This window comes from Bosea sp. 124 (genome assembly GCF_003046175.1).
Lineage (GTDB): Bacteria > Pseudomonadota > Alphaproteobacteria > Rhizobiales > Beijerinckiaceae > Allobosea.
On record NZ_PZZM01000001.1, the window covers coordinates 5388208 to 5470773 of the forward strand.

At 67.4% G+C, this 82566-nt stretch carries 82 protein-coding genes (1 of these 82 only partly in view); 33 read left to right on the forward strand and 49 right to left on the reverse strand.

Going from position 1 to position 82566, the window contains the following annotated elements:
• Nucleotides 1-425, reverse strand: the 5' portion of a protein-coding gene (locus tag C8D03_RS25560) for an aldehyde dehydrogenase family protein (RefSeq protein WP_108050869.1). The gene continues 1069 nt to the left of window position 1, outside the view; 425 of the gene's 1494 nt are visible here — the first part of the coding sequence; its start codon is at nt 423-425; its stop codon lies off the left edge, out of view.
• Nucleotides 422-1528 (reverse strand): mandelate racemase/muconate lactonizing enzyme family protein, encoded by a 1107-nt coding sequence (locus C8D03_RS25565; protein WP_108050871.1) that lies wholly within the window; start codon nt 1526-1528, stop codon nt 422-424. The genes C8D03_RS25560 and C8D03_RS25565 overlap by 4 nt, the downstream gene beginning before the upstream one ends.
• 154 nt (nt 1529-1682) lie before the next feature.
• Between C8D03_RS25565 and pdxR the strand changes: the two genes are divergently transcribed.
• From pdxR to C8D03_RS25580, 3 genes are all read left to right on the forward strand, one after another.
• A complete protein-coding gene (pdxR, locus tag C8D03_RS25570) occupies nt 1683-3167 on the forward strand; it encodes a MocR-like pyridoxine biosynthesis transcription factor PdxR (protein ID WP_108051985.1) in 1485 nt (494 codons plus the stop codon).
• A 111-nt stretch (nt 3168-3278) separates the two neighbouring features.
• Entirely contained in the window at nt 3279-4889 is a 1611-nt protein-coding gene (locus C8D03_RS25575) for a GMC family oxidoreductase (protein WP_108050873.1), read from the forward strand.
• Nucleotides 4890-4977: 88 nt separating this feature from the next.
• Complete coding sequence (locus tag C8D03_RS25580; RefSeq protein ID WP_108050875.1) at nt 4978-5322, forward strand: RidA family protein; 345 nt, start codon at nt 4978-4980, stop codon at nt 5320-5322.
• Between the two features lie 113 nt (nt 5323-5435).
• Here the strand turns inward: C8D03_RS25580 and C8D03_RS26570 are convergent, their stop codons facing one another.
• Complete coding sequence (locus C8D03_RS26570; RefSeq protein ID WP_181301262.1) at nt 5436-5915, reverse strand: hypothetical protein; 480 nt, start codon at nt 5913-5915, stop codon at nt 5436-5438.
• 456 nt (nt 5916-6371) lie between these two features.
• On the opposite strand from C8D03_RS26570, the gene C8D03_RS25590 reads away from it, so the two are divergent.
• Nucleotides 6372-6602 carry a hypothetical protein gene (locus C8D03_RS25590; RefSeq protein WP_108050877.1) on the forward strand — a complete coding sequence of 77 codons (231 nt, stop codon included), beginning with the start codon at nt 6372-6374 and terminating at the stop codon, nt 6600-6602.
• Between the two features lie 60 nt (nt 6603-6662).
• On the opposite strand, the gene C8D03_RS25595 is transcribed toward C8D03_RS25590, so the two are convergent.
• Together C8D03_RS25595 and C8D03_RS25600 are read right to left on the reverse strand one after the other, a co-directional pair.
• Complete coding sequence (locus tag C8D03_RS25595) at nt 6663-7283, reverse strand: alpha/beta hydrolase (RefSeq protein ID WP_465246460.1); 621 nt, start codon at nt 7281-7283, stop codon at nt 6663-6665.
• A gap of 68 nt (nt 7284-7351) precedes the next feature.
• On the reverse strand, nt 7352-8284 hold the full coding sequence (locus C8D03_RS25600) for a ring-cleaving dioxygenase (RefSeq protein ID WP_108050879.1): 933 nt from the start codon (nt 8282-8284) through the stop codon (nt 7352-7354).
• A 203-nt stretch (nt 8285-8487) separates the two neighbouring features.
• Here C8D03_RS25600 and C8D03_RS25605 point away from each other — a divergent pair, with 203 nt between their 5' ends.
• From C8D03_RS25605 to C8D03_RS26575, 3 genes are all read left to right on the forward strand, one after another.
• Entirely contained in the window at nt 8488-8913 is a 426-nt protein-coding gene (locus C8D03_RS25605) for a DoxX family protein (RefSeq protein ID WP_108051987.1), read from the forward strand.
• 84 nt (nt 8914-8997) lie between these two features.
• Nucleotides 8998-9960 (forward strand): LysR family transcriptional regulator, encoded by a 963-nt coding sequence (locus C8D03_RS25610; protein WP_108050881.1) that lies wholly within the window; start codon nt 8998-9000, stop codon nt 9958-9960.
• Nucleotides 9957-10100, forward strand: a complete 144-nt coding sequence (locus C8D03_RS26575) for a hypothetical protein (protein WP_181301264.1) — start codon at nt 9957-9959, stop codon at nt 10098-10100. Before C8D03_RS25610 ends, C8D03_RS26575 begins: the two co-directional genes overlap by 4 nt.
• A 58-nt stretch (nt 10101-10158) precedes the next feature.
• Here the strand turns inward: C8D03_RS26575 and C8D03_RS25615 are convergent, their stop codons facing one another.
• Nucleotides 10159-10662 carry a YciE/YciF ferroxidase family protein gene (locus C8D03_RS25615; protein WP_108050883.1) on the reverse strand — a complete coding sequence of 168 codons (504 nt, stop codon included), beginning with the start codon at nt 10660-10662 and terminating at the stop codon, nt 10159-10161.
• Nucleotides 10663-10914: 252 nt separating this feature from the next.
• Between C8D03_RS25615 and C8D03_RS26580 the strand changes: the two genes are divergently transcribed.
• Nucleotides 10915-11079, forward strand: coding sequence for a hypothetical protein (locus tag C8D03_RS26580; RefSeq protein WP_181301367.1), 165 nt, complete (start codon nt 10915-10917; stop codon nt 11077-11079).
• 10 nt (nt 11080-11089) lie between these two features.
• On the opposite strand, the gene sugE is transcribed toward C8D03_RS26580, so the two are convergent.
• The 7 genes from sugE to C8D03_RS25650 all read right to left on the reverse strand — a co-directional run bounded on the left by sugE (nt 11090) and on the right by C8D03_RS25650 (nt 15915).
• Nucleotides 11090-11404, reverse strand: a complete 315-nt coding sequence (sugE, locus tag C8D03_RS25620) for a quaternary ammonium compound efflux SMR transporter SugE (protein ID WP_108050885.1) — start codon at nt 11402-11404, stop codon at nt 11090-11092.
• Nucleotides 11405-11602: 198 nt separating this feature from the next.
• Nucleotides 11603-12082 (reverse strand): MerR family transcriptional regulator, encoded by a 480-nt coding sequence (locus tag C8D03_RS25625; protein WP_108051988.1) that lies wholly within the window; start codon nt 12080-12082, stop codon nt 11603-11605.
• Between the two features lie 49 nt (nt 12083-12131).
• Nucleotides 12132-12446 (reverse strand): integration host factor subunit alpha, encoded by a 315-nt coding sequence (locus tag C8D03_RS25630; RefSeq protein WP_108050887.1) that lies wholly within the window; start codon nt 12444-12446, stop codon nt 12132-12134.
• A gap of 188 nt (nt 12447-12634) precedes the next feature.
• Nucleotides 12635-13612, reverse strand: coding sequence for a beta-ketoacyl-ACP synthase III (locus C8D03_RS25635; RefSeq protein WP_108050889.1), 978 nt, complete (start codon nt 13610-13612; stop codon nt 12635-12637).
• 12 nt (nt 13613-13624) lie between these two features.
• Nucleotides 13625-14698, reverse strand: coding sequence for a phosphate acyltransferase PlsX (gene plsX / locus C8D03_RS25640; RefSeq protein WP_108050891.1), 1074 nt, complete (start codon nt 14696-14698; stop codon nt 13625-13627).
• Between the two features lie 115 nt (nt 14699-14813).
• On the reverse strand, nt 14814-15371 hold the full coding sequence (locus C8D03_RS25645; protein ID WP_181301266.1) for a YceD family protein: 558 nt from the start codon (nt 15369-15371) through the stop codon (nt 14814-14816).
• Nucleotides 15361-15915, reverse strand: a complete 555-nt coding sequence (locus tag C8D03_RS25650; protein ID WP_248308626.1) for a ubiquinol-cytochrome C chaperone family protein — start codon at nt 15913-15915, stop codon at nt 15361-15363. Before C8D03_RS25650 ends, C8D03_RS25645 begins: the two co-directional genes overlap by 11 nt.
• A gap of 141 nt (nt 15916-16056) precedes the next feature.
• On the opposite strand from C8D03_RS25650, the gene C8D03_RS25655 reads away from it, so the two are divergent.
• The gene (locus tag C8D03_RS25655; protein ID WP_108050895.1) at nt 16057-16551 is read left to right on the forward strand and encodes an outer membrane protein assembly factor BamE; all 495 of its coding nucleotides are present in this window, start codon (nt 16057-16059) and stop codon (nt 16549-16551) included.
• A gap of 76 nt (nt 16552-16627) precedes the next feature.
• Here C8D03_RS25655 and C8D03_RS25660 read toward each other — a convergent pair whose 3' ends face one another.
• The 12 genes from C8D03_RS25660 to nrdR all read right to left on the reverse strand — a co-directional run bounded on the left by C8D03_RS25660 (nt 16628) and on the right by nrdR (nt 27370).
• Nucleotides 16628-17554, reverse strand: a complete 927-nt coding sequence (locus C8D03_RS25660) for a DMT family transporter (protein WP_108050897.1) — start codon at nt 17552-17554, stop codon at nt 16628-16630.
• Nucleotides 17555-17712: 158 nt separating this feature from the next.
• The gene (locus tag C8D03_RS25665) at nt 17713-18033 is read right to left on the reverse strand and encodes a type II toxin-antitoxin system RelE/ParE family toxin (RefSeq protein ID WP_108050899.1); all 321 of its coding nucleotides are present in this window, start codon (nt 18031-18033) and stop codon (nt 17713-17715) included.
• A complete protein-coding gene (locus C8D03_RS25670) occupies nt 18030-18290 on the reverse strand; it encodes a type II toxin-antitoxin system ParD family antitoxin (RefSeq protein WP_108051990.1) in 261 nt (86 codons plus the stop codon). Before C8D03_RS25670 ends, C8D03_RS25665 begins: the two co-directional genes overlap by 4 nt.
• Before the next feature lie 129 nt (nt 18291-18419).
• Nucleotides 18420-20576, reverse strand: a complete 2157-nt coding sequence (locus C8D03_RS25675; protein ID WP_108050901.1) for a sodium-translocating pyrophosphatase — start codon at nt 20574-20576, stop codon at nt 18420-18422.
• Between the two features lie 242 nt (nt 20577-20818).
• Nucleotides 20819-21616 carry a (S)-ureidoglycine aminohydrolase gene (gene allE / locus C8D03_RS25680; RefSeq protein ID WP_108050903.1) on the reverse strand — a complete coding sequence of 266 codons (798 nt, stop codon included), beginning with the start codon at nt 21614-21616 and terminating at the stop codon, nt 20819-20821.
• Between the two features lie 51 nt (nt 21617-21667).
• Nucleotides 21668-22873 carry an MFS transporter gene (locus C8D03_RS25685; protein WP_108050905.1) on the reverse strand — a complete coding sequence of 402 codons (1206 nt, stop codon included), beginning with the start codon at nt 22871-22873 and terminating at the stop codon, nt 21668-21670.
• 42 nt (nt 22874-22915) lie between these two features.
• Nucleotides 22916-23902, reverse strand: coding sequence for a thiamine-phosphate kinase (thiL, locus tag C8D03_RS25690; RefSeq protein WP_108051991.1), 987 nt, complete (start codon nt 23900-23902; stop codon nt 22916-22918).
• 175 nt (nt 23903-24077) lie between these two features.
• Nucleotides 24078-24545, reverse strand: coding sequence for a transcription antitermination factor NusB (nusB, locus tag C8D03_RS25695; RefSeq protein ID WP_108050907.1), 468 nt, complete (start codon nt 24543-24545; stop codon nt 24078-24080).
• A complete protein-coding gene (ribH, locus tag C8D03_RS25700) occupies nt 24542-25051 on the reverse strand; it encodes a 6,7-dimethyl-8-ribityllumazine synthase (protein WP_108050909.1) in 510 nt (169 codons plus the stop codon). Before ribH ends, nusB begins: the two co-directional genes overlap by 4 nt.
• Nucleotides 25052-25093: 42 nt before the next feature.
• Nucleotides 25094-25735, reverse strand: coding sequence for a riboflavin synthase (locus C8D03_RS25705; protein WP_108050911.1), 642 nt, complete (start codon nt 25733-25735; stop codon nt 25094-25096).
• On the reverse strand, nt 25735-26880 hold the full coding sequence (gene ribD / locus C8D03_RS25710) for a bifunctional diaminohydroxyphosphoribosylaminopyrimidine deaminase/5-amino-6-(5-phosphoribosylamino)uracil reductase RibD (protein ID WP_108051992.1): 1146 nt from the start codon (nt 26878-26880) through the stop codon (nt 25735-25737). The genes C8D03_RS25705 and ribD overlap by 1 nt, the downstream gene beginning before the upstream one ends.
• Complete coding sequence (gene nrdR / locus C8D03_RS25715; RefSeq protein ID WP_108051993.1) at nt 26873-27370, reverse strand: transcriptional regulator NrdR; 498 nt, start codon at nt 27368-27370, stop codon at nt 26873-26875. The genes ribD and nrdR overlap by 8 nt, the downstream gene beginning before the upstream one ends.
• A 349-nt stretch (nt 27371-27719) precedes the next feature.
• On the opposite strand from nrdR, the gene C8D03_RS25720 reads away from it, so the two are divergent.
• Nucleotides 27720-28679, forward strand: coding sequence for a hypothetical protein (locus C8D03_RS25720; protein ID WP_108050913.1), 960 nt, complete (start codon nt 27720-27722; stop codon nt 28677-28679).
• 22 nt (nt 28680-28701) lie between these two features.
• Here the strand turns inward: C8D03_RS25720 and glyA are convergent, their stop codons facing one another.
• The gene (gene glyA, locus C8D03_RS25725; RefSeq protein WP_108050916.1) at nt 28702-30003 is read right to left on the reverse strand and encodes a serine hydroxymethyltransferase; all 1302 of its coding nucleotides are present in this window, start codon (nt 30001-30003) and stop codon (nt 28702-28704) included.
• A 145-nt stretch (nt 30004-30148) separates the two neighbouring features.
• The gene (locus C8D03_RS25730; protein ID WP_146170289.1) at nt 30149-30688 is read right to left on the reverse strand and encodes a hypothetical protein; all 540 of its coding nucleotides are present in this window, start codon (nt 30686-30688) and stop codon (nt 30149-30151) included.
• Nucleotides 30689-30821: 133 nt separating this feature from the next.
• Here C8D03_RS25730 and nhaA point away from each other — a divergent pair, with 133 nt between their 5' ends.
• Nucleotides 30822-32009, forward strand: coding sequence for a Na+/H+ antiporter NhaA (nhaA, locus tag C8D03_RS25735; protein WP_108050921.1), 1188 nt, complete (start codon nt 30822-30824; stop codon nt 32007-32009).
• 21 nt (nt 32010-32030) lie between these two features.
• Here nhaA and C8D03_RS25740 read toward each other — a convergent pair whose 3' ends face one another.
• Complete coding sequence (locus C8D03_RS25740; RefSeq protein WP_108050923.1) at nt 32031-33341, reverse strand: aspartate aminotransferase family protein; 1311 nt, start codon at nt 33339-33341, stop codon at nt 32031-32033.
• 98 nt (nt 33342-33439) lie between these two features.
• On the opposite strand from C8D03_RS25740, the gene C8D03_RS25745 reads away from it, so the two are divergent.
• Together C8D03_RS25745 and C8D03_RS25750 are read left to right on the forward strand one after the other, a co-directional pair.
• The gene (locus tag C8D03_RS25745) at nt 33440-34288 is read left to right on the forward strand and encodes a LysR substrate-binding domain-containing protein (RefSeq protein WP_108050925.1); all 849 of its coding nucleotides are present in this window, start codon (nt 33440-33442) and stop codon (nt 34286-34288) included.
• Between the two features lie 76 nt (nt 34289-34364).
• Nucleotides 34365-34832: a GNAT family N-acetyltransferase gene (locus C8D03_RS25750; RefSeq protein ID WP_108050927.1), complete on the forward strand. Its 468-nt coding sequence runs from the start codon at nt 34365-34367 to the stop codon at nt 34830-34832.
• A gap of 94 nt (nt 34833-34926) precedes the next feature.
• On the opposite strand, the gene C8D03_RS25755 is transcribed toward C8D03_RS25750, so the two are convergent.
• The 4 genes from C8D03_RS25755 to C8D03_RS25770 all read right to left on the reverse strand — a co-directional run bounded on the left by C8D03_RS25755 (nt 34927) and on the right by C8D03_RS25770 (nt 38675).
• Nucleotides 34927-36168 (reverse strand): L,D-transpeptidase family protein, encoded by a 1242-nt coding sequence (locus C8D03_RS25755; protein WP_108051994.1) that lies wholly within the window; start codon nt 36166-36168, stop codon nt 34927-34929.
• Between the two features lie 281 nt (nt 36169-36449).
• Entirely contained in the window at nt 36450-36962 is a 513-nt protein-coding gene (gene ldtR, locus C8D03_RS25760; RefSeq protein WP_108050929.1) for a transcriptional regulator LdtR, read from the reverse strand.
• Between the two features lie 205 nt (nt 36963-37167).
• Nucleotides 37168-37617 carry a DUF6163 family protein gene (locus C8D03_RS25765; protein ID WP_108050931.1) on the reverse strand — a complete coding sequence of 150 codons (450 nt, stop codon included), beginning with the start codon at nt 37615-37617 and terminating at the stop codon, nt 37168-37170.
• A gap of 2 nt (nt 37618-37619) precedes the next feature.
• Nucleotides 37620-38675, reverse strand: a complete 1056-nt coding sequence (locus C8D03_RS25770) for an enoyl-CoA hydratase/isomerase family protein (protein ID WP_108051995.1) — start codon at nt 38673-38675, stop codon at nt 37620-37622.
• 205 nt (nt 38676-38880) lie between these two features.
• Here C8D03_RS25770 and hemB point away from each other — a divergent pair, with 205 nt between their 5' ends.
• The 4 genes from hemB (at nt 38881) to C8D03_RS25790 (ending at nt 43288) form a co-directional block, all read left to right on the forward strand.
• On the forward strand, nt 38881-39918 hold the full coding sequence (hemB, locus tag C8D03_RS25775; RefSeq protein WP_248308732.1) for a porphobilinogen synthase: 1038 nt from the start codon (nt 38881-38883) through the stop codon (nt 39916-39918).
• A 172-nt stretch (nt 39919-40090) separates the two neighbouring features.
• On the forward strand, nt 40091-41470 hold the full coding sequence (locus C8D03_RS25780; RefSeq protein ID WP_181301267.1) for a branched-chain amino acid ABC transporter permease: 1380 nt from the start codon (nt 40091-40093) through the stop codon (nt 41468-41470).
• A gap of 42 nt (nt 41471-41512) precedes the next feature.
• Nucleotides 41513-42757 (forward strand): threonine ammonia-lyase, encoded by a 1245-nt coding sequence (locus C8D03_RS25785; RefSeq protein WP_108050937.1) that lies wholly within the window; start codon nt 41513-41515, stop codon nt 42755-42757.
• Nucleotides 42758-42793: 36 nt separating this feature from the next.
• A complete protein-coding gene (locus C8D03_RS25790) occupies nt 42794-43288 on the forward strand; it encodes an RDD family protein (protein WP_108050939.1) in 495 nt (164 codons plus the stop codon).
• Nucleotides 43289-43316: 28 nt separating this feature from the next.
• Here C8D03_RS25790 and C8D03_RS25795 read toward each other — a convergent pair whose 3' ends face one another.
• Nucleotides 43317-43556, reverse strand: coding sequence for a ribbon-helix-helix domain-containing protein (locus tag C8D03_RS25795; RefSeq protein WP_108050941.1), 240 nt, complete (start codon nt 43554-43556; stop codon nt 43317-43319).
• A complete protein-coding gene (locus tag C8D03_RS25800) occupies nt 43553-43975 on the reverse strand; it encodes a putative toxin-antitoxin system toxin component, PIN family (RefSeq protein WP_108050943.1) in 423 nt (140 codons plus the stop codon). The genes C8D03_RS25795 and C8D03_RS25800 overlap by 4 nt, the downstream gene beginning before the upstream one ends.
• 154 nt (nt 43976-44129) lie before the next feature.
• Between C8D03_RS25800 and C8D03_RS25805 the strand changes: the two genes are divergently transcribed.
• The 4 genes from C8D03_RS25805 (at nt 44130) to C8D03_RS25820 (ending at nt 47982) form a co-directional block, all read left to right on the forward strand.
• A complete protein-coding gene (locus C8D03_RS25805; protein ID WP_108050945.1) occupies nt 44130-44876 on the forward strand; it encodes an arginyltransferase in 747 nt (248 codons plus the stop codon).
• A gap of 232 nt (nt 44877-45108) precedes the next feature.
• Entirely contained in the window at nt 45109-46065 is a 957-nt protein-coding gene (locus tag C8D03_RS25810; protein ID WP_181301268.1) for a DUF2336 domain-containing protein, read from the forward strand.
• 182 nt (nt 46066-46247) lie between these two features.
• Nucleotides 46248-47240, forward strand: a complete 993-nt coding sequence (locus C8D03_RS25815) for a DUF2336 domain-containing protein (protein ID WP_181301269.1) — start codon at nt 46248-46250, stop codon at nt 47238-47240.
• A 136-nt stretch (nt 47241-47376) separates the two neighbouring features.
• On the forward strand, nt 47377-47982 hold the full coding sequence (locus C8D03_RS25820; protein ID WP_108050951.1) for an outer membrane protein: 606 nt from the start codon (nt 47377-47379) through the stop codon (nt 47980-47982).
• Nucleotides 47983-48269: 287 nt separating this feature from the next.
• Here C8D03_RS25820 and parC read toward each other — a convergent pair whose 3' ends face one another.
• Nucleotides 48270-50516 carry a DNA topoisomerase IV subunit A gene (gene parC / locus C8D03_RS25825; protein WP_108050953.1) on the reverse strand — a complete coding sequence of 749 codons (2247 nt, stop codon included), beginning with the start codon at nt 50514-50516 and terminating at the stop codon, nt 48270-48272.
• A 131-nt stretch (nt 50517-50647) separates the two neighbouring features.
• On the opposite strand from parC, the gene C8D03_RS25830 reads away from it, so the two are divergent.
• The gene (locus C8D03_RS25830) at nt 50648-51439 is read left to right on the forward strand and encodes a DUF1003 domain-containing protein (RefSeq protein WP_108050955.1); all 792 of its coding nucleotides are present in this window, start codon (nt 50648-50650) and stop codon (nt 51437-51439) included.
• Here the strand turns inward: C8D03_RS25830 and recO are convergent.
• Nucleotides 51346-52089, reverse strand: a complete 744-nt coding sequence (recO, locus tag C8D03_RS25835; protein WP_108050957.1) for a DNA repair protein RecO — start codon at nt 52087-52089, stop codon at nt 51346-51348. The two genes, C8D03_RS25830 and recO, sit on opposite strands and share 94 nt — an antisense overlap.
• A 141-nt stretch (nt 52090-52230) precedes the next feature.
• Nucleotides 52231-52614: a tautomerase family protein gene (locus tag C8D03_RS25840; protein WP_108050959.1), complete on the reverse strand. Its 384-nt coding sequence runs from the start codon at nt 52612-52614 to the stop codon at nt 52231-52233.
• 131 nt (nt 52615-52745) lie between these two features.
• Between C8D03_RS25840 and C8D03_RS25845 the strand changes: the two genes are divergently transcribed.
• Complete coding sequence (locus C8D03_RS25845; RefSeq protein ID WP_108050961.1) at nt 52746-53600, forward strand: LysR family transcriptional regulator; 855 nt, start codon at nt 52746-52748, stop codon at nt 53598-53600.
• 23 nt (nt 53601-53623) lie between these two features.
• Here the strand turns inward: C8D03_RS25845 and C8D03_RS25850 are convergent, their stop codons facing one another.
• Nucleotides 53624-54409, reverse strand: a complete 786-nt coding sequence (locus C8D03_RS25850) for an SDR family NAD(P)-dependent oxidoreductase (RefSeq protein WP_108050963.1) — start codon at nt 54407-54409, stop codon at nt 53624-53626.
• Between the two features lie 140 nt (nt 54410-54549).
• Here C8D03_RS25850 and C8D03_RS25855 point away from each other — a divergent pair, with 140 nt between their 5' ends.
• On the forward strand, nt 54550-55101 hold the full coding sequence (locus tag C8D03_RS25855) for a TetR/AcrR family transcriptional regulator (RefSeq protein ID WP_108051996.1): 552 nt from the start codon (nt 54550-54552) through the stop codon (nt 55099-55101).
• A 9-nt stretch (nt 55102-55110) separates the two neighbouring features.
• On the opposite strand, the gene C8D03_RS25860 is transcribed toward C8D03_RS25855, so the two are convergent.
• The 3 genes from C8D03_RS25860 to C8D03_RS25870 form a co-directional block, all read right to left on the reverse strand.
• The gene (locus tag C8D03_RS25860) at nt 55111-57330 is read right to left on the reverse strand and encodes a RelA/SpoT family protein (protein WP_108051997.1); all 2220 of its coding nucleotides are present in this window, start codon (nt 57328-57330) and stop codon (nt 55111-55113) included.
• A 168-nt stretch (nt 57331-57498) separates the two neighbouring features.
• On the reverse strand, nt 57499-57891 hold the full coding sequence (gene rpoZ, locus C8D03_RS25865; RefSeq protein WP_108050965.1) for a DNA-directed RNA polymerase subunit omega: 393 nt from the start codon (nt 57889-57891) through the stop codon (nt 57499-57501).
• Between the two features lie 105 nt (nt 57892-57996).
• Nucleotides 57997-59685 carry an ATP-binding protein gene (locus C8D03_RS25870; RefSeq protein ID WP_248308627.1) on the reverse strand — a complete coding sequence of 563 codons (1689 nt, stop codon included), beginning with the start codon at nt 59683-59685 and terminating at the stop codon, nt 57997-57999.
• A gap of 252 nt (nt 59686-59937) precedes the next feature.
• Here C8D03_RS25870 and C8D03_RS25875 point away from each other — a divergent pair, with 252 nt between their 5' ends.
• Both C8D03_RS25875 and acpS read left to right on the forward strand, forming a co-directional pair.
• Entirely contained in the window at nt 59938-60687 is a 750-nt protein-coding gene (locus C8D03_RS25875) for a pyridoxine 5'-phosphate synthase (RefSeq protein ID WP_108050968.1), read from the forward strand.
• A 108-nt stretch (nt 60688-60795) separates the two neighbouring features.
• Nucleotides 60796-61200, forward strand: coding sequence for a holo-ACP synthase (acpS, locus tag C8D03_RS25880; protein WP_108050969.1), 405 nt, complete (start codon nt 60796-60798; stop codon nt 61198-61200).
• A 22-nt stretch (nt 61201-61222) separates the two neighbouring features.
• Here acpS and aqpZ read toward each other — a convergent pair whose 3' ends face one another.
• Nucleotides 61223-61948 carry an aquaporin Z gene (gene aqpZ, locus C8D03_RS25885; protein WP_108050971.1) on the reverse strand — a complete coding sequence of 242 codons (726 nt, stop codon included), beginning with the start codon at nt 61946-61948 and terminating at the stop codon, nt 61223-61225.
• 177 nt (nt 61949-62125) lie between these two features.
• Between aqpZ and lepB the strand changes: the two genes are divergently transcribed.
• The 5 genes from lepB (at nt 62126) to C8D03_RS25910 (ending at nt 66119) form a co-directional block, all read left to right on the forward strand.
• Nucleotides 62126-62893 (forward strand): signal peptidase I, encoded by a 768-nt coding sequence (gene lepB, locus C8D03_RS25890; RefSeq protein WP_108050973.1) that lies wholly within the window; start codon nt 62126-62128, stop codon nt 62891-62893.
• Nucleotides 62890-63621: a ribonuclease III gene (gene rnc / locus C8D03_RS25895; RefSeq protein ID WP_248308628.1), complete on the forward strand. Its 732-nt coding sequence runs from the start codon at nt 62890-62892 to the stop codon at nt 63619-63621. The genes lepB and rnc overlap by 4 nt, the downstream gene beginning before the upstream one ends.
• Nucleotides 63614-64543, forward strand: coding sequence for a GTPase Era (gene era / locus C8D03_RS25900; protein ID WP_108050977.1), 930 nt, complete (start codon nt 63614-63616; stop codon nt 64541-64543). Before rnc ends, era begins: the two co-directional genes overlap by 8 nt.
• A gap of 218 nt (nt 64544-64761) precedes the next feature.
• The gene (gene pyrE, locus C8D03_RS25905) at nt 64762-65346 is read left to right on the forward strand and encodes an orotate phosphoribosyltransferase (RefSeq protein WP_108050979.1); all 585 of its coding nucleotides are present in this window, start codon (nt 64762-64764) and stop codon (nt 65344-65346) included.
• 143 nt (nt 65347-65489) lie between these two features.
• Nucleotides 65490-66119, forward strand: a complete 630-nt coding sequence (locus C8D03_RS25910; RefSeq protein ID WP_108050981.1) for a LabA-like NYN domain-containing protein — start codon at nt 65490-65492, stop codon at nt 66117-66119.
• A 31-nt stretch (nt 66120-66150) separates the two neighbouring features.
• Here C8D03_RS25910 and smpB read toward each other — a convergent pair whose 3' ends face one another.
• Both smpB and dapA read right to left on the reverse strand, forming a co-directional pair.
• Complete coding sequence (smpB, locus tag C8D03_RS25915) at nt 66151-66627, reverse strand: SsrA-binding protein SmpB (protein WP_108050983.1); 477 nt, start codon at nt 66625-66627, stop codon at nt 66151-66153.
• A gap of 65 nt (nt 66628-66692) precedes the next feature.
• A complete protein-coding gene (gene dapA, locus C8D03_RS25920) occupies nt 66693-67586 on the reverse strand; it encodes a 4-hydroxy-tetrahydrodipicolinate synthase (protein ID WP_108051999.1) in 894 nt (297 codons plus the stop codon).
• A 169-nt stretch (nt 67587-67755) separates the two neighbouring features.
• Here dapA and C8D03_RS25925 point away from each other — a divergent pair, with 169 nt between their 5' ends.
• Nucleotides 67756-69831: a lytic transglycosylase domain-containing protein gene (locus tag C8D03_RS25925; protein WP_108050985.1), complete on the forward strand. Its 2076-nt coding sequence runs from the start codon at nt 67756-67758 to the stop codon at nt 69829-69831.
• A gap of 177 nt (nt 69832-70008) precedes the next feature.
• Complete coding sequence (locus tag C8D03_RS25930; RefSeq protein ID WP_108052000.1) at nt 70009-70902, forward strand: alpha/beta fold hydrolase; 894 nt, start codon at nt 70009-70011, stop codon at nt 70900-70902.
• A gap of 6 nt (nt 70903-70908) precedes the next feature.
• On the opposite strand, the gene C8D03_RS27070 is transcribed toward C8D03_RS25930, so the two are convergent.
• The 5 genes from C8D03_RS27070 to C8D03_RS25955 all read right to left on the reverse strand — a co-directional run bounded on the left by C8D03_RS27070 (nt 70909) and on the right by C8D03_RS25955 (nt 82566).
• Entirely contained in the window at nt 70909-71637 is a 729-nt protein-coding gene (locus C8D03_RS27070) for a hypothetical protein (RefSeq protein WP_108050987.1), read from the reverse strand.
• 122 nt (nt 71638-71759) lie between these two features.
• Nucleotides 71760-74033, reverse strand: a complete 2274-nt coding sequence (locus C8D03_RS25940; RefSeq protein ID WP_146170291.1) for an OmpA family protein — start codon at nt 74031-74033, stop codon at nt 71760-71762.
• A gap of 397 nt (nt 74034-74430) precedes the next feature.
• The gene (locus tag C8D03_RS25945) at nt 74431-75816 is read right to left on the reverse strand and encodes a porin (RefSeq protein ID WP_181301270.1); all 1386 of its coding nucleotides are present in this window, start codon (nt 75814-75816) and stop codon (nt 74431-74433) included.
• Nucleotides 75817-76225: 409 nt separating this feature from the next.
• The gene (locus C8D03_RS25950; RefSeq protein WP_108050993.1) at nt 76226-80560 is read right to left on the reverse strand and encodes a translocation/assembly module TamB domain-containing protein; all 4335 of its coding nucleotides are present in this window, start codon (nt 80558-80560) and stop codon (nt 76226-76228) included.
• Nucleotides 80560-82566, reverse strand: coding sequence for an autotransporter assembly complex protein TamA (locus C8D03_RS25955; protein WP_248308629.1), 2007 nt, complete (start codon nt 82564-82566; stop codon nt 80560-80562). Before C8D03_RS25955 ends, C8D03_RS25950 begins: the two co-directional genes overlap by 1 nt.

Below are 82566 nucleotides of genomic sequence, written 5' to 3' on the forward strand. Positions count from 1 at the left end.
TCGCCCTGCAGCTTGTCGGCCGCACCGGCGTAATAGGCGAAGGTGCGGACCACGCCGCCGACATCACCCTCGGATTCGGCCAGAAGCTTGCCGGAATCGAGCGTCTCGACCACGGCGAAGCGCGCTGCCCGCTCGCACAGCAGTTGGCTCGCCCGCATCAGGATCTCGCCCCGCGCGGCAGGCGTCATGCGCGACCATGGGCCCGAAAGCGCAGCCCGGGCGGCCGCCACCGCCGTTGCCACGTCCTCGGCGCCGCCCGCCGCGACGCTGGCGAAGGGAGCACCGCGACCGGGGTCGGAGCTCTCCATTTCCCGCCCCGACACGGAGGCTACGATCCGCCCGTCGATGAAATGCCCGCGCGGCAGGCCCGCGACGGTGCCGGTGCTCCGCGCTTCCTCGATCAGTTCCGACCGGTCGAACGTCACGCCGAAACCTCGGTGACGCAATACTCCGCCCGCTCGAGCCAGGACGGCTCGATCTCGACGCCCCAGCCGGGCTCGGAGGGAATCGCGACCATGCCGTCCTTCGCCCTGGGCGGGTTGCGCAGCAGCCCCTGCTCCCACGGGTAGTAGTCCGGCCCCTCGATCGAGAACTCGACATAGGGTCCCGCATTGGCGAGCGCGCCCATGACGTGGAGGGTGAAGACCGTCACCATCGACTGGTTGGCCGAATGCGGCGTCACCGGGAGGCCTGCTTCAGCTGCCCAGCGCGCCACGGTCAGCATCCGCCCGACGCCGCCGATATAGCAGAGGTCCGGCTGCACGACATCGACATCGTGCCCGTCGATCATCGACCGCCAGACGGCGAGGTCGCAATCCTGCTCGCCGCCTGTGACATCGAGATCGAGCGCCTCGCGGACCTCGCGGGTCCAGGCATGCTCCCAATAGGGGCAAGGCTCCTCGAAATGTACGACGCCATGGTCCTGCAGCATGCGGCCGACCGCGATCGCCTTCGCCGGCGAATAGCCGCTATTGGCATCGACCAGCAGGGTCGCGCCAGGCCCCAGCGCCGCGCGCACCAGCGGCACGATCGCGTCGGTGCGGCCCGGCCATTCATCCTGATCGCGGCCGCATTCACGCCCGACCCGAAACTTGAAGGCGCTAAAGCCATGCGCGTCGCGCAACCGGACGAGACGCTCGGCCTCGGCCTCGGGGGTAATCTCGCCGCGCTTCATGCTGGAGGCGTAGACGGGGAAAGGCCTCGGCGTGCCGCCGAGCAGTTCGCAGACGCTCTTGCGCTCCTTGCGCCCGCGCCAATCCCACAGCGCGGTGTCGAGCCCGGTCAAAGCGCGGCAAAGATAGGAGCCCGGAAACTTGTGCTCGCGCTCGCCGATCGTCGCGACGAGTTCGTCGATCGCTAGGGCATCCTCTCCGACCGCCCAGCGCGCGACCTGCCGGTGAAAGACAGCCGCCGTGATGTCGGCGTTATAGGGCGAGAACTGGCCCCAGCCCTGGCTGCCATCCTCGCAGGTCGCACGGACAAAACCGACATCCTGCGTCGTGAAGCTTTCGAGCCGGGTGATCCTCATGGCAGCCGCCGTCAACTCCGTCACTGCGGCCAGGCGCGATTGCGAGGTCTCAGGATGAGGCCGAGAGGGGGCTTGAATTGGTCTGAACCCAAGGTCCATTCTGACGAAAGCAGCAGTCCAATCTTGGGATGGCGCTCGCTTGCTGGAGGATGGCATGGTCAAGCGTGAGGAAGGCGTCCTGCTTCAGTCGATCGTGCTGGACCGCGACGGGCCGCACGGTCTCAGCGTCCAGATCTGCGTCGGCCTGCGCGAGCTGATCCTGAGCGGCGCGCTCAAGGTCGGCGAGCGTCTGCCGGCGACGCGCACGCTGGCGCAGGAGTTCGGCGTCGCCCGCACCACCATCGTCGAGAGCTTTGAGCGACTGGCCGCCGAGGGGCTCGTTGAGACCCGCGTCGGCGCTGGCACCTATGTCAGCCGGGCTCTGGCGAGCGAACGACCGGCGCCGGCCGCAGCGGCGGTGGCCGTGCCGACGGCCAAGGTGCGGCTGGCGCAGGCGATGGACTCGGCCTCCAAGCTGTTCGGCGCGCGCCTGCCGCACCAGCCGCGCGCCTTCACCACGGCGATGCCGGCCTTCGACGCCTTCCCGATGGCGCAGTGGGCCAAGCTGTCGGGCCGGCACTGGCGGAAGGCCCGCTATCAGGTTCTCGGCTATCCCGACCCGCATGGCGAAGCCGTGCTGCGACAGGCGATCGCCGCGCATCTGCGACTCAACCGCGGCATTGCCTGCGAATGGCAGCAGATCTTCATCGTGGCCGGCGCCCAACAGGCCTTCCAGCTTCTCGCTGCGACGCTGATCAATCCGGGCGACAAGGTCTGGTTCGAGAATCCGGGTGCGATCGGCGCCCGCAACAGCCTGATCCTGTCGGGGGCCGACATCGTGCCGGTGCCGGTCGACGAAGCCGGCCTCGTTGTCGAGGAGGGATTGCGCCGCGCGCCCGATTTCAAGCTCGCCTTCGTCACGCCGGCCCATCAGCAACCGCTCGGCGCCAAAATGAGCCTGGAGCGGCGCCTCGCTTTGCTGGAAGCGGCGCAGGCGAGCTCCGCCTGGATCATCGAGGATGATTGGGACGGCGAGTTCTGCTTCCAGGGCGCACCGATGGCGACGCTGACCAGCATCGACCTGACCGGACGGGTGATCTATGTCGGCACCTTCTCGAAGACGCTGTTTCCGTCGCTCCGGCTCGGCTTTCTTGTCGCTCCGCCGCAGCTCGCCGAGCAGATCGGCATCTGCCTCGACGCCTATTCGCCGGGCGTGCCGACGGCCCTGCAGGGCATCGTCGCGGACTTCATCGTCGAGGGCCATTTCGCCACCCATGTCCGGCGCATGCGCAAGCTCTACCAGGAACGCCATCAGGCATTGATCGGGGCTGCAGGCACGCATCTCGCCGGCGATCTCACGGTCGTGCCGACCCATACCGGGATGCACACCATCGCCTTCCTGCGCGACGGCCTCGACGCCGTGGCGGTGACGCAGGCGGCAGCACGGCGCGGCATCACCGTCGCGCCGATCAGCCGCTTCGGCCTCGAGCCGGTCGAGCGCGACGGGCTCGTCCTCGGCTTCAGCGGCTTCACCCCGGCGCAGATCCAGGCCGGCGTACTGGGCTTGCGGCAGGCGATCGACGATCTCGCGGCAGGCTGAGAAACTCGCGAATTGGACTGGCTATTTGGGCGGAATGGCTCTTAGCGACAAGCCCAATCCACCGTAGAGCCGTTGCAACGTGGAACGCCGGAAGCCGGCAGGGAGCCCGCCTTGGAGGAATGGGACGTCATCGTCATCGGCGCGGGTTCGGCCGGCTGCGCGCTGGCCGGGCGCCTCGCCATGTCGGGACGCGATCGCATCCTCGTGCTGGAGGCCGGTCCGCGCGACCTCAACCCCTGGCTGCATCTGCCGATCGGCTACGGCAAGACCTTCTATCACCCGCGCCTGAACTGGATGTACCGGACGGAAAGCCAGCCGGGCCTCGCCGGGCGCGAGATCTACCAGCCGCGCGGCAAGGTCGTGGGCGGATCGAGCGCAATCAACGCCATGGTCTATATGCGCGGCCAGGCCGAGGATTTCGACGGCTGGGAGCGCATGGGCAACCCCGGCTGGGGCTGGCGCGACGTGCTCGCCACCTATCGGCGCATGGAGGACCACGCTCTCGGCTCGTCCACCTGGCATGGCGCGGGCGGCCCGCTGCATGTCGAGGATGTCTCGCAGGCGGTGCATCCCCTCACCCCGCTCTTCGTCAAGGCGGCGCAGGAAGCGGGCCTGCCCTTCAATCCCGACCTTAACGGCGAAACCTGCGAGGGCGCCGGCATCTACCAGATCACCACGCGCGGCGGCCTGCGCGAGTCCGCCGCGCGGGCCTATCTGCACCCGGCGCGCAAGAGCGGGCGCGTCAAGGTCGAAACCGGCGTGCTGGCCTCGCGCATCCTGTTCGACGGGCGCCGCGCCGTCGCTGTCGAAGGCTGGCGCGACGGCCGGCCGGTCAGCTACCGCACGGCCGGCGAGATCGTGGTCGCGGGCGGCGCGATCAATTCTCCGCAACTCCTGCAGCTTTCCGGCATCGGTTCGCCTGAGCTTCTGGCGCGGCACGGCATCGCGACCGTGCAGGCGTTGCCGGCGGTCGGCGCGCATCTTCAGGACCATCTCTGCTACGACCATGTCTATCGTTCGCGGCAGCCGAGCCTGAACGACGAGCTTTTGTCCTGGCCCGGACGGATCGGCATGGCGCTGAGCTATGTGTTGCACCGGCGCGGCCCGCTCTCGCTCAGCGTCAACCAGGGCGGCGGCTATTTGCGCACGCGTCCCGAACTCGACCGCCCCGACATGCAGCTCTATTTCTCCCCGCTGAGCTATGAGCGCGCCCTGCCCGGCGTGCGAGCCCTGATGAGACCGGACCCTTTCTCCGGCTTCAGCACCAGCGTATCGCCGTGCCGGCCGCACAGCCGCGGCCATGTCGCGATCCGCTCTGCCGATCCCCGGACCGCACCAGAGATCGCGCCGAACTACCTTTCCGATCCGCGCGACGTGCATGACATCCTCAGCGGGGCGCGCTTCCTGCGGCGGTTGGCGGAAACGCCGACCTTTGCGGCGCTGATCGAGAGCGAAATCAAGCCGGGCCCGCACTGCCTCGACGACGCCACGCTGCTCGAATCCATCCGGCAGCAGGCCTATTCGGTCTTCCACCCCTGCGGCACCTGCCGCATGGGGCCGGATGCTGCCGATTCCGTGGTCGATGCCAGGCTGAAGGTGCATGGCATCGAAGGCCTGCGCGTCGCGGATGCCTCGGTCTTCCCGACGATCCCCTCGGGCAACACCAATGCGCCCGCCATGATGGTGGGTGAGCGGGCGGCCGACCTCATGCTCACGGACTGAGCGCCGCACATTGCCATCGGCGTGCCGATCGCAGAGACAGGCCCGGGACTTTCACCAAAGCCCCTTAGCAACCCCTCGAGGAGAGACCATGATCACGCGCCACGAAGTGACCGGACGACTGAGCAAGGTGCTCGTCGCCAACGGTTTCGCCTTCCTCTCGGGCCTGACCGCCAAGGACCGCAGCGGCGGCGTCAAGGAGCAGACCGCCGACATCCTCGCGCAAATCGACGGCTATCTGAAGCTCGCCGGCACGGACAAGACCCGCATCGCCGTCGCCAATATCTGGCTCAAGGACATCTCGACCTTCGCAGAGATGAACGCCGCCTGGGAAGCCTGGGTCGACCAGACGCAACCGCCCGCGCGCGCCACGGTCGAGTCGCGTCTGGCCGCCGAGGACATCCTGGTCGAGATCCAGGTCCAGGCGCTCGTCTGAGCCCGGGTCCATCCCTTGCCGGTCGGCGGGCGTCGCGATGACGCACAGCCGGCCGGCCCAGGCGCCTGAGCGTCGGCTGGCAGCCGTCGCTCCTGCCCCGCCTCGCAGCGACGCTAGCGCGGGCAGCGGTCCCAGAAGCCGGTGGTGCGATTGGGCGAGGTGTAGAACCAGCAATAGCCCGCATGCGGCGGATTTCCGGCGAACGAAACCGCTGCGGCGCCCGCAATGAAGCCGAGCGCCGCGCCGGCCGCAATCGCCCCGCCCGGATGCCAGGTCCGGCGCGGATGAACCACCACGACGCGGTTCGAACGATGGTGCCGAACATGCGCGGGCGGACGATGGCGCACATGCGCCGGCGGCCGGTGGGCATGGCTGCGCTGGCCGCCGCGGACCGCATGGCCGCCGCGATTCGGACGATGCGACTGGTGCACGCGCGACCGCTGCCCGCCACGAACATTCGCAGCGGAGCCGCTGCGTGCGTTCGACGCCCGCGACTGCGCCTCGGCCGGCGCAACCAGCGCGAAGGGCGGCAAGAGGCCCGCCAGCAGCGCCAGAAGCATGACGAGCGATTTGAGTTTCAGGTTTCGACGCATGGCTGCACTCCCGTCCGGCCGCCGACCAGCACGGCCGACGACAATGAACCTCGTCGCGCCAACAGAACACAATGGCGGCGCGATCGCAAAAGCCGCCTGCCCTGCCGCAACCGGGAGCCCGCCCCGGGCCTTCCCGGTCCGCCAAGTTGTCCACAGGGTGGCCAACTCTCCCGCTTGCCGTCACCCGCCTTATGACCCAACGTCATCTTGTCGCGTTGCCGGGAGTCATCGTCTTCATGCGTGCCCTGTCGCGTCGCCTCGACATGCGAGTCTCCGGCCAATGGGCCGTGCTGTTGCGAGCTCTGGCGGTTCTCCTGATCGCCATGGCGATCATCCTGCCGCTGGTCGACTGAGCGCGCCGGCCGGTCCCAATCGGGATCGCGCGATGCGGCTCGTATCTCGACGCTTTCGCGGGTAAGCTCCGGTCTCAGAGCGTGTGACAGAAGGAATGCAGCGATGGCAGCGGAAAACCGAGGAACACGCGCCTGGCACGATGTGAACAACGTCCAGGAAGCGCCCCGCGAGAAGCAGAAGTCGAGCGGCCGCATCGCCGCCGAGGAGGCCGCGGCCCGCAAGAAGATCGAAGCGCTGAAGGCTTTGCGCCTGGCCAAGCAGGCTGCAGAGCCCCCTGCCCCGCCGGCACCCGCCAAGACGACGAAACGCAAGGCCGTCGCAGCGGCAACCTAGAGCTCACCATCGGACCCGGGCGCGCGCAAGTATTGCGCTGCCGGGTGACGGCGGACGCCGTCACCTCATTGCGAGCCAGCCTTCAAGCAGGCCGATATCGGCCTGCGACAGGCCGTGGCCGGCCGGCAGAACCCGGTGATCGACGCTGGCGCCGCTGCCGGACAAGGTCCGAGCCAGCTGCTCGACATCCTGCGTCGGAACGATCGGATCCATCGCGCCGGAGAGGATCAGCACGGGCTTGCCTGCCAAGTCCGCCTGCGGCGGCTCGACGAAAGGCGACATCGCCCGCAGCAATGCCGCGCCGGCCAGAACCTCCGGACGGAGCAGCAGCAGGCTCGCCGCAATATTGGCCCCGTTCGAGAAGCCGACTGCGACCGGCGCGGCAAGACGATAGCGCTCCCGCGCCTGTTCGACGAAATCCGCCAGTTCATGCGTCCTGCGCCGCAGGTCGTCCTCGTCGAAGACGCCCTCCGAGAGACGACGGAAGAAGCGCGGCATCGGGCCTTCCAGCACCCGACCGCGCGGCGAGAGCAGGCTGGCACCGGGCGCGACCATACGGCCGAGGCCGAGCAGGTCGTGCTCGTCGCCGCCGGTGCCGTGCAGCAGGAGCAGCGGCGGACGGCCCGTATCGGAACCGGGCTCGTAGACGTGAATGAAATCGGTGGTCGCGATGGCGTCCATCGGAGTTCTCCTTCGCAATGAGGGGCGCGACCGCCCTGCCCGATCCGAAGACAGGCAGGGCGGCGAGATCAGGCGAGTGCGGGCAGGATGGCCTCGATCCGGGCCCGCTGTGCCTCCAGCCCGGCCGGGAGCTTCAGCGCCTGGCCGAGGCTTTCAGCAGGCTCGTCGACGGCAAAGCCCGGAACATCGGTCGCGATCTCGAAGAGCACGCGGCCGGGCTCACGGAAGTAGACGGAGCGGAAATAGTTCCGGTCCCTCTGCTCCGTGGCGCGGATGCCGTGGTTCTCCGCGAGCCGGCGCACCATCTCGGTCTGGGCCGCGTCATCAGCGGCACGGAAGGCGATATGATGGACCGAACCCGCCCCCTGGCGCGCCGGCAGGAAGCCACCGGCGACGCGCAGATCGACGATGTTGCCGAGCGGCGCGCCCTCCGCGTGGTAGCGGATGAGCGTGTCCTCGCGGCCGATTTCCCGGAAGCCGAAGACGTCGCTCAGGATCGCACCCGTCGCAGCCGCATCCTCCAGCAGCAGACTAACGCTGTGGAAGCCGCGGATCGCATGCTCCGCCGGAACCCCGCTGCCGGCCCAGGCGGGCTCGGCCTCGATGCCGGGGACACCGACCAGGGCAAGGCGCATCCCGTCCGGATCGCGGAAGGCGAGGATCGTCTCGCCGAAGCGCTTCACCGGAGCGTCATGCGGCACGCCAAGTTCGACGAGCCGATGCGCCCAGTAGCCGATCGCTCCCGCCGGAACCCGGAACACCGTCTCCTGAGTCTCGCCGACACCGAGGCGGCCGGGCGCGGCATGCTCCCAGGGGAAGAAGGTCAGGATCGTGCCCGGCGCGGCGGCGGCATCGCCATAATACAGATGCCAGGTGCCGGGATCGTCGAAATTGACGGTCTTCTTGACCAAGCGCAGGCCGAGCACGCGGTCGTAGAAGTCGAGATTGCGGCGCGCCGGACCGGCAATCGCCGTGACATGATGGATGCCGTTGATCTGCATGACTGAGGTCCTTCCGACGCTGTGATGCAGGGGCGTGTCGCCCCGTTGACGAGGAAGATCGGGCCGGCAAAGCCAAAGCGCCAGAGGCCAATCATTGCATTGGCGCAATCTTACTATTGGCATCTCACCATTTGCATTGCGTCGCCGTCGGGGCGATCTCTGGTGCCGAGACCACCCCGGTCCCGTTTCTGGAGACTGCCGTCATGATCGACAATCGCCTCGCCCCCTATGGTGCCCTCGCCCTGCGCGTCGCGCTCGGCTCGATGTTCATCGCCCATGGCTATCTCAAGCTCGTGATCTTCACCCCGGCGGGCTTCGCCGGCTTTCTCGGCCAGGTCGGCCTGCCTGCCTTTCTCGCCTGGCCGATCATTCTGGCCGAGCTTCTCGGCGGCCTCGCCATCCTGACCGGCTTCTATGGCCGCTATGTCTCGGTGCTGCTGCTGCCCGTTCTGCTTGGCGCCCTGATGGTCCATGCCCCGAACGGCTGGGTCTTCAATGCCCCCAATGGCGGCTGGGAATATCCGGCCTTCCTGGCGCTGGCGGCGCTGGCGCATGGCCTGATCGGCGACGGCGCACTCGCCCTGAAGTCCGTCCGTCTGCCTGCGTTCGGCGCCCCCGCCACCGCCTGACCGGCCGCCATGCCGGCTGCCTCTTCGCCGTCATCAGGGCCTGCGGGCCTTGATGGCGGCGAAGCCTTGTCGGAGAGTGCCCGCATGACCACGCCGATGAAGACGCTCGCCTGGGACGATTTCCGCCTGATCAAGGCGATCGCCGACCGACGGGCACTGCCGGCGGCGGCAACCTCCCTCGGACTGAACCATTCCACCGTCTTCCGCCGCCTCGGCCAGATCGAGGAGGCGCTCGGCGTCAAGCTGTTCGAGCGCCACCGCAGCGGCTATGTCGCGACGCCCGCCGGCGACGAGATGGCGCAGCTCGCCGAGCGGGTCGACGGCGACATCACCGCCTTTGCCCGCAAGCTCGCCGGACAGGAGATCAAGCCCGCCGGCGAATTGCGCGTCACCACCAACGACACGCTGCTGGTCGACCTGCTGACGCCGGTCTTCGCCGCCTTCCTGGCGCAATGCCCCGACATCCGCCTGGACGTGCTGCTGAGCAACCAGGCGCTGAACCTGTCCAGGCGCGATGCCGATGTCGCGATCCGGGCGACCGACAATCCACCGGAGACTCTCGTCGGCAGGAAGGCGGCCCGCATCGCCTGGGCGCTCTATGGCCGGGCCGCCGATTTCGCGGATGCCGGCGTGGTCGATATCGAGAGCCTGTGGGAGCACAACTGGGTCTCGCTCGGCGAGCAGTTCACCGCGCTCAAGGCGGTGCGCTATCTCGGCCAGCATGTCGCGCCGGAGCGCATCGTCTACAAGGTCAACACCGTGCTGGGCCTCGCCGAGGCGGTCGAGGCCGGGATCGGCATCGGTTTTCTGCCCTGCTTCATCGCCGACACCAAGCCGGGCCTGACCCGGCTCGCGGCGCCCGACCCCGGCTTCTCGGCCGATCTCTGGCTATTGACGCATCCCGATCTGCGACATTCGCCGCGCGTGCGCCTTTTTCTCGACTTCATGGCCGTGGAACTGGGGCGGATGAAACCGCTGATCGAAGGTGCGCTGGCGATCTCGCCGCGCTTGTCTCCCGCAGTCGAACCGCCCGGCGCCGCCTCATGAGCGGCGAGCTGGGTTTGCTGCCCTGGCTGTTGCTGATCTCGATTCCGCCCGGCCTCGTGCTGGCGGGCTATTGGGCGCGCGGGCGCTTCAGCGACAAGCCGCCGAAGGTCCCGCCGGGCGATCCCGGCAACCCGACCTGAACGACGAACGCCCGCGACGGCAAGCCGTCGCGGGCGTCGCGATACGATCACAGCGCGGTCAGGCGGCCTTGCGGTTGATGCCCGATTCCGCAAGCTTCGAGAGCTTGTCGTCAGCGGCATATTCCTCATCGAGGTTCTGCTGCAGCAGGGCTGCGCAGTCGGCGCGTCCGAGCTGCTTCGCCCAGGCCGCCAGCGTGCCGTAGCGGGTGATCTCATAATGCTCGACCGCCTGGGCCGCGGCGATGATCGCGGCGTCCAGAACCTGCTTGTCGGCGACCTCGCCGGCAACCTCGTCGGCTTCCTTGAGGATGCCGTCGATCGCCGGACAGTTGACCGCCTTTACCTCGGCGCCGTGCTGCTTGAAGACCTGTTCGAGCCGCTTGATGTGGCCCTCGGTCTCGGCGCGATGCGCCTCCAGCCCCTGCCTGAGCTTGGCGTCGGTCGCCTTCTCGATCATTTTCGGCAAGGCTTTGTAAATCTGCTTCTCCGCGTAATAGACGTCCTGGAGTTGATGGACGAAGAGATCGTCCATCGTCTTGATATCCTTGGAAAAAAGTCCCATGTCGTTCTCCTGTCGCGTGTCGCGTGGTGAGACAGGCCGGCATGCCCCGAGGCGATGCGCTTCCCCTCTGGAGCGAACGTCCGCCGCCGGGATGGGTTCCACATTCCTGCTCCGCTTCTGCCTCGGGCCAAACCCAGCCTCGCTGCTTCGGTCGCAACGCGGCTCGCCCGGCGGGTCTTCATTTTTGCATCGTCTCATGCCGAAACCGGCATCCCCTTTTCGGACCTATGCTGTAGGCTCGGCGATATGGAGATGCTCGTCCCCCTCTTGATCGGCCTGACCCTGATCTGGCTGATCGGCCGCGGCACGCCGTGGAACGCCAAGCTGATCACGCTGGCTGTGACGCTCGCGGTGATCGTGCTCATCGTGATGCTGGAGCGGAACGGGTACTGGCCCGAGGGCTGGCAGCGGCGCTGAGCCTGCCAGCTCAGGCGACCAGCTTGAGCCCGACGATGCCGGCGACGATCAGGCCGATACAGCCCAGCCGCAGCACCGTGGCCGGCTCTCCGAGCACAAGCATGCCCAGCGCAGCGGTGCCGACCGTGCCGATCCCGGTCCAGACCGCGTAGGCGGTCCCCACAGGCAGGGTTTTGAGGGCGAGGCCGAGCAGTCCGATGCTCACCGCCATGCTGGCAAGCGTCAGGACGGTCGGTACCAGCCTGGTGAAGCCCTGCGTGTATTTCAGGCCGATCGCCCAGCCGACCTCGAATAGTCCGGCGACGAACAGATAGAGCCAGGCCATGGCGGCGCTCCTCGTGAAAGGGGCGAGGTCGTCCACGCCTGAAAGGGAAGCGGCATTGCGCCGAGGTCGTCCTCTGTCCCGCTTCTACAGCAAGTCGCTCGCGCTCGGAAACACATCGTCATTCCAAGTGGAGCGGGTATCCCAAGTGACGCTGGAGACCGCCAGCGGAGCAGCGGCCTTCCCGAAATCTCCGCTCCCTCAGGCGCTTTCGGCCGGAGGCTGCAACGCGCGGTCGAGGATGCGCTTGCACTCGCCGAGCTCGGCCATGACGGCGGTCAGCAGCGTGATGTCATCGAGACCCGGCGGCACCGGCTGTCGCGACGGGGCGGAGGGCCGCGGTGCGGACTCGGCTGCGGAACGGGACGGCGCCCCTCCGGCCTCACCCGGCGGCGAGCCGACCGGCGCACCCCGGCCAATCGCCTGGACATGGCGCGGCCCCTGCTCCTTGAGGATGCGCTGGAGCCCCTTGATCGTATAGCCCTCGCCGTAGAGCAGCCGGCGGATGCCCTTCAGCAGGGCGACGTCGTCGGGCCGGTAATAGCGCCGGCCGCCGCCGCGCTTGAGCGGCTTGATCTGGGAGAAGCGCGTTTCCCAGAAACGCAGGACATGCTGAGGAATATCGAGGTCTTCGGCGACCTCGCTGATGGTCCGGAAGGCATCTGCGCTCTTGGTGTCCATGTCGGCCTCGGTATCGCCGTTGTGGAACGCCCCGCTCACTTATCTCGGCTCACTCGTCTTCGCCCTCACCCAACTGTCCGTTGATGCGGGCCTTCATCACGTTCGAGGGTTTGAACACCATCACGCGACGCGGCTCGATCGGGACCTCGACCCCCGTCTTGGGATTACGCCCGATTCGCTCGCCCTTGTCGCGCACGACGAAGGACCCGAACGAAGACAGCTTGACGTTCTCGCCGCGGGCAACCGCATCGCAAATCTCGTCGAGCACAGCCTCGACGAGCTTCGATGACTCGGTCCGCGAAAGGCCGATCTTCTGATACACGGCCTCGCACAGATCGGCCCGCGTAACCGTTTGCCCCGACATCCATATCCTCCAAGGCGTTATCCGGCCGGTGGGGTCGCCACCTGCTCTTCGCCATTACGGACGGCGGACGCTAGGCGGAGCCGCAGCCCGGGTCAATGCTCCAACGGGCGCCAATGCGCCCGCCATCAAAAAATTGCGCGAAAAGGCAGAAAAACCAGAACATTCGATGGAATTTCCGCCCTTGCAGCTCACCAACGGATCAGCGCCGAGCCCCAGGTGAAGCCGCCGCCCATCGCCTCGATCAGGACGAGCTGACCACGCTTGATGCGGCCATCGCGATGCGCCTCGGCGAGTGCCAGCGGGATCGAAGCGGCCGAGGTGTTGCCATGCTTGTCGACGGTGACCACGACGCGCTCATGGCCGATGCCGAGCTTGTCGGCGGTGGCGTCGATGATGCGGCGATTGGCCTGGTGCGGCACGAACCAGTCGATGTCGGCACCGCTCAGCCCGGTCTCGTCGAAGGTGTGCCGCACTGTCTCGGCGAGCTTGACGACCGCATGCCGGAAGACCTCCTTGCCCTCCATGCGCAGGAACCCGACCGTCTTGGTCGAGCCCGGCCCGCCATCGACATAGAGCTTGTCCTTGTAGCGCCCATCCGAGCGGATATGCGTCGTCAGGACGCCGCGATCGGCCAGCGTGCCGTCACCCGGCGCCGCCTTCATGACCACAGCGCCCGCGCCATCGCCGAAGAGGACGCAGGTGGTGCGGTCCTCCCAGTCGAGAATACGCGAGAAGGTCTCGGCGCCGATGACGATGGCGGTTTTCGCCGCGCCCGTGCTCAGGAACTTGTCGGCGGTGGCGAGCGCGAAGACGAAGCCCGAGCAGACCGCCTGGAGATCGAAGGCGACGCCGCCCTCGATGCCGAGCGCCGCCTGGATCTGTGTCGCGGTCGCGGGAAAGGTGTGGTCCGGCGTCGCCGTCGCCACGATGATCATGTCGATCTCGCTGGCGTCCATGCCGGCGTCGGCCAGCGCGGCCTGCGCCGCCTTCAGCCCGAGCGCCGAGGTGGTTTCGTCATCGGCCGCGACATGGCGCTGGCGGATGCCGGTGCGCTGGACGATCCACTCGTCGGTGGTGTCGACACGCTGGGCCAGTTCCGCATTGGTGACGATGCGCGCCGGCAGATAGGAACCGCAGCCGACGATCTGAGAACGCAGAATAGACAAAGACGCGCTTCCCTATTGGACGGCGGCTGCCTGCGCAGCCGCTTCCTGCTGTGCAGACGCCTCCTGCCGCGCCGACGCCGCAACCATCTCGCGCACCTTCGCCATCAGGTTCTCGCGCGCCATCTCGTAACCAAGCTCGGTCGCGCTGGCGAAGCCTTCGGCATCCGTGCCGCCATGGCTCTTGATGACGATGCCCTCGAGGCCGAGGAATACGCCGCCATTGACCTTGCGCGGATCCATCTTGTCCTTCAGCGCCGCGAAGGCGCCGCGCGCGAACAGGTAACCGATCTTGGCCATCAGCGAACGGCTCATCGCAGCCTTCAGATAGGAACTGATCTGGCGAGCGGTACCCTCTGCGGTCTTCAGGGCGATGTTTCCGGTGAAGCCCTCGGTCACGACGACATCGACCGTGCCCTTGCCGAGGTCGTCGCCCTCGACGAAGCCGTGATAGCTCAGATGCGGCAGGTTGCTCTCGCGCAGGATGCGCCCCGCCTCCTTCACCGCCTCGACGCCCTTGATCTCCTCGACGCCGACATTGAGCAGGCCGACGGTCGGACGATCCAGATCGAACACCACCCTCGCCATGGCCGCGCCCATCACGGCGAGATCGACGAGATGGCGGGCGTCGGCGCCGATGGTCGCGCCGACATCGAGCACGATGCTCTCGCCGCGCACCGTCGGCCACAGGCAGGCGATCGCCGGACGATCGACCTCGGGCATCGACTTCAGGCAGAACTTGGACATCGCCATCAGCGCGCCGGTGTTGCCAGCCGAGACGGTCACGTCGGCCTCGCCGGTCTTGGTCGCGTCGATCGCCCGCCACATCGAGGATTTGTAGCGGCCATAACGCAAGGCCTGGCTCGGCTTGTCGTCCATCTTCACCGAGACCTCGGTGTGGTGGAAGGTCGTCACCGCCTTGAGCTTCGGGTGCTGCTCGAGAAGCGGCAGAACCTGGCCCTCATCCCCGAAGATCACGAAGCGGGCATCGGGGCGGCGCTCCAGCGTCAGCGCGGCGCCAGGGATGACGATGGCAGGACCGTGGTCCCCGCCCATCGCATCGAGCGCGATTGTAACCGAACGTGTCATGGAGTGATGGTTGATCCCAGGAGCGGCCGACCTTCATTCCGGGGCGGCTCGATGCGGGCGGGACAATAGCGACTTGGGCGTGCGCCGCAAGCCACGTTGAGACCGCCGAGGCGCGTCATTCGCTGCGCTTGAGCCGCGCCAGAGCCGCGAAAGGCGATTCAGGGGGCTGTTCCGGAGCGGGCTCGGCGAAAGCGGCGCCGGGCTTGCGGGGATAAGGCTCGAGCGCCAGCGCGAGAAATTCCAGCGTCACCGCGCCGAGATCGATCACGCCGTCGAGGATCGGCTCGGGCGGATCGTCCTCGTTAAGCCGGACTTCTACATCGATCTCGCCGCCATCCGCGTCGGCGCTCTTGCGCCGCGGATTCTCGGGCATCTCGGGCGCGAAATCGAGCTTCAGCGGCACAGAGAGCGAGACCGGGAAGGCATCGAGCGTGACGATGCAGGTCTGGTGCAGCGCCGCCTTGATCTCACCCTCCAGTTTGACCCGCTCGCCGCTGCGCGAAAGCAGATAGCGCGCCTCCAGCGCTTCCACCGACGGCAGATCGAGCATGCGGGCAATGCCGGCAAGCTCGGCCGCCTCGGCATGGACGGCGATTCTGGAGCCGCGCAGCTTGATCTCGTCGACCCGGACGGGCCGATGCAGCGGCAGGGCAGCGGCGGACTCAGGCGCCATGGCTGGCCTCCATCCCGGCCGGGGCCGGAAACAACGGACCGTCTCGCAGGATGGTATCAAGGTCGAGCCCGGCGAGATGCGCCTGCGCGCCGCGAGCATAGGCGGCGAGCATCGCCGCCCCCTTGCCCGAGGTCTGCTCCGGGCTGGCATTGCGGCGCAGCGCATCGACGAGATCGTCGGCGCCTTGCGTCTCCAGCGCCGTCTCATAGGCGCGGATGCGGCCATAGAACATCTGGCCGATCTTCTTCATGCGCTTGGGAACGGCGATGTCGCTGATGCCGGCATTGCGGAAGCCGAGTTCGAGATAGGCGAAGCAGGCATCGACGAGTTCCTGGGCGAGATCGCCGGCCGGGGACGGCAGTTCGCGCAGGCGCCGCAGGACGAGGAAGACATGCAGCGTCAGCGATTCGAAGCGGCCCTCGAAACTGTCCGGGATGCCGCCGTCGAGATACAGCGCAGGCTGGCGTGACGCCTCGGCGATACGCGCAAACAGCGCATCGACCGGGGCCTGCCTGTCCTCGCGCTTGCCGAACAAACCGAACATGATACTCGCATCTCCGGCCGGCGGCTCGGAGAACGTCCTTGCCTTGCCAAAGCCATCCTCGGGCGTTACGCCAACCTCCACCCGTTTGACAAGCGGCTTGGGCTTTGGCCCATTGCCGCAGCGCCACTGGATGCTGTCCGAATGATCGCCTTTTCTCGCCGTACAGCCTTCCTCGGTGCCCTCGCGACGACGTCTCTGGCCCTTGCGGGCTGCGGCCCCAATGCAGGCGGCTTCAAGCTCGCCTCCTCGTCCGGCATGAACGAGGAGTTCAACCGCGGCTTCGTCGCCGACGATGCGCTGATTGCGCAGGTGAAAGTCGGGATGGACGTGCAGCAGGTGCTGTCGATCCTCGGCACGCCCTCCACCACCTCCACCGTGGGCAACCGGACCTTCTACTATATCAGCCAGACGGTGAGCCGGCGCTTCCAGTTCCAGGACCTCAGCGTCATCGACCAGAAGGTGCTGGTGATCTATTTCAACAAGGGGTTCAAGGTCGAGCGCATCGCCCATTACGGCCTGCAGGACGGCGTGATCTTCGACTTCATCAGCCGCACCACCGCGACCGGCGGCGAGGAGCAGAGCTTCCTGCGCAACCTCTTCCGCGGCGTGACGAAGTTCAGCCCGTTCGGCTCGTAGCGCAGCGACGGCAGATCCGAAACGACAGGAACCCGCGGCTTGCGCCGCGGGTTTTTCATTGGGTCGCGGGTGCGCCTCAGCAAGAAGGGCTCCGTTCGCGCACGGGCAGCGTCATCGCCAGCACGCCACCGACAACCAGGACCAGCCCGGCCCAGGCCGTCGGTGCCAAAGCCTCCCCGAGAGCGACCATTCCGATCACGACCCCGGTGGGAACGCGCAGATAGGCGACGGATGTCGTCGCGACCGACCCCAGCCGCGCGATCAGCCTAAAATAGATCACGAAGGCCAGCGCGGTCGAAAACAGCGACAGCGCAATCAGGGCCTGGACCGAGGCGGCCGAGGGCGCAAGCGTCCAGGGCCGGTCCAGCATCAGGCTGAGCGGAAGCAGGACGATCGCTCCGCAGACGAGCGAGCCCGCTGCGGGCATGATCGGATCGAGCCCCTTGAAGTGGCGCCCGAACAGGGCGGCGCCCGCATAGCAAAGGCTGGCCGCAACCAGTGCGAGCTGGGCCGAAAACTGCTCGCCGACGCCCGACATCGCCTGCACGCCGACGATCAGGACCGTCCCGGCGAGGCCCGCCATGATCCCGACCAGCCTGAGAGGCGGCAGCCGCACGGCCGAGGTCGACAGGCCGGTCAGCAGGACGACGAAGATCGGGCTGGTCGAACTCAGGATGGTGGCAAGGCCGGCCTCGACGCTGCGCTCGGCCCAGGCGATCAGCGTGAAGGGCACGACGCTGTTTAGACAGGCCTGGACAAGGAAGAGCCGCCAGGTCGCGAGGTCCCGCGGCAGCCGCAGACCGCGCCAGCGGATCACCATCAGCAGGACCGCCCCCGCCAGCAGCGTGCGCGCGGCGATGAGGGTCAGGGGCGGGATCGTCTCGACGCCGATCCTGATGAAGGTATAGGAGCCGCCCCAGAGCGTCGCGAGCACGAGCAGCAAGGCCAGATCGGTCGTGCGCCCCGGCCCGGAGCGGGCGGTGGTAACAGAAGGCGTGGTCATGATGGTCTCCCTGGTTGGAGACGTCATGCCAGCGCAAGGGCGGAAAGGCTCGTCGGAACGCTACGGTCGCGGACGTAGCTTCCGGGCTCCGTCAGTCACCGAACAATATGATTCAACGCCTTCACTCAAGCTGTTGAGAAAAAACGTCTATCACTACATTAAGACTTGAATGTTCGAGATCGCTCAGAGGCTTTCCACAATCCGGCCGACATCGCGGGCGGAATGCAGTACACGCAGTATTGCGATGGTCGCCGCGCCGACGCGTAGAATATCAGATAGTCCTGATGTGGCGCCCGCCGGACTTGGCGATCGCTGCGCTGCGGCAGAAGCGGGTAGCGTTCCGGCTGCGAGACGAGCCCCGCACAGAATCGCTCCAGCCCGATGACGAACCGCAATGCCTGCTGCCAGCTGTCGCGCGCGATATAGTCGCCGATTTCCTGCAGGTCGCGACGCGCCGTCGGGGTGAAGGCAAGTCTCATCCCGCCTTGCCGGGCTCACGGCCGTAGCGCGAGCGGAGTTCGGCAAAAACCTCGCCGCCAGACATCAGGCTGCCGGCATCTGCTTCCTCCAGCCCGATCGCCAGTGCGCGATCCAGAGCCAGCAGGCGCATCTCACGTTCCTCAACAAGGCGGACCCCCTCGCGCAGGACCTCGCTCTTCGAGTTGTATCGGCCCGATGCAACGAGCGTCTCCAGTACCTCTTCAAGACGCTGGCCCAGTTCCGCACTCACAGCCATGACGACCTCCAAGCTCCCGTGCGACCAATATCTATTATTGTCATGACCATCCTGCAACGCTGGCGCCGCAAAGAAGAACCCCGCGGATCGCTCCGCGGGGTCGCTTCATAGTCGGCTGGGCATCAGGCGTCAGGAATGCGCCAGGATCGCCAGCAGCAGCAATGCGATGATGTTGGTGATCTTGATCGCGGGGTTCACGGCGGGGCCCGCCGTGTCCTTGTAGGGGTCGCCGACAGTGTCGCCCGTCACCGAGGCCTTGTGCGCCTCGGAGCCCTTCAGGTGGCGCACGCCGTCCTTGTCGACGAAGCCGTCCTCGAAGGACTTCTTGGCGTTGTCCCAGGCCCCGCCGCCCGAGGTCATCGAGATCGCGACGAAGATGCCGGTGACGATGACGCCCATGAGCATGGCGCCCACCGCAGCAAACGCCTGGTTCTTGCCGGCGATGGCATTGATCGCAAAGAAGGTCACGATCGGCGCGAGCACAGGCAGCAGCGAGGGCACGATCATCTCCTTGATCGCGGCCTTGGTCAGCAGGTCGACGGCGCGGGCATAGTCCGGCCGCTCCGTGCCGTCCATGATGCCGGGCTTCTCCTTGAACTGGCGCCGGACCTCCTCGACGACGGAGCCCGCCGCGCGCCCGACAGCCGTCATGCCCATGCCGGCGAAGAGGAAGGGGATCAGGCCACCGAGCAGCAGGCCGACGACGACATAGGGGTTGGACAGCGAGAAATCGACCGTGACGCCCTTGAAGTACTGGAACGTGGTCGAGCCCGCCTTGTTGGCCTCGCCGATGAAGAAGTTCAGATCCGAGGTGTAGGCCGCAAAGAGCACCAGGGCGCCGAGGCCGGCGGAGCCGATCGCATAGCCCTTGGTGATCGCCTTGGTGGTGTTGCCGACGGCGTCGAGCGCGTCGGTGGAGTGGCGCACCTCCTTGGGCAGGCCCGCCATCTCGGCGATGCCGCCGGCATTGTCCGTGACCGGGCCGAAGGCGTCGAGCGCCACGACCACGCCGGCCAGCGCCAGCATCGCGGTGGTGGCGATGGCGATGCCGAACAGGCCGGCGAGGCCATAGGAGACGATGATGCCGGCGATGATCACGATCGTCGGCAGCGCAGTCGATTCCAGCGAGACCGCGAGGCCCTGAATGACGTTGGTGCCGTGCCCGGTCACCGAGGCCTGCGCGATCGAGACGACCGGGCGCTTGCCCGTGCCGGTGTAGTATTCGGTGATGACGACGATCAGCAGCGTCACGGCGAGCCCGACGAGCGCGCAGGCGAAGAGCCCGCCCGAGGTGAAGGTGACGCCCTGCCCCGTGGTGAAGGAGGCCGAGAAGCCGCCGAACATCACGTAATTCACGGCGGCGATGGCGCCGACCGAGAGCACGCCGGCGGCGATGAAGCCCTTGTAGAGCGCGCCCATGATCGACTGGTTGGCGCCGAGCTTGACGAAGAAGGTGCCGATGATCGAGGTGACGATACAGGCCGCGCCGATCGCCATCGGGTAGAGCATCATCGTGCCGAGCGTCGCCTGACCGGCGAAAAAGATGGCGGCGAGCACCATGGTCGCGACCAGCGTCACCGCATAGGTCTCGAACAGGTCGGCCGCCATGCCGGCGCAGTCGCCGACATTATCGCCGACATTGTCGGCGATGGTCGCCGGGTTGCGCGGATCATCCTCGGGGATGCCAGCCTCGACCTTGCCGACGAGGTCGGCGCCGACATCAGCGCCCTTGGTGAAGATGCCGCCGCCGAGACGGGCGAAGATCGAGATCAGGGAGGCGCCGAAGCCGAGAGCGACCAGCGAATCGATGACGACGCGGCTGGACGGGCTGAAGCCGAGCATGGAGGTCAGGACGCCGTAATAGACGGCGACGCCGAGCAGGGCCAGGCCCGCCACCAGCATGCCGGTGACCGCGCCGGCCTTGAAGGCGACGTCGAGGCCGTCCCCCAGCGACTGCATGGCGGCCTGGGCGGTGCGGACATTGGCGCGCACCGAGACGTTCATGCCGATGAAGCCGGCCAGACCCGAAAGCACCGCGCCGATCAGGAAGCCGATGCCGACCCATTTGCCGAGCAGATAGATCAGCACCACGAAGAGAACCGCGCCGACGATCGCGATGGTGACGTACTGACGCTTGAGATAAGCCTGCGCGCCTTCAGCCACCGCTGCGGAAATCTCCTGCATGCGCTGATTGCCGGCATCACGCTTCATCACGTCCGCATAGGCCCAGACGCCGTAGGCGATCGATAATGCACTGAGTAAGATGATGATGAGCAGAGTGGACATTCGGTTTCCTGACCTTGAGCTTTCGACCCGCGGGAAGACTTTTTGCTCCCCTTAGACTTCTTGGACGTCGAAGACATGAAACGCCGGGCCCGAAAGCTCGCACCCGCATGCGCCTCGTCAACGTCGGCCGAATTTGTGCCAAGTTTCCGACAGAATCGCAAATGCCCTGTTTGCGTTTTGGTCCAGTTGGAAGCTTGCTCGGCTCCTGCCATCCGACGCGTGCATTGCGCGCCGGAACCGCCTCACAAGATCACGTCGCGGTTGACGTTCTTGTAGAGCAGGTAGCAGGCATCGCCGAAGCCGGTCGGATAGAATTGCTGCGGGCAATAGCCGCCCATCCAGATGAAGTCCTGCGCCCAGATCTCGTGCCAGTCGCGGCCGAGAAAATAGAGCCCCTGCCCTTCGAGCATGTAGAGCCCGTGCTCCATCACATGGGTCTCGACATCGGGGAAATAGGCGCCCGGCTTGAACCACATCAGGTTCATCTCGAAATCGAAGCGCAGGTCGCCATAGGGCAGCAGGAACTGGAAGCCGCGCCCCTCCATGCCGGTGTGGTTGGTGACGGGGACGGCATCCCGATGCGAAAGGATGGGGTCTGGCACGGCGAGCCCGGCAGCGGGTGCATAACGCTTGCGCAGGGCGAGGATGCGGACGGGCTCGGCGCCGTCATTGCGCAGGCTGAAGGCGGTGCCCGGCGGGACATAGGCGAAGCTGCCTTCCCCGAAGGCCGCCGAGGTCCCGCCCATCGCGAAGGCGGCCTCTCCGGAGAGGCCGTAATAGAAGTGCTGGATGCCGTCCTCGGCGAAAGGTGCGCGCGTGCCGCCGCCCGGCGCGATCTCCAGCACATATTGCGCAAAGGCGGCACCGAGCACGGGCGCGGCGAGGATGCGCGCGATCGTCTTGTCGAGATGCGGCAGGCGGCTGACCAGGACGCCTTCCGGCGGCATGAAAGCGTAGTTCGGCGCGACCACGCCGCGGTTATGGCCGATCGCGCCGACGGCGGGCCTGCCGGCGGTCTGGGGAAGCTGGTGGGGGCGCATCTATCTCTCCTGCCAAGTCGCCGGTTCGAGCAAGGATCGGGCCGGCAAGCGTCAAGCCGGAATGGCGCGCTTGCCCGATGCCTGCCAGGCGACCAGTGCCAGGGCGACCACCACCGGCGGGAAGACCAGCCAGTTGACGCTGTTCCAGCCGCCGGCATGGAGCAGGCCCCCCGACGAGAAGGATGCGATGGCGACCGAGCCGAAGACGAGGAAGTCGTTGGCGGCCTGGACCTTCACGCGCTCCTCCGGCCTGTAGCAGTCCGTGACGAGCGCGGTGGCGCCGATGAAGCCGAAGTTCCAGCCGACGCCGAGCAGAATGAGCGCGAGCCAGAAATGGGCGACGCTGAGGCCCGACAGCCCGACGACCGCCGCGAGAGCGGTCAGCAGCAGCCCCGCCATCGTGACCCGCGCCTTGCCGAAGCGGGCGATCAGCCGCCCGGTGAAGAAGCTCGGCCCGAACATGGAGAGCACATGCCACTGGATGCCGAGCGCGGCGTCGCCGACCGAATGGCCGCAGCCGATCATGGCCAAAGGCGCCGCCGTCATCAGAAAGCTCATCAGCCCATAGGTGACGAGGCCCGCCGTGACCGAGGCGATGAATTTCGGTTGCCGCATGATCTCGGCCAGCGGACGGCCGCCGGCCGAGGCGAGCTTGGCGACCGGCGGGGCGCGCAACTGCAGGATCACCAGCATGGCGAGCAGCGCGAGGCAGCCCTGGGCGAGGAAGCTCGCCGCGAAGGGGGCGTCGGGGGTGAGATCGCGCGTCCAGTAGACGGTCTGCGGCCCGATGATGCCGGCGGCAATGCCGCCGATCATGACCCAGGAGATCGCGCGCGGCCTGAAGCTCTCGGTCGCGGCATCGGCCGCGGCGAAGCGGTAGCTTTGCACGAAGGCGCCGTAGAGGCCGCATGCGAAGGTGCCGAGGCAGAACAGCCAGAACAGGCGCGCGCTGGTGCCGGCGGCCGCGATGCTGGCGGCCGTGGCGCCGATCAGCGTGCCAAGCAGATAGCCGTTGCGACGCCCCAGCCGCCGCATCAGCATCGCGGCGGGGATGACGCCGCAGGCGATGCCGAGCTGCATCAGGCTGACCGGGACAGTGGCGAAGGTCTGGTCCGTGACGAGCTGCGAGCCGACGATGCCGCCCAGCGAGATGACGATCGGGGGGCTCGAACCGCCCAGTGCCTGGGCGCAGGCGAGAACCACGGAATTGCGCTTGGCTAGCGCATCGCCGTCACCGACCGGAACATGCTGGTTCATGCGTCTGCCGCCCTCGACGAGGCGACGCTTCGAGGGTCGCCTTCAAAAATGAGCGAAAGAGCCCCGCGCGAAGCTGCGCGCCCTGCCCCGTTCGCGATATGTCGCCACGCCGGCCGCATCGGTCACCCGACCAATCCCGGTCAGCGCGATTCCGGCAGCCTGCGCCGCCGCGACCATAGCAGGATATTCTCCCTCCGAGGCCGTGCAGAGAATTTCGTAGTCGTCTCCGCCGGTCCAGGCCAGTTCCGCCAGTGCGGGATCGGCCATGATCGCAGCGCGCGCCGGCTCCGAGAGGGGGACGGCGTCGAGGTCGATCTCGGCGCCGACGCCGGAGGCCTTCAGCAGCTTGGCGAGGTCGCCGACGAGCCCGTCAGAGACGTCCATCGCGGCCGAGGCATGGGTCTGAAGCCCGGCAGCAAGCGCAAGGCGCGGCTGCGGATGCAGATAGCGATCGGCCAGGAAGGCGCGCTCCGTCTTGCCCAGACGCGCGACCCAGCCCGGCTTGTCGGGACCATGCACCTTCAGGCCCAATGCGCCGTCGCCGATCGTGCCGGAGACGAGGATCAGATCGCCAGACCTGGCGCCGGAGCGCGGCACCATGCGGCCGGCCGGCACGCTGCCGAAAGCGGTGATCGAGAGGGTGAGCGGCCCCGGCGTCGCAACGGTGTCGCCGCCGATCAGGGGGCAGCCGCTCCCGGTCGCCATACCGGCGAGGCCGGCAGCAAAGCCTGACAGCCATGCTTCGTCCCAGCCCTTCGGCAAGGCGAGCGAGAGCACGAAGCCTTCCGGTTTCGCGCCCTTGGCGGCGAGGTCCGACAGATTGACCGCCAGCGCCTTGCGGGCGATCGAGCCCGGCGGATCCCCGGGGAAGAAATGCACGCCGGCGACCAGCGCATCTACCGTCACGACGATCTCATAGCCTCGCGCCGGCCTGAGCAGCCCGGCATCGTCGAGAAGCCCGAGCCCGCCAGGACCGGCGATCGGAGCGAAGTGACGGGCGATCAGTTCGAATTCGCCGGGGCGTTCCATGTCCGCTGCCATTTGAACCGCCACAGATCACCACATGCGCCGCGACATCCCGGACAAGCGGCGAAGCCGCGCCGATCCGGGATCCATCGTCGAGCGCAGTTCCCTACGATGGATCCCGGAGCTCCGCTTCGCTGCGTCCGGGATGACGGCCGTGTTTCATAACGCCTCTGACCGCTCACGCCGCCGGGGCGTCGAACTCGTCGGAGCGGAAATCGCGGGCGAGCTTGTCGAGAACGGCATTGACCATGCCGATCTCCTCGCCCTCGTAGAAGGCGCGCGCGACCGCGACATATTCGGAGATCACGGCGCGGGCCGGCACATCCTTGCGGAAGCCCAGCTCATAGGCGCCGGCGCGGAAGATGGCGCGGACCACGGCCTCGACCCGCTTCAGCGGCCAACCCTCGGCCAGCAGATCGTCGACCGCGCGGTCGACCAGGCGCTGCTCGCGCACGACGCCGCCGAGCAGATCCCGAAAGAAGGCGATCTCGGCCTTGGGAAGCTCGATGTCCTCGACCTCCTTGCCGATCCAGAAGGCCTCGAACTCGGCCATGGCCTCGACCACGCCGCGTCCGCCAATCTCCATCTCGTAAAGCGCCTGCACGACCGACAGGCGCGCGCCGCGCCGCAATTCGGCCCGGCTCACGTCGACTGCTCCCCAAGCGATCGCTTGTAGCGCAGCACCGCCAACGCCGCTTCCGCAGCGCCACCGCCCTTGTCCATCTCCGAGCGGTTGGCGCGGGCCCAGGCCTGTGCTTCGGTCTCGACGGTGAGGATGCCGTTGCCGAGCGGCAGCGCAAAAGCGACGGAGAGATCCATCAGGGCGCGCGAGCTTTCGCCGGCGACGATGTCGTAATGGCCGGTCTCGCCGCGGATGACGGTGCCGAGCGCGATGACCGCCTCGTAAGGATCGACAGCCTCGTCGGCGGCGCGCAGGCCAATGACGATAGCGGAGGGAATTTCGAGCGCGCCGGGCACGGTGACGACATCGACGCGGCATTCGGCCTTGTCGAGCACGGCGAGTGCGCCCTCGAGCAGCTCATCAGCCAGCTTGTCGTAGAAGCGCGCCTCGACGACGAGCACGCGGGCGCCGTCCAGCGGGACGGCAGGAGTTGCGGCCTGTTCAGCCGATATCTGCCGGGGTCCGGCCATGGTTCTTGTCCTTGTCGAATAGTATGAGGGCGCTGGTTAGACCTAGCCGCGCGCCTCCGCAAGCCGCGCGGCATAGCGCGCCATCAGATCGACCTCGACATGGACGGGATCGCCCTCCTTTCGCTGCCCCCAGGTGGTGACGGCGAAGGAATGCGGGATCAGCAGCACGGTGAAGACATCGTCCGCGACAGTGTTGACCGTCAGCGAGGTGCCGTCGAGGCAGATCGAGCCCTTGGCGGCAATGAAGCGCGGCAGGCCTTCAGGCGCGCGGATGTGGAAGCGGGCGGTCGCGCCCCAGGGCTCGTCCGGGTCGGGCGCGATCGGCTCGATCTTCAGGATCTGGCCGACGCCGTCGACATGGCCGGTGACGAGATGGCCGCCGAGCTCGTCGCCGACCTTGAGCGAGCGTTCGAGATTGATCGCCGTGCCCGGCTCCCAATCCCCGACCTTCGTCTTCGCAAGGGTCTCGGCGGCAGCCTCGACCTGGAAGATGCAGCCGGGCTCGCCGTCCTCGCGCGGCCGCAGGGCGGTAACCGTTAGGCAGACGCCGCCGCAGGCGATCGAGGCGCCGATCTCGATGCCCGCGGCCTCATAGGGGCAGGCGATCGCGAGGCGCTTCAGGCTCGGACCCTTGCGTTCGGCCTCGACGACCTTGCCGATGGCGGTGACGATGCCGGTGAACATCAGCCTGTCCTCGTGAAATGCTCGAAACGGTCGCGACCGATGAAGCCGGTCTCGACGCGGGCGTAAACATCGCCATCCGCCAGCAGCGCGGCAAGGGGAGGACGCACGGCGATAATGCCGGGCTGGCCCAGCGCGTTCGGGGAGGTCGAGACGATGACCTCGTCGAGAAGGCCGGCGAGCGCGAGCTTCTCGGCGACGGTCGGCCCACCTTCCGAGAAGATGCGCGTCAGGCCGCGCGTGCCCAGCAAGTGCAGCGCCTCGGCGAGGTCGAGATGGCCGTCGGCGCCGGCGGAAACTCGCATCACCTCGACGCCCGCAGCAACCAGTTCCAGCTCGCGCTCGACCGGCGCTGCTTCCGTCGCGATGACCCAGACCGGGACCTCGGCTGCGGTCTTCACCAGCTGCGAGGACAGCGGCAGGCGCAGTTGCGAATCCAGCACGATCCGGATCGGCGAGCGTGCCGCCATGCCCGGCAGGCGTACGGTCAGCAAGGGATCGTCGGCGAGCACGGAACCGATGCCGAGCATGATCGCATCGTGATGGGCACGCTGGAGATGGACCCAGCCGCCGGCCGCCGGACAGGAGACCGCGAGCCGCGAGCCGCCCGGCCCACCGGCATATCCGTCTGCCGTCCGCGCGATCTTGAAGGTCACCATCGGCCGGCCTTGCGTGACGCGCAGGACATGGCCGCGATGGATGCGCTGCGCCTGATCTTCGAGCACGCCGGTGGTGACCGCGATACCCGCCGCCCGCAACAGCGCGAAGCCGAGCCCCCGGAACAGCGGGTTCGGGTCCGCCATGGCGCAGACGACCCGCCGGACACCGGCGAGGATGGTGCGCTCGACGCAAGGCGTCGCGGCGCGGATGGTACGATGCGAGCAGGGTTCGAGGGTGACGTAGAGCGTGCCTCCGGCCGCCGCATTCGGGCCGGCGCGGTCGAAGGCGTTGGCCTCGCCATGCGGCCTGCCGCCGGGTTGGGTGTGCCCGCGCGCGACGATGACCGGACCGTCCGGCGTTGCCTGCGTCACCAGCGCGCCGACGCAGGGGTTGGGCCAGGTCGTGCCCTGCCCGCGCGCGCCGAAATCGAGCGCCTGACGAATGAAGGCTCGGTCGATCGCGGCCGGCTCGCGGCCTGGATCAGTCATCGGCACGGGCTGGCGGCGGCGGGCTTTCGCCCTCCTCCTCATCGCTGCTGAGCTGGCCGAGGATTTCCTCGAAGTCGCGGGCCTCGCGGAAATTCTTGTAGACCGAGGCGAAGCGGACATAAGCGACATCGTCGAGCGACTTCAGCCCCTCCATCACGAGTTCGCCGATGGTCGAGCTCGCAATCTCGCCCTCGCCGGAACTTTCGAGCTGGCGCACGATGCCGTTGACCATGCGCTCGATCCGCTCGGGAGCGACGGGGCGCTTGCGCAGCGCGTGTTCGATCGAGGTCTGGAGCTTGTCACGGTCGAAGACGGTGCGGCGGCCGGAGCGTTTGACCACGGTCAGCTCGCGCAACTGCACGCGCTCGAAGGTGGTGAAGCGGCCGCCGCAATCGGGGCAGACGCGCCGGCGCCGGATCGAGGCGGAATCGTCGGTGGGGCGGGAATCCTTCACCTGCGTGTCGAGGGAGCCGCAATAGGGGCAGCGCATCATGCGAATCCTTGGACCTGCCGGGCGGACGATGCCGTCCGGCCCTTCATTGCCTCAGCGCCCGTGTCGCAGGCCAGCGAAAAAGATACCGGCTGCTTGAACCTCGGCTCGCCTCGCGACGACCAATCCGGGGATCGTCACCTTCGGCGAAGCCGAGCTTCTATCATGGCGCGAAGCGGGAGCAACGCGGGGCCGCCTGCTGCGACCTCCCCGTTCCTGCCTTCGCAATGGCGGACCCGCGACCTGCAATCGCTTGCCGCCAGTCGCTGCAGGCAACCGAGCAGCGCATTGCGTGTCGCGATGTAGCTGCTGAATTTCCCCCGGGGAAGAAAGCAACAGGAAGCACATCATGTCCGACGACGCTGGTAACCCCGTCGATGCCTTCGGCGGCCTCGTGCTGCTGGCCTTCGACCTGCTCGATTCCGAGATCGCCCGGTCGCCGGAACGCCTGATCCAGACCTTCAAGAGTCCGACGCTGCTGCAGGCCGCCGAGAAGGCGATGCTGAGTTTCGCGCAATCGCGCAGCCCGACCGCCAGCTCGCAGCTGACCTCCGAAGAGATCAGCAAGCTCCAGTCCTCCGTCGTCGACGGCGTGCGCACCGCGGCGACAGAGGCGTATCTCAAGCAGATCAAGTCCTCCTCGAAATTCAAGGGACTGGAAACCCAGCTCAAGAACTTCGAGGCGGCGGCGAAATCATCGGCGATCGGTGTCTGGGTCGACCACAACAAGGGCATCCTCTACGTCGTGGGTGCCGTTCTGACGGTTGGCGCAGGCGTCGCCCTCTACATCACCAAACCCACCGGCCCGGCCTACACGATGGGCATCAGGGAGCTGGAGAAGCTCAAATTCGAGGTGGTGAAGCTCGGCGCCCTGAAGCTCGGCGTGGGTGGCATCATCTTCGACCCCACGGCTGATCGCTACGGTGGCAAGGTCACCGGCAAGCTGGAATGGGAGCAGCTCAAGATCGATCTGGCGCTCCAGATCGTCGCAACCGTCGGGAAATCGACCGAAGTCAACGGCGAAGTCATGGTGAAATATGGCGTCATCAACCTGACCGGCATCGTCAAGCAGGACATGACGCGGCCCAAGGTCGACATCACCCTCAGGCTCGGCGCCAACAAGGATCGTTTCGGATTGGCTGTCGCCGCCCATCTCAAGGACGACACCATCACCGGAAGCGCCTCGGCCTCCTACAAGCTCACCGAGAGCATGAAGCTGGGCGTCGACCTCAGCCGCAAGAACCGCCCGGACATGGAGAACGCGCAGGAGAACCTGATCATGTTCCAGCTCAAGGGCACTTTCCCCTGAGCCGGAAACACACCGACGCCGCTCAATAGATCGGGAAGCGCGCCGTCAGCTCGTGGGCCTTGGCCTTGACTGCCTGCTCGACGGCGGCGTTGCCTTCCTCGCCATTGGCAGCGAGCCCGTCCAGAACCTCGGCGATCAATTCGCCGACCTTCTTGAACTCGGCGACGCCGAAGCCGCGCGAGGTCGCCGCCGGTGTGCCCAGCCGAATGCCCGAGGTCACCATCGGCTTCTCCGGATCGAAGGGGATGCCATTCTTGTTACAGGTGATGTGGGCGCGGCCGAGTGCGATCTCGGCGGCCTTGCCGGTAACCTTCTTGGAGCGCAGATCGACCAGCATCAGATGGTTGTCGGTGCCGCCGGTGACGAGATCGAAGCCTTTGGTCTTGAGCGTGTCGGCCAGGGCCTTGGCGTTCTCGACGACGGCGCGGGCGTAGATCTTGAACTCGGGCTGCAGCGCCTCCTGGAAGGCGACGGCCTTGGCGGCGATGACATGCATCAGCGGCCCGCCCTGGATGCCGGGGAAGATCGCCGAGTTGAACTTCTTCGCCAGCGCCTCGTCATTGGTCAGGATCATGCCGCCGCGGGGGCCGCGCAGGGTCTTGTGCGTGGTCGTGGTCGCGACATGGGCATGCGGGAACGGCGAGGGATGGGCACCACCGGCGACGAGACCGGCGAAATGCGCCATGTCGACGAAGAGATAGGCACCGACCTCGTCGGCGATCGCGCGGAAGCGGGCGAAATCCCAATGGCGGGCATAAGCCGAGCCGCCGGCAACGATGACCTTGGGCTTGTGCTCGCGGGCAAGACGTTCAAGCGCATCATAGTCGATGACCTGATCGACGACGCAGACGCCATAGGAGACGACGTTGAACCACTTGCCGGACTGATTGACGGGCGCGCCATGGGTCAGGTGTCCGCCGGCCGCGAGATCGAGGCCCATGAAGGTGTCGCCGGGCTGCATCAGCGCCATGAACACGGCCTGGTTGGCCTGGCTGCCGGAGTTCGGCTGGACATTGGCGAAGCCGCAGCCGAACAGCCGGGTGGCGCGCTCGATCGCCAGCTTCTCGGCGATGTCGACGAACTGGCAGCCGCCATAATAGCGCCGGCCGGGATAGCCCTCGGCATATTTGTTGGTCATCACCGAGCCCTGCGCCTCGAGCACGGCGCGCGAGACGATGTTCTCCGAGGCGATCAGCTCGATCTCGTCGCGCTGGCGGCCGAGTTCGAGCTCGATGGCACGCGCGATCTCGGGATCGGCATCGGCCAGCGAGGCCGCGAAGAACGAATTCGAGAGATGCTTTTCGGCGGCGGCGTCATGGGTCATGGCGAGGCTCCACTGGGTGGAAGCGGGCACTCATCCTGCCCGGTCTGGTCGATGAGCGCGCTGACTAGCACGCGGCTGCCAGGCTTTCCAAGGGTGAACGCAGGATGACCTTCCGAAAACCGGGCCGGACCTTCGGGCCGATGCCCTAGCCGGGCCGATTTGCGCCCGCCAGCAGCGCGCGAACCCTGTCCGCGACATGGCTCGCCCGATGCTCGGAGCGGAAGCGCCACAGCGGCAGCGGCCTTCTGCCGTCCCGCCATGTCAGGCGCAGGTCAAAACACGGCCCGTCGTCGGGCTCGTCATCCCTCCGCACCTCGACCGACAGCACGTCCTCGAACCGGCGCAACCGACCCCAGGCCCAGTCTGCGAACAGGCCGGCTTCGATACGGATCGCGCGGACGGTCGGATCGAAGGTGATGCGTCCGCGCGGCCCCGCCAGCGCAAAGGCCAGCGCAGGCAGGCCGATCGACAGGGCTCCCAGAGAGATCAACCAGAACGGCAGCATCGCAATCGCGAACGGGTTCTTCTGGCGCCAGAGCAGTTCGTAGGGGGCGATGAAGGTCATCAGCCCGGCGCCGCCGACGATGAGGCGCGTCCACCACGCATTGTCATGCACGAAGGTCAGACTGACATCCGGCCCCTCGTCGAAAGGCAGCTCCACCCCGTCGATCATGCCTCTCTGCATGGCTCGCTCCATAACGCGAAGAGATGAACGAACCAGAAGCCCGACATCGCCCGTTGCCGGCAAGCGGGTGACATGAGCGCGGAGGCGGGCGAAAAGGGACCCTCCCTTCGACAGGACGAGGATCGACCGCACAATGCAGCACGACACCGACGAAGCCGTTTTCGCCAGGCGCTCCCCTCTCGGCGCCTTCCTGAAAAGCGAGGCTGCCGGTGGCGTGCTGCTGATGATCGCGGCGGCTCTGGCGCTCATCATCGCGAATTCGCCGGTCGCCCCGCTGTATTTTTCGCTGCTCGGCCAGTATGTCGCCGGGCTCAGCGTGCTGCACTGGATCAACGACGCGCTGATGGCTGTGTTCTTCCTGCTCGTCGGGCTGGAGATCAAACGCGAATTCGTCGAGGGACAGCTCTCGTCCTGGTCCAGGCGCGCCTTGCCCGGCATCGCCGCGCTCGGCGGCATGGTCGCCCCGGCGCTAATCTATCTGGCAATGACGCGCGGCGATTCGGTCGCGGTCGATGGCTGGGCGATCCCGACCGCCACCGACATCGCCTTTGCGCTCGGCGTGCTCGCCCTGCTCGGCTCGCGCGTGCCGGTCTCGCTCAAGATCTTCCTGACCGCACTCGCGATCATCGACGATCTCGGCGCCGTGGTGATCATCGCGCTGTTCTATACCAAGGGCGTGTCGCTGCCGATGCTGGGCCTGGCCTTCGCCTGCATCGTCGCGCTCGTCGTGCTCAACCGCCTGAACGTGACGCGGCTCTGGGCCTATCTCGGCATCGGCGCGCTGCTCTGGCTGTTCGTGCTCAAATCAGGCGTTCACGCGACGCTGGCCGGCGTCGCGCTGGCGCTCACCATCCCGATCGGAGACGGCAGCGACAGCGACGAGCCGGAGCACTCGCCGCTGCATACGCTCGAACATCTCCTGCACCCTTACGTCGCCTTCCTGATCGTGCCGATCTTCGGCTTCGCCAATGCGGGCGTATCGTTCACGGGCATGACGCCCGCCAGCGCGCTCGCGCCCGTGCCGCTCGGCATCGCGCTCGGCCTGTTCATCGGCAAGCAGATCGGCGTGTTCGGCTTCTCTTGGGTCGCGGTGAAGGCGGGTTTCGGCGCGATGCCGGCGAAGACGAACTTTCTCCAGCTCTATGGCGTCGCCCTACTCTGCGGCATCGGCTTCACGATGAGCCTGTTCATCGGGGCACTCGCCTTCGACAGCCCCGAACTTGGCAAGGCCACCAAGATCGGCGTTTTGCTCGGCTCCTGTGCCTCGGCACTGGCGGGCGCGGTGGTGCTGCGCCTGGCAGGGCGGGCGCGGGTGGGGTGAAGCCGCCGGCTGGCGGCGCGCTCAGCGCGCGCCGGTCACGGCGGCGATCGCGTCGGACATGATCTCCAGACCCTGATCGATCTCAGCATCCGAGACGGTCAGGGGGGGCGCGATCCGGAACACGCCGCCCATGCCGGGCAGCTTGACGATGTTCATGCTGAGACCCCGGCGCATGGCTTCCGCCATGACGTCGGCGCCCAGTTCGAAGCCCGGCGCCTTGGTTTGCCGGTCAGCGACGATCTCGAGCCCGAGAAGGAGCCCTCGCCCGCGCACGTCTCCGACACATTCGAATCTCTGCTGAAGCGACAGCAACCCATTGCAAAGCCTCTCGCCGCGCGCGGTCGCCTGCTCGACCAGCCCGTCGCGTTCGACCACGTCGAGGACCGTCACGCCCACCGCTGCGGGCAGCGGATCGGAGACATGGGTCGTGTAGAAGAGGAACCCCCGCTCGCGGGCCTTCTGCTCGATGGCCTCCGAAGTCATGACCGCCGCGAGCGGCAAGCCGGCGCCGAGGGTTTTCGACAGGGTGAGGATGTCGGGCGTGACGCCGTCGCGCTGGAACGCGAACATGTCCCCGGTCCGGGCGATGCCCGTCTGCGCCTCGTCGAGGATCAGCAGCATGCCGCGCTCCTCGCATTTGCGCTTCAGCGCGGCGAGGTAGCCAGGCGGGAGTTCCAGGATGCCGCCGCTGGAGAGGATCGGCTCGGCAATGAATGCCGCGAGATTGCCGGTCGACTGGCTGTCGACCAGTGCAAACGCGTCATCGAGTTCGGTCTGCCAGTCGTTCGTGCCATCGGGATGGGCGAAGCGCGGGCGGTAGGAGTTCGGAGCGGGGATGACGAAGGAGCCGGCGGCTGCCGGCCCGTAGCCCTTCCGGCCGGCGCTGTAGGTGGCCGAGGCGGCCGCTCCCGTCATGCCGTGCCAGCTCTGCGCGAAGGCGACGATCTCATGCCCGCCGGTCACGAGCTTTGCCATCCGGATGGCCGCTTCGTTCGATTCAGCCCCTGTCGTCAGAAGTTGCACGCGGTCGAGGCCGGGCGCGAGAGCGGCCAGACGCGTGGCCAGATCGACGACCGGCCGCGACAGCATCCCGCTGAAGAGATGGGCGACCGATCGCATCTGCCGGTCGACGGTCGCGACGATATCGGGGTGGGTATGGCCGAGGACGGCGCTCATCTGGCCCGAGGTGAAATCCAGAATGCTGCGGCCGTCGGCGTCGTAGACGAAACTGCCCTCGGCCCGCTCGACGATGATCGTTTCGAAATCGGGCCCATAGCGCGTCAGATGCTTGTTCGCGGCGGCCCAGAAAGCGGGATCGGCGTTCAACGACATGGGATCACCTCGGAAGCGGGAGTTTCCCATGGATAGTTGCGCCTGCTGCACTGCGCAAATTGATAGTATTTTAAGCCGATATCGATTTAATTGATACCATGCGCACGCTCGATCTCGCTTTGCTTCGGAACTTCGCCGTCGTCGCCCGCACCGGCTCGATCAGCATTGCATCGTCGCAGGTCGGACGGACGCAGTCGGCCTTGAGCATGCAGATTCAGCGCCTCGAGGCGCTGACCGGCCAGCCGCTTCTGCACCGGACCGGGTCGGGCGTGCGGCTGACGACAGCCGGCGAAAAGCTGCTGGCTCATGCCGAATCACTGCTGGCCAGACATGACGAGATCCTGGCCGACATGCGCGGGACCGGCCTCAAGGGCTCGGTGAGCCTCGGCTGCCCGGAGGACTACTCGATTGCGTTCCTGCCGGACCTGCTCAGGGGCTTTTGCTCCCTCCATCCGGATGTCGAGCTGCGCATGGTCTGCGCGCCCACTTCGGAGCTGCGCCCGCTGCTGCATCGGCGACAGATCGAGATGGCGCTCGTTTCCCTGCCGGATCCGGCCGGCGGCGAGGTCATTCGGCGGGAAAGCTTCGTCTGGGTCGCAAACGAAGCCAAGCCGGATATCCTCGCCCAGCCCAGCCTCCCGCTGGCGCTGTCCGCGCCTATGACCCTGGACTACCGCGCCGCCTGCGATGCGATGGAAGCGATCCATCGCCGGTACAGGATCGCCTTTGCCAGCAACAGCCTCGCCGGCCTGATTGCCATCGCCCGGTCGGGTCACGCCATCAGCGTTCTGACCCGGATGGCGGTTCCGCCGGATCTCCATATCCTTTCGGCCGGATTGCCGCCGCTTCCCGCGATCGGGATTGCATTGGAGTTCGCCGAGCTACGGCCGTCGGCCGCCGCAAGGGCGTTGGGGGACCATATCCGCGGCGTGCTGCCTACGCTCTGATGCGATGTGGCACCGATTGCGTCCGCCTCCCCTGGCGCCAATTCCCTGTTGGTGACGGCCATGCCAACATGGCGAGATGAGTCACCGCATTCGACCGGCCGTCGACACTGACCTTGAGGCTGTTCGGGAGATCGTCCGGGCGGCCTATACCCATTATATCGCCCGCATCGGGCGCGAGCCGGGGCCGATGCTGGACGATTACGGCGCCTTGATCGCGGAAGGGCGTGTCCAGATCGTCGAGCATGACGGCATCGTGCAGGGGCTGCTCGTCCTCGTCCCGCAAGCCGACGCGATGCTGCTGGACAATATCGCCGTCTCGCCACAGGCGCAGGGCGCCGGCCTGGGCCGCATGCTGTTGGCCCATGCCGAGCAGGCAGCCGTCGCAGCGGGTTATCGCTCGATCAGGCTCTACACCAACGAGGCGATGATCGAGAACATCGCGCTTTATGCCCGGATCGGCTACGCGGAAACGCATCGCGTCGAGGAAAAGGGGCTGCGGCGGGTCTACATGATCAAGCCGCTCGGTGGCGCCCCCGCTGCGTAGCGGACGCAGCAGCCTCCCGGCTCATGAGCCCCAATCAACGAAAAGCCCGCCGTCTCCGGCGGGCTTCGTCATTCTCGCCAGCCTGTGCGGGCGCTCAGATATCCTGCTCGGTCTGCAGCGAGGCAACCGGCGCGGGGCCGAGGCCATCCTTGTTGTAGATGTCGTCGCGGAACTGCACGCCGCCATCGGGCGTCGCCCAGGCGGTAACGTAGACCCAGTAGCACGGCACCGGATTGCTGATGCGCGCATTGATGCGCTCACCCGAGGCGATCGTGGCGTCGATCTTGGCGCGGTCCCAGCCGGGGGTGTCCTTGAGCAGCCAGGCGATGTAGTCGCGCACGTTCTGGACGCGCATGCAGCCCGAGGAGACGAAGCGGAAATCGTCGCCGAAGATGCCCTTGGCCGGCGTGTCATGCATGTAGACGCCATGCGGGCTCGGGATGTTGATGCGCACGAAGCCGAGCGAGTTGAACTCGCCGCCCGGGTCCTGCCGGAAGGTGTAGCGCGTCGCCTCGTCGGAGTTCCAGTTGACGCGGTCGGGCGCGATCTCGCCGGATGGGCCGATGATGCGGATCTTGTTCTCGGTGAGGTAGCTCGGCTCCTTCCTCATCTTCGGGATGAGGTCCTTCTTGATGATCGAGGCCGGCACCGTCCAGGTCGGGTTGAAGTTGATCTCGGGGATCTTGGTCTGCAGCAGCGGCGACTGGCGGTCGATCTTGCCAACGCCGGCAGCGTGGCGCGTCGCGACGACACCGTTCTCGACGGTCTCGACCATCGCGGCGGGAATGTTGGCGACGACGTAGCGGCCACCGAGATTGCCCGACCAGGAGCGCAGCCGGACCACATTGGTCTCGAGCTGGCGGATACGCCGGTCGATCGGCACGTTCAGGGCGGCGACGGTGGCGCGGTTGATCGCACCCGTGGTGGAGAGACCGACACGCGCCTGGAAATTGCGGACGCCGGCCTCGACATAGGAATCGTAGACATTGCTGGTGCCGGCATTGGCGTCGAGATCGCCGGTGATGATCAGGCGCTGGCGCAGCGCGACGACGCCGGCGCCACGCGAGCCGACACCCATCTTGTCGCCGAGCTGCACGGCCGGCCAGCCGCCGCGGGCAGCGAGATCGCGATAGGCGACGATCGCAGCTTCGGTCGCTTGCAGCGATTCGGGGGACAGCATCGGGGTGTGGGAGCGGGCGACTGCATTGCGTGCGCCTGAATCATAGCTCTGGCGCCACTCCGCCTGCTGGGCGAAGGCCGGCACGGCCGTGGTCGCAGCGGCGCCGGAAAGCAGCGCGAGCACTGTTTCGCGGCGGGTCAGGCTCTTCGTCGACATCGCTTCCCTCTTGAACTCGTCCATCTCGCCCGGCGCCAACACACGCCGCAAGAACACCACCACCCGCTCTGCGCGAGTGACCCGGTATCCAGGCGACGCTGCCGTAGCACAGTTAACGTCGCGTGATGAGAGCGGCGAATTTAGGGCATGGCCGCGTCTTGCCGCATGCATGGCAAGCGTTTCCCGGCGCTGCGAGGCCCAAAACGCGGCGAAGCTCCCGGCACGGGCCGGGAGCTTCGCAATGGTTCCAGAGGCGCTGAAGGCGGCCGACGAGCCCGGTTTCAGAGCTTGTAGCGGATCTGGTCGGTCCAGAAGCGCTCCAGGCGCAGCAGGGCGTTGTTCATGCGCTCGAAGTCGTCGGCCGCGATGCCGCCGATCTGCTCGACCGTGCGGACATGCTTGTCGTAGACGCCCTTCACGAGATTGTGCACTTCGGCACCCTTCTCGGTCAGGCTGATGCGCACCGAGCGGCGGTCGATCCGCGAGCGGGCATGGTGGAGATAGCCGAGCTCGACCAGCTTCTTGACGTTGTAGGAGACGTTCGAGCCGAGATAGTAGCCGCGTGTCCGCAACTCGCTGGCGCTGAGCTCGGCATCGCCGATGTTGTAGAGCAGCAGGGCCTGGACGCTGTTGACATCGTCGCGGCCGCGGCGCTCGAACTCGTCCTTGATGACGTCGAGCAGGCGGCGATGCAGCCGCTCGACGAGAGTGAGTGACTCCAGGTAGAGGGGCTTGACCTTGAGATCAGCCGCTTCAGACCTTTCGACGACCGAAGTCTTGACGCTCGCTTTCATTGTATATCCCGCCTGTTGACCGTCGGTCAGGATTGATCTCCCGATCCGCTTCTGAGAAACACCATAGGCAGGCCGGATGAAAACGAGTTTAAATATCAGGATGAATCGGAGATTTACCCCTTTGGGTGAATGCAAAATGAAGCCAGAAACGCTTAAGCTAAAGCGTTTGTTACCGTGACTCGGCGCAATCGAACGGTGCGACCGCTCAGGAGCCTTCGTTCTCGGCCGCCCATGTCGCCAGGAAATAGGCGAGGATCGCGGCCACGTAAGCGCCCGCCAGCCAGGGCGCCATCGGCAGCAGGCGCGGGAAGAAGAAGGCCAGAAGCAACTGGCTGATCGCAGCCAGCAGCCAGAGCACGCCGCCCCAGGTCGAGGTCAGCCAGAGGCCGACGGCGGCGACGAGATCGATCACCGCGAAATAGACGGTGATCGCCTGGAAGCTGAGCAAGCGAGCCTCGAAGGGCGGCTGGCTCTCGCCGGCCACCCCGAAGATCACGGCCCAGGCGAGCAGGCCCTTGGCCAGCCAGAGCACCGAGAGGATGCGCAGCATCCAGACCAGCACGGTGCGCCAGCGCGTCGAGGCGGGCTCGACACCGCCGGAGCCGTCGTCGGTCCGGACCCCGCGCAGGGCGTCGCCGTCTCCACCGAAGCCCAAGCTCAGGACTCCAGCGCCAGTTCGGCTGCGCCGAGCGGCGCGAAATAGGCTTCGATCGCAGCCGGATCGAGCGCATCGATCGAGGCCGGCTGCCAGTGCGGCGCATGGTCCTTGTCGATGACCACCGCCCGCACGCCCTCGTAGAAGTCATGGCCATGGGCGATGCGCGAGACGATGCGGAACTCGGTACGCATCGCTTCGGCGAAATCCATCCCGGCGCCGCGCCGCATCTGCTCGAAGGCGATGGCGACGCTGGTCGGCGATTTGGTGGCGAGCGTCTGGCGGATCTTGCCGGCGAACTCGCTGCCGGCCGCCGACGCCGCATCGAGTCGCGCAAGAATCGCGTGCAGGCTCGCGGCGCCGAAGCACTCGGCGATGGTCTGCCGCTCGGCGGCGAGCTTCGGCGGGCCAGGATCATGGCTAAAGGCAGCGAGGATGTCGTCGAGTGCCTCGCGCCGCGTCAGCGCATCCGCCAGCTCCGCCATCCGCGCGCTGGGCACGGCATGGGTGGCGAGGCCGAAGGCCAGCGCATCGGCGGCGCCGACACGGTCCCCGGTCAAGGCGAGATAGATGCCGGCCGCACCCGGAAGCCGCGGCAGCGCATGAGTCGCGCCGACATCCGGGAAGAAGCCGATCCCGACCTCGGGCATGGCGAAGAGATAGCGGTCGCCGGCGACGCGATGGCTGCCATGCAGCGAGATGCCGACGCCGCCGCCCATGACGATGCCGTCGATGAGCGCGATATAAGGTTTGGGATAGCGCTCGATATGAGCGTTGAGGATGTATTCTTCGCCCCAGAAGGCCAGCATCTCGTCCTGCCGGCCGGCGCGGCCGAGATCGTGCAGGGCGCGGATGTCGCCGCCGGCACAGAAGGCCTTCTCGCTCGTGCTCGTGACCACGACGCGCTCGACCTGCGGATCGTTCTCCCAAGCCTGGAGGGCGCGGGCGAGTTCGCGCACCATCGGCAGGTTCAGCGCGTTCAGCGCCTTCGGCCGGTCGAGGATGACCATGCCGGCCGCGCCGCGCACCTCGCAAAGGATCTCCGGAGTCTGCGACATGCGGCCTTCTTTCCTGCGGTCTCGGGCCGGTTCTGGGCCGGAGCGCCGGCGCTTGTCAACGCGGCGCCCGAGATGGACACGCGCCTTCGCGGGGGCCGGCATGCGACCAGACGCCCTTTTTTGGAACCGTTCCGATGTGTTAAGAGCGGGTTCCGGCCCTGCCGGCATCAGCGAGCCGACGGAGGCATCATTGGACACCCGGAACGTGCGGCCCTTCCCTGCGCCGCAGGCGCGCCAGGATATCGCGGGCCCCTCGCTCGGGCTGACCCGGCGCATGCGGCGCAACCGCAAGGCGGAATGGTCGCGGCGGCTGGTGCGCGAGACGCGGCTGACCACGGACGACCTGATCTGGCCGCTCTTCCTGATGGATTCGAGCGAGGCGCGCACGCCAGTCGCCTGGATGCCCGGTGTCGACCGGCTTAACATCGACGAGGCCGTGCGCCAGAGCGCGCACGCCGCCTCGCTCGGCATTCCAGCGATCGCGCCCTTTCCCTTCGTCGAGAAGTCGCTGCGCGACCCGACCGGCTCGGAAGCGCTCAACGCGCGCAACCTGATGTGTCGCGCGGTCAGGGCGATCAAGGCCGAGGTGCCGCAGATCGGCATCATTTGCGACGCCGCGCTCGACCCCTACACCTCGCATGGCCATGACGGCGTGATGGATGGCGAGCGCATCCTGAACGACGCCAGCGTCTCGATCCTGGTGCAGCAGGCGCTGGCGCTGGCCGATGCGGGAGCCGACGTGATCGCGCCCTCGGACATGATGGACGGGCGCGTCGGCGCGATCCGCGCGGCGCTCGACGGTTCGGGCCATGAGGACGTGCAGATCATGGCCTATGCGGCGAAATACGCCTCGGCCTTCTACGGCCCGTTCCGCGACGCCATCGGTACCAACGCCACGCTGATCGGCGACAAGCGCACCTACCAGATGGACCCTGCCAATTCGGACGAGGCCATCGCCGAGGTCGGGCTCGATCTCGACGAGGGCGCCGACATGGTGATGATCAAGCCCGGCCTGCCCTATCTCGACATCGTCGCGCGGGTGAAGGACCATTTCCGGGTGCCGACCTTCGCCTATCAGGTCTCCGGCGAGTACGCGATGATCATGGCCGCCGCCGGCAATGGCTGGCTCGACGGCGACAGGGCGATGATGGAAAGCCTGACGGCCTTCAAGCGCGCCGGCGCCGACGGCGTGCTGACCTATTTCGCGCCGCAGGTGGCGGAGAAGCTGAAGGCGGCCGGCTAAGTTCCCGCGAGGACCGTTCATCCTCCACGTCATCGCGGACAAGCCGCAAAGCGGCGCCGATCCGGGACCCATCGGAGGGGATGGCTCCATCATGGATTCCGGAGGTCCGTTTCGCCGCGTCCGGGATGCAGCGTGTTTCAACACATCCGCATCGGCGCTACCGTCGCGCCACATGCGCCCGCTCCTATCGACGATTCTGCTGGTTGTCGCGCTCGCCTCCTGCGGCGAGAGCTTCGACACGGATCAGCAGCGGCTCTGCCGGCAGGCGATCCCGGCGCTGAATGCACCGGGCACGCCGATCGCGATCGAGCGTGTCGAAGACGGCCCGCGGACCAATATGCTGCGGATCCTCTACAGCGTTCCGAGCGCGGCCGGGCCGGCGCGCGGCCGCAGCATCGACTGCCTGTTCGCCGGAGAGGGTCAGGCCCTGCAGCGCGGCGCGCTGATCGGCATCGCCTCCGACGGGCGGCCGATGAGCGATGCGAGCTTCTATCTGCTGCGGCGCTTCTATCTGGAAAACCGCGAGGAGCCGCCGCCCGATCCCGGCGCCGCCGCGACGGACGGGCTGCCGGAGCTGTCGCCCGGCCTCGCCTATGGCCTCCAGCAAGGGCTGAGCGCCCTGCCCTCGGCCGCCATCTACAGCCTGCTCGCCTGCGCTTATGCGCTGATCTATGGACTGACCGGGCGCATCATCCTGAGCTTCGGCGAATTCGCGGCGCTCGGCGCACTCGCCGCAGTGGTCGGCGCGGCACTGCTGGTCTCGATCACCGCCTCGACGCCGGCCTCGGGGCTCGTCGCGGCATTCGTCGTGGCGATCCTGGCCGCCGCGCTGCACGGTTTCGCGATGGGCCGCTTCGTGCTGCGCCCGCTCGACCATGCCTTCGACCCGCAAGGCCAGGGCCGGCAGGCGCCGCTTCGGCAAGCGCCCGGCCAGCAGGTCCTGATCGCGACAATCGGGCTCGCCATCGCGCTGTCGGAGTATCTGCGGCTGGCGCAGGGAGCCGGCCTGCGCTGGCTGGCGCCGGTCTTCAACGAACCCTTCGCCTTGGCGCGGGCAGGTAGCTTCGTCGTGACCGCGACACCGCTCGGCCTTGCCGTCGCCGCAGCGGGTTTCACGGTCACGCTCGGCCTCGTCCTTTTGATCGCGCGCTCGGCCTATGGCAGGCAATGGCGCGCTGTCTCGGACGATGCACGCACCGCCGCCCTCTTCGGCGTCGATGCCCGCGCCGTGCATGACAAGGCGCTGATCCTCGCTTGCGCGGCCAGCGGCATGGCCGGCGTCATCGTCACCGCAGTCTATGGCGGCATGGGCTTTGCCGGCGGCTTCTCGCTCGGCCTGAAGGCGCTGGTCGGCTCAATCCTCGGCGGCATCGGCTCGCCTGCCGGCGCTGCGCTCGGCGGGCTTTGCATCGCGCTCTTCGAAGTGCTCTGGTCGGCGACCATGCCGCTGGAACAGCGCGACGTCGCGGTCTACGCGCTTCTGACCGTGGTGCTGATCCTGCGGCCCGGCGGCTTCTTCGGCGACGGCGCGCTGGCGCCGCGTCATGTCTGACGATCGATCCACCAAAACCCTGCCAGGAACGGAAGCCCTGCCATGAGCGAGCCCTTCGCGATCACGCCCGCGGATGTCGAGGAGGCGGCGCGGCGCATCGAGGGCCATGTCCTGCGCACGCCGCTGGTACCGGCGCCGCGGCTCTCCGAGCTGACCGGCGCGACCGTGCTGGTGAAGCACGAGAACATGCAGGCGACCGCCTCCTTCAAGGAACGGGGCGCCGTCAACAAGCTGCTGACGCTGGACGAGAACGAGCGCGAGCGCGGCGTCATCGCGATGTCGGCCGGCAACCACGCCCAGGCCGTCGCCTATCACGCCAGGCGCTTCGGCATTCCGGCGACGATCGTGATGCCCGAGACGACGCCGCTGGTGAAGGTCGAGAACACCCGCAGCCACGGCGCGCGCGTCGTTCTGCACGGCGAGACGCTCTACGAATCGGCGCAGCGCGCCCGCGAGCTGGCACAAGCCGAGGAGCTGGTCTTCGTCCACCCCTACGACGACCCCGCCGTGATGGCCGGCCAGGGCACGATCGCGCGCGAGATGCTGGAGGACGAGCCGGATCTCGAGATGCTGATCATCCCGCTCGGCGGCGGCGGGCTGATGGCCGGCAATGCAGTGGCGGCGAAGGCGCTGAAGCCGGGCATCGAGCTGGTCGGCGTCGAAGCGGAGCTCTACCCGTCCTTCTTCAATGCGATCAATGCCGACGACCTGCCCGTCGGCGGGCCGACGCTGGCCGAGGGCATCGCCGTCAAGACCGTCGGCGTCCAGACCCTGCCAATCGTCTCCAGCCTTGTCTCCGACATCGTGCTGGTCGGGGAGGACCTGATCGAACGTGCCGTCAACGCCTATGCCAGCCTGCAGCACAGCCTTGCCGAGGGCGCCGGCGCCGCCGGCCTCGCCGCCATGCTGAAGGAGCCCGGTCGCTATGCCGGGCGCAAGGTCGGGCTCGTGCTCTGCGGCGGCAACATCGACACCCGCCTGCTGGCCGCGATCATGGTGCGCGAACTCGAGCGCGAGGACCGCATCGTCGCCTTCCGCCTGACCACCAGCGACCGGCCCGGGCTGCTCGGCAAGGTCGCGAGCCTGCTCGGCGAGCATGGCGCCAACATCCTCGAGGTCAGCCATGGCCGGCTCTTCCTCGACGTGCCAGCCAAGGGCGTGACGCTTGACGTCACGGTCGAGACCCGCGGCAGTGCGCATTCGGCCGCGATCGAGACCGCCTTGCGCGAGGGCGGTTTCGCGCCCCATCGCGTCCTGCCGCGCGGTCTTGCAGAACCGGCGCGCTGACCAGACATTAGGGAGGCGGGCGGCGAAGTCCCGCGCATGACAGGGCTCGACACGCAGATGACCGACACACGCTACCGCCAGCCCCCGATCGTCGCGGTCGGCGAGCGCCCCGTCCAGGACGTCAGCGGCGTGCTGGGTTCGCGGATCTTCGCCTGGATCGGCGACATCATCGTGCTCTTCATCCTGGGCACGATGATCTACTTCGCGCTGTTCCTGATCGGGATCGTCACTTTCGGTGCCGCCTGGCTGCTGATCCCGATCGCCAGCGTCGCGACCGCCCTCGGCTACGCCGCGCTGACGATCGGCGGCCCGCGCCAGGCGACCTGGGGCATGCGCATGGCCGGGCTGCGGGTCGAGACCGTCACTGGCGGGCGGCCGGACGGGCTGGCGGCGGCCGTGCACGCGCTGCTGTTTTATGTCGCCGCCGGCACGGTCGGGCTCTGGGTGCTCAACGTGCTCTGCGGCCTCTTCCGCAGCGACCGGCGCCTGGGCCACGACCTGCTCACCGGGCTGGTGGTGGTGCGCGCCTGAGCGCAGGCCGACCGGCGCTGCGCGGGCTTCAGCGCCGGCCTGTCTTGCCGCCGTCGGCGTGCTGGTCGAGGCGGTCGAGGACAGCAAGCGCTGCCTGCACGTCGCCCGTTGCCGCGACGCTGCGGAAATGATTCTCGGTGTCCCATGCCGCAAGGGCCTGGGCGCTCAACTGCTCGACCAACTTGTTCACGCTCAAGCCACGGCTCTGCGCAAGCGATTTCAGACGGGAGGCCGTATCGTCAGGCAACCTGATGGTCATGACAGTCATCGTCTCGTCTCCAGAAACTGCGCGGGTGTCAGGATACGCAAGCGCCCGAAGCGCAACTCGCCTCTACCCACGTCCCGCAGATTGTGGGTGATGATCGCCTCCGCCCCGCCGGCCACCGCCAGTTCGATCAAATGATTGTCGGCCTCGTCGGGAAGGTTGGGGCGCCATCCGAAATAGATCGTGACCCAACGGCCCTTCTTGGCCAGAGCTGCCAGGACCTGTTCGCGTTCGGCCGGAGTGGCCCCTGTTGCCCATACCGGCCTCGTCAACAGATCGCGATATTCAAGCCAGAGCGCATTGCCGAACAAGGGTTCGATCTCGCCGACCAGTGCAGCCCGAAGTAAGGCACGCGAAGCACCATCCTGCGAACGCAAGCCGGAAACGAAGACATTCGCATCGATCACGATCGATGTCGGCATGACAGCATATATGCAATCATGTGGCCGGAGATCAAGAATCTCCTGCCAGCTCCAACTGCCGCCGCTCGCCCAGCTGCGACGTTCCGATGACGCTTGTTGACGTCGCGACTGGTGCTACACTGCACGGCGACGCCGTTTCCGGAGCAAGCCTGACGTGACGCGCCCGTTGCGGGACGCCCCGCAATTCTATCTGACGTCGCCAACCGCGTGCCCCTATCTGCCGGGGCGCGAGGAGCGCAAGGTGTTCACGCATCTCGTCGGCGCCCGCGCCCGCGACCTCAACGACGTGTTGAGCCAGGGCGGCTTCCGGCGCTCCCAGAGCATCGCCTATCGCCCGGCCTGCGAGATCTGCCGGGCCTGCGTTTCGGTTCGCGTCATCGTCGACGATTTCCGGCCGTCGCGCAGCTTCCGGAAGGTCTTGTCGCGCAATGACGACCTGATCGGAGAGAGCCTGCCACCGCAGCCGCGGTCCGAGCATTATTCGCTGTTCCGCTCCTATCTGGACCAGCGCCACCCCGATGGCGGCATGGCGACGATGTCGGCGCTCGATTTCGCGATGATGGTCGAGGACAGCCATGTCGAGACCTCGCTGATCGAGTATCGCCGGCGCGGGCCCGACAGCGGCTTCACCGGCAGCGGCCAGGGCGATCTCTTCGCCATGGCCCTGACCGACACGCTGAGCGACGGGCTCTCGATGGTCTATTCGGTGTTCGACCCGGCCCTGGAAGCGCGCTCGCTCGGCACCTTCATGGTGCTGGACCATATCGAGCGGGCGCGCGAGCTGCGCCTGCCTTATGTCTATCTCGGCTATTGGGTCGATGGCTCGCCGAAGATGGCCTACAAGGAGCGCTTCCAGCCGCAGGAGCGCCTGCTGCCGCAGGGGTGGGAACGGGTCGGCTGAGCCCTCCCGCAGATGCGGATCGGGCAGTTGCACCCGCTCCTGCACAGGCAACAGGTTTTGTTCATACCAATCCATGACAATGGTTGCGTGGTGACGACGCTGCGCCACATTGGCTCAGGCTTCGCGCAAGCCTTGCCCGTCATGAGAAAGGCTTGGGGGCGTCATGCTGCACTCCTTGTTCCAACTTGCCGCGGAGACCTCGTCGGATGCACGGCGGAGGCTTCTGCATGCCGTGACGGATCTGTTCTTCTACGATCCCGAGCCCACGGGCATGTCCAAACACCATTATGGCGAGATCGCGCTGCGCGCCCTGCCCCATCTCGATGCGGAGGCGCGTCAGGGCTATGCCGACGAGGTCGCAGCCGAGCCGAACCTGCCGCGCAGCGTCGCCAACGCACTCGCCGGCGATCCCGAGAGCGTGGTCGCACGGCTGGTGCTGCGCCTGTCCCCCGTCCTGACCGACCGGGACCTCGCGGCGATCGCCCTCAACCAGTCGCAGGAGCATCTCGCCGCCATCGCCGAACGCGTCCGGCTGTCCGAAAGCGTCACCGACATCCTGGTGGATCGCGGCGACAACGGCGTGCTGAAGACCGTGGGCGGCAATGAAGGCGCGGAGTTTTCCGACGAGGGCTTCAACCGCCTGCTCGAGCGCGGCCGTGCAGAGCCGTTGATCCCGCGCGCCGTCGCGATCCGCTCCGACCTCAGCGAGGGGCGCGCCGAACGCGTCATGCGCATGCTCGCCGAGCTCGGCGTGGATACCGACATCGACTTCGCGCCCGAGAGCGAGGCCGCCACGATCGCACGGCAGGCCCGCCAGCAACGGCTCGAGGTGAGCCAGCTCATGAAGGACGTGAAGGCCAAGACGCGCGTCGTCGACGACGTGCTCATCATGCTTGCGGAGGAAGACCGGGCCTATCACCTTGCGCAGGTCATGGCGCGTGCATCCGATATCGGGGTCGAGCAGGCGCTGCGCGCCCTGCTGAGGCGGGACGTCAGCGGCATCGCGCTCGCCTGCCGCGCACTCGATATCGGCTTTCCCGCCTTCGCGGCGATCCTCGGCTTGCGCGCGCGACGCCTGATGTTCGCCAACAAGGATGTCGAGGAGGATCTGCGCCGCTATGCCCAGATCGAGACGGCGGCGGCGGAGCGCGGCATGCGCTTCATCCGGATGAAGTCGAAGCTCTCCTGACGGCGCGAAGCCGCCTGGAACGATCGGCCGGTGGAGCCTGCGGCGCTATTCCGAGGAATTCGTGAATTCCCCCGGATCACGCATGGTCATCTTAAGGTTCGGGCAAGCGCCGTCGTTTAGGGTGGCCCGATCATTGACCGGAATGCATGATGCTCAGCTCGTTGACCCGGATGCCCGCAGAGATGTCGTCGGATTCCCGACGGCAGCTTCTCAATGCCGTGACCGACCTGTTTCTGCTGGATGAGGCTCCGAACGAGGCCTCCCAATCCCATTACGGCGATATCGCCACGCGGTCGCTGCCCTATCTCGAAAGCGACGCCCGCCGCGACTATGCCGACCGCGTCGCCGCAACAGCGACGCTGCCGCGCGACGTGGCCGTGACGCTGGCCTCCGACGCCGACGCGGATGTCGCGCGCCTCGTGCTCAAGCTTTCGCCGGTGCTGACCGACACCGATCTCGCGGCGATCGCCGTCAGCCAGTCGCAGCGGCACCTCGTGGCGATCGCCGAACGCGTCCGGCTGTCCGAGAGCGTGACGGACATTCTCGTCGAGCGCGGCGATCGCGAGGTCCTGCACACGGTCAGCGCCAATGAGGGCGCGAGCCTGTCGGAGCAGGGCTTCGACCGGCTGATCGAGCGCGGCGGCAAGGACGACCAGATCAGCCTGGCGCTCTCGACACGCTCCGACCTGACGCCCCACCGGGCCGAGCGCGTCATGCGCATCGTCGAACAGCTCAGCGACGAGGGAAAGCTCTGGACCAAGGCGAACAGCGAAACGGTGACGCTGGCCCGGCAGGCGCGCCATCAGCGCCTGGAGATCAAGCTGCTTCTGGTCGACCTCGCCGCCGGCACGCGCCCTCTGGACGAGATCGTCAGCATGCTCGCCGATGAGGACCGGGCCTTCCATCTGGCGCTCGTCTTCGCGCAGATGGCCAGTCTCACCACCGACCAGGCCCTGCGGGTGCTGATGCAGCGCGACGCCAGCGGCATCGCCGTGACCTGCCGGGCGCTGGGTGTCGGCACCGAGGCCTTCGAGGCCATCCTGACCCTGCGCGCGAGGCGGCTGATGTTCGCCAAGAACGCGAGCAAGGACGATCTGCGCGACTATGCAGCGCTCGATCCGGCGATGGCGGAGCGCACGATGCGCTTCCTGAAACTCAAGACCAGGCTCGCCTGATCGTCGGCGCGCCACAAATCCGCGACATTCGCGCGACCTCATGATAGCCTGATTACGTCGCGCGCAGGCTGGCCTTGCGCGAGACCGGGCGAGGAACGGCTTTCTTCATGAGATTTTGCGACATGAGATTCCGGACGTGAGATTTCCGCTTCTCTCCGTCGCGCTCTGCGCGGCAGCGCTTGCGGCAAGCGATGTCCGCGCGCAATCCTGGCTGCCATTCACCGGCTTCGCACCCCTGCCCTCTTTCGCCTGGTCGGAGCCGACGCTCGCGCCGGGCGGCATCAAATGGGACGGCTCCTACGCCCGGATCTCGACCGGGTTCAACGTCACCAGCTCGAAGCGGATGGGAACCAGCGCCGGGCCGACCTTCGGGCTTGAGGCCGGCACGATGCGGCAGGAAGGCAACTTCGTCTACGGCGTCGTCGGGGCGCTCGAATACATGCCGGCCTTCGGCGGCTACGGCACGCCGGGCTTCGGCCAGGTCGGCTATACGCGCGACTTCGCCGGGGCCTTCCAGGTCAAGGCGGGCGTCCTCGTGACGCCGGACGTGCTGCTTTACACCAAGCTCGGCATGTCGGCAGCCAACGAGACGATGCGCTACGGCGCGACGCCGTGGTCCGCGCCGTTCTCGCGCAGCGACATCATGGTCCGGCCGGAGGCGCGTGCCGGTGTCGAATGGGCCGTGACCAACAATGTGACGCTCGGGCTGGAAGTCGGCGTCGTGGGCCAGGCGATCCGCTGAGGATGTGAGTCAAGAGGCTGCGGAGTTGATTCACGAACCGCCTCCAACACCCTGATTCACAGAAGCTTTTCGTATCCCTTCACAGAAAGCGCGCGGGGAACGCCTCTTCTGTAGGGAGACGGCAGGGGTGAAGTATCGGCCCCTGGACGAGCGAAACGCGAATATCCGCGCAGCGGTGAGGGCCCTGCTAGAGCGTCAACCGGCCGACCCCTCACCCTGCCCTCTCCCTACGGGAGAGGGTTCCCCGCGCCTGCATGTTCCAGTTCGCGGGAACCTGGGAGCGGCTTCTACCCGCCGAACCTGTTGTTCTTCGGAAAGCCCTTCGGCGGCAGGCGGCCGGCTTCGCCGCGATGGCCGAGCCATTCCAGCAGTTCGCTCTGTGCCACCGTCCAGGTCCGGCCGGAGGTGTCGCGCCAGGTCAGGCCGTCCGCCAGCCTGAAGACCTTGGCATCCGAGACGCCGCCCTCCTTGTAGCGCTGCAGCCGCACGCCCTTGCCGCGCCCCATCTCCGCGACCTCGGAGATCGGGAAGCAGACCAGCTTGCGGTTCTGGCCGATGATCGAGACATGGTCGCCCTCGGCGGGGGCCGCCAGAAGCGCCGCGACCGGAGCCTCGACATTCAGCACCTGACGCCCCTTGCGGGTGTTGGCGACGACATCGTCGGTGGGTGCGACGAAGCCGCGGCCGTCCGTGGTGACCATCAGCAGCTTGAGACCGGGCCGGTATGGGAAGGCGGAGACGATCTCTGCCGTCTCCTCCAGCTCGATCATCAGGCGGATCGGATCGCCGAAGCCGCGTCCGCCGGGCAGCTTGGAGGCCTCCAGCGTGAAGACCTTGCCGTTGGAGGCGAGCACCAGGACCTTCGCGGTCGTCTCGGTGAAGAAGGCGGTCTTCAACCCGTCATCGCCCTTGAAGGTCAGGGTCGACTGGTCCTGGACATGACCCTTCAGCGCCCTGATCCAGCCCTTCTTCGAGATGACGACGGTCACCGGCTCGCGCTCGACCATCGCCTGGGTCAGGTCGACATCGGTGGTGTCGGGCATGTCGGCGAAGCTGGTGCGGCGCTTGCCGATCGCAGTCTCCGGCCCGAAGAGCTTCTTCACCTCGCGGATATCGTGCTGGATCAACTTCCACTGCACGGCTTCCGAACCGAGCAGTTCCTCGATCTGGCCCTTTTCCGTGGTCAGTTCGTCGAGCTCGGTCTTGAGCGCCATCTCCTCGAGCTTGCGCAAAGCGCGCAGGCGGGTATCGAGGATGGCGTTGGCCTGGATCTCGGTCAGCTCGAAGAAGCGCATCAGCTCGATCTTCGGCTCGTCCTCCTCACGGATGATCTTGATGACCCGGTCGAGGTCGAGATAGACGATCAGCAGGCCGCGCAGGATCTCAAGGCGTTTCTCGATCTGGCCGAGGCGGAAACGCGAGCGCCGCAGCAGCACGTCGCGGCGATGGTCGAGCCAGGCGCGCAGCGCCTCGTTGAGGCCGAGCACGCGCGGCACCAGCCCGCCGGTCAGCACGTTCATGTTCATCGAGATGCGGGATTCCAGCTCGGTCAGCCGGAAGAGCGATTCCATCATCAGGGCGGGATCGACATTGCGGGCGCGCGGCTCGATGACGACGCGGATGTCTTCCGCGGATTCGTCGCGGATGTCGCCGACCAGCGGCAGCTTCTTGTCGTTCAGGAGCTCGGCGATCTTCTCGATCAGCCGGCCCTTCTGGACCATATAGGGGATTTCGGTGACAACGACCAGCCAGGTACCGCGACCGAGATCCTCGGCCGCCCAGCGTGCCCGCGTGCGGAAGGCGCCGCGCCCGGTGCGGTAGGTCTCGGCCATCGAGGCCCGGCTCTCTACGATGACGCCGCCAGTCGGGAAATCCGGCCCCTGCACGAAGGTCATCAACTGCTCGGAGGCCGTATCCGGATGCTGGATCAGGTAGAGCGCGGCGTCGCAGAGTTCGGCGGCGTTGTGGGGCGGGATCGACGTCGCCATGCCGACCGCGATGCCCTGCGAACCGTTGGCGAGCAGGTTCGGGAAGGCGGCGGGGAGCACGATTGGCTCCTCGTCCTCGCCATTGTAGGTCTCGCGGAAATCGACTGCATCCTCATCGATACCGTCGAGGAGGAGACGCGCGACCTCGGTCATGCGCGCTTCGGTGTAACGGTAGGCAGCGGCATTATCGCCGTCGATATTGCCGAAATTGCCCTGGCCGTCGACGAGCGGATAGCGCTGGGCGAAATCCTGTGCCAGGCGCACCAGCGCATCGTAGACCGACTGGTCGCCATGCGGATGGAACTTGCCGATGACGTCACCGACGATACGGGCACATTTCTTGTGGACCTGGCCCGGATCGAGCCGCAGCAGCCGCATCGCGTGCAGGATGCGGCGATGAACGGGCTTCAGCCCGTCGCGTGCGTCCGGCAAAGCGCGGTGCATGATGGTGGAGAGCGCATAGGCAAGATAGCGTTCTTCGAGCGCCGTCTTCAGGTCGATGCGCTCGGATTCGTCCTCCGGCGGCGGATCGACCGGCTTTCCCATTGCTTGCATACCCCCGCTGCGATTTTGTCCGCGCCTCTATCGCACGGCGCGAATCACCCGGCTAGAACGATGGCGGGCGATACCCCCCTATGCAATCGGCCGGCACGTGCCCTGAACCGACGGAGAGCCGCATGACGAGCCATGATCACAGCGCGGACAAAGGCACCTGCTCCCTGACGGGGCGATCCTTGCCGAAACGCGAACTGGTCAGCCTCGACGCGCTGCGTCCGCCACTGGCCGATGCGATCCGGCGCGACCATCCCGACCTGCCGGCGCATGCACTGGTCGCACAGGATCAGATCGCCGCCTACCGCTCGCGCTATGTCAACGCACTCCTGGCCAGCGAACGCGGCGAACTCAGCGAACTCGACCGGCAGGTGGCCGAGAGCCTCGCCCGATCCGAGCTGATCACCAGCAACACCGATGACGAGCTCGACCGCGAGCGAACCTTCGGCCAGCGCCTCGCCGACCATGTCGCGAGCTTCGGCGGGAGCTGGGCCTTCCTGATCTCGTTCGGCGTCGTCATCGTCTTCTGGATGGCGATCAACGTGCTCGGCGCCACCAGCTTCGACCCCTACCCCTTCATCCTGCTCAACCTGCTGCTGTCCTGCCTCGCCGCCGTGCAGGCGCCCGTGATCATGATGAGTCAGCAGCGGCAGGAGGCGAAGGACCGGGCTCGCTCGCGCAACGACTACCAGGTCAACCTCAAGGCGGAGCTGGAGATCCGGCACCTGCACGAGAAGATGGACCATCTGGTCAACCGGCAGTGGCAGAGGCTGGCCGAAATCCAGGAGGTCCAGATCGAGCTGCTGCAGGAGTTGCGCAACGCTCAGGCGTCCGATGCCAGGGATGCTCGTGCGGCGATCTCGACCAGCCGCTCCCGCTCCGGCGGCTCGGGCAAGCCACGCGGCTCGAAGACGTGACGGCGCAGGAAATAGCCGGTCAGCGCGAAGCCGGCAGCGAGATCGGCTGGAACCGGCTGGCGCGCGCCCTGCCCTTCGCTCAGGAAGGGCGGTAGCGCCAGCAGCCGGTCGCGGTAAGGCTCCGCTTCCCTGCGGCTGACCGCCTTGCCCGATTTCGGCGAGACATGGCTGAGATCGTCGGGCGAGCCCGTTACCGCGCAGCGCGCGAGGTCGAGCCCGAAGCCGAGTTCGGCCAGCATCGCCACCTCGAAGCGCACGACCAGCGCCGGTGCGACCCCGGGCTCGTGCAGATGCTCGACCATTACGGCCAGCGCCTCGTGCAGGCCCGGATGGGGATCGCGCTCCGGCAGCAGGCGCAGCAGGGCCGAGATGGTGGCCAGCCCGTAGAGCGCGACCGGCGCCTCGATCAGGCGGGCCGCATGCGAGGCCAGCAGCTCGACCTTGTACTCGCCGAGATGCTCGTCGAGCCTCGCCCGCCAGGTCAGCGCGACGGCATTGCCCGGCTGAAGCACCGGCTGCTGCTTGGAGGAACGGCCGCCGCGCACGAGGCCGAGATGGCGGCCATGGTCCCGCGTCATCGCCTCCAGGATCACGGCGCTCTCGCCATGCCGCCTGACACCGATGATCGTGGCCTCGTCGCTCCATTCCATGGGAAGGGTTTAGGGCAGGACATCGCAGGGCGAAACAGTGCCGGCACGTCATGGTCGGGCTTGACCCGACCATCTCGAAAACCAGTGCCTTCTCGTCACGAGTTTCCCGGGTCGACGCTCCGCGCCGCCCGAGAATGACGTCTACGCCACATATTGCGCGATGCCGCCGCCGAAGGACCAGTCCTCGCGCTTGACCTCGACCAGGCTGATGAAGATGTCGTCGGGCTTCAGGCCCGGCTCGTGCTGCAGGTTCTGGGCGATCGCAGCATAGAGGGCCTTCTTCTGGGTGATGCCGCGGGTGTTGGCGACCGTGAGCTGTATGATCACCAGCCCGGCCGAACGCTCGAAGCCGAAATAGTTGGCGTCGAAGACGAACTCCTCGGCGTCGTGCTGGTGGACCACGGCGAAGAGATCGTTCTCCGGCACCTCGAAGGTCGAGCGCAGGGCGCGGTAGACGCCGTCGACGATCGCGGCGGGATGCGAGGCCGGGCGGCCGCGACGCATCGAGATCCGGATCAGGGGCATGGCAGGCTCCAAAAGCTGGCAGCTTCACGGGCAAGGCACCGAGCCTCGCGAACAGCCTCACGCTAGGCCTCTTGCATCAATCTGAAAATCGTATTGATATGAATATCAGTGATACGGATTTATGATTTATCATGAGCGCCACCCTGAACATCGACGCCGTCGCCGCCTTTCTGCAGACGGCGGAACTCAACAGCTTCACCCGCGCCGCCGAGGCGCTGGGGACGGCGCAATCGCTGGTCAGCACGCGGATCAAGCGGCTGGAAGACGGGCTCGGCCAGACGCTGCTGCGGCGTCATCCGCGGCTGGTGCGGCTGACGGCGGAAGGCGAACGCTTCCTGCCGGCCGCGCGCGAGCTGATGGCGGCGCATGAACGGGCGCTCGGTGCCTTCCGGCAGCCCGGCGAGCGTATCACGCTGGGCATCAGCGAACAGGCCGTCGGCGCCGAGATCCCCGCCGTACTGGGCAGACTCACGGCCCAACACCAAGGCATCGTCATCAATCTCAGAATCGAGGCGTCACGGGCACTGGAAGCCGCGTTCGAGCGGGGCGAGCTCGACGTCGCGATCGTTCGCCGGCTGGGCGCGGGGCGCACCGGCGAGGTGCTGCGCGAGGACGTCTTCGGCTGGTTTGCGGCGGACAGCCTGGTTCGCCGGCCGGACGAAGCCCTGCCGCTGGTGAGCCTCATCGCCGAATGCTGGCTGCGACAGCACGGCATCGACGCGCTCGACCGCGCTGGCCTGGCCTGGCGTGAGGCCTTTATCGGCGGCGGCATGGCGGCCGTTCTGGCGGCCGTCTCGGGCGGGCTCGGGGTCTCCCCGCTGGCGGCACGGATCGCGCCGCCAGGCGCCGTCGATGTCGGGCCAGCCTGGGGGCTGCCGCCTCTCGGGACCTCGGTGGTGGTGCTGCGCAGCCAGGTGGCGACGCCGCGTGCGACCGCTTTCGTCAGAACGCTCGCCGCGGCCTTCAGGATGCCGAGCGGCTCCTGAAGGCGCAGCGTCCGCCGATCGCCTCACGCGGCGTAGCGTGCGGCCGGCTCGGCGTTCGGGAAGTTCTGGATCATGGCGACGCGCGCCGTCTCGAAGGCATCCCACTGGCTCGCATCCGGAAGCGAGGGGATGGTGATGGTCTCGCGGCGATCGAAGCCGACGAGCGCGGCATCGACCATCTTGTCGACATCCATGACGCCGGTCAGCGTCTCGATATCCCGGCCCGAACGCTTCCAGATCTCGGTCCGCGTGGCGGCGGGCATCACGGCCTGGACATAAAGCCCGCGCGAGCCGAGCTCGACCGTCATGGCCTGCGACATCGCGATCACGAAGGCCTTGGTCGCGTTGTAGATGCCGAGCGGGATCTCGGGAGCGACGCCGAGCACGGATGCGATGTTGATGATCGCGCCGCCGCCGCGGGCCAGCATGCCGGGGACCGCCGCCGCGGCGAGGCGGCTCACCGCCGTGACGTTGAGGCGGATCAACGCGTCGAAGGCGTCGGCGTCGGCCTGCGCGAAGGCGCCGTGGGCGGCTGCGCCGGCATTGTTGACCAGCAGGCCGATGGTCTCGTCCTCGCGCAGCCGCGCTTCCACGGCGGCGAGCTGGGACGGCTGCGTCAGGTCGGCAGGCAGGACATCGACCCTCACCCCGGTCTCTGCGCGCAGCCGCGCCGCCAGCGCATCGAGCTTCTCACGGTTGCGGGCGACGAGGATGAGGGGATGGCCGCGGTGAGCCAGCCGGTCGGCGTAGACGGCGCCGATGCCGGTCGAGGCGCCGGTGACGAGCGCAGTCGGGCGAATATCGGACATGACAGCATTTCCCGGAAGTCGAGGAGGCGGGCGGGACCCGGATGCGACCGGCCCTGAACCCGTCCAATGATGATGATGATCATCATTGTTGTGCTTTAATGATGATCATCATCTATGGTGTCAAGCGAGGAGAGACAGTCATGAAAATCAGTCGCGACAAGTTGATCGAGAACCGGCGCCGGATTCTGGAGGCGGCAGCGCGGCTGTTTCGCGAGCGCGGCTTCGATGCGGTGACGGTCTCGGAGGTGATGAAGGCCGCCGACCTGACCCATGGCGCCTTCTACAACCACTTCACCTCGAAGGACGATCTGGTCGCGAAGGCCTTTGCGCATGTGCTGCTGCCGGACCAGCCGAATGACGGCCTGGCCGGTCTGGAGATGGCCGACTATGCCCGCATCTATCTGAGCGCTGCCCATCGCGACGCGCCAGGCAGCGGCTGCATGCTCAGCGCGCTGGCGACCGAGGGCGCCCGCAGCAATGCCGAGGCGCGCAAGATCATGAGCGAGGCGACGCGGGGGCAGATCGCGCGCTTTGCGGCGACGGCTCCAGGCAAGACGGAGCAAGAGCGGCGCCGCGCCGCGATGGCGCGCTGGTCGGCGATGCTCGGCGCCGTGATCCTGGCACGGGCGATCGACGACACGGCCCTTTCGGACGAGATTCTCGCGGCAACGCTGGACGCCGTCGAGACGTGAGGGCCCGCCCTACCCGACCACGCGCTCGACCCGGCTGATCACCCGCTTCTCGCGCAACTCGCTGATGATGGCGCTGAGATGCTTCAGGTCCCACACCGTCAGGTCGATGGTGACGTTGGTGAAATCCTGGTTCGGGCGATGCATCGCGACCGCGTCGATATTGCCGTCATGCTCGGCGATGGTCGTGGTGATCTGCGCCAGCGAGCCCGGCTCGTTGATCGAATGCAGCGAGATGCGCGCCGGGAAGCGCTGCGGCGCCTTGTCGTCGAGGTCCCAACGCACGTCGAGCCAGCGCTCCGGCTCGTTGTCGAAGGCGGCCAGCGCCGAGGACTGGATCGGATAGATCGTCACCCCCTCGCCCGGCGTCAGGATGCCGACGATGCGGTCTCCTGGCACGGCGCCGCCATTGGGCGCGAAGCGCACCGGCAGGTCGCCGCCGAGGCCGCGGATCGGGATCGCGTCGTCGCCCGGCGTCTCTCCGGGCAGCTTGAACTTCAGGTTCTCGCCCTGGCGCAGCTCGAACCAGCCCTTGCCGTTTCCGGCCGGGGCACCGGCGGGTCTGGGCTCGGTCGTGCCGCGCTTCTCGGGTTCGAGATCGGGATAGACCGCCTTGACGACGTCGCCGGAATACATCTCGCCGCGCCCGACGGCCGCCAGCACGTCGTCGACCGCGGTGCGGGCGAGCCGCTTCAGGGCGGCCTTCAGCTTCTCGTCCGAGAACGGCCGCTCGGCCCGGCTGAAGGCGCGCTCCAGGATCTGGCGGCCGAGCCCGGAATATTGCCGGCGGACCGCGGTGCGGGTGGCGCGCCGGATCGCGGCACGGGCCTTGCCGGTGACGACAAGCGATTCCCAGGCGGCCGGCGGCGTCTGCCCCTCGGCGCGGGTGATCTCGACCTCGTCGCCATTGGCAAGCTCGGTCAGCAGCGGCGCGATGCGGCCGTTGATCTTTGCACCGACGGCGCTGTTGCCGACATTGGTGTGGATCGCATAGGCGAAGTCGATCGGCGTCGCGCCGCGCGGCAGCGCGATCAGCCGGCCCTTCGGCGTGAAGCAGAAGACCTGGTCGTGGAAGAGTTCGAGCTTGGTGTGCTCGAGGAACTCCTCCGGGCTGTCCCCCTCCGCCAGCAGATCGACCGTGCGGCGGAGCCACTGATAGGCACGGCTCTCATCGGCATACTGGACGAGTTCGGTGGTGCGGCCGTCCTTGTAATGGGCATGGGCGGCGATGCCGAATTCGGCGATGCGGTCCATCGTGTCGGTGCGGATCTGCAGTTCGACGCGGCTGTGGCCGGGCCCGACCACCGTCGTATGGATCGAACGGTAGTCGTTCTGCTTGGGCGTCGAGATGTAGTCCTTGTAGCGTCCCGGGACCATCGGCCAGGTCATGTGGACGATGCCGAGCACGCGGTAGCAGTCCTCCGGCGCCTCGACGATGACGCGGAAGCCGAAGATGTCGGAGAGCTGCTCGAACGAGATCGATTTGCGCTCCATCTTCTTCCAGATCGAATAGGGGCGCTTGCGCCTCCCCGAGACCTCGGCCTGGATGCCGCTGGCGGCGAGCTTGTCCTTCAGGTCCTTCTCGATCTCGCCGATGACGTGGCCTTCGCGCTCGGTGACATCTTCGAGCCGCTTGGTGACGGTCGCATGCGCCTCCGGCTTGATGTGGCGGAAGGCGAGTTCCTCAAGCTCCTCGCGCAATTCCTGCATGCCCATGCGGCCGGCGAGCGGGGCATAGATCTCGGCCGTCTCCTCGGCGATGCGCAGGCGCTTCTCGGGCGCCATGAAATGCAAGGTGCGCATGTTGTGCAGCCGGTCGGCGAGCTTGACCAGCAGCACACGGACATCGTCGACGATGGCAAGCAGGAGCTTGCGGAAATTCTCGCCCTGGGCCGCCTTCTTCGAGACGAGGTCGAGCTTCTTGATCTTGGTCAGCCCGTCCACGAGACGGCGGATATCCGGCCCGAAGATGCTCTCGATCTCCTCGAGCGTCGCGGCGGTGTCCTCGACGGTGTCGTGCAGGACGGCTGCGACGATCGTCGCATCGTCGAGCTTGAGATCGGTCAGGAGGGCCGCGACTTCGAGCGGATGGGCGAAGAACGGATCGCCCGAGGCACGTTTCTGCGTGCCATGCGCCCGCATGGCATAGACATAGGCCCGGTTGAGCAGGTCCTCGTCGGTATTCGGATTGTAGCTGCGAACCCGGTCGACGAGTTCGTATTGCCGCATCATGCCCATGCGGGCCCTCTGTCACGCCTGCCTAATCTGCGAACAACCAATATCGGTGCGGGGCGAACGGGCAGCAAGGCGTATTCTCACAGGCGGGCATGAAAAAGCCCGGCGGTGCCGGGCTTTAGCGGGACTGGCGAAGATATCGTGCAGGACGGCTCCGGGGACGGATCAGTCCTCGTCGTCGGCGCTCTCGGTCGGCGGGACGAGCCCGTCGAGGCCGCGCAGCAGATCGTCCTCGCTCATGCGGTCGAACTGAACCTCCGAATCGGGGGCGGAGGGGTTCGGCACCGAGGTGGTGAGCAGCGGCACGGTCTCGGCCTCCGGCTCGTCGACCTCGACATGCTTCTGCAGCGAGTGGATCAGGTCTTCCTTGAGATCCTCGGGCTTGAGCTTCTGGTCGGCGATCTCGCGCAGCGCGACGACGGGGTTCTTGTCGTTGTCGCGGGCAACGAGGATCGACGATCCGGACTGGATCATCCGCGCCCGATGGCTGGCAAGCAGAACCAGCTCGAAGCGGTTGTCGACCTTGTCGATGCAATCCTCAACGGTGACGCGAGCCATGGCGCGGCTCCTTCTGATCTTTAGCGATGCAGGGAAGATGATGTGAGCCGGCCTTACAGGCAAAGCGCGGCGGATGCAAGATTTTCGCGTGACGCCCGGCCGGGCTCAGCCGCGCATCCGCCTGACCATTTCCTCGAGGCCCGGCTCGCGCCGGCCTTCGACACCCACGGCGATGTCCATCGCCGGCAGTTCGTGCGGCGCGAGCTGGGCGAAGCGCATGCGCATCGTCGTCGCGACGCCCTCCCCGAAGGCGATCGCCTCGCGGTTGCCGACCGAGGACAGGAATTTGAGCGTGCTCGCCGACGCATCGGAGATCGCCGACCGGATGATCTGCTGGTCGACCTCGTTGGCGAGGCGCATGGCGAAGACGGTCGAGCACTGCGACAGGATGGTCGGATCGAGCTCGCCCGGCCGCTGCGTGACGACGCCGAGATAGGCGCCGTATTTACGGCCCTCCTTGGCGATGCGCGCGATGGCCTGCCGGGTCGGCAGGAATCCGAGCGACTGGTCGGCCGGCACGTAGCGATGCGCCTCCTCGCAGAGCAGCAGGATCTCGTAGGTGCCCTGGCTCGCCATGGCGAGATCGAAGGCCAGCCGCGCCAGCACCGAAGCCACCGCATCGACAACCTCCGACGGCAACCCGCCGAGCTGGAAGACTGTGATCGGCCGCCCATGATGCGGAACGCGGAAGATCTGGGCGACGACCGGCGCCATCGTCTCCATCATGTTGGCGCGCGCGAACATGAACTGGTAGCGCGGATCGCCGTGCAGCGCCTCGATCCGGACCTTGAGGGAACGCAGCGAGGGGCGCGGCCAGCGCATCTCGTGCAGCCCGATCAGTTCGTCGATGATGGCGAGCGCATCGGTGATCCGATAGGGCGTCGGCATGTCGCTGGCGCTGCCCGTCCCGTCCTCGCGCCGCGTGACGCCGGCATCGAGCGGGCGCTTCAGCAGGCTCGAATTGAGGTCGCGCATCGGGTTGCGCTGGGTCCCGGCGCGGTAGCGCTCGCGCGCCGCCGTCACGACCTCGCGCAGGATGTCGGCCTCCTCCTCGAAGGCCGCCCGGCCGCGGAAGATGACCTCGCCAAACTCCTCCAGCTTGAACATCCAGAACGGCAGATCGAGCCCTTCGGCATCGATCGACAGGGCGCGGTCGGGAAAGGCCCCGGCATATTCGTTGTGCGGATCGAGGATCAGGACGCGCAGCCGCGGGCGGGCGGCGATCGCCCGGCGCAGCAGCAGCGCGACCGCGCTCGACTTGCCGACGCCGGTGGTGCCGAGCAGGGCGAAATGGCGCGACAGCATGTCCTCGATGCAGACCGTCGCCGGGATCGTGGCATCCTGGGACAGCGTCCCGATCGCGACGCCGTTGCGGGAACCCAGATCGTGCACGAGGGCCAGATCGCCCGTCCGGATGCGATGCGCGATGGCTCCGATCGGCGGATAGGTCGAGATGCCGCTCTGGAAGCTCGAACGTCCGCCCGGGTGCTCGGTCACCTCGCCGAGCAATTCGACCTGAACGTGAATGACGTTGTCGGCCGCCTCTTCCCAGACCGGATTGACGGCGTGCATCTCATAGACAAGGCCGACGATACGGGTGTTGCCGAGATTGATCGAGATCATCCTGCCGACGGTCCAGGATTCAGGCCCGAGGCGATCCATGCCCGCGACCGTGCTGGCGATGGTCGCGCGCGAGCCGTCGCAGGAGACGACCCGCCCGAGCGAACGTTCGGAGTCCTGGCTCGCATCGCGCCGGTCGCGCGTCAGATCGTTCTCGAACGACCCTGTTTTCACAGCAAGCTGCACGATCGCACCCCGTCTCCACCCTGCTCTGCCTGCCAACCACGCTAGGCAACAGCCCTTTACGTTTGGCTTATGTGCGGGAAAACGGGCCAAGCCTCTGGCGACGCGGTTACCAAATCGCGAAGACGATGTGGCGAGCTGTCGCGACCGATCACGAAAACTGGTCTCGGCCATGACAATCCCTGCCTTGAGCCGATGGCGCATCTTCGTCTATGCACGGCCTCGATGGCGAGGGAGCGAACCATGACGAGCCGGCTGCGACTGGGCGTGAACATCGATCACGTCGCAACCGTGCGGAACGCCCGCGGCGGTGCCCTGCCCGACCCGGTCCGGGCCGCGCACCAGGCCGTCGCGGCCGGGGCCGATGGCATCACGGCGCATCTGCGCGAGGACCGCCGGCATATCCGGGACGCCGACATGGCGCGTCTCGCCGCCGAGCTGACGAAGCCGCTTAATTTCGAGATGGCGACGACGCCGGAGATGCTGGCGCTGGCCGAGCGGCTGAAGCCGCATGCCGCATGCCTGGTGCCCGAGAAGCGCGAGGAGCGCACGACGGAGGGCGGGCTCGACGTCGTCGGCCAGGAAGCGGCGCTCGTGCCGGTGGTCGCGCGGCTCACTGCAGCCGGCTGCCGCGTCTCGCTGTTCATCGAGGCGGATGCGGCGCCGATCCGGGTGGCGGCGAAGCTGGGCGCGCCGGTGGTCGAGCTGCATACCGGGAGCTGGTGCGAAGCGGTCGTCGCCGGCGAAGCGGAGAAGGCGCAGGCCGAATTCCGGCGCCTCGCCGAAGGCGCCGCGCTCGCAGCCTCGCTCGGCATCGAGGTGCATGCCGGGCACGGGCTCGACTACGACACGGCGCGGCTTCTGGCGGCCGTGCCGGAATTCGTCGAGTTCAACATCGGCCATTTCCTGATCGGCGAGGCGATCTTCATCGGCCTCGACGCCGCCATCAACAGGATGCGGCAGGCGATGGACGAGGGTCGCGCGGCTGTCTAGATCGAGGCACCCGACCGGAGGCGAGTTGTCGATCCAGCTCCCTGTTCTGGCATCGGAATTGTCCGGACGTGGATTCCCCTTTCCGGTCCGATGCTCTAAACCCGGGCCATGATCCTCGGCATCGGCTCCGACCTCTGCGACATCGACCGCATCGAGAAATCGCTGGCGCGCTTCGGCGAACGCTTCACCCACCGCGTCTTCACTGCCGGCGAGCGCGCCAAATCGGACCGGCGCGCGACGCGGGCGGCCTCCTATGCGCGGCGCTTCGCCGCGAAGGAGGCTTGTTCCAAGGCTCTCGGCACGGGCCTGCGTGCCGGCGTGTTCTGGCGCGACATGGAGGTGATCAACCTGCCGAGCGGCCGGCCGACCATGCGGCTGACCGGCGGCGCCGCCGAACGGCTGAAGGCGATGACGCCGCCCGGCCACGAGGCCGTCGTGCATGTCTCGATGACCGACGACCCGCCGATGGCGCAGGCCTTCGTCGTGATTGAGGCCGTGGCGACGGCCGGCTGAGGCCGGGCGCCGCGCACTCGTCTCACTCGGCCGGAGCGGTCCCGACGACCTGGCCGCTCGGTTCTTCGCTGAGCCAGCGATAGAGGATGCCGCCGAGCGCCCCGCCGATCAGCGGCGCCACCCAGAACAGCCAGAGCTGGCCCAGCGCCCAGCCACCGACGAAGAGCGCCGGGCCGGTGCTGCGCGCCGGATTGACCGAGGTGTTGGTCACCGGAATGCTGACGAGGTGGATCAGGCAGAGACCGAGCCCGATCGCGAGCGGGGCGAAGCCGGCCGGCGCCTTGCCATGGGTCGCGCCCATGATGATGAAGAGGAACATCATCGTCATCACGACCTCGGTCAGGAAGCTCGCGAAGAGGCTGTACTTACCGGGCGAATGGTCGCCATAGCCATTCGAGGCGAAGCCCTTGGCGAGATCGAAGCCCGGCGCGCCGCTGGCGATGAGATAGAGCACGCCTGCAGCCACGACGCCGCCGACCACCTGCGCCACGACATAGGGCAGGATCTGGTTCGTCGGGAAGCGGCCGCCCGCCGCGAGGCCGACGGTGACGGCCGGGTTGAGATGACAGCCCGAGATGTGGCCGATGGCATAGGCCATCGTGACGACGGTCAGTCCAAAGGCGAGCGAGACGCCGAGCAGGCCGATGCCGACCTGCGGGAATCCGGCGGCGATGACCGCGCTGCCGCAACCGGCGAAGGTGAGCCAGAAGGTGCCGATCGCTTCCGCTGCGTATTTTTTGCCGTTCATGGTCGCTCCCCCGCGAATCGAGTTGTGATCGTGCTCCTCGCAGGGGGCGTGGTCAATTGCCGCACCCTGTGCCTCTCCCGGCGTTGCTGAGGGAACGCCCCTCCGCTGCCGCGACGTTGTCTGCCGGGCAACATTCCGCTAGACCGCGCGCTGGACCACCGTCCCAGGAGCGCCCGCGTGGCCAACGACGTCGATGCCAAGAACAAGGCCGCCAGGGACGAAGGCGGGATCTTCGAGACCATCAAGGTCGTCGTCCAGGCGCTGCTGATCGCGCTGGTGATCCGCACCCTGCTGTTCCAGCCGTTCAACATCCCGTCGGGATCGCTGATCCCGACGCTGCTGATCGGCGACTATCTCTTCGTCTCGAAATACACCTATGGCTATTCGAAGCACTCGATCCCGTTCAGCCCGCCGCTGTTCTCGGGCCGCGTCTGGGCGGCCGAGCCGAAGCGCGGCGACATCGCCGTGTTCAAGCTGCCGACCGACAATGCGACCGACTACATCAAGCGCGTCATCGGCCTGCCAGGCGAGCGCATCCAGATGATCGACGGCATCCTGCACATCAACAACCAGCCGGTGAAGCGCGAACGGATCGCCGACTTCGTCACCACCGACAACTGGGGCCGCAGCACGCCCTCGATCCAGTATCGCGAAACCCTGCCCAACGGCGTCTCGCACCAGATCATCGAGCGCGAGGGCGACACCGGCAGCTTCGACAACACGCCGGTCTTCGTCGTGCCGCCCGGACACTTCTTCATGATGGGCGACAATCGCGACAACTCGCTCGACTCGCGCGACCGCAGCGTCGGCTTCGTGCCGTTCGAGAACTTCGTCGGCCGCGCCGAGATCATCTTCTTCTCGATCGAGGACGGCGCCTCGGCCTGGAAGCTGTGGGAATGGCCCTGGACGGTTCGCTGGAACCGTCTGTTCAGCGCGATCAAGTGAGCAAGGCCGGCGAAAACGCGCGCAAGGCGCCGGACACCACCCGTCTGCAAGAGACGCTTGGGCATGTCTTCGTCGATCACGGCCTGCTGACGACCGCCCTCACCCATATGAGCGCGGAAGGCCCGCGGTTGGAGAGCTATCAGCGGCTGGAATTCCTCGGCGACCGCGTGCTGGGCCTGAGCATCGCCGACATGCTGTTCGTCCGCTACCGCGAAGCCGAAGAAGGCGACATGTCGCGCCGGCTCGCCGATCTCGTCCGCAAGGAGACCTGCGCCGAGGTCGCGCTGGCCTGGAACCTCGGCGCCTTCATGCGGCTCGGCGAGGGCGAGATCCTCGGCGGCGCGCGCAAGAACAAGGCGATCCTGGCGGATGCCTGCGAAGCGATCATCGGTGCGGTCTTCATCGATGGCGGCTATGCTGCGGCGCGCGGTCTGGTCGAGCGTGCCTTCGGCGAGCGCCTGCTCAAGCCCGTGCGGCCATTGCGCGACGCCAAGACGGCGCTGCAGGAATGGGCCCAGGGCCAAGGCTACCAGACGCCGACCTATAGCGAGCGCGGGCGCTCGGGGCCGGACCATGCGCCGGTGTTCCGCGTGGCGGCCCGCATCCCGGGCCTGGCCGATGCCGAGGCGCAAGGGCCCTCGAAGCGGCTGGCCGAGCAGGCCGCGGCCGAAGCCTTCCTGCGACGGGAAGGCCTGTGGAGTGAAACGATGGAGAGCGACAATGGCTGAAGCGGAGAAAGGCGGCGAAGCGATTCAGCCGACGCGCTGCGGCTTCGTCGCGCTGATCGGCGCGCCCAATGCCGGCAAGTCGACGCTGCTGAACCAGCTCGTCGGCGCCAAGGTCTCGATCGTTTCCCGCAAGGTGCAGACGACGCGGACGCAGGTGCGCGGCATCGCGCTGTCAGGGCCGGCGCAGGTGATCTTCGTCGATACGCCGGGCATCTTCACGCCCAAACGCCGGCTCGACCGCGCCATGGTGACGAGCGCCTGGGGCGGTGCCACCGATGCCGACCTGATCGGCGTGCTGATCGATGTCGAACGCTTCGACAACGAGGAGAACACGCGGCTGCTGGAAAAGCTCTCCGAACTGAAGCAGCCGAAATTCCTGATCCTCAACAAGATCGACACGGTGGCGAAGGAAAAGCTGCTCGAGATCACCACCAAGGTGAACGAGCAGGGTCAATTCGAGACGACCTTCATGATCGCGGCGCTGACCGGCTATGGCGTCAAGGACATCCTGATCTGGCTGGAGACACGGCTGCCGCTCGGCCCCTGGCTCTATCCGGAAGACCAGATATCGGATGCGCCGCTGCGTTTCCTCGCCGCCGAGATCACCCGCGAAAAGATCTTCGAGCGGCTGCATGACGAGCTGCCCTACCGCTCGACCGTCGAGACCGAGCAATGGCAGCAGCGGCCCGACGGCTCAGTCCGGATCGAGCAGACGATCTATGTGGAGCGCGAGGGCCAGAGGAAGATCGTGCTCGGCGAAGGCGGCCAGACGATCAAGGCGATCGGCCAGAAGGCCCGCATCGAGATCGCCGAGGCGGCCGAGGCCACGGTACATCTCTTCCTGTTCGTGAAGGTACGCGAGAACTGGAGCGACGATCCGGCGCGCTATCGCGAGATGGGGCTGGAGTTTCCGAAGGGCTGAGGGGTCGTTGTCGTCCCGTCATGCCGGATAGGCCGCGAAACGGCGTCGATCCGGCATGCATCTATAGCCACCAACTCTATGAGGGATTCCGGGTCTGCGCTTCGCTGCGCCCGGAATGACGGTGCGTGGTGAGCGCGACAGCATATTGAAGCCTTGCGCCGAGCCACGATCCGACGCAAAGACGCCCGCGACCGATTTTGCGCGCTGGAGCCCCCATCATGACCGACGACGACGTCCTGGCCGAATTCCGTGATGCCGGCGCGCTGCTCGAAGGGCATTTCATCCTGTCCTCGGGTCGGCGCAGCGCCGTCTTCCTGCAGAAGATGTTCGTCTTCCAGGACCCGGTGCGGACGGAGCGGCTGTGCAAGGCGCTGGCGGCCAAGATCGAGGCGCAGTTCGGCCAGATCGACTATGTCGTCTCGCCGGCCGTCGGAGGCATCGTGCCGGGCTACGAGACGGCGCGCCATCTCAAGGCCAAGGCCGTCTTCGTCGAGCGCGAGGGTGGCGTCTTCAAGCTGCGGCGCGGCTTCACGCTGCCGGCCGGCGCGCGCTGCATCATCATCGAGGACATCATCACCACCGGCCTTTCGCTGCGCGAATGCCGCGATTCCGTGCTGGGCGAGCCCGGCACCATCCTTGGCGCCGCGTGCCTGATCGACCGTTCGGCCGGGCGGGCAGAACTCGGCATGAAGCTGGTCAGCCTGATGGAATTCGACGTTCCGGACTACGCGCCCGAGGGCGTGCCGCCCGAACTCGCGGCCATTCCCCCGATCAAGCCGGGCAGCCGCGGCCTGACTGCCTGAACCAGGTTATCCCTTCCGGGCTGAAGCGGGAGGCCTCATGGGCCTGCCGCCGACGGCGAACACGTATGCGCGAGCCGACATGGTTCGACCGCCTTTCCTTCTCATTGTCATCGTTCAAAGCGTTTTCATCCGGAGTGATTTCAATGGCGGCCGACCCGCGCATCGCCCTTTTCATCGATGGCGCCAATCTCTACGCGACGTCCAAGCAACTCGGCTTCGACATGGACTACCGCCGCCTGCTGCGTGAATTCCAAGGGCGCGGCAACCTGATCCGGGCGTTCTATTTCACGACTCTGGTCGAGAGCGAGGAATACTCGTCGATCCGGCCGCTGGTCGACTGGCTCGACTACAACGGCTACCGCGTCATCACCAAGGCGGCCAAGGAGTTCACCGACGCCACCGGGCGCCGGCGGATCAAGGGCAACATGGATATCGAGCTGGCGATCGAGATGCTCGAACTCGCACCCCATCTCGACCAGATCTACCTGTTCTCCGGCGACGGCGATTTCCGGCCGCTGGTCGAGGCCGTGCAGCGCAAGGGCGTCAAGATCTCGGTGGTCTCGACGATCTCGACCAACCCGCCGATGGTCTCCGACGAGTTGCGCCGCCAGTGCGACGAATTCCTCGACCTCGCCCAGTTGATGCCGAAGATCGGGCGCGACCCGTCCGAGCGTGCCGGCCGCAGCAGCGGGGTGGCCCCGGTCACACCGGGCAATCCGGGGCTGGAACGCCGCTACGGCATCCGCCAGGGCGACGAGACGGTGGAGGGGTAGGCCTTCCCTCTCCTCTCGGGGGAGGCGGGCCTCAGGCGGCACCGGCCTTCATGATGCGGGCCTTGTCGCGGTTCCAGTCGCGGTTTTTCTCGGTCTCGCGCTTGTCGTGCAGCTTCTTGCCGCGACCGAGGCCGAGCTCGACCTTGGCGCGGCCCTTGTCGTTGAAATAGACCTTCAACGGGATCACGGTGTAGCCGTCGCGCTGGATCGCGCCCATCAGCTTGTTGATCTGGCGGCGATGCAGCAGCAGCTTGCGCGGCCGCTTGACGTTGTGATTGAAGCGGTTGGCTTCGAGATATTCCGGGATATGGGCGTTGAACAGAAAGAGCTCCGTGCCCATCGGCCCGGCATAGCTCTCGCCGATCGTCGCCCGGCCGCCGCGCAACGATTTGATCTCGGTGCCCTGCAACACAATGCCGGCCTCGAGCGTCTCGACGATCTCGTAGTTGTAGCGCGCCTTGCGGTTGTCCGCGGCGAGCTTGAAGCGATCCGGATCGAGCTTGCTCATTTTGTCTGACCTCGTCAGCCTCCCTGGCGTCAGCCGGGGCAACCGGACGAACGCAGCACCCTTATCTAGGCATTCAACAGGCCGGCGAACACCATCGCCTCGCGAATGACCTTGCCTGTCGGCGCCGTGACCGGCAGCAGAGGCAAGCGGACCTCCTCCACGATGCGACCGAGGAGGCCGAGGCCATGCTTGGCGCCGGCGAGGCCGGGCTCCTTGAAGACCGCGTCATGCAGCGGCACGAGCCGGTCCTGGATCCTGAGTGCTCCGGCGTAGTCGCCCTTCCGCACCGCCGCCATCAGTTCCGCGCAGAGCTGCGGCGCGACATTGGCGACGACCGAGATACAGCCATGGCCGCCAGCCGCCATATAGGCCAGCGCGGTCATGTCCTCGCCCGAAAGCTGGATGAAATCCGGCCCCATGGCGTGGCGCTGCTGCGAGACGCGGGCGAGATTGGCGGTCGCGTCCTTGACGCCGGCGATGTTCTTCAACTCGTAGAGCCGCGCCATGGTCTCGACCGACATGTCGACGACCGAACGCGGCGGGATGTTGTAGATGATGATCGGGATGCCGACCGCATCGTTCACCGCCTTGAAGTGCTGGTACATGCCCTCCTGGGTCGGCTTGTTGTAGTAGGGCGTCACGACGAGCACGGCCTGCGCGCCGGCCTTCTCGGCATGGATGGCGAGATCGATCGCCTCGGTGGTGTTGTTCGAGCCGGCGCCGGCGATGACGGGCACCCTGCCCTTCGCTTCCGCCACGACGATCTCGACGACACGCTTGTGCTCGTCATGGGAGAGGGTCGGGCTCTCGCCGGTCGTGCCGACCGGAACCAGCCCCGAGGACCCGCTCTCGATCTGCCAGGTGACCAGCGCGCGCAGCGCCGCCTCGTCGATCTTGCCGCCCTTGAACGGCGTCACCAGCGCAGGCAGCGAGCCGGTGAAGGCGGTGTGCTTGGTCATGAAAGCGGCATCCTGACGCAAAAAGGCAGTTTGGAGGGCGTCACTCATAAACCGTCCCCCGCTGCAGGCAAAGCGGGCAACCCATCAAAATGCGTGGCCTCATGGTTAAGTCTTCTTAAACGCGCTTCCGCGAGCATCGCAGGCTACGCATCCGACCGTGGAGCCTGCCATGGCCTTGCCTGCCATTCGCCTGCGGATGATCCGCCTCGCCGTGCCGGCGCTGCTCGCGGCGATGCCCGCCCTCGCCTCGGACGACGGCGGGCATCCGGCCCAGCAGGCCCGCCTCGACGCCGTCGATGTCGAGACCACGGCGGCGCTGCCGCCCTACCCCGGCGACGCCTTGCAGGCCGGCACTATCAGCATCGACAGCGTCAAGAGCGCGGTGGCGGCCTATCGGCGCGGTGCGCTCGGCGAAGGCGATGCCCTCGCAGGCGCGATCGACGACCGGACCACCCGCGCCCTGCTCGAATGGGTCGCGATCCGCTCCGGCGCGAACCTGATCTCGTTCTCGCGGATCGACGCCTTTCTCAAAGCCTATCCGAACTATCCGGCGACGACGCTGTTCCGGCGGCGCGCCGAGGAGATGCTGATCGCCGAGAAGAAGAGTCCGGCAGCGATCCGCGCCTTCTTCCATGGCCAGCGCCCCGTCAGCCCGGCAGGGCGGATCGCGCTCGCGCTCGTGCTGAAGGCGGAGGGCAAACCGGCGGAAGCGGCGGCCCTGGCACGCCAGAGCTGGCTGCAGGACCATCTCGGCGCTCCGCTGGAAAAGATCGCGCTCGACGCCTTCGGCGAGGTGCTGACCCCGGCGGACCACCGCCTGCGCGCCGAGCGCTATCTCTTCCGCGAGAACGCGACCGCGGCCCTGCGCAATGCGGCGCGGGTCTCGGCGGACTATGTCGTGCTGGCGAGAGCGAGGCTGGCAAGCGCCAAGGCGAGGCGCCCGATCGCTCCCTCGCTGATCTCGGCGGTGCCGGCCTCGCTCAAGGCCGACCTCTCCTTCGCCTTCCTGCTGGCGCAGCAGGCGAGGCGCTCCGACAAGCCGGACGAGGCCGCCAAGGCGCTGGCGAACGTCCCGCGCGACCCGGCCCTGCTCGGCGATGGCGACGAATGGTGGATCGAGCGCCGGCTGATCGCCCGCAAGCTGCTCGACGGGGGCGACGCGGCCAAGGCCTACGAGGTCGCGGCCGGCCATGGCGCCGAGGATACCGCCGAGCGCATCGACGCCGAATGGCATGCCGGCTTCATCGCCCTGCGCTTTCGCGACCAACCCGGCATCGCCCTGGAACATTTCAGCGAAGCCGCCAGGCAGGCCGAGACGCCGATCTCGGTCGCGCGCGCCAGCTATTGGCTGGGCCGCGCCCATGAGGCGATCGGCAAGGCGGAGGATGCCAGGGCGGCCTATGAGCGCGCAGCCGAACACCCGGTCGCCTATTATGGCCAGTTGGCCCGCGCGCGGCTCGGCCTGCCGGACCTGCCGCTGCGGCGCTCGGCCTCGGCGTCCCTTCAGCATCTGCCGGGGCATCAGGGGGTACGCCTGCTCTATCGCATCGGCGAGCGCGATCTCGCCGTCCAGATGCTGATCGATCTCGCCCAGCGCCTGCACACGACACCGGCGCTCGAGGCACTCGCGGCCATCGCCCAGCGCGAGGGCGACACGCGCGCCCTGCTGGCGCTGGGCAAGACGGCGCTGCAGCGCGGCTTCCCGCTCGACACCGCCGCCTTCCCGATTTCGGGCGTGCCGGAATTCCCGGTGCTGGGCGACCCGATGGAGCGCGCCATCGTCCACGCCATCGCGCGGCAGGAGAGCGCCTTCGACCCGACCGCGATGTCGCATGCGGGCGCGCGCGGGCTGATGCAGATGATGCCGGCCACCGCGCGCGAGACGGCGCGTCGCGCCAACCTGCCCTTCGACTGGCCGCGGCTCGGGCGCGATGCGCTCTATTCGGCCCAGATGGGCGCCGCGCATCTCAACGACCTGCTGAAGGAGTGGCGCGGCTCCTACATCCTGACATTCGCCGCCTATAATGCCGGCTCCGGCAATGTCAGGAAATGGATCGACGCCTATGGCGACCCGCGCAAGCCGGAGGTCGACGCCGTCGACTGGGTCGAGCGCATCCCCTTCTACGAAACCCGCAACTATGTGCAGCGGGTGATGGAGAACCTGCAGGTCTACCGCCAGCGGCTGAACCAACGGACCGCCTATCTGATCGACCATGACTTGAAGCGCGGCGGGCGGCGGGATTAGATCGACGGGAGCTGATGGGTTCCGAGATCATGCGCGCCGTCATCCCGGGCGACCGCAGGGAGACCCGGGATCCATTCCGGAGCCTCTTCGGCAAGCGCTCAGGCATGGATCCCGGATCTCCGCTTCGCTGCGTCCGGGATGACGCGCGGATTTATGACAAGCGAAGCGGAGTTCCGCATGCCCACAGAGACCGGCTTCACTTCGCTTTTCTTCAGCGCCCGCGACGGCCTGCGGCTGCATGCGCGCGACTATGGCCCGTTGGCGTCGCCCGCCCTGCCCGTCGTCTGCCTGCCCGGCTTTGCCCGTTCCGCCGCCGATTTCCACGAACTGGCGCTGGCGCTGTCGCAGGACGAAGCCAGGCCGCGGCGCGTGCTGGCGCTGGATTATCGCGGGCGCGGCCTGTCGGCCTATGACCGCGACTGGAAGAACTACGACATCCGCATCGAGCTCGACGACCTGATGCAGGTGCTCGTCGCCACGGGCATCGAGGCGGCGGTCTTTGTCGGGACCTCGCGCGGCGGATTGCTGACCATGGCGATGGGCGCGGCGCGACCGGGCACGATCAAGGGCGTGGTGCTGAACGACATCGGGCCGGTGATTGATGCGCGCGGACTACTCCGAATCCGGGGCTATGTCGGCAAGCTGCCGCTGCCGCGCAGCTTCGCCGAGGGCGCCGAGATCCTGAAGCGGCTCTCGGACCAGCAGTTCCCGCTGTTCGGCGATGCCGAATGGGAGATCATGGCGCGCCGGACCTGGACCGAGCGCGACGGCCGGCTGAAGCCGGATTACGACCAGAACCTGATGAAGGTGCTCGAGGAGCTCGACCTGGAAGCGCCGCTGCCGGTGCTGTGGAGCTATTTCGACGGGCTGAACACCGTGCCGATGCTGGCGATCCGCGGCGCCAATTCCGACCTGCTCGCGGAAAAGACCCTGATCGAGATGGGCGAGCGGCATCCCGATTGCGAGATTTTCGTCGCGCCCGGACAGGGCCATGCGCCGATGCTGGGCCCGAAGGACATGGTGCGGCGGATCGGCCGGCTGATCGCCCGCGCCGAGCGCCGCGCCGCCTGAAGCCGATCAGGCCAAAGGCTTGTCCGAGGGTTCACCCGCGGCATCGGCTTCTGCCGGCTTGACGACATTGTCCTGCCCGGCAGAACCATCGTCGCGCGAGGTGTCGACGAGACCGGCCTTCGCCCGCGTGGCAAATTCGGTCTCGCCGCCGGCCGCGAGCGTTTTCGCCTGATCGACCCAGTCTTCCCGCTCGATGCGCCCCGGAAAGGCCAGATAGCTGCCAACCCATTCGACGTTCCGGGGCGTCCAGGCGGCGATCTGCTCGAAATGCCAGATGCCGAGCCCATGAAGGCGGGCCTCGTTCTGGCGCCCGACCCCCTTGATCAACTTGAGATCATCGGGTTTGTCGTGCTTGGCCGCCACCGATCCGGCGGGGCGCTGCCCCGGGATATCAGCCTCGCCCTCGACCTGCGGCAGGGTCGCCACAGGGGCTGCCACGACGGGGGTTGCGGCCTCGGCCGGGGCGCGCGTGCCGCGCAGCACGCCGGCCAGGATACAGCCGGCGACATAGACAGCCGTGAACAGCAGCGCGGATTCGACCCAGGTCGCCGGCTCGCCATTCAGGAACTGCAGCCAGGTGAGCGCGGCACCCACCCCCCATAATGCGGCGAACCAGCCGGCGGCGCGGCCAAGGAGCCTGAGCTTGCCGCCGTCATGGCCGATCCAGCCCATGACGAGGCCGAGCGCGAAGGCCGCAACGAGGAACCAGACGAACTGGCTGGCGAGATAAAGCATGTCCGCCCCCTAGATCACGTCCCGTTCGGACGGACTCGTCCGAACGGGAGAACCGTGATCGCTTCCAGAAATTATGCGCATGGCTCTTCCGAAAAGCCGGTTCCGCACCTTTCGAGCCCCGCTCATTTCGCGACCGTGAACTGCACGCGCCGGTTCATCGGCTTGGCGTCGGCCGAGCCATGCGGCACCAGCGGCCGCTCCGTCCCGAAGCCGCGCGTCTCGAGCCGGGCCGGATCGATGCCGCGCCGAAGCAGTTCGTCGCGGACGCGAAGTGCCCGGCGGGCCGAGAGGTCGAGATTATTGAAGCCGTCGCGATCGCCATCACTGTTGGCATGGCCCTCGATGGTGATGCGCGCGCCGGGGCACTGCGTCAGGATGGCGACCGCTTCGGCGATGACGCGCTCGGTCGGCGCATCCAGCGTCACGGCCGCCGCGCCCTGCGCGAACAAGACCGTGTTGCGCTTGGTCAGCGCATCGAGATCGTTCTGGCAGGTCGCCGGCGGATCGACGATGCAGCCGGTCTGGCGCAGACCGATCGCCGCGTCCATCCGGTAGCCTGGGGGCAGGCCGGTGCTGGCGCTGGTCTCGACCTCGCGCTTGATGAGATCGCGGCAGGTCAGGCCACGCAACGTAACCAGATCGTCCGCGATCGTCGCAGAGCCAAAATCGAGACGCAGCAGATTGGTCACCGCCATCCTGGCGACCGCGGCGAAACCGGCCGGCGCCCCCGGCAGGATCTGCGTCTCGTCGTTGAACCTGCCCTTGAGAGGCGAAGCCTCGACCAGCGCAAGCAGGGCGGCGCGTGTCTGCGCATCCGGCAAGGCGCCGGTCAGGGTCAGCCCGCTCCGATCGGCTGAGAGCGACAGGACATAGGGCCGAACCGCGATCGCAGCGGTGCCCGCAGTGCCGAGGCTGAGGCCGGCAGGCAGCGGCTGGCGGCGCAATGCTGCCTCGAGTTCCTGCCAGGCCTGGCCGTTGGCAACCTCGCCCGACAGAGCCAGCACCGCGCCGGCAAGCGACACCGAACCCCGCTTAAGCTTGCCGAGGAGGTCGAGAGCGAACCCGGTGGCCGCTCCGTAATCGGGCTCCTCGCGCAGGTTCGGCTCCAGTATCAGTTGATCGGAAACCGCAGCGGAGGGTGCGAGCCCGCGCGCCAGCGCCAGAAGCGCCGCGCGGGCGGGGGCATCGCGCACCAATCCTCTCAGGGCGACGCCGTCTTCCCCGATGGCGGCGCTCCAGGTCAGCGGCACGGCCGGAGCCGCCGGCACGGCAGGCGGCGGCGCGGCGGGCAATTCCGACGGCAGAAAGACCGGCGCGGGAATCTCGGGCAGCGGCGGCATCAGGGTCTCGACCGGAGGTGGCGGTTCCGGCGGGCAGACGATCGAGGCCTGGGCAACCGAATCCGGCCCGTCGCCCTGGGCTATCTGCAGGCGCAGCGCCTGGCAGGCCTCGAAGGTCGCCGGCCCATCACCGGACAAGGCATAAGCGTCCCCGGTCAGTTCCGCCTTGCCCTGCCGCAGCCGGGCGAGATCGCCCAGCGCCCGCGTCACCTTCACCAGGAAGGCCGCCGGCTCGCCGGCTGCCGGCTTCATCCCGTCCTCAATGCCGATGGTGCCCGGAAAGGTGCGCCTGAGCAGGCCAAGAATCTGCTGGCGGGCCGCGTCGGACGGGTAAAATCCCGTCAGTCGCAGCGTGTCTCCGGCCAGGCGCTCGACGCCCCAGCGATAGGGCGCCACGACCGGTGGCTCAAGGGCGCAGGGCACCGACTGGAAGCCGTCGCGGGCGAGTGCGGTCGCCGCCTGCAAGGCGAGGAAGTTGTCGGGGGTGTCCGCCCTGCCCTCGATGCAGAAGCGCGTGTCGTCGAGGGCGACCTTGCCGGTGGCGAGCCGTGGCAATTCGGCGAGAACCGCCTTGGTCATGGCCTGGAAACCCGCAGGGGCGCCGAAGGCGAGGCTCTGGCGGTCGTCGATCCGGAGGCCGGGCAAGGCCGCGGCGGCGGCTGCGACATTGGCGATGGCGGTCGCCTCGTCAGGCACGAAGCCGTTGAGGGTTACGACTCCGCCCTGGCGACTGGCCGACCAGCTATAGGGACGCTGGGCGACGACCTGCGACAGGCCGCCGAGCGCCCGGCGCACGCCGAACTCGGACCGCAAGCGCGCAATCGCCCGCGCCGCACCATCGGCGGAGAGCGCCTCGCCACTGATCGTCACATCGCGCCCGTCGACCTGGGCGGTGACCGGACGTGCACCGGGTGCCTCGCCTGCGATGGCCGCAACGGCCTCGACCGCACGGCGACCGACATCGCGCTCGATGGTATCCCCGACGAACAGGTTGGCGGTGCCCCAGAGCAGCGCCAACGGCAGCAGCCCCCAAAGCCAACGTCCCGGTTGCGCCATGCCACTCCCCTGAAGCCCGATCCCGGCTCACCCCTCGCGAGACGGGAAGCCGGCCTCGCCCGGAACCAGAAGCAATGCGGTTTCAGGCTCTTGAAGAACGTCGCTCATCCCGGAACACACCTCGCGAGCCGCATCGTGCAGGCGGAATCACGAAATGTGTCCGAAAAAGGACAACGCCCTCTAGAAGGCGTTTTGCGAAGCGGCTGTCAACCGTCTGGCCCGTGTCGCCGGCCCGGAACCGGCAGGGCGGCGTTCCGCCCGGCCGCCATTCGCGCGGCGCGGCGCTGCCCAGACCGTCGAAAGCCGTATGGAACGAAAGGGGCGGCGGCTCGGGACAGCCCGCAACGAAAAAAGCCCCGGGTTTCCCCGGGGCTTCCGACTAGGATTGCAGAAGCAATCAGAAGTCGCGCTGGATGCGGAAGCGGCCAGCGATGGCGTCGTCGCTCTTGACGAGACGGCCACCGGCGCCAATCGCCGGGCGAGCGCCCGCGTTGTTGGCGGCAAGGACAGCCTGCTTCAGCTCGGTGCGGGTGTAGAGAACCTCAACACCGATATCGAGGCCCGAAACCGGCGACCAGATCAGGTTGGCGCCGACGATGAGCTCCTTCGGATCAAGAGCGCGCGGAGCAGCGACGCCGTTGACCTGGCTGAGCAGCGTGTAGTTCAGCTTCAGCTCGGAATACGAACCGAACAGCTCCGAACGCAGCTGCGGGGTCCAGAAGTGACGCATCACGGCGACGAGCGACCAACCGGTGGCCGACTTCGTGGAACCGGTGAGCGGGTTCACGCTCCAGTCGGCGACGATGAGCTGGTTGGCAGCCGTCGCGGAGCCGATGCGGCCCGAACCGAACTGACCACCCCAGCCGAGATAGCCGAGAGCGCCATCAGCGTAGGCAGCCTGCAGGAACAGGGTGTCGCCAGCAGCCAGCATCGGCAGGTTGAGCTTGACACCGCCCTGAATGGCGAAGCCCATCTCATCCTTGGAGCCGTTGAAGAGGATGCCGGTGTTCGAGATGTTGCGCTGGGTGATAGCACCCGACAACTGAGCCGAACCCCAACCCTGATCGACGCGCAGCGAAGCGACGACGTCCGGGAAGTCCTGACCGAGGGTCGTCGAAGCAGCCAGCGGGCTGACGACGCCGTTTTCACGGTTGCCCGTGCCGGTGTTGCGGTCTTCGAGCGACACCGTGGCCGAGAAGCCCGAACCGAAGGTGGCGGTGTAGGCCAACAGGTTCAGACGGCTATCAGCCGTACGCAGGGTCGAGAAGGTGAAGTCGTTCGCGTAGAAGTCGAAGAACGACTGAGCGCGACCAGCGGTGATCGGGCCGAACTGGACGAAGGCCAGGTCGAGGTTGGCAGCCGACGAAGCGGTGGCGGCCGTGTTGCGAACGGTGCCCGGGGGAACGATGCCCTGGTTGCCGCCGATCGTGCCGGAATACAGGCCCGAGCTGTTGGTCAGCTCGTAACGGAAGAAGGTCCGCAGCGTGCCATAGGCAGTCGCGGTGCGGGCGTCGATGTTCAAACGACCACGAGCGCGGGTGCCGTAGGCGTCCTGGGTCTCGCCGAAGCGGGAACCGATGGTGTACTCAGCACGAACACGGCCACCAACGCGGAGGCAGGTGTCGGTGCCCGGGATGTAGAAGAAGCCTGCGCCATAGGCGGAGCAGACGCGAACGTATTCGACCGGAGCGGCCTTCCGCGAGGGAAGATCGGCGGCCTGAGCCCCGGCGACCGCGGCGATGCCGGCGGCGGAACCGAGGAGGAGGCTCTTAACGAGCTTCATTGGTAACCTCCAAAAGAGTTTCGAGACCCTCGGGCTTCGGCCTGCTCTTTGGTGACTGGCCCCAGGAGACCCAACCACCGAACCTGCCTCGTCCCGGCCTTTCGCCCACGTCCCTGAACCATTCAGAGGCGAAGACGAAAAACAGCGACCGGGAACGTCCCGACGCAGGACAACCATACGAATGCCGGGGGGCCGATCAACCTTCATCACGCCCCGGATAGGCCCGCAGGGGTGCTTTGGACCCCGGTGTTGCAGGCAAGTCACGCTTTGACTGCCGAAATTTACCGACCATTAACCGCGCTCGCCCGGACGGGCCTGTTTTGAGCCGTTCCACACGGGAATCATCCAGACGTCGCACCGGAGGGAGCGCCGCGCCGGCCAGAGGCGATTCTCGATGCCGGGGCGCCGCTCAGTATTCCCATTCGGCGCCGACGCCGACCGATGCGCTGCCGTCGGCGCCGGTCTCGGCCTGCAGCTTGAGCCGGCGCGTCACGTCGATGCCGACCGAGACGCCGCTGTCCTCGGGTTTCGCGCCCGCCTTGATGCCGACCGAGACGTTGTCGCCGATGTAGCGCGAGACGCCGACGGTGGGGCCGCCCGCACCGACCTGGATGTCGAGATTGTCGACGCCGAGCGATTTGCGCAGCCGCCCGAACGAATCGTCGCCGCCGCCTCCGGCGAACTGGGCCGCCGTCTGCGCCAGTTGCAGCGCCTGGAAGGGCGACAGCGAACCCGAAGCCCGCGCGAAGAGCAGGCGCGACAGCACTTCGTCCTGCGGCAGCTCCGGAGTCGAGGTGAAGGCGAAGGAGGGCTGGTCCGCCGGGCCTGAGACGATGACGCGCGCGGTAACATCCGAAGCGCGGGTTTCGGCGACGAAATCCAGTTCCGGCATCGTGCCGCCGGCGAAAGTCAGGCGGCCTCGGCTGAAGTCGAGGCGCTGGCTCAGCACGCTGAGGCGGCCGCGCCGCAGCTCGAAGCCACCGTCGAGTGCCGGCGCCGCCAGCGTGCCGCCGACCTGGATCTGGCCGCCGAGCTCGGCATCGATGCCGCGGCCGCGGATGAAGACGCGATTCGGTGCGGAGATGGTCAGGGCAAGCACGGCATCGAAGGCAGGCGCCGGCCGGGCGCCGCGTGCCGCCGGACGGGCCGCGCGCTTCTGGGCCGCGAGGCGGGCGGCGGCCGTGCCGGTCGGCCGGACGTGCCTGATGCCGTCGACGGGGCGAAGCGAGGCGGGCAGGCGGTCCGGCACCGCGACATCGAGCGAGAGCACATCGACGCGCCCGCCGATCCGGGGGCGCTGCGCCAGCGGCCCCGAAATCTCGAGACCCAGATTGGCGACAGCCGTAACGATGCCGCTGGAGACGAGCTGGGCGCGATTGCCCTGGACGCGGATCTGGCCCGGGAAGCCGGCGGCGGGATCGAGCTGGAGCCGGCCGCTCGCCTGGAGCGTACCACCATTGGTCGTCTGGGCGGCGGCGCGCTCGATGACGAGGTTCTCGCCATTGGCCGCGATCCGAGCCTCGATGCCGGTGAGGCGGACGCCCTGAAGCGCGTCAGTGAAGGTCGCATTCGCGAGCGTGGCCGTGCCGCTCAGGCGGGGCGCCGCGGCCGTTCCCGCCGCGCGCATGTCGAGCGCGACAGTGCCGGTCAGCCTGCGACCCTGCGGGGCGAGCATCGCATTGGCCAGGATCGCGTCGACCCGGCCCTGGGCCGCGAGTTCGAGCGCGCCCGTCGCGCTGAGCGGTGCCGTGCCCCTGACCGTAAGGCTCGCGCCACGGCCCGCATTGACCGTGGCATCGACGCTGGTTTCGTCGCCCTTGAAGGCACCCTCGCCCGAGATCTCGATCGGCGGCAGGCCGGCCTGCCGCGTCTCGGGCGTCACCAGGCGGGCGACGCGGATACTCCAGGGGCCGGTCAGCGCGCCAGGCTTGCCCGCGATGCGGGCCTGCGCATTCAGCGTGCCGGCGAGATCGAGCCCCGGCGCCAGGATGCGAGCCGCCGAAAGGGGGACATCACGAGCGCTCAGGTTCAGATCGAGGGTTTCGCCGGCGCGCCCGTCGAGCGTCAGGCGGCCATTGTCGATGGCGAGGGCGAGATTGGCGATCTCTATGCCCGCGGCCGGGAAGCTGAAGGTCGCAGGGTTGGCGAGCGCGATCCGGCGGCCGTCGCGGCGGGCATCGAAACTGGCAAGCTCGAGCTTCAGCGGTTCGCCGGGCACGAGGCGGCCGGCGCCGTTCAGAGCAAAGCCGCGCGCGGCGGCGCTCAGGGTAAAGGCGCTGGCGTCGGGCGCGCCTTTCGAATCGAAGCGGATCGCGCTGATCGCCTCGCCCGCGACGACCGCGCGGTCGATGGCGATCGCCGCATCGAGCATGGGGCGGCCATGGATGTCGGTCGCGGCCGCAGTCGCATCGAGCTTGTCGATTGCGATGGAGGGGCCGGCAAGGCGCGCGCCCTTCGCCTTGAGGTCTATGTTCTGGCGGCCTTCGACGACTGCAAGCGTGATGTCGGCATCGAGTTGGCCGCCGAGCTTGGTCAAGGCCAACGCCGAGAGGTCGTCGAGATTGCGGGCGGCCAACGTGACACGTCCGGCGGCGCGGCTCGCCGGATCGAGTGTCAGCGCGCCGTTCAGGCGCACCGAGCCGATGGCGAGGTCGAGCGCCGACAGGTTCCAGCCGTCGCCGGGCAGGCGCGCGAGCGCGATCGTGCCGGTCGCGGGTTTGGAATCGATGTCGCCGTTGAGGGTCAAGCGTGAATCGAGCGCGCCCTGGAGATCACGCACGACGGCATCGATGGCGAGGCGCGGAATCGGCCGGGCAAGCGCGGTGCCATTGGCGACCGCGATGCGGGCGGTGGCGTCGAGCCTGTCGCGCGGGCCGGTGATCTGCGCGGTGACGTCGCCCCGGCCCGAAAGGCGCGGATCGGCGCGCTTCAAATCCGGCAGCGCGACAGCGAGCTTCAGATCCGAGGCCTGACGGCCGATACCACCATCGGCGGTGAAGGCCACGTGCTCGCCTGCGACGCGCAGGCCGGACACGGTGAGGTCTCCGGCGAGCGCACGCACTTGCCCGCCGAGGGTCAAGTTGCCGGCAAGCAGGCGGTCGAGCGTCGCATCGCCGGTGGCGAGCCGGTCGCCACGGCCGCTCAGCGTGGCGCCATAGTCGTCGAGGCGCGGCGTCGCGTCGATCTCGGCGCTCAGATCGGCGCGGCCTCCGAGCGGGCGCTTGGCCAGACCGCTGAGGCGGGCAAGATCGGGCAGCACGGCATTCAGGCGCCCAAGTACGCGCGCCTTGCCGGCCTTGCCCTTGTAGTCGAGCTCGAGGCCGGACATGGCGAGCCGCAGCGTCTCGAAATCGGCCGTACCGTCATCCTGCGCGATGCCGCGCAGGGTAAAGCCGACGCGATCCCCGACGGCCCGGGCAAGCGCGCGGTCGGCCAGCACGATACCCGAGGCCTCGCCATCGGCGGTCAATGTGATGCGGCTACCGGGCTCGCCGATGATGCCGGTCGGTGTGGCGTTGAAATTCAAGCCGATGCGGGAGAAGCCACCGGAGGGGAGTTTTGCATCCTGTGCGTCGAGCGTCGCGACGACGGTCGGTCCCGCGACCGGCCCCTTGATCGTGGCATCGAAGGCGAGCTTGCCGATCTCGGTTCCCGAGGCGACGGTCTTGCCCTCGGCATTGGGACGGGCGGCGGCGGTGACGCGGATATCCAGCGTCTTGTCGGCCTTGTAGCGGCCGAGCACGTCGAGCCGGGCCAAAGCCGAGACCAGCGCGAGGTTGCGGATGTCGATACCGCCGGCATCGGCGAAGCCGACCGAACCGTCGAGTCGCGTCGAGCCGGCGAAGACGGGCGCGATGGGCGCCGGCATCAGCCCTTCGATACGGGCATCCAGCGCGAGATTGAGCTGGCGCTCGGTGCCGCTGCGGTCGAGACGTGCGTCGCCTCGCGCCCCGATGGTCGGACCGGCGTTGAAGATCAGCGTCGAGCCGAAGGAATCGAGCGGACCGTCGCCACCGAGATCGAGCGTGACGGGCGGTTCGCCGGGCAAACCGGCCACCTTGGAGATCAGGCCGCCCGCAGGCTCGTCGAGCTTGACCGCGAGTTGCAGCCGGGTCGTCTGCGGAACGAAGGCCAAGCTGACGTTGAACGTGCCGGGTGCATCGAGACGACGTGCCTCGAGTTTGAGGTCGAGCCCTTCGCTCGGCGGCCCGAGCGTCGCCGAGCCGGTGGCGCCGAACCGGGCGGGAACGCCGAGGACGGGCTCGCCCAGGACGAGTTCGTTGAGCTGCAAGGCGCGGACGATCACCTTCAGCGGCAGTTCCGGCAGGATCGGCTGGTCGCTCGGCGGGGCTGCGCCGGCCGGCTGGGGCGCCTGCTTGCGCAGGAACTCGAGCTTGCCGATTTCAAGCCTGTCGATGTCGAGGCGGCGCAGCAGGAGCGCGCTGCGCGTCCAGATCAGCCGGGCGCGGTCGAGCCTGAGCCAAGGGCCGTCGCGGTCAGAGAGGACGATGTCGCGGATTTCGACATCGGAGGAGAGTGCGCCGTTGACCTGCCCGATCGAGACCTGGCTGGTGTCGCTCGACAGGGCCTTCGAGATCAGGTCGGCGACGATGCCGCGATCGGTCTGGGCGTTCTGGGCGAAGCCGCCGAAATGCGCCGAGGCAAGGAAACCGGCGACCAGCAGAATCACGACGAGCGCGAGGCGCCTGAGATTTGGCCGAAACCGGGCGAGAACGCGGCGCATCAGAAGGCCTGCCCGATGCTGACATAGAGCGCGACCGGCTTGTCGCCCTTACGGGGGTTGAGCGGTGCTGCGACATCGACCCGGATCGGTCCAATCGCCGTGTAGTAGCGCAGGCCGACACCGGCAGCCATCTGCAGCCGCTGCTTGAAGTCGGGAACGCTGCCCTCGAAAGCGGTGCCGGCGTCGAAGAAGGGCACGACACCGATGGTGTCGGTGATCTTGATGCGCGCCTCGACCGAGCCCTCGAACAGGCTGCGCCCGCCTGTCAGGTGGCCGAGCGGGCCGAGCGGCGAGAGCGTGCGATAGGCGTAGCCGCGCACCGAGCCACCGCCGCCGGCATAGAAGCGCCGCGTTGCAGGGACGTCCTCGAGGCTCGCGCCCGAGATCGAGCCGAGGCCGATGCGGCCGGCCAACACATAGCGGGCATCCTCGTCGAGCGCGTAATAGGCCGAGAACGCCGCCTTGCTCTGGACGATCCCGACCGTCGAGCCGAGGAACGTCGGATAGGGTGCCACCGAGGCGGTGGCGCGGATGCCGCGCGTCGCGTCGAGCAGGCTGTCGGTCGAATCGTATTTCACCGAGAGCGGGATGCCGACGAGGGTGTAGTCGACCTGGCCGAGCACATCGCTGGTCTGGCCGCGCTCCACCTCGATGCCAGCCTGGACGGAGAAGGTGTCGCTGAAACGGCGCTGGATCGCGGTCGTGACGTTGCCGTAGCGCGCCGTGTAGCCGCCATAGCGGTTGGTTCCGACGCGCTGGCGCGTCGCCATGCCGTCAAGCAGCCAGTCATAGCGGCTGCCCCCGAGCGCAGGCTTCAGGAAGCTGAAGGAGAAGCGGCCGCCGAGATCGGATTTCTCGAAATCCTCGAATTTCGTGATCTTGGTGCCATCAATGCGCGGGGCGAGGAAGATATCGCCTTCGAGACGCAGCCGCTCGGCACCGCCGAAGAGGTTGCGATGCTCCCAATAGGTCTTCACCGCCGGACCATCGATGGTCGAGTAGCGCGCCGAGAAGCCGAGCAGACGCTTGGGGCGCTCGGTGACGTCGACGAAGATCGGCAGGCTGCCGGCACCGTCCAGCCTGTCGGCCTCGCGGATGCGAACCGAGGCGATGGCGGGAATCGTGGCGATGGAGCGGCGCGTATCGGCCACGGCCTTCGGTGAATAGGGATCGCCCGGCTCGAGATAGATGAAGGAGCGCACCACAGCAGGTGGAATCTCGTCAGTCGAGCCAATGGTGACGTCGCCGAAGCCTGCGACCGGGCCGGGCTCGACCACATAAGTCACGTCCATGATGCGCGCGGCGTGGTCGACGACCGGGCGCAATTCGACGACCTTTGCGAGCGGGCGCGACTGGGCGCGTAGATTGTCCACCAGCGCGGCCTGCGCCGCCCGCAGCGCCGAAGAAGTCGCGGGGTCGCCGGGCTTCAGCCGCGTAACCTTTTGCGGGTTGGCGATGGCGGGCGCGCCGGTGATGCCGCGCTCGCTGACGGCGATGTCGCGCAGGCCGAAAACCGGGCCCGGCTTGACGCTGACCGTGATCGGCACCGCATCGCGGTTGCGGTGTGCCTCCGCGGCGCGCACCAACGCCGCGCCGGGCTCCGCGCCGACTTTCAGGGTCACGCCATCGACGACGAGCGCGAGCTCGGCGTTGAAATAGCCTTGCGACCAGAGCGCATCGACCAGCGGGTTGAGGTCCGCGGCCATGCGGCGCGCCAGCGTCTCGCCATCGGGCGGCGCATCCTGGCGCAGGCGATAGAGCAGCGAGGCGTCCTGCAGGATGCGCGTCAGGGCCTTGGCGTCATCGGCGCCGCCGAGATCGAAGTCGAGCTGATAAGGCAAGGTCGCGGCGCTGGCAGCCGGCGGCTCGTCCTTCTTCGTGAACAGCCCGAAGACATCGAGCGAGGACAGGTCGAAGGCCTGGGCCGGCATGGACTGGACACCGAAGAGCACGGCGAAAGCGCAACCGCTTCCGCCCGCAACAGTGCGGGCCGCCCTCCGCCACAA

Excerpts from the sequence above, each read along its gene's own strand:
- C8D03_RS25565 (WP_108050871.1), bottom strand. The coding sequence starts at position 1,528 with ATGAGGATCACCCGGCTCGAAAGCTTCACGACGCAGGATGTCGGTTTT.
- pdxR (WP_108051985.1), top strand. The coding sequence starts at position 1,683 with ATGGTCAAGCGTGAGGAAGGCGTCCTGCTTCAGTCGATCGTGCTGGAC.
- C8D03_RS25580 (WP_108050875.1), top strand. The coding sequence starts at position 4,978 with ATGATCACGCGCCACGAAGTGACCGGACGACTGAGCAAGGTGCTCGTC.
- C8D03_RS26570 (WP_181301262.1), bottom strand. The coding sequence starts at position 5,915 with ATGCGTCGAAACCTGAAACTCAAATCGCTCGTCATGCTTCTGGCGCTG.
- C8D03_RS25590 (WP_108050877.1), top strand. The coding sequence starts at position 6,372 with ATGGCAGCGGAAAACCGAGGAACACGCGCCTGGCACGATGTGAACAAC.
- C8D03_RS25595 (WP_465246460.1), bottom strand. The coding sequence starts at position 7,283 with ATGGACGCCATCGCGACCACCGATTTCATTCACGTCTACGAGCCCGGT.
- C8D03_RS25600 (WP_108050879.1), bottom strand. The coding sequence starts at position 8,284 with ATGCAGATCAACGGCATCCATCATGTCACGGCGATTGCCGGTCCGGCG.
- C8D03_RS25605 (WP_108051987.1), top strand. The coding sequence starts at position 8,488 with ATGATCGACAATCGCCTCGCCCCCTATGGTGCCCTCGCCCTGCGCGTC.
- C8D03_RS25610 (WP_108050881.1), top strand. The coding sequence starts at position 8,998 with ATGACCACGCCGATGAAGACGCTCGCCTGGGACGATTTCCGCCTGATC.
- C8D03_RS26575 (WP_181301264.1), top strand. The coding sequence starts at position 9,957 with ATGAGCGGCGAGCTGGGTTTGCTGCCCTGGCTGTTGCTGATCTCGATT.
- C8D03_RS25615 (WP_108050883.1), bottom strand. The coding sequence starts at position 10,662 with ATGGGACTTTTTTCCAAGGATATCAAGACGATGGACGATCTCTTCGTC.
- C8D03_RS26580 (WP_181301367.1), top strand. The coding sequence starts at position 10,915 with ATGCTCGTCCCCCTCTTGATCGGCCTGACCCTGATCTGGCTGATCGGC.
- sugE (WP_108050885.1), bottom strand. The coding sequence starts at position 11,404 with ATGGCCTGGCTCTATCTGTTCGTCGCCGGACTATTCGAGGTCGGCTGG.
- C8D03_RS25625 (WP_108051988.1), bottom strand. The coding sequence starts at position 12,082 with ATGGACACCAAGAGCGCAGATGCCTTCCGGACCATCAGCGAGGTCGCC.
- C8D03_RS25630 (WP_108050887.1), bottom strand. The coding sequence starts at position 12,446 with ATGTCGGGGCAAACGGTTACGCGGGCCGATCTGTGCGAGGCCGTGTAT.
- plsX (WP_108050891.1), bottom strand. The coding sequence starts at position 14,698 with ATGACACGTTCGGTTACAATCGCGCTCGATGCGATGGGCGGGGACCAC.
- C8D03_RS25645 (WP_181301266.1), bottom strand. The coding sequence starts at position 15,371 with ATGGCGCCTGAGTCCGCCGCTGCCCTGCCGCTGCATCGGCCCGTCCGG.
- C8D03_RS25650 (WP_248308626.1), bottom strand. The coding sequence starts at position 15,915 with ATGTTCGGTTTGTTCGGCAAGCGCGAGGACAGGCAGGCCCCGGTCGAT.
- C8D03_RS25655 (WP_108050895.1), top strand. The coding sequence starts at position 16,057 with ATGATCGCCTTTTCTCGCCGTACAGCCTTCCTCGGTGCCCTCGCGACG.
- C8D03_RS25660 (WP_108050897.1), bottom strand. The coding sequence starts at position 17,554 with ATGACCACGCCTTCTGTTACCACCGCCCGCTCCGGGCCGGGGCGCACG.
- C8D03_RS25665 (WP_108050899.1), bottom strand. The coding sequence starts at position 18,033 with ATGAGACTTGCCTTCACCCCGACGGCGCGTCGCGACCTGCAGGAAATC.
- C8D03_RS25670 (WP_108051990.1), bottom strand. The coding sequence starts at position 18,290 with ATGGCTGTGAGTGCGGAACTGGGCCAGCGTCTTGAAGAGGTACTGGAG.
- C8D03_RS25675 (WP_108050901.1), bottom strand. The coding sequence starts at position 20,576 with ATGTCCACTCTGCTCATCATCATCTTACTCAGTGCATTATCGATCGCC.
- allE (WP_108050903.1), bottom strand. The coding sequence starts at position 21,616 with ATGCGCCCCCACCAGCTTCCCCAGACCGCCGGCAGGCCCGCCGTCGGC.
- C8D03_RS25685 (WP_108050905.1), bottom strand. The coding sequence starts at position 22,873 with ATGAACCAGCATGTTCCGGTCGGTGACGGCGATGCGCTAGCCAAGCGC.
- thiL (WP_108051991.1), bottom strand. The coding sequence starts at position 23,902 with ATGGAACGCCCCGGCGAATTCGAACTGATCGCCCGTCACTTCGCTCCG.
- ribH (WP_108050909.1), bottom strand. The coding sequence starts at position 25,051 with ATGGCCGGACCCCGGCAGATATCGGCTGAACAGGCCGCAACTCCTGCC.
- C8D03_RS25705 (WP_108050911.1), bottom strand. The coding sequence starts at position 25,735 with ATGTTCACCGGCATCGTCACCGCCATCGGCAAGGTCGTCGAGGCCGAA.
- ribD (WP_108051992.1), bottom strand. The coding sequence starts at position 26,880 with ATGACTGATCCAGGCCGCGAGCCGGCCGCGATCGACCGAGCCTTCATT.
- nrdR (WP_108051993.1), bottom strand. The coding sequence starts at position 27,370 with ATGCGCTGCCCCTATTGCGGCTCCCTCGACACGCAGGTGAAGGATTCC.
- C8D03_RS25720 (WP_108050913.1), top strand. The coding sequence starts at position 27,720 with ATGTCCGACGACGCTGGTAACCCCGTCGATGCCTTCGGCGGCCTCGTG.
- glyA (WP_108050916.1), bottom strand. The coding sequence starts at position 30,003 with ATGACCCATGACGCCGCCGCCGAAAAGCATCTCTCGAATTCGTTCTTC.
- C8D03_RS25730 (WP_146170289.1), bottom strand. The coding sequence starts at position 30,688 with ATGCAGAGAGGCATGATCGACGGGGTGGAGCTGCCTTTCGACGAGGGG.
- nhaA (WP_108050921.1), top strand. The coding sequence starts at position 30,822 with ATGCAGCACGACACCGACGAAGCCGTTTTCGCCAGGCGCTCCCCTCTC.
- C8D03_RS25740 (WP_108050923.1), bottom strand. The coding sequence starts at position 33,341 with ATGTCGTTGAACGCCGATCCCGCTTTCTGGGCCGCCGCGAACAAGCAT.
- C8D03_RS25745 (WP_108050925.1), top strand. The coding sequence starts at position 33,440 with ATGCGCACGCTCGATCTCGCTTTGCTTCGGAACTTCGCCGTCGTCGCC.
- C8D03_RS25750 (WP_108050927.1), top strand. The coding sequence starts at position 34,365 with ATGAGTCACCGCATTCGACCGGCCGTCGACACTGACCTTGAGGCTGTT.
- C8D03_RS25755 (WP_108051994.1), bottom strand. The coding sequence starts at position 36,168 with ATGTCGACGAAGAGCCTGACCCGCCGCGAAACAGTGCTCGCGCTGCTT.
- ldtR (WP_108050929.1), bottom strand. The coding sequence starts at position 36,962 with ATGAAAGCGAGCGTCAAGACTTCGGTCGTCGAAAGGTCTGAAGCGGCT.
- C8D03_RS25770 (WP_108051995.1), bottom strand. The coding sequence starts at position 38,675 with ATGTCGCAGACTCCGGAGATCCTTTGCGAGGTGCGCGGCGCGGCCGGC.
- C8D03_RS25780 (WP_181301267.1), top strand. The coding sequence starts at position 40,091 with ATGCGCCCGCTCCTATCGACGATTCTGCTGGTTGTCGCGCTCGCCTCC.
- C8D03_RS25785 (WP_108050937.1), top strand. The coding sequence starts at position 41,513 with ATGAGCGAGCCCTTCGCGATCACGCCCGCGGATGTCGAGGAGGCGGCG.
- C8D03_RS25790 (WP_108050939.1), top strand. The coding sequence starts at position 42,794 with ATGACAGGGCTCGACACGCAGATGACCGACACACGCTACCGCCAGCCC.
- C8D03_RS25795 (WP_108050941.1), bottom strand. The coding sequence starts at position 43,556 with ATGACTGTCATGACCATCAGGTTGCCTGACGATACGGCCTCCCGTCTG.
- C8D03_RS25800 (WP_108050943.1), bottom strand. The coding sequence starts at position 43,975 with ATGCCGACATCGATCGTGATCGATGCGAATGTCTTCGTTTCCGGCTTG.
- C8D03_RS25815 (WP_181301269.1), top strand. The coding sequence starts at position 46,248 with ATGTCGTCGGATTCCCGACGGCAGCTTCTCAATGCCGTGACCGACCTG.
- parC (WP_108050953.1), bottom strand. The coding sequence starts at position 50,516 with ATGGGAAAGCCGGTCGATCCGCCGCCGGAGGACGAATCCGAGCGCATC.
- C8D03_RS25830 (WP_108050955.1), top strand. The coding sequence starts at position 50,648 with ATGACGAGCCATGATCACAGCGCGGACAAAGGCACCTGCTCCCTGACG.
- recO (WP_108050957.1), bottom strand. The coding sequence starts at position 52,089 with ATGGAATGGAGCGACGAGGCCACGATCATCGGTGTCAGGCGGCATGGC.
- C8D03_RS25840 (WP_108050959.1), bottom strand. The coding sequence starts at position 52,614 with ATGCCCCTGATCCGGATCTCGATGCGTCGCGGCCGCCCGGCCTCGCAT.
- C8D03_RS25845 (WP_108050961.1), top strand. The coding sequence starts at position 52,746 with ATGAGCGCCACCCTGAACATCGACGCCGTCGCCGCCTTTCTGCAGACG.
- C8D03_RS25850 (WP_108050963.1), bottom strand. The coding sequence starts at position 54,409 with ATGTCCGATATTCGCCCGACTGCGCTCGTCACCGGCGCCTCGACCGGC.
- C8D03_RS25855 (WP_108051996.1), top strand. The coding sequence starts at position 54,550 with ATGAAAATCAGTCGCGACAAGTTGATCGAGAACCGGCGCCGGATTCTG.
- C8D03_RS25860 (WP_108051997.1), bottom strand. The coding sequence starts at position 57,330 with ATGATGCGGCAATACGAACTCGTCGACCGGGTTCGCAGCTACAATCCG.
- rpoZ (WP_108050965.1), bottom strand. The coding sequence starts at position 57,891 with ATGGCTCGCGTCACCGTTGAGGATTGCATCGACAAGGTCGACAACCGC.
- C8D03_RS25875 (WP_108050968.1), top strand. The coding sequence starts at position 59,938 with ATGACGAGCCGGCTGCGACTGGGCGTGAACATCGATCACGTCGCAACC.
- acpS (WP_108050969.1), top strand. The coding sequence starts at position 60,796 with ATGATCCTCGGCATCGGCTCCGACCTCTGCGACATCGACCGCATCGAG.
- aqpZ (WP_108050971.1), bottom strand. The coding sequence starts at position 61,948 with ATGAACGGCAAAAAATACGCAGCGGAAGCGATCGGCACCTTCTGGCTC.
- era (WP_108050977.1), top strand. The coding sequence starts at position 63,614 with ATGGCTGAAGCGGAGAAAGGCGGCGAAGCGATTCAGCCGACGCGCTGC.
- pyrE (WP_108050979.1), top strand. The coding sequence starts at position 64,762 with ATGACCGACGACGACGTCCTGGCCGAATTCCGTGATGCCGGCGCGCTG.
- C8D03_RS25910 (WP_108050981.1), top strand. The coding sequence starts at position 65,490 with ATGGCGGCCGACCCGCGCATCGCCCTTTTCATCGATGGCGCCAATCTC.
- smpB (WP_108050983.1), bottom strand. The coding sequence starts at position 66,627 with ATGAGCAAGCTCGATCCGGATCGCTTCAAGCTCGCCGCGGACAACCGC.
- dapA (WP_108051999.1), bottom strand. The coding sequence starts at position 67,586 with ATGACCAAGCACACCGCCTTCACCGGCTCGCTGCCTGCGCTGGTGACG.
- C8D03_RS25925 (WP_108050985.1), top strand. The coding sequence starts at position 67,756 with ATGGCCTTGCCTGCCATTCGCCTGCGGATGATCCGCCTCGCCGTGCCG.
- C8D03_RS25930 (WP_108052000.1), top strand. The coding sequence starts at position 70,009 with ATGCCCACAGAGACCGGCTTCACTTCGCTTTTCTTCAGCGCCCGCGAC.
- C8D03_RS27070 (WP_108050987.1), bottom strand. The coding sequence starts at position 71,637 with ATGCTTTATCTCGCCAGCCAGTTCGTCTGGTTCCTCGTTGCGGCCTTC.
- C8D03_RS25940 (WP_146170291.1), bottom strand. The coding sequence starts at position 74,033 with ATGGCGCAACCGGGACGTTGGCTTTGGGGGCTGCTGCCGTTGGCGCTG.
- C8D03_RS25945 (WP_181301270.1), bottom strand. The coding sequence starts at position 75,816 with ATGAAGCTCGTTAAGAGCCTCCTCCTCGGTTCCGCCGCCGGCATCGCC.
- C8D03_RS25950 (WP_108050993.1), bottom strand. The coding sequence starts at position 80,560 with ATGCGCCGCGTTCTCGCCCGGTTTCGGCCAAATCTCAGGCGCCTCGCG.